At 47.3% G+C, this 115343-nt stretch carries 95 protein-coding genes, 3 tRNA genes and 1 pseudogene (2 of these 99 only partly in view); 37 read left to right on the forward strand and 62 right to left on the reverse strand.

Translation table 11 applies throughout. The features are described 5' to 3' along the window. Positions 1–293: the 3' portion of a glutathione peroxidase gene (locus tag RGU72_RS11460; RefSeq protein WP_322119852.1), read on the forward strand. The gene continues 190 nt to the left of window position 1, outside the view; 293 of the gene's 483 nt are visible here — the last part of the coding sequence; its start codon lies off the left edge, out of view; it ends in the stop codon at positions 291–293. A gap of 49 nt (positions 294–342) precedes the next feature. Here the strand turns inward: RGU72_RS11460 and RGU72_RS11465 are convergent, their stop codons facing one another. From RGU72_RS11465 to rplM, 11 genes are all read right to left on the reverse strand, one after another. After that, the gene (locus tag RGU72_RS11465; protein WP_322119853.1) at positions 343–1086 is read right to left on the reverse strand and encodes an LrgB family protein; all 744 of its coding nucleotides are present in this window, start codon (positions 1084–1086) and stop codon (positions 343–345) included. Continuing rightward, positions 1083–1415 carry a CidA/LrgA family protein gene (locus tag RGU72_RS11470; RefSeq protein WP_322119854.1) on the reverse strand — a complete coding sequence of 111 codons (333 nt, stop codon included), beginning with the start codon at positions 1413–1415 and terminating at the stop codon, positions 1083–1085. Before RGU72_RS11470 ends, RGU72_RS11465 begins: the two co-directional genes overlap by 4 nt. A gap of 10 nt (positions 1416–1425) precedes the next feature. Then, positions 1426–2682: a glycolate oxidase subunit GlcF gene (gene glcF, locus RGU72_RS11475; RefSeq protein ID WP_322119855.1), complete on the reverse strand. Its 1257-nt coding sequence runs from the start codon at positions 2680–2682 to the stop codon at positions 1426–1428. Positions 2683–2693: 11 nt separating this feature from the next. Beyond that, the gene (glcE, locus tag RGU72_RS11480; protein ID WP_322119856.1) at positions 2694–3758 is read right to left on the reverse strand and encodes a glycolate oxidase subunit GlcE; all 1065 of its coding nucleotides are present in this window, start codon (positions 3756–3758) and stop codon (positions 2694–2696) included. Between the two features lie 153 nt (positions 3759–3911). Next, complete coding sequence (locus RGU72_RS11485) at positions 3912–5459, reverse strand: FAD-linked oxidase C-terminal domain-containing protein (protein ID WP_322119857.1); 1548 nt, start codon at positions 5457–5459, stop codon at positions 3912–3914. A gap of 179 nt (positions 5460–5638) precedes the next feature. After that, a complete protein-coding gene (gene erpA / locus RGU72_RS11490; RefSeq protein ID WP_322119858.1) occupies positions 5639–5989 on the reverse strand; it encodes an iron-sulfur cluster insertion protein ErpA in 351 nt (116 codons plus the stop codon). 103 nt (positions 5990–6092) lie between these two features. Then, positions 6093–6482 carry a polymer-forming cytoskeletal protein gene (locus RGU72_RS11495; RefSeq protein WP_322119859.1) on the reverse strand — a complete coding sequence of 130 codons (390 nt, stop codon included), beginning with the start codon at positions 6480–6482 and terminating at the stop codon, positions 6093–6095. 11 nt (positions 6483–6493) lie between these two features. Further along, positions 6494–7174: a DUF6776 family protein gene (locus RGU72_RS11500; RefSeq protein ID WP_322119860.1), complete on the reverse strand. Its 681-nt coding sequence runs from the start codon at positions 7172–7174 to the stop codon at positions 6494–6496. A gap of 48 nt (positions 7175–7222) precedes the next feature. Further along, positions 7223–8260, reverse strand: a complete 1038-nt coding sequence (gene argC, locus RGU72_RS11505; RefSeq protein WP_322119861.1) for an N-acetyl-gamma-glutamyl-phosphate reductase — start codon at positions 8258–8260, stop codon at positions 7223–7225. Positions 8261–8420: 160 nt separating this feature from the next. Then, a complete protein-coding gene (gene rpsI, locus RGU72_RS11510) occupies positions 8421–8813 on the reverse strand; it encodes a 30S ribosomal protein S9 (protein WP_322119862.1) in 393 nt (130 codons plus the stop codon). Positions 8814–8822: 9 nt separating this feature from the next. Continuing rightward, positions 8823–9251 carry a 50S ribosomal protein L13 gene (gene rplM / locus RGU72_RS11515; RefSeq protein ID WP_322119863.1) on the reverse strand — a complete coding sequence of 143 codons (429 nt, stop codon included), beginning with the start codon at positions 9249–9251 and terminating at the stop codon, positions 8823–8825. A gap of 653 nt (positions 9252–9904) precedes the next feature. On the opposite strand from rplM, the gene RGU72_RS11520 reads away from it, so the two are divergent. Further along, complete coding sequence (locus RGU72_RS11520; protein ID WP_322119864.1) at positions 9905–10363, forward strand: OsmC family protein; 459 nt, start codon at positions 9905–9907, stop codon at positions 10361–10363. 24 nt (positions 10364–10387) lie between these two features. Here the strand turns inward: RGU72_RS11520 and RGU72_RS11525 are convergent, their stop codons facing one another. The 4 genes from RGU72_RS11525 to RGU72_RS11540 form a co-directional block, all read right to left on the reverse strand. Then, the gene (locus RGU72_RS11525; RefSeq protein WP_322119865.1) at positions 10388–11299 is read right to left on the reverse strand and encodes a BPSS1780 family membrane protein; all 912 of its coding nucleotides are present in this window, start codon (positions 11297–11299) and stop codon (positions 10388–10390) included. An 8-nt stretch (positions 11300–11307) separates the two neighbouring features. After that, positions 11308–12288 carry a homoserine kinase gene (locus RGU72_RS11530; protein WP_322119866.1) on the reverse strand — a complete coding sequence of 327 codons (981 nt, stop codon included), beginning with the start codon at positions 12286–12288 and terminating at the stop codon, positions 11308–11310. A 30-nt stretch (positions 12289–12318) separates the two neighbouring features. Then, positions 12319–12822 (reverse strand): hypothetical protein, encoded by a 504-nt coding sequence (locus tag RGU72_RS11535; RefSeq protein WP_322119867.1) that lies wholly within the window; start codon positions 12820–12822, stop codon positions 12319–12321. Between the two features lie 393 nt (positions 12823–13215). Continuing rightward, a complete protein-coding gene (locus tag RGU72_RS11540; RefSeq protein WP_322119868.1) occupies positions 13216–13953 on the reverse strand; it encodes a TIGR00730 family Rossman fold protein in 738 nt (245 codons plus the stop codon). Positions 13954–13966: 13 nt separating this feature from the next. Here RGU72_RS11540 and polA point away from each other — a divergent pair, with 13 nt between their 5' ends. The 4 genes from polA (at position 13967) to RGU72_RS11560 (ending at position 20812) form a co-directional block, all read left to right on the forward strand. Beyond that, complete coding sequence (gene polA / locus RGU72_RS11545; RefSeq protein ID WP_322119869.1) at positions 13967–16783, forward strand: DNA polymerase I; 2817 nt, start codon at positions 13967–13969, stop codon at positions 16781–16783. 326 nt (positions 16784–17109) lie between these two features. After that, positions 17110–18429: a TRZ/ATZ family hydrolase gene (locus RGU72_RS11550; RefSeq protein ID WP_322119870.1), complete on the forward strand. Its 1320-nt coding sequence runs from the start codon at positions 17110–17112 to the stop codon at positions 18427–18429. Positions 18430–18628: 199 nt separating this feature from the next. Beyond that, positions 18629–18997 carry a hypothetical protein gene (locus RGU72_RS11555; protein WP_322119871.1) on the forward strand — a complete coding sequence of 123 codons (369 nt, stop codon included), beginning with the start codon at positions 18629–18631 and terminating at the stop codon, positions 18995–18997. 18 nt (positions 18998–19015) lie between these two features. Further along, on the forward strand, positions 19016–20812 hold the full coding sequence (locus RGU72_RS11560) for a M14 family metallopeptidase (protein WP_322119872.1): 1797 nt from the start codon (positions 19016–19018) through the stop codon (positions 20810–20812). A gap of 67 nt (positions 20813–20879) precedes the next feature. Here the strand turns inward: RGU72_RS11560 and RGU72_RS11565 are convergent, their stop codons facing one another. Continuing rightward, positions 20880–21314, reverse strand: coding sequence for a hypothetical protein (locus tag RGU72_RS11565; RefSeq protein WP_322119873.1), 435 nt, complete (start codon positions 21312–21314; stop codon positions 20880–20882). A gap of 190 nt (positions 21315–21504) precedes the next feature. Then, positions 21505–22744: pseudogene (locus RGU72_RS21430) on the reverse strand (nucleoside recognition domain-containing protein). A gap of 415 nt (positions 22745–23159) precedes the next feature. On the opposite strand from RGU72_RS21430, the gene RGU72_RS11580 reads away from it, so the two are divergent. Further along, positions 23160–23708 (forward strand): hypothetical protein, encoded by a 549-nt coding sequence (locus RGU72_RS11580; protein WP_322119876.1) that lies wholly within the window; start codon positions 23160–23162, stop codon positions 23706–23708. A gap of 77 nt (positions 23709–23785) precedes the next feature. Here RGU72_RS11580 and RGU72_RS11585 read toward each other — a convergent pair whose 3' ends face one another. Next, a complete protein-coding gene (locus tag RGU72_RS11585) occupies positions 23786–24442 on the reverse strand; it encodes a DUF1345 domain-containing protein (RefSeq protein WP_322119877.1) in 657 nt (218 codons plus the stop codon). 224 nt (positions 24443–24666) lie between these two features. Here RGU72_RS11585 and RGU72_RS11590 point away from each other — a divergent pair, with 224 nt between their 5' ends. The 3 genes from RGU72_RS11590 to RGU72_RS11600 all read left to right on the forward strand — a co-directional run bounded on the left by RGU72_RS11590 (position 24667) and on the right by RGU72_RS11600 (position 26928). After that, positions 24667–24984: a hypothetical protein gene (locus tag RGU72_RS11590; RefSeq protein WP_322119878.1), complete on the forward strand. Its 318-nt coding sequence runs from the start codon at positions 24667–24669 to the stop codon at positions 24982–24984. Beyond that, complete coding sequence (locus tag RGU72_RS11595) at positions 24981–25847, forward strand: HDOD domain-containing protein (protein ID WP_322119879.1); 867 nt, start codon at positions 24981–24983, stop codon at positions 25845–25847. Before RGU72_RS11590 ends, RGU72_RS11595 begins: the two co-directional genes overlap by 4 nt. 109 nt (positions 25848–25956) lie before the next feature. Beyond that, entirely contained in the window at positions 25957–26928 is a 972-nt protein-coding gene (locus RGU72_RS11600) for a GGDEF domain-containing protein (protein ID WP_322119880.1), read from the forward strand. A gap of 160 nt (positions 26929–27088) precedes the next feature. On the opposite strand, the gene RGU72_RS11605 is transcribed toward RGU72_RS11600, so the two are convergent. The 4 genes from RGU72_RS11605 to RGU72_RS11620 form a co-directional block, all read right to left on the reverse strand. Next, complete coding sequence (locus RGU72_RS11605) at positions 27089–27805, reverse strand: OmpW/AlkL family protein (RefSeq protein WP_322119881.1); 717 nt, start codon at positions 27803–27805, stop codon at positions 27089–27091. A 161-nt stretch (positions 27806–27966) separates the two neighbouring features. Further along, positions 27967–29214 carry an SGNH/GDSL hydrolase family protein gene (locus RGU72_RS11610; protein WP_322119882.1) on the reverse strand — a complete coding sequence of 416 codons (1248 nt, stop codon included), beginning with the start codon at positions 29212–29214 and terminating at the stop codon, positions 27967–27969. A gap of 284 nt (positions 29215–29498) precedes the next feature. Next, positions 29499–32615, reverse strand: a complete 3117-nt coding sequence (locus RGU72_RS11615) for an efflux RND transporter permease subunit (RefSeq protein ID WP_322119883.1) — start codon at positions 32613–32615, stop codon at positions 29499–29501. A gap of 3 nt (positions 32616–32618) precedes the next feature. After that, positions 32619–33908 carry an efflux RND transporter periplasmic adaptor subunit gene (locus RGU72_RS11620; RefSeq protein WP_322119884.1) on the reverse strand — a complete coding sequence of 430 codons (1290 nt, stop codon included), beginning with the start codon at positions 33906–33908 and terminating at the stop codon, positions 32619–32621. A 748-nt stretch (positions 33909–34656) separates the two neighbouring features. Here RGU72_RS11620 and RGU72_RS11625 point away from each other — a divergent pair. The 4 genes from RGU72_RS11625 (at position 34657) to RGU72_RS11640 (ending at position 37692) form a co-directional block, all read left to right on the forward strand. Further along, positions 34657–35193 carry a DUF2726 domain-containing protein gene (locus RGU72_RS11625; RefSeq protein WP_322119885.1) on the forward strand — a complete coding sequence of 179 codons (537 nt, stop codon included), beginning with the start codon at positions 34657–34659 and terminating at the stop codon, positions 35191–35193. A gap of 448 nt (positions 35194–35641) precedes the next feature. Beyond that, a complete protein-coding gene (locus RGU72_RS11630) occupies positions 35642–36427 on the forward strand; it encodes a head GIN domain-containing protein (RefSeq protein ID WP_322119886.1) in 786 nt (261 codons plus the stop codon). A gap of 87 nt (positions 36428–36514) precedes the next feature. Next, positions 36515–37024, forward strand: a complete 510-nt coding sequence (locus tag RGU72_RS11635) for a DUF1993 domain-containing protein (protein ID WP_322119887.1) — start codon at positions 36515–36517, stop codon at positions 37022–37024. A 53-nt stretch (positions 37025–37077) separates the two neighbouring features. Then, complete coding sequence (locus tag RGU72_RS11640; RefSeq protein WP_322119888.1) at positions 37078–37692, forward strand: alpha-ketoglutarate-dependent dioxygenase AlkB family protein; 615 nt, start codon at positions 37078–37080, stop codon at positions 37690–37692. 343 nt (positions 37693–38035) lie between these two features. Here the strand turns inward: RGU72_RS11640 and RGU72_RS11645 are convergent, their stop codons facing one another. Further along, complete coding sequence (locus RGU72_RS11645) at positions 38036–38611, reverse strand: hypothetical protein (protein ID WP_322119889.1); 576 nt, start codon at positions 38609–38611, stop codon at positions 38036–38038. 257 nt (positions 38612–38868) lie between these two features. Between RGU72_RS11645 and RGU72_RS11650 the strand changes: the two genes are divergently transcribed. Next, positions 38869–39417, forward strand: coding sequence for a GNAT family protein (locus RGU72_RS11650; protein WP_322119890.1), 549 nt, complete (start codon positions 38869–38871; stop codon positions 39415–39417). Here RGU72_RS11650 and RGU72_RS11655 read toward each other — a convergent pair. The 14 genes from RGU72_RS11655 to RGU72_RS11720 all read right to left on the reverse strand — a co-directional run bounded on the left by RGU72_RS11655 (position 39414) and on the right by RGU72_RS11720 (position 55931). Then, positions 39414–40871 carry a Ppx/GppA phosphatase family protein gene (locus tag RGU72_RS11655; protein WP_322119891.1) on the reverse strand — a complete coding sequence of 486 codons (1458 nt, stop codon included), beginning with the start codon at positions 40869–40871 and terminating at the stop codon, positions 39414–39416. The two genes, RGU72_RS11650 and RGU72_RS11655, sit on opposite strands and share 4 nt — an antisense overlap. A 320-nt stretch (positions 40872–41191) precedes the next feature. Beyond that, on the reverse strand, positions 41192–42085 hold the full coding sequence (locus RGU72_RS11660; RefSeq protein ID WP_322119892.1) for an SAM-dependent methyltransferase: 894 nt from the start codon (positions 42083–42085) through the stop codon (positions 41192–41194). Positions 42086–42283: 198 nt separating this feature from the next. After that, a tRNA-Lys gene (locus tag RGU72_RS11665) sits at positions 42284–42359 on the reverse strand. A 113-nt stretch (positions 42360–42472) separates the two neighbouring features. After that, positions 42473–42548: transfer RNA gene (locus tag RGU72_RS11670), tRNA-Lys, on the reverse strand. 91 nt (positions 42549–42639) lie between these two features. Beyond that, entirely contained in the window at positions 42640–43410 is a 771-nt protein-coding gene (ybgF, locus tag RGU72_RS11675; RefSeq protein ID WP_416200120.1) for a tol-pal system protein YbgF, read from the reverse strand. A 186-nt stretch (positions 43411–43596) separates the two neighbouring features. Beyond that, entirely contained in the window at positions 43597–44136 is a 540-nt protein-coding gene (pal, locus tag RGU72_RS11680; RefSeq protein ID WP_322119893.1) for a peptidoglycan-associated lipoprotein Pal, read from the reverse strand. A 65-nt stretch (positions 44137–44201) separates the two neighbouring features. Then, positions 44202–45440: a Tol-Pal system beta propeller repeat protein TolB gene (gene tolB, locus RGU72_RS11685; protein WP_322119894.1), complete on the reverse strand. Its 1239-nt coding sequence runs from the start codon at positions 45438–45440 to the stop codon at positions 44202–44204. A gap of 34 nt (positions 45441–45474) precedes the next feature. Further along, complete coding sequence (locus tag RGU72_RS11690) at positions 45475–46413, reverse strand: cell envelope integrity protein TolA (RefSeq protein ID WP_322119895.1); 939 nt, start codon at positions 46411–46413, stop codon at positions 45475–45477. 339 nt (positions 46414–46752) lie between these two features. After that, a complete protein-coding gene (locus tag RGU72_RS11695) occupies positions 46753–51261 on the reverse strand; it encodes a translocation/assembly module TamB domain-containing protein (protein WP_322119896.1) in 4509 nt (1502 codons plus the stop codon). Positions 51262–51319: 58 nt separating this feature from the next. After that, complete coding sequence (locus tag RGU72_RS11700; RefSeq protein ID WP_322119897.1) at positions 51320–53287, reverse strand: autotransporter assembly complex protein TamA; 1968 nt, start codon at positions 53285–53287, stop codon at positions 51320–51322. 41 nt (positions 53288–53328) lie between these two features. Beyond that, positions 53329–53781, reverse strand: a complete 453-nt coding sequence (locus tag RGU72_RS11705) for an ExbD/TolR family protein (RefSeq protein ID WP_322119898.1) — start codon at positions 53779–53781, stop codon at positions 53329–53331. Between the two features lie 5 nt (positions 53782–53786). Next, a complete protein-coding gene (tolQ, locus tag RGU72_RS11710; protein ID WP_322119899.1) occupies positions 53787–54482 on the reverse strand; it encodes a protein TolQ in 696 nt (231 codons plus the stop codon). 161 nt (positions 54483–54643) lie between these two features. Beyond that, positions 54644–55045, reverse strand: a complete 402-nt coding sequence (gene ybgC, locus RGU72_RS11715) for a tol-pal system-associated acyl-CoA thioesterase (RefSeq protein ID WP_322119900.1) — start codon at positions 55043–55045, stop codon at positions 54644–54646. A 133-nt stretch (positions 55046–55178) separates the two neighbouring features. Next, positions 55179–55931, reverse strand: a complete 753-nt coding sequence (locus RGU72_RS11720; protein WP_322119901.1) for an SDR family NAD(P)-dependent oxidoreductase — start codon at positions 55929–55931, stop codon at positions 55179–55181. A gap of 687 nt (positions 55932–56618) precedes the next feature. Here RGU72_RS11720 and glyA point away from each other — a divergent pair. The 5 genes from glyA to fghA all read left to right on the forward strand — a co-directional run bounded on the left by glyA (position 56619) and on the right by fghA (position 61602). Further along, positions 56619–57869: a serine hydroxymethyltransferase gene (glyA, locus tag RGU72_RS11725; RefSeq protein WP_322119902.1), complete on the forward strand. Its 1251-nt coding sequence runs from the start codon at positions 56619–56621 to the stop codon at positions 57867–57869. 292 nt (positions 57870–58161) lie between these two features. Next, positions 58162–58629 carry a transcriptional regulator NrdR gene (gene nrdR, locus RGU72_RS11730; RefSeq protein WP_322119903.1) on the forward strand — a complete coding sequence of 156 codons (468 nt, stop codon included), beginning with the start codon at positions 58162–58164 and terminating at the stop codon, positions 58627–58629. Between the two features lie 129 nt (positions 58630–58758). After that, positions 58759–59472, forward strand: coding sequence for a hypothetical protein (locus tag RGU72_RS11735; protein WP_322119904.1), 714 nt, complete (start codon positions 58759–58761; stop codon positions 59470–59472). Positions 59473–59583: 111 nt separating this feature from the next. Then, positions 59584–60690 carry an S-(hydroxymethyl)glutathione dehydrogenase/class III alcohol dehydrogenase gene (locus RGU72_RS11740; RefSeq protein WP_322119905.1) on the forward strand — a complete coding sequence of 369 codons (1107 nt, stop codon included), beginning with the start codon at positions 59584–59586 and terminating at the stop codon, positions 60688–60690. 51 nt (positions 60691–60741) lie between these two features. Continuing rightward, positions 60742–61602, forward strand: coding sequence for an S-formylglutathione hydrolase (gene fghA, locus RGU72_RS11745; protein ID WP_322119906.1), 861 nt, complete (start codon positions 60742–60744; stop codon positions 61600–61602). Positions 61603–61706: 104 nt separating this feature from the next. Here fghA and RGU72_RS11750 read toward each other — a convergent pair whose 3' ends face one another. Further along, positions 61707–63335 (reverse strand): DUF853 domain-containing protein, encoded by a 1629-nt coding sequence (locus tag RGU72_RS11750; protein WP_322119907.1) that lies wholly within the window; start codon positions 63333–63335, stop codon positions 61707–61709. Between the two features lie 131 nt (positions 63336–63466). On the opposite strand from RGU72_RS11750, the gene RGU72_RS11755 reads away from it, so the two are divergent. The 9 genes from RGU72_RS11755 to RGU72_RS11795 all read left to right on the forward strand — a co-directional run bounded on the left by RGU72_RS11755 (position 63467) and on the right by RGU72_RS11795 (position 72328). Further along, positions 63467–64192 carry a YebC/PmpR family DNA-binding transcriptional regulator gene (locus tag RGU72_RS11755; protein WP_322119908.1) on the forward strand — a complete coding sequence of 242 codons (726 nt, stop codon included), beginning with the start codon at positions 63467–63469 and terminating at the stop codon, positions 64190–64192. Between the two features lie 77 nt (positions 64193–64269). Next, entirely contained in the window at positions 64270–65544 is a 1275-nt protein-coding gene (gene purD / locus RGU72_RS11760) for a phosphoribosylamine--glycine ligase (protein ID WP_322119909.1), read from the forward strand. A 20-nt stretch (positions 65545–65564) separates the two neighbouring features. Beyond that, entirely contained in the window at positions 65565–66464 is a 900-nt protein-coding gene (hemF, locus tag RGU72_RS11765; protein ID WP_322119910.1) for an oxygen-dependent coproporphyrinogen oxidase, read from the forward strand. Further along, on the forward strand, positions 66465–67307 hold the full coding sequence (nadD, locus tag RGU72_RS11770; RefSeq protein ID WP_416200121.1) for a nicotinate (nicotinamide) nucleotide adenylyltransferase: 843 nt from the start codon (positions 66465–66467) through the stop codon (positions 67305–67307). Further along, positions 67307–68041, forward strand: a complete 735-nt coding sequence (gene rsfS / locus RGU72_RS11775; protein ID WP_322119911.1) for a ribosome silencing factor — start codon at positions 67307–67309, stop codon at positions 68039–68041. Before nadD ends, rsfS begins: the two co-directional genes overlap by 1 nt. A gap of 301 nt (positions 68042–68342) precedes the next feature. Then, complete coding sequence (rlmH, locus tag RGU72_RS11780) at positions 68343–68813, forward strand: 23S rRNA (pseudouridine(1915)-N(3))-methyltransferase RlmH (protein WP_322119912.1); 471 nt, start codon at positions 68343–68345, stop codon at positions 68811–68813. 19 nt (positions 68814–68832) lie between these two features. Then, on the forward strand, positions 68833–69477 hold the full coding sequence (locus RGU72_RS11785) for a Maf family protein (RefSeq protein ID WP_322119913.1): 645 nt from the start codon (positions 68833–68835) through the stop codon (positions 69475–69477). Positions 69478–69512: 35 nt separating this feature from the next. Further along, on the forward strand, positions 69513–70976 hold the full coding sequence (rng, locus tag RGU72_RS11790) for a ribonuclease G (protein ID WP_322119914.1): 1464 nt from the start codon (positions 69513–69515) through the stop codon (positions 70974–70976). A 257-nt stretch (positions 70977–71233) separates the two neighbouring features. Continuing rightward, entirely contained in the window at positions 71234–72328 is a 1095-nt protein-coding gene (locus RGU72_RS11795) for an acyltransferase (protein WP_322119915.1), read from the forward strand. Between the two features lie 18 nt (positions 72329–72346). On the opposite strand, the gene waaF is transcribed toward RGU72_RS11795, so the two are convergent. From waaF to dnaE, 4 genes are all read right to left on the reverse strand, one after another. Next, entirely contained in the window at positions 72347–73393 is a 1047-nt protein-coding gene (gene waaF, locus RGU72_RS11800) for a lipopolysaccharide heptosyltransferase II (RefSeq protein ID WP_322119916.1), read from the reverse strand. A gap of 8 nt (positions 73394–73401) precedes the next feature. Continuing rightward, on the reverse strand, positions 73402–75150 hold the full coding sequence (gene msbA, locus RGU72_RS11805; protein ID WP_322119917.1) for a lipid A export permease/ATP-binding protein MsbA: 1749 nt from the start codon (positions 75148–75150) through the stop codon (positions 73402–73404). A gap of 395 nt (positions 75151–75545) precedes the next feature. Continuing rightward, entirely contained in the window at positions 75546–76898 is a 1353-nt protein-coding gene (locus RGU72_RS11810) for an O-antigen ligase family protein (protein WP_322119918.1), read from the reverse strand. Next, positions 76891–80475 carry a DNA polymerase III subunit alpha gene (dnaE, locus tag RGU72_RS11815; protein WP_322119919.1) on the reverse strand — a complete coding sequence of 1195 codons (3585 nt, stop codon included), beginning with the start codon at positions 80473–80475 and terminating at the stop codon, positions 76891–76893. The genes RGU72_RS11810 and dnaE overlap by 8 nt, the downstream gene beginning before the upstream one ends. A 149-nt stretch (positions 80476–80624) precedes the next feature. Between dnaE and RGU72_RS11820 the strand changes: the two genes are divergently transcribed. Then, a complete protein-coding gene (locus RGU72_RS11820; protein WP_322119920.1) occupies positions 80625–81557 on the forward strand; it encodes a sulfurtransferase in 933 nt (310 codons plus the stop codon). A gap of 130 nt (positions 81558–81687) precedes the next feature. Here the strand turns inward: RGU72_RS11820 and RGU72_RS11825 are convergent, their stop codons facing one another. The 3 genes from RGU72_RS11825 to RGU72_RS11835 all read right to left on the reverse strand — a co-directional run bounded on the left by RGU72_RS11825 (position 81688) and on the right by RGU72_RS11835 (position 83689). After that, on the reverse strand, positions 81688–82116 hold the full coding sequence (locus RGU72_RS11825) for an ExbD/TolR family protein (protein ID WP_322119921.1): 429 nt from the start codon (positions 82114–82116) through the stop codon (positions 81688–81690). A 96-nt stretch (positions 82117–82212) separates the two neighbouring features. After that, positions 82213–82641, reverse strand: a complete 429-nt coding sequence (locus tag RGU72_RS11830; RefSeq protein WP_322119922.1) for a biopolymer transporter ExbD — start codon at positions 82639–82641, stop codon at positions 82213–82215. Positions 82642–82816: 175 nt separating this feature from the next. Then, complete coding sequence (locus tag RGU72_RS11835) at positions 82817–83689, reverse strand: MotA/TolQ/ExbB proton channel family protein (RefSeq protein ID WP_322118045.1); 873 nt, start codon at positions 83687–83689, stop codon at positions 82817–82819. 25 nt (positions 83690–83714) lie between these two features. Here RGU72_RS11835 and RGU72_RS11840 point away from each other — a divergent pair, with 25 nt between their 5' ends. Beyond that, a complete protein-coding gene (locus RGU72_RS11840) occupies positions 83715–83891 on the forward strand; it encodes a hypothetical protein (RefSeq protein ID WP_322118044.1) in 177 nt (58 codons plus the stop codon). Positions 83892–83961: 70 nt separating this feature from the next. Here RGU72_RS11840 and RGU72_RS11845 read toward each other — a convergent pair whose 3' ends face one another. From RGU72_RS11845 to RGU72_RS11860, 4 genes are all read right to left on the reverse strand, one after another. Beyond that, positions 83962–84627, reverse strand: a complete 666-nt coding sequence (locus RGU72_RS11845) for a TonB family protein (RefSeq protein ID WP_322119923.1) — start codon at positions 84625–84627, stop codon at positions 83962–83964. Positions 84628–85096: 469 nt separating this feature from the next. Continuing rightward, the gene (locus RGU72_RS11850) at positions 85097–86359 is read right to left on the reverse strand and encodes a cyanophycinase (protein WP_322119924.1); all 1263 of its coding nucleotides are present in this window, start codon (positions 86357–86359) and stop codon (positions 85097–85099) included. A gap of 115 nt (positions 86360–86474) precedes the next feature. Next, positions 86475–89198, reverse strand: a complete 2724-nt coding sequence (locus RGU72_RS11855; RefSeq protein WP_322119925.1) for a TonB-dependent receptor — start codon at positions 89196–89198, stop codon at positions 86475–86477. A gap of 217 nt (positions 89199–89415) precedes the next feature. Continuing rightward, on the reverse strand, positions 89416–90399 hold the full coding sequence (locus RGU72_RS11860) for a MurR/RpiR family transcriptional regulator (RefSeq protein ID WP_322119926.1): 984 nt from the start codon (positions 90397–90399) through the stop codon (positions 89416–89418). Positions 90400–90757: 358 nt separating this feature from the next. Between RGU72_RS11860 and RGU72_RS11865 the strand changes: the two genes are divergently transcribed. After that, positions 90758–91921, forward strand: coding sequence for a succinylglutamate desuccinylase/aspartoacylase family protein (locus RGU72_RS11865; protein ID WP_322119927.1), 1164 nt, complete (start codon positions 90758–90760; stop codon positions 91919–91921). Positions 91922–92082: 161 nt separating this feature from the next. Next, positions 92083–93474, forward strand: coding sequence for a YfcC family protein (locus RGU72_RS11870; protein ID WP_322119928.1), 1392 nt, complete (start codon positions 92083–92085; stop codon positions 93472–93474). 335 nt (positions 93475–93809) lie between these two features. Here RGU72_RS11870 and RGU72_RS11875 read toward each other — a convergent pair whose 3' ends face one another. Both RGU72_RS11875 and RGU72_RS11880 read right to left on the reverse strand, forming a co-directional pair. Further along, positions 93810–94382, reverse strand: a complete 573-nt coding sequence (locus tag RGU72_RS11875; protein ID WP_322119929.1) for a flavodoxin family protein — start codon at positions 94380–94382, stop codon at positions 93810–93812. A gap of 95 nt (positions 94383–94477) precedes the next feature. After that, positions 94478–95179 carry a pirin family protein gene (locus RGU72_RS11880; RefSeq protein WP_322119930.1) on the reverse strand — a complete coding sequence of 234 codons (702 nt, stop codon included), beginning with the start codon at positions 95177–95179 and terminating at the stop codon, positions 94478–94480. A 140-nt stretch (positions 95180–95319) separates the two neighbouring features. On the opposite strand from RGU72_RS11880, the gene RGU72_RS11885 reads away from it, so the two are divergent. Continuing rightward, on the forward strand, positions 95320–96237 hold the full coding sequence (locus RGU72_RS11885; protein ID WP_322119931.1) for a LysR family transcriptional regulator: 918 nt from the start codon (positions 95320–95322) through the stop codon (positions 96235–96237). A gap of 2 nt (positions 96238–96239) precedes the next feature. Next, positions 96240–97271 (forward strand): tRNA glutamyl-Q(34) synthetase GluQRS, encoded by a 1032-nt coding sequence (gluQRS, locus tag RGU72_RS11890; protein WP_322119932.1) that lies wholly within the window; start codon positions 96240–96242, stop codon positions 97269–97271. A 6-nt stretch (positions 97272–97277) separates the two neighbouring features. Here the strand turns inward: gluQRS and RGU72_RS11895 are convergent, their stop codons facing one another. From RGU72_RS11895 to RGU72_RS11925, 7 genes are all read right to left on the reverse strand, one after another. Next, entirely contained in the window at positions 97278–98792 is a 1515-nt protein-coding gene (locus RGU72_RS11895; RefSeq protein ID WP_322119933.1) for a DEAD/DEAH box helicase, read from the reverse strand. A gap of 7 nt (positions 98793–98799) precedes the next feature. Beyond that, a tRNA-Ile gene (locus tag RGU72_RS11900) sits at positions 98800–98877 on the reverse strand. A gap of 173 nt (positions 98878–99050) precedes the next feature. Next, on the reverse strand, positions 99051–101603 hold the full coding sequence (gene rpoD / locus RGU72_RS11905) for an RNA polymerase sigma factor RpoD (RefSeq protein WP_416200162.1): 2553 nt from the start codon (positions 101601–101603) through the stop codon (positions 99051–99053). Positions 101604–102120: 517 nt separating this feature from the next. Next, a complete protein-coding gene (gene dnaG, locus RGU72_RS11910) occupies positions 102121–103914 on the reverse strand; it encodes a DNA primase (protein ID WP_322119935.1) in 1794 nt (597 codons plus the stop codon). Positions 103915–103952: 38 nt separating this feature from the next. Then, positions 103953–104402, reverse strand: a complete 450-nt coding sequence (locus tag RGU72_RS11915) for a GatB/YqeY domain-containing protein (RefSeq protein WP_322119936.1) — start codon at positions 104400–104402, stop codon at positions 103953–103955. A 175-nt stretch (positions 104403–104577) separates the two neighbouring features. After that, positions 104578–104790, reverse strand: coding sequence for a 30S ribosomal protein S21 (gene rpsU / locus RGU72_RS11920; RefSeq protein WP_005877634.1), 213 nt, complete (start codon positions 104788–104790; stop codon positions 104578–104580). Positions 104791–105098: 308 nt separating this feature from the next. Continuing rightward, positions 105099–106349: an NAD(P)/FAD-dependent oxidoreductase gene (locus RGU72_RS11925; protein ID WP_322119937.1), complete on the reverse strand. Its 1251-nt coding sequence runs from the start codon at positions 106347–106349 to the stop codon at positions 105099–105101. Positions 106350–107041: 692 nt separating this feature from the next. Between RGU72_RS11925 and RGU72_RS11930 the strand changes: the two genes are divergently transcribed. Further along, positions 107042–109285 carry a TonB-dependent receptor gene (locus RGU72_RS11930; protein ID WP_322119938.1) on the forward strand — a complete coding sequence of 748 codons (2244 nt, stop codon included), beginning with the start codon at positions 107042–107044 and terminating at the stop codon, positions 109283–109285. A 31-nt stretch (positions 109286–109316) separates the two neighbouring features. Next, the gene (locus RGU72_RS11935) at positions 109317–109448 is read left to right on the forward strand and encodes a hypothetical protein (protein WP_322119939.1); all 132 of its coding nucleotides are present in this window, start codon (positions 109317–109319) and stop codon (positions 109446–109448) included. Positions 109449–109633: 185 nt separating this feature from the next. Here RGU72_RS11935 and ybiB read toward each other — a convergent pair whose 3' ends face one another. The 4 genes from ybiB to nirB all read right to left on the reverse strand — a co-directional run. After that, on the reverse strand, positions 109634–110641 hold the full coding sequence (gene ybiB, locus RGU72_RS11940; RefSeq protein ID WP_322119940.1) for a DNA-binding protein YbiB: 1008 nt from the start codon (positions 110639–110641) through the stop codon (positions 109634–109636). 71 nt (positions 110642–110712) lie between these two features. Beyond that, positions 110713–113496 carry a molybdopterin-dependent oxidoreductase gene (locus RGU72_RS11945; RefSeq protein ID WP_322119941.1) on the reverse strand — a complete coding sequence of 928 codons (2784 nt, stop codon included), beginning with the start codon at positions 113494–113496 and terminating at the stop codon, positions 110713–110715. 221 nt (positions 113497–113717) lie between these two features. Further along, entirely contained in the window at positions 113718–114089 is a 372-nt protein-coding gene (gene nirD, locus RGU72_RS11950; protein WP_322119942.1) for a nitrite reductase small subunit NirD, read from the reverse strand. A 39-nt stretch (positions 114090–114128) separates the two neighbouring features. Next, positions 114129–115343, reverse strand: the end of a protein-coding gene (nirB, locus tag RGU72_RS11955; protein WP_322119943.1) for a nitrite reductase large subunit NirB. It continues 1227 nt past the right edge of the window; only the last 1215 of its 2442 coding nucleotides appear in the window; the start codon falls outside the window, past its right edge; the stop codon is at positions 114129–114131.

Here is a 115343-nt window from a genome sequence, read left to right on the forward strand (position 1 = left end):
ACCAGTTTGGTCATCAAGAGCCTGGCACAGCGGATGAGATTGGTTCATTTTGTGAAAAAAATTATGGCGTGACTTTTCCGCTTTTTGCCAAAATTGATGTAAACGGCAAAGATACTCATCCGCTATATCAATTCCTGAAATCGAAAGCACCGGGCTTGCTGGGTAGTGAAGCGATCAAATGGAATTTCACAAAATTTCTGATCAAAAAAGACGGCACAGTATTCAACCGATATGCGCCGCTGACAACGCCTGCCGAACTGGTGGCGGATATAGAAAAACTGCTAGCGGAATAAGCGACACAAGTGACGCAAGTAGAGCTAACGTCGCAGGTAAAACAGCAGATCAGGTTAGTTTGGCGAGATGCAATGCAAAAGGCAAAATCAATGCAGTAAGTAGCCCGGAAATGCCCATCGCCAAACCAGCAAATGCACCCATTTGTTCACTCACCTGAAACGCTCTGGCAGTACCGATCCCGTGCGCACTCACGCCGAGTGCGAATCCTCTGATGCTCTCGTCCTTAATCTTTAGTAGGTTAAGTAAACTACGCGCCATCGTCGCCCCCAGAATGCCGGTCGTCATCACCAATACGGCGGTTAGCGAGGGCAAACCACCGACTTTTTCTGCAATCCCCATCGCGATTGCCATCGTCACCGATTTGGGTGCAATAGACAGTATCGTTACTGCTGACGCACCCAATAACCAGGCTATGCACATCGCGCTGGCAATCGCAGCCGCACTCCCCAGCAAAGCACCCGCGAGGAAAGCAAACCAGTCACGCTTGAGCTTACCCAACTGCTGATACAAAGGAATCGCTAACGCGACAGTCGCTGGCCCCAGCAAAAAATGAACAAACTGAGCGCCGTTAAAATACGTCTTATAGGGTGTATGAGTCAGCGTCAGCAATGACACCAATAAAATAACCGCAATCGCAACGGGATTAGCCAGCGGATTGAACTTTGCTTTTTCATACAATTTATACGCAACTTGGTAAGCCAATAGCGTGGCAGTCAACCCTAATAACGGGGACGCTGCGAGATATACCCACAGATTGCTGAAGTCACTAAAATCATTAAAGTGAATACTCATTTTTGCAACCAGCGCACGACCACTGCCGTCACAACAATTGAGAGAGCGGTGCTAATCAGCAGAGCTAAGACTAGTGGAAACCATTCATCTAATACCCGCTGACCGTACACCATAATGCCAACCCCGGCAGGGATAAATAATAGAGAAAGATGACGTAAGAATTCCTGAACCGTAGGTGCGAGTTTTTGTGCCAAATCTTTTTTTAATAACAGGAAAAAGAATAGCAGCAACATACCAACCACCGGCCCCGGTATTGGTAGCGCAGTCACATATACAACGCCTTCGCCTAAACACTGAAAAATCAGCAAAATAGTGAAGGTCTGTATCATAATTATTCGCTTACTTAATTTCGCTTAAAGTGTCGCTTAAAGTTTCGCTTAAAGCGCTATCCAGCAATTCGACCCAATGCCGCACTGGTGTACTGGTACCGGATTGCAAATGCGTGAGGCAGCCAATATTGGCCGACAAAATGACCTCGGCACCCGTCGCCTGTAAATTGCGTAATTTATTGTCACGCAACTGATACGACAATTCTGGCTGCAATACGGAATAAGTCCCGGCAGAGCCACAGCATAAGTGGCTATCTGCACATAGCTTTACATCCACTCCGGCGCTGCGTAACAAACCTTCTACCTTGCCCCGAATTTGCTGGCCATGTTGCAAAGTACAAGGCGGATGCCAGACAATACGTTGAGTGATTCTGCCTTGAAGTTTGCGTGCCAGTTCAATTTCAAATTCTGGCAGAATTTCACTTAAGTCTCGGGTGATTGCAGAAATACGTTGTGCTTTTTCTGCATAAGCCTTGTCATGAGCAAGTAAATGTCCGTAATCCTTTACGGTGACGCCACAACCTGATGCCGTCATCACAATGGCTTCTGCGCCCTGCTCTACATAAGTCCACCATGCATCAATATTGCGACGCATATCGTCCAAACCACCATCCTGATCGTTGAGGTGAAAACGAATGGCACCGCAGCAGCCAGCCTTAGCTGCGACGATCAGCTGGACGCCTAATGCATCCAGTACTCGGGCAGTGGCGGCGTTGATATTCGGAGACATCGCCGGTTGCACACATCCATCCAGCAGCAGCATCTTGCGCACATGTTGCGTTTGCGGCCAGTTGCCTGAAGCTTGCGCAACAGGCACTTTATTCTGTAAGGCTTTAGGTAATACAGGACGTAGCGCCTGTCCCAACTTCATCGCTGGATTAAAAATAGATTGTCGCGGCAGTATCTGCTTGAGCGCGGCGCGCATTAAGCGTTGCGCCATTGGTCGTGGGACTTGGTCTTCAACCACCTTGCGACCAATGTCGATCAGCCGGCCGTATTGCACACCAGATGGACAAGTCGATTCACAATTGCGACAGGTTAAACAGCGATCCAGATGCTGCTGGGTTTTTACCGTAGCGGGCTTACCTTCCAATACTTGCTTAATCAGATAAATGCGTCCGCGCGGACCATCTAATTCGTCTCCCAGCAATTGATAAGTGGGGCAAGTAGCGGTACAAAAACCGCAGTGAACGCACTTGCGCAAAATCTCTTCGGCTTCCTGGCCTTCGCGAGTGTTCTTGATAAAATCAGCGAGATTAGTTTGCATAGTTTTTCTAATTACAGATCAAGGTACATGCGTCCGGGATTAAATATCCCCGCCGGATCAAACGCCGCTTTTAAATTGCGATGAATTTTGGCAACCGCAGGCGCTAATGGCGCAAACACGCCAACCGACTTGTCACCAGCGCGGAATAAGCTCGCATGACCACCAGCGCGACTGGCAGTATCGCGTATGTGCTGCGGGTTTTCGTCGGTGAATAACCAGCGTTGCGCACCACCCCACTCGATCATGGATTTGCCTGTCAACTGCGCCGGTGCTGCACTACTTGGGAAAGACAAGCGCCATAATCCATGTTCATCATCCTGTGCAAAAAATTTATGTGTCTGCTCCCGTAAAGAATGCCAGTAGCTTGCCGCGTCCTTAACCTCTTCACCACCAAGCTGTTTTTTAGCGGAACGTATCGCCGCTTCAGCACCAGACAAACGTAACATCAGGCGACCAACATGCCATGCGCTGGCGGAAATGGGCAAGGCCTGTCCTCCCCATTGATTTAGTCTAGTCAGTGCTTCGGCTTCTGACAAAGCAAATACCAGCGTGGTCTCGGCAAACGGTTTAGGTAATACCTTAATCGAGATATCGGTAATCAAACCCAAGGTTCCCATCGACCCCGCCAGTAACCGTGAGACGTCATAGCCAGCGACATTCTTCATCACCTGACCACCAAAATGCAGTAATTCGCCACGACCATCCATCAGGTTGGCACCCAACACAAAATCCCTTACCGCACCGACCGTCGCCCGCCGCGGACCGGATAAACCCGCAGCAAGCATACCACCCAAGGTCGCATGCTGATTGAAGCGTGGCGGCTCGAATGCCAGCATTTGATGATGCTGATCCAGAGCTGCTTCGATCTGCGCCAGCGGGGTACCGCAACGCGCCGTGATGACCAGCTCAGTTGGTTCATAGGCTACGATGCCAGTGTAAGCACGGGTGTCAAGCAACTCGCCGACGCTTTGCTGACCATACCAGCTTTTACTCGCGCCGCCCTGAATGCGTAGCGCGGTCTTCTGCGCAGATGCAGTCTGGATTCGTTCACGAAAGTCTTGTAGAATATTTTCCATATCAGCAATATTGATTCGTCGTGTTTTTCATGTTTATCTTGTTGCTTATATAAATGCCGGACTTTCTAGAAAATAATTTCCAAAATCAATCGTCCGTATATCCTGCGGCTCTCCAGCCATTTTCGTGCCAGAAGCCGCAGAGCATATGGACATCTAAAATCGAGGCAAATCTGGGAACTTCAATTGTCCGCGTTTGACATGCATACGCCCGTACTCAGCACAGCGACGCAAAGTCGGAATTGCTTTATCCGGGTTGAGCAAAAATGCGGTGTCAAACGAGCGCTTTACCGCACGGAAGGCATCTAACTCTGCAGCAGAAAACTGCACGCACATCGAGTTAATTTTTTCTATGCCTACTCCATGCTCACCAGTAATCGTGCCGCCGACTTCTACACATAATTCCAGTATCTCCGCACCGAATAATTCAGCCTGATGAAACTCCCCTTCCTTGTTCGAGTCGAACAAAATCAAAGGATGCAAATTACCATCGCCAGCATGGAATACGTTAGCGCAACGCAAGCCATATTTTTGTTCCATAGCTGCAATGCCGAGTAATACCTGGGACAGATTTTTGCGTGGAATCGTGCCATCCATACAGTAATAATCAGGAGAAATCCGGCCAGCAGCAGGGAAGGCATTTTTACGACCCGACCAGAACTTAAGCCGCTCTGCTTCGCTTTGAGAGACAGCGATAGCGGTAGCACCTGCGTTTTCCAGCACTTCGCACATGCGCTGGATCTCTTCTTCTACTTCATCATCGGTGCCATCGGATTCGCATAATAAAATCGCCTCGGCATCGACGTCGTAACCTGCTTTTACAAACGGCTCTACCATGCGTGATGAGGTCTTATCCATCATCTCTAATCCGGCCGGAATAATGCCTGCGGCAATCACATTCGCGACGGCGTTACCGCCTTTCACCACGTCATCAAACGAGGCCATGATGACGCGCGCGGCTTGTGGCTTAGGAACTAATTTGACAGTTACCTCGGTGACAACACCGAGCATGCCTTCTGAACCAATGAATACAGCGAGAAGGTCAAGCCCTGGGGCGTCTAATGACTCGCCACCCAATTCAATTACCTCACCATCAATGGTGATAGCGCGAACGCGTAAAACATTGTGAACGGTCAAGCCGTACTTGAGACAATGTACACCGCCAGAATTTTCGGCAACGTTACCACCTATCGTGCAGGCGATTTGGGAAGATGGATCGGGTGCGTAATACAAGCCTAAAGTAGATACGGCTTCTGAGATGGCAAGATTGCGTACGCCAGGCTGGACAATAGCCGTGCGCGAATAGGCATCCACCTTGATAATTTTGTTTAGTCTGGCGGTAGATAATACAACGCCATCGACGATAGGCATCGCGCCACCGGATAAGCCAGTACCGGCACCGCGCGGTACGATAGGGACGTTGAGTTCGCGGCAAATATTTACGACGGCAATCACTTGCTGCTCATTTTCAGGCAAGCTGACGACCATAGGTAATTGACGATAAGCCGCTAAGCCATCGCACTCATACGGTCGGGTATCTTCTTCCTGATATAGCACGCTGCGCTCTGGTAATACCTTTAGCAATGCAGCGACCACCGCACGCTGGCGCTGCTGATGCGCCTGGGTTGATTGCGATGCTACTTGCGGCAGTGTTTGTGGCAGTATTTGTTTTGGCTGCACGTCATCAATTGCTGTCTGCGTCATAGTGGCTCCCTTTTAACGACTCGCTTTTAGCGATGACCTTTTGGTGATTCTGTTTTTCATTTAGTGTAATCAAACTCGTCTTTGTTGTGATGAATTGTTGCAAAGCGCTGCGCTGAATAATTTTCAGGCGTAAAAAAAGGACGCCGCAGCATCCTTTTTTATCCCAACTCTCGCAAATATTATGCGGAGAAAGAAGATCCACAACCACAGGTTGTTGTCGCATTTGGGTTTTTAATCACAAATTGCGCGCCTTCTAAGTCATCTTTGTAATCAATCTCTGCACCAACCAGATACTGGTAGCTCATTGAGTCGATCAACAACTGCACGCCATTTTTAGTCATTGCGGTGTCGTCTTCATTGATGATTTCATCAAAAGTAAAACCGTACTGAAAACCCGAGCATCCGCCACCTTGGACAAAGACGCGTAGTTTCAGATCAGGATTACCTTCTTCTTCAATCAATTGTGCTACTTTAGCGGCGGCACTCTCACTAAAAATAATTGGTGCTGGCATTTCGGCTACTGCATTCATTTCGTGCTCCTACTGTTCTGACAGGTCTTTATTATAGACCTATATGGTGTTGGGTGTTTCAGTGACGCGGTTGCTTGTACTTAAGCTTAGCGAGTAATAAAGCTTAGCTGTGCGAGGAAGCTAATTTCAATACGGGCTCGCTAGCTTGTTCATGTGTCAATTTACCAGTAACTAAAGCGCCGTTCATCATTTCTAGCGCCTTATAGTGCACATCGCCTGAAATTCTGGCTTTAGGTTGCAACTCAATCAATTCTGAAGAAAAAACAGGCCCGTTGATTTCGCCATTCACAACGACATGACCGGCGCGGACTTCGCCATCAATTTTAGCTTGCTCAGAAATGACCAGCATGCTGGATTCTTCAGGATTAGCGATGACGTTACCGGTCACATGACCATCAATCCGCAGGCCGCCTTTGAAATGCAAATCGCCTTGGATGCTGGTGGAAACGCCAATCAGGCTATCAATCGTATTTTTATTTTTGCGATTAAACATGAATAAACTCCTTACAAATTAATCGACTGCTGAGCGCGTATTTGACCTTTGTCCATCACTTTGGCTTGTAGCGATTTTACCGTTGCGCCTTCTGGCAAAGTAACTACACCCTCTAAACGCTGGTAGTATCTAAACGATAACTTTAGTTTGCCAGCATCGCCCATTTTAGGATCGGGGAATTGCATCATAACAGGTTTGCCAGCCTGTACTAAGGATAGCGATAACTGCACGTCACCAACAAAATCGCGCCCACCTTTACCGCCTTGCATAATCAAAATACGATAACGCATTTGATTTGGCGCAACCATTTCTGCTTTAACTCGCTGCACAGTAATGCCTTCTGCGCCAGTAGCGGATGGCATTAGGCTTTCAAAGAAAGCTAAATCATCTTTTAGTTTCAGATTTTCTGCCGTCAGATTTTTGACCTGATCGGTTAGTTGCTTTTGCGTAGATTTCTCAATATTTTGCTGACTATCTACCGTGTTTACTTGTGCAGCCAGTTTGTCGCGTTCGGCAGTAATCTGTTCTATCTGCACATGTAGTTGCTCAACCTGCTCTGGTTTAATTTTCGGCCCAAACGCAAAACTGCGACCTAAATCGTAAGTCCACAGCGCAACGGCACCGCCTAAACCAAGAATCAAAACGATCAGCGCCGCTTTGATCGTCCAAGGCTGGTCTTGGCGTATCGTCATTTTCGACGCGCTAAGACGTCGTAACGAAGAACGTGACTTAGCCATGCCTTAAGGCAGAACAGCGACGTGCTGTAAGCCCGTGCGTTCATCCAGATCAAACATAATATTCATACATTGCACAGCTTGACCAGCTGAGCCCTTGACCAGATTATCTTGCACCACCAAAACGATCACTGTGTTCCCGTTATTTGGTCTATGCAAAGCCAAACGTAGCATATTTGATGCACGGGTAGACCGGGTCTCTGGATGGCTAGCAAATGGCATCACATCCACAAAAGGTTCATCTTTATAGGCATCAACAAATAACGCCTGTAAGTCTTCATTGCTTATTTCTTGCGTCAGGCGACCATATAAAGTCGAATGCATGCCACGTATCATTGGCACCAGATGAGGCGTAAATAGCAATCCAATTTTGTCGTCTGTCACATATTGTAGTTGCTCGACGGTCTCTGGATGATGACGATGACCCGACACGCTATACGCTTTGAAATTATCGCCCGCTTCAGTAAACAACAAACTGATTTCTGCCTTGCGACCCGCTCCAGAGACACCGGACTTGCAATCGGCAATCAGATTGCCTGCATCAATTACACCAGCCTTTAGCAACGGATAAAAGCCGAGCTGCATGGTTGTCGGATAGCAGCCGGGATTACCAATAACACGTGCTGTTTTGATCGCGGCACGATTCAGTTCAGGCAAACCATACACAGCCTCAGCCAACACGTCTGTGCAACTATGGGGAATGCCGTACCATTTTTCAAACTGATTAACATCTTTTAAACGAAAATCCGCTGCCAGATCGATTACTTTGACACCCGCAGCCAGCAACTCAGGCGCTTGCGCCATGGCGACACCGTGTGGCGTCGCGAAAAATACCACATCGCATTCAGTTAATTTTGCTTTATCAGGGGAAGAAAATGCGATATCAAGATGTCCACGCAGAGACGGATACATGTCCGCCACTGGCAATCCATCTTCCTTACGTGAAGTGATTGCAACGATTTGCGCCTGCGGGTGAGTAGCTAACAAGCGTAACAGCTCCACGCCCGTGTAACCAGTGCCACCAACTATACCTATTTTGATCATCGTATATTCCTCGACAGAAATTTTGTTCGTATTTTAGCAGTAGAACCGACAAAAAATTGTAAATAAGACTCTGACATAAATTAGACTCTTAATACAGTTCCAAATGAAAAAAGCCGCCAGGTAGATAACCTGACGGCTTTTTGAAACAGAGTCCGCGAGATTAACGCTTGGAGAACTGCTTAGCGCGACGTGCTTTACGCAAGCCGACTTTTTTACGTTCAACTTCACGAGCATCACGAGTAACGAAACCAGCTTTTGACAGCTCTGGCTTCAATGTTGCTTCGTAGTCGATCAATGCACGAGTAATACCGTGACGAACCGCACCAGCTTGGCCGGACTCGCCGCCGCCGTGAACGTTGACCATGATATCGAAAGTTTCGAGATGGTTAGTCAATTCCAAAGGCTGACGAATAACCATCAGACCTGTTTCACGAGAGAAGTATTCGTTCGCTGGCTTACCGTTCACAACGATCTTGCCGCTGCCGGTTTTCAGGAAGACGCGAGCAACTGCGCTCTTGCGACGGCCAGTACCGTAGTTGTAATTACCGATCATGGCTAATCCTTAGATGTCGAGTACTTGAGGTTGCTGCGCAGTGTGCGGATGAGTTGCCTCAGCGTACACTTTCAGCTTCTTGATCATCGCGTAACCGAGTGGGCCTTTAGGCAACATGCCTTTAACTGCCTTCTCGAGTGCACGGCCTGGAAAACGCGCTTGCATTTTCTGGAAATTAGTTTCGTAGATACCGCCTGGGTAGCCAGTGTGACGGTAGTAAGTCTTATTCAGAGCTTTAGTACCTGTAACACGCAGCTTACCTGCATTAATTACGACGATGAAATCGCCCGTGTCAACGTGGGGAGTAAATTCAGGTTTGTGTTTGCCGCGCAAACGGAGTGCCACTTCGCTGGCAACACGTCCGAGTATTTTGTCCGTCGCGTCAATCACGAACCAGTCGCGCTGCACTTCGTGTGCTTTTGCGGAAAAGGTTTTCATGATGAATCCTAGTAAGAGTTAAAAACGCCCTGTGTTCTTGGTACTTTGGTGGTTCTGCCTACAATTAATTGACAGACTCTCCCTTGTAACTTCTCTCTTGGGCTAACAGAGAGTCGGAAATTATAGTATTTTCAAGGACTTAGTGCAAGCACTGTTTAAAAAATGAGCAAATAGATCGGCCATATCTTGATTAACCAAGCACAAAAAATGAACAAAAAAAACCCGAAGACTTGGCTTCGGGTTGAATCCACCTAAGGAGGCAGAGGAGACAATTGCGTGGTTACTTAAAAGCAATACTTAAATAACCGATGAGTCAATAATAGAACAATAAATTGTGCAGTGCAAGATAATCTATGTAAATTTTTTAAAAATAGTGCCTTTTAAACTCATTTTTTTACAAGTTTTTTATAGCAGAAGCACTTATTTCTGATTATCGGACTTGGGTGATGATTATGTGCAGCATTTTTTACTATTTTTGCGGAGAAATCCCAAACTTAGCGCTGCGTTACAATGATGCCCTGGTTATATTATTTTAGGGCTTACGCAAAATTGTTCCTGCAAAGCTTAGTGACTGAGGCAGTACGCAAGTATGACTAGTCGCTACAACGCAGCCGGAGTAGTTTTGCGTAAAACCTATATTTTGGAGGTAGCACATGGAAGCAACGGTACGTTGGACTGGTTTATCGGGTATGTCGTTTTTAGCAGAAACGGGCTCTGGCCATGCCGTCATGATGGATGGCGCGCCCGATGGCGGCGGTCGCAATCTGGCACCGCGCCCGATGGAAATGGTGTTACTAGGGACTGGCGGCTGCTCTGCTTACGATGTGGTGTTGATATTGCGTAAAAGCAAACAAGATATACGTGGCTGCGAAGTCAAATTACAAGCAGAGCGGGCAGAAACCGAGCCCAAGGTTTTCACCAAGATCAATTTCCACTTTATCGTTCGCGGTCGTAACTTGAAACCTAACTTGGTGGAGCGCGCGATTAAACTCTCGCATGAAAAATATTGCTCTGCCTCGATCATGCTAGAGAAAACTGCTGCGATGACACACACCTATGAAATCATTGAGGACTTGGACTTAGCCTCAGAGCATGCGCAGCTTGTGGCTTAAACTGGATGTTTTAATTGCCAGGCTTTAATTTCCGCCGGGCTTAGTATGATCAGGGTCGGCAGAATCGCGCTCTGCCGGCTCCTTTGGTGCAGTGTTTGCGGTAGCGTCTGTGACCTGATCGACGGCGTTACTTGGTTTGTCTTGCAGCCTGCCAAAAATCGAAATATACGTCGGATAAAATGAGCAGTACATCACCACTGTCAACATCAGTGATACCGGCAACATAATAATCACGCCTAAAATTGGTTTGCCTACGATAAGGACGATGATTAAGCTCAATACGGTTGGTAACATCACCCCGATTAATAACCAGGACAATCCATAAATCACGAACGCTTTACCAGCGCCACGCACCGCAAAAAAACTGTAAAAAACGGACTTGCCCAAGCCCATTTCTTGCCAAACGATCAGCGGCGCAGCGAACCAAAATGCCATTAATGCGGGGATATACACCACTGCGGAACACAGCATGCCCCAAAACATACCGGGATCCGGCAAACTTTGAGTGTCTTTTGGGTCTATCGGTTTTTGGGTCGTCAGATAATTCCAGAATGCCCCATCGTCAACCAAAGTCGATGCGCCGATTGCCAGCATCGCGGCAAGCAGATAAAGAGAACCCAGCGTCAGCAACCGAGAAAATGCAGGCGAACGAAAACCCAGCAGTAAAAGATTAGGATGAACTCTTTGTCCGTTTTCGATATTGCGACAAGCTTGTAAGAAACTCATGGAAAAAACCGGCACCAGTATCATCGGCAAAAACTGCCCGACGAAGGGAATCAGGCCAATTGCCATCGTCAAAAACATATACGCAAAAAACAGCGTCAACATTTCTACAGGCTGTTTACGGAAAAGCTGAAATCCAGCTTTAACCCAAGCCCACCCCATCATTGGCGCGGGATTGGAATTGGGGGATAACTCTACATTAGGCTGATTCATTGTTTGTGTTACGTGGCGGCTAGGGGTACAGGGATCGGTAAAGGAGGAGCGTTATTGGCTTCACGCAGGCGAAGAATACGCTCAAAATGGCCGGGGTCATGCGGCGTCAGCATTTCAGCGTCACGCGGCAAATAAAAATCATAAGATCGAGATAGCCAAAATCGCAGCGCCGCAGCGCGTAGCATCGGCTGCCAAGCAATTTGCTCATCTGCAGTAAATGCTCGCACCGCATGGTAGGCAGTCAGCAGAGCATGGACTCTAGGAAAATCCAGCTCACCAGTTGCTACGTCAATACACCAGTCGTTGACCGTCACAGCCACATCAAATAACCAGGTGTCGCAACCGGCGAAATAAAAATCAAAAAAACCTGTCAGCCGCTCACCGTCAAACATCACATTATTACGAAACAAATCTGCATGCACAGGTCCGCCCGGCAATGCTTTATAAATCGCGGTAGTGGCAAATGTCTCCTGATAATGCATCTCTGCGCACAGCAGATGCTGGTTAGTCTCAGATAAAAACGGCAATACCGCGGGGGTAGTCTGATTCCACCATTCAAGACCGCGCAAATTAGGCTGGCGTATTTCAAAATCTTTGGCCGCCACATGCATACGCGCCAGCATTGCACCTACTTCTGCGCAATGGGATGCGGCGGGTGCCATTTGCGAACTGCCTTCTAATTTGCTGACAATTGCTGCTGGTTTGCCATGCAAGGAAGAGACCAATTCTCCTTGATCATTTGCAATTGGCGCTGGCACCAAAACACCGCGATCTGCCAGATGGCGCATTAACTTGAGGTAAAACGGCAGTTGTTCAAAACTCAGATTTTCAAAAATCGTCAGAACAAATTCACCTGCATCGGTATTGATAAAAAAATTGCTGTTTTCAATACCCGAGGCGATACCTTTAATTGATAACGCGTTCCCCAATGGGAACTGCGTCATCCACGGACGGAGATCGTCCAGACTTACCGATGTAAATACTGCCATATCAAGAAAAGAGTGTGAGGCTGTTATGAATTATTTTTTTGTGGCTGAATTTATCGATGAGCTTGTCGCCGCAGAAGACGCTGGTGAAGAGACTTTCGGTGCTGGAGGCAAAGTCGGAATCTCTTCCACTTCTTTTGCTTCTTTTTTGCCCCCAAACTCCATTACCTTCCACTGCGCGCCACGGTTTGCATCGCCTTGTACTGTGCCTCGGGGTGCATTGCCAATTTCTGGATTGGCCTTGATGGTGTACTTACTACCAGCAGCAGTCACTTCAGCCTCTGTCACTTTACCGCCCACCGCACGCTTTTCTACGATCTTGCTTGGCGTGCTGGCCTTTGGTCCCGGTTTAATCAGTTTGACTCCGCTATCTGGCGCTTCTTCAATACGCTCTAAAGGTACTGCCGTAGATGCTACTGATGCAGCGGAAGGCGGGGCTGACGAGACTGGCTTAGTCTGTGCCATTGCGCTAAAAGGCAAAAATACTGCACTTAAGCAAAACAAAACGAGCGTAGATGGCTTGGAAAATTTTTTCATGATAGTCACTTCAGGCTTGTGGAATCGTGCTGCCATTGTAGCAAAGGGCTGCAACTACTCACAGTTATATCCAGATTATCTGGCAAGGATTTAAACGACAAAAATACCAAGAGACCATAATCAAGGTACCTAACTCAAGCCGACAACGCTGACATATTTCAGAACTAGGATAGCAATATGAGCAATCGCCATCAATGCCAATAACAAGCCAAAATCAATATACTCCCCCATTATTTTCATAAATATGTCTTATAGACCAATAAATCTCTGGACAATTAAATATACTAATATGGAGTATATATTTTATCGAATCAACACATTAGCCAGCAATGCAACCCGCAACGCACGCAGTATCTACCATATTTAATGCTGTTGTCGATCTAACACCAAGACCTACAAATACAGCATCTTCTGCCGCTCTTCGTCCGAAGGTTCAATATCTCTTGCCTCATAAAACGCAAAAATCGCGTCCACGATATTGGCAGGCTCGTCAATCAATTGCACCAGATTTAAATCGCTTGCGTCTATGGTGCCATTGCCGACTAGCTGGGTTTTAATCCAATCCAGTAAGCCACGCCAAAAACTGCTACCGACCAAAATCACCGGAATATGCCGAGTCTTGCCGGTCTGGATCAATGTCAGCACCTCGGTCAATTCATCCAAGGTACCAAAACCGCCGGGGAAAACCACATAAGCATCGGCGTATTTTACAAAGGCGACTTTGCGTGCAAAAAAATGCCGGAAGGTCAGCGAGATATTTTGCCAGGGGTTATTTTTCTGCTCATGCGGTAGCTCAATGTTTAAGCCCACCGATGACGATGCCCCCTCAAAGGCACCTTTATTAGCCGCCTCCATAATCCCCGGACCACCGCCAGAAATCACCGCAAAACCGGCATCCGATAAACGCCGCGCCAGATCGACGCACATCAAATAATCAGTATGCTCAACCGGCGTTCTGGCAGAACCAAAAATCGTCACGGCGGGACCGACGCCCGAGAGACGTTCGGTAGACTCAATAAACTCTGCCATAATCGTGAACATATGCCAAGATTCGCGCGCTTTGAGCGCCGTGGCTTTTTCGCCGTTGACCATTTGGCGCAACTTCAATATCCTTTTTCCGCTGTCACTCATTACCATTATCCTTATGCAAAAAACCTTGTTATTAGTCGATGGGTCCAGCTACCTATACCGCGCTTTCCATGCCATGCCCGATCTGCGCAATGCGCAAGGCGAGCCAACAGGCGCGATCTACGGCATGATCAATATGTTACGCCGATTACGCTACGATTATCCGGCCGCCTACATCGCCTGCGTGTTTGATGCTAAAGGTAAAACCTTTCGCGACGACCTCTATCCAGAATACAAAGCACAACGCGCACCGATGCCCGACGACCTGCGCCTGCAAATTGTCCCCATTCATGAAGCCGTCACCGCCATGGGCTGGCCGATACTAATGGTCGAAGGCGTTGAAGCAGACGACGTGATTGGCACCCTCGCGGTAGAAGCGACATCACGCGGCATGAACACCATCGTCTCGACCGGCGATAAAGATCTGGCGCAACTGGTCAACGCTAATGTCACACTGATCAACACCATGAGTAATGAGAAGCTCGATGAAGCTGGTGTCATCGCCAAATTTGGCGTACCGCCAAACCGCATCATCGATTACCTCACCTTGATTGGCGATACCGTCGATAACGTACCAGGTGTCGCCAAATGCGGACCAAAGACTGCCGTTAAATGGCTGGCAGAATATGACAGTCTCGATGGCGTCATTGCCAATGCCGATAAGATTAAAGGCGTCGTTGGCGACAACCTACGTCAGGCATTAGACTGGTTGCCGCAAGGCCGGGTTTTGATCACCGTCAAAACAGATTGCGACTTGTCGGCACAGCATATTTCCATCGACGAATCGCTAGTCGCCAAAGAAGAGAGCAAAGAAGCCATGCTCGCCTTCTTCACACGCTATGGTTTTAAAAGCTGGCTGCGTGAATTATCGGGCGATCCAACTGCCGGTGCAACGCCACTCAAAACAGCATCCAATACAAACAACGCACAAGCGGGCTTGTTTGGCGATGAGGCTAGCAACGCGACTTCTGCAGCCTCATCTACAGCCTCAATCACCAGCCCTGCTGAAATTCCGGCAGCGCCCGCAGTAACTCAGTACGACATGATTCTGACCGAAGCCGCGCTGGATCAATGGCTGGCAAAAATCAATCAAGCCGCCCTCACCTCTGTCGATACCGAAACTACGTCGCTAGAGCCGATGACGGCGCAAATGGTCGGTATCTCTTTATGTTGCGAACCGGGATTAGCCGCTTATATCCCGCTAGCACACAGCTACCCCGGCGCACCGGCGCAACTCAGTCGCGAGGTGGTGCTGGCAAAACTCAAGCCATGGTTAGAAGATGCCAGCAAACTCAAGGTCGGCCAAAACCTCAAATACGACAGCCATATCTTCGCTAATCACGGTATTCATTTACTGGGGATACAACACGACACGCTGCTGGAATCTTACGTATTTGAATCACATAAGTCACATGACATGGACAGCCTGGCCTTGCGCCATCTGGGCAGAAAAACTATCAGCTTTGAAGAAGTCTGCGGCAAAGGTGCGTCGCAAATTTGTTTCGATCAAGTTGATCTGGAACGCGCTACACAATACGCGGCAGAAGATGCCGATATCACGCTGCAACTCCATCTGGCGATGTGGCCACAGATAGAACCCGATGCCAAACTCACCCGTATTTATCACGAGATCGAATTGCCGACCTCTATCGTATTGCAAAAAATCGAGCGCAACGGTGTACTCATCAACAAAGATTTATTAGCCACACAATCACATGAAATTGGTATCCGCTTACTAGAGCTGGAACAAAAAGCCTACGAGCTGGCAGAGCAACCCTTCAACCTAAATTCACCCAAACAATTAGGTGAAATTTTCTTCGTCAAACTGGGTCTGCCCGTCGTCAAAAAAACGCCTTCCGGTGCGCCGTCGACCGACGAAGAAGTCTTACAAAAACTGGCAGAAAATTATCCCCTGCCCAAAGTATTGCTCGAATATCGCGGTCTCGCCAAACTCAAATCAACCTATACCGACAAGCTGCCAAAGATGGTCAACGCAAGCACCGGTCGCGTCCACACCAACTACGCACAAGCAGTCGCCGTCACGGGCCGCCTAGCGTCGAACGATCCCAATCTGCAAAACATTCCCGTACGCACCGCAGAAGGACGCCGCATCCGCGAAGCGTTCGTGGCACCGACCGGCAGCCACATCGTCTCTGCCGATTATTCGCAAATTGAGCTACGCATCATGGCGCATATCTCTGGCGACGCCAGCTTACTTAAAGCCTTTGCCGATGGCGAAGACATACACCGCGCCACCGCGTCCGAAATTTTTGGTGTCACACTGCCAGAAGTCACTAGCGAGCAACGACGCTACGCCAAGGTTATCAACTTTGGACTGATCTACGGCATGAGCGCGTTTGGTTTAGCAGGTAATTTAGGCATAGAGCGCAACGCCGCCCAAAGCTATATCGACAAATACTTCCAACGCTACCCAGGCGTCGCCCAATACATGGCCGACACCCGCACCCAAGCCAAAGCCCAAGGCTATGTAGAAACCGTCTTCGGCCGCCGCCTCTGGCTAGCAGAAATCAACAGCCCCAATGGCCCACGCCGCCAGGGTGCAGAACGCGCAGCGATCAATGCTCCGATGCAAGGCACCGCTGCAGACCTGATCAAGTTAGCGATGATCGCCGTACAGGATTGGCTAGAGACTGACCAGCTCCAATCCAAAATGATCATGCAAGTTCATGATGAATTAGTGCTCGAAGTACCAGATGCAGAACTAGAATTGGTGAAACGCAAATTGCCAGAATTGATGGCGAATGTCGCAGAACTACGAGTGCCGTTATTGGCGGAAGTTGGCGTGGGAAATAATTGGGAAGAGGCGCATTAAAGCTGGAATAAGCTGAAGCGGAACTTCCAGAAACCCTTTGATTTAGATGGAGCGCCGGGCCGAATTTGCAATAAAGCGATGCGATCAGCTCAAGCAAAGATTTTTTAGACCGTCCCGAAATCAGTACCCTAATAATAATGCGGCTGTTGGAAGTATTTCGTGCCAACAGCCGCATTATTATTTGGGATACTTAAAATTACTTGGTGAGTTAACCAAGGTAAATAAACCTACCAACAGACACGCAATATATGTTACTTACAGCTCCATAAGTTATTCGTCATCCCGCTATAATCAACGGTAATTACATAAGCTAATACGCTAATCCCATGACAAAAATCACCTGCCTTTATCCGCACTATCTGATACCGGTTGAGCCACGCGCCACCGTGTTGACTCAACACGCCTTGGTGATGCAAGACGATAAAATTCTTGCGGTGTTACCTGCAGATCAGGCGCGCCAGCAATACGCCAGCGCGAAGCATCTGGAGATGCCAGAGCACGCCATACTGCCTGGCTTGATCAATCTGCACGCCCACTCTGCGATGAGTTTGCTGCGCGGTCTGGCGGACGATTTATCTTTGATGGATTGGCTTAACCATCACATCTGGCCAGCAGAGAAGAAGCATGTCTCGGATGAGTTTGTGTTTGATGGTAGCGTGCATGCGATGGCGGAAATGATCCGTGGTGGCACAACGACGGTCAACGATATGTACTTCTGCCACGAGGCGGTGGCGCGCGCTGGTGCACACACCGGTATGCGCACTATTGTTGGTTGCAGTATTTTAGAATTCCCTACGGTATATGCCAATGATGCCGATGAATACATCAGCAAAGCGCTGGCTGCACGTCAGTCATTTGTCGGGCAAGCCGGCATCAGCTTCCGCCTTGCGCCGCATGCACCGTACACCGTAGCCGATGAGACTTTTAGCAAAATCATTGCGCTGTCTGAAAAACTAGGTATCGATATCCATTGCCATATTCATGAAACTCAGGACGAGGTCGATACCAGCCTCAAACAATACGGCATGCGTCCGCTAGAGCGCTTGCATCAGCTAGGACTCCTAAGCCCTGCCCTGATCGCTGCGCATGTGGTGCATGCCAACGATGCCGAAATCGCGCTACTGGCAAGACAAGGTGTACATGTCGCTCACAATCCTGCCAGCAATCTTAAACTCGCCTCTGGCTTTGCCCGTGTGCATGATATGCAAACAGCGGGTATTCAGGTTGGTATCGGTACCGATGGCGCAGCCAGTAACAACAAGCTCGATTTGCTAGGTGATCTGCGTATGGCAGCGCTGCTGTCCAAAGCACAATCCGGCAACCCAACCGCACTCAATGCCAGCATCGCACTGGAAATGGCAACATTGTCTGGTGCCAAAGCATTGGGCATGGATCAGCAAATCGGTAGCCTGGTCGCAGGCAAACAAGCTGACCTGATCGCCATTGATTTGTCCGCAATAGAAACGCAACCTCTGTTCGATCCGATATCGCAAATAGTCTACGCCGCTGGGCGAGAACAAGTCAGCCACGTCTGGGTCAATGGCAAGTGTCTGATGAGCGACAGAGTATTCTGCGATTTGCAGATGGATCAGTTATTAGATAAGGCACGTTGGTGGCAGAAAAAGATCGCTGTTGCTACGGTATAAAAACAACGGTTATCTGTAGGGTGTGCCATCCGCACCAACAGCTTTGTATAGCAAGATCAAATTGCACAGCGGTGCGCATGGCGCGCTCTACTACTAAAAACTTATTCACATCGCCCAATTTACGCTACCTACCGAACAAGCTTAGCAACTGATCCGCAATAAGTAACAACGGCAAATATTCTAAATCAGAGGAAAGTCTGTGAAAAAAATCTCCCTCCGCTTCGCTCTAATTTCTCTCATCTCCTTCAGCGCTTCCATAGCAGCATCGGCTGTGCATGCAGGTGACTCGGATCTCTGTAAATCCATTTGTGCATCTGAGAAAAAAGAATGCCGCGCCAACGCAGATACACAAACAAAATTTGATACTGACTCAATGATCACCGCATCATCAGGTAGCAGAAATCCAAATGACTCAAACCATGATCGCTTAGCCGATAGGATCCGCAATAAAGAAGTCGCAAATAAGGATTTTATGAATCGCAAATTAGAGCGTTATCGGGCATGCGACGATAAAAATCTTCAATGCATCAACACATGTACTAACACATCCTCTGCACCTAAAAAATAACTCCCAGAAAGTGATCTGATGTTGATGTCTTCACGCCTCTTGTTTTGCCTGCTGTCCGTCGCTACGTTATCTGTTACAAGCAATACAGCCAATAGCGCGGCACCGCTTAAGAATAATCTGACTACACTCTCTGAACGTTCTGGCTTCGTCAAAACAGGACGTTATGATGAAGTCATCGCGCTCTGTGCAGAATTCCAGAAAGCCTATCCGTCTGCTGTGCGCTGCACTGAGTTTGGCCGTACACCGGAAGGTCGTCCGATGCTGGCACTGATCGCCTCACGCACAGGGGCATTGACGGCAACAGAAGCACAGCAGCGCAATATTCCTGTCGTGCTGATACAGGGTGGAATACATGCGGGTGAAATTGATGGAAAAGATGCCGGTTTTTTAGCGCTGCGCGAGGCTTTAGAAAACACTGCTGCCAAAGGCGCACTGGATAAGCAGGTACTGATTTTTGTTCCTGTATTTAATATCGATGGTCATGAACGCTTTGGTCGATGGAACCGGCCAAATCAGCGAGGGCCAGAAGAAATGGGCTGGCGCACGACCGCACAAAACTTCAATTTAAACCGGGATTACGTTAAAGCCGATTCCCCCGAAATGCAGGCAATGCTTAAGCTGATCAATGAGTGGGATCCACTTGCCACGGTTGATTTGCATGTGACCGACGGCGCTCAATTTGAACATGATATTTCGATACAAGTAGAGCCGGTCAATTCTGGCGACACCAACTTACGGGCATCTGGCAAACAGCTACGCGATGCGGTGATTACCGATCTGGCAAAGCAAGGTTCTCTGCCATTACCGTTTTATATGTCGTTTGAAAAAGAGGATGATCCGCTCTCTGGCTTTGCAGATAATGTACCGACAGCCAGGTTTTCACATGGCTATTTTGTATTACGCAATCGCTATGGAATGCTGGTAGAAACGCATTCCTGGAAAGACTATCCAACCCGTGTCCGCATCACGCACAACACCATCATTTCTGTATTCAATCAGATTGCATTGCACGGTGCTGAATGGCGCAATTTAGCCATCGCCGCCGATGCAAGAGCCGCCACCTTGGCGGGCAAACAAGTGGTCGTCAGCTATGCCACTACTGATAAAACCATCCCTATCGCCTTTCGCGGCTATGCTTACGAGCGAACACCATCGACTATCTCTGGCGCACTGATGACACGCTATGATGAGACCAAACCACAAATCTGGAATGTGACCTTACGTAATGAGATCGTGCCCAAAAACATCGTCACCGCACCGCAGGCAGGCTACCTGGTCAGCGCCGCGTATGCAGATGCCATCGCACAAAAACTGACTCAACACGGCATCCAATTCCGGGTACTCAAATCTGGACTAGACAGCGCAAGGATAGAAAGCCTGCGTGCAGATAAAGTCAGTTTCACTGCCGAATCATTTGAAGGCCACCAGATACTTACGCTAAAAGGTGCATGGAAAACCGAACAACGTACGCTGGCGCCAGGCAGTCTGTTTGTACCCATCGCCCAAGCCAAAGCCAGATTAGTTATCGAATTGTTCGAGCCCAGCGCACCCGATGCGCTAGTCAACTGGGGCTGGTTTAATAATGCCTTCGAACGTAAAGAATATATGGAAGCCTACGTCGCCGAAGAAGTCGCCCGTGAGCAATTAGCCGCAGACCCGGCATTACGAAAAGAATTTGAACAACGCCTCGCCAGCGATGCCAGCTTCGCAAAAAACTCTGTCGCCAGATTAAATTTTTTTGCGCGCAGACATTCTTCCTGGGACGAACGGTTTAATTTGTATCCGGTGTTTAGAACGGCGTTGGTACCGCAGTGACGGGCTCTCAGTAATGGATTAGATTCAAACAAATTAATGAGTTGGGATTGCAGCTAAAGCAATGACATCAATATGGCGACTGCCCCCAATTCAAAGCAAAGCTAAATACCACCAGCAACACATACGGAAACGCAACCGTCGGGCGTAGTGCCTGACTTGCGTATTCCATTAATAAGCCAACTACGCCTTTACGTTCTTTCAACCATTCGGTATGTAATTGGAAGGCGGAAAAATCCTCTTGAGGCGGCTGCTTCATCATCGCTTCTATCCGCAGAATACGATTACTCAGACGCGCTTGCGAAGTCCTGACGATGGCTTCCTGCAGGCACATCAACAATAATAATCCGACGATCATCGCTACACTAAAGTTAAAAACGGCAGTGGCAATAAACAAGGCGACGGCACAAAGTTTGATTAGTAGACAGCTACGTTCTAAGGCTTCGATATTATTTTGCAGGACAACCCATTCTTGCTCTAATGAGGTATTGTTTTCTTCTGACATGCTGGCTTCCTTTTTTTGCTTACGGGGATAATAAAACCATATACTCCCCATTATTTTTCATAAATATGCTCTATTGTCCAAATAATCTATGGACAAATTAAAATACATACCAGGAGTATATACATTTACGCTCTATGACTCCTGATTGATTTATGCATACAACATTCTATTCACTGTATTAAAAATTGATCTAGTGAAAAAATAGATATGCCACAAAAATCGCTGCAACAATGCCAGCAAAGTCGGCGAGCAAACCGAATGAAATCGCATAGCGGGTTTTACGTATGCCGACCGATCCGAAATAGAGAGCGACAATATAAAACGTAGTATCGGCAGAACCTTGGAACACGCAGGCAAGGCGACCGACGAAGGAATCGACACCATAGGTTTTCATCACATCAACCATCAGAGCGCGCGATCCACTACTGCTGAGCGGCTTCATCAATGCAGTTGGTAAGGCGGGCGTAAAGTCGGTGTTGATACCAAGGTGCGAGAAGACCCAATTAAATCCGGCGACAACAAATCCGAGTACGCCAGCGTTGCGCAAGGTGCCAATCGCAACCAGCATGCCGACTAAATACGGGATGATGGTGATCGAGGTTTGTATGCCGCCTTTGGCACCTTCGATAAAGGCTTCATACACGTTCACTTGCTTGCGCATCGCTGCCAGCATAAAACCGACGATGATACCGAACAGCAGAAGATTGCTGCTGAGTTTAGAAAAGACTTCAATCTCGGACCGGCTCATGCATTGACTAAGGGTACCAGACCAACAAAATAATAAAGGCACTGATCCCGCCGAGCCAGCCCAAGACAACACGATTCAATAAATTAATACCTTGTCTGATGGCGACCGCGATTAGACCAACGATGGTAGCGACATAAGTAGCGATCATGCAGGGGATAAAAATATCCGAAGGGTCGTGCGCACCCAAGACCGCGCGTTGCGCCATGATCGCCAGTGGTATCAGCGTCAGGCCGGAAGTGTGCAGGACCAAAAACATGATTTGCGCATCGCTGGCCTCGTCCTTATTTGGATTTAGGCTTTGCAGACTTTCCATGGCTTTTAAGCCGAAGGGGGTGGCTGCATTATCTAGCCCTAATAAATTGGCAGAAAAGTTCATCACCATATGCCCGTTGGCCGGGTGATCTTTGGGCACACCTGGGAGAATACGCTGAAAAAATGGTGCGATGATCCTGGCAATAAAGTTGATCGCACCGGCTTTCTCGCCGATGTTCATAATACCCAACCAGAGCGTCATGATGCCTGCCAATGGCAGAGCAATTTCCATCACGCCGATGCGGGCGGATTCAAACGTGCCGTCGATGATGCGCTTAAATATTTCGGCATCACCCAACAACAACCATTGTCCTAGCGCGGCGATAAAGCTGATGAAAAAAAATCCGGTCCAGATGTAGTTGAGTGCCATTTTTTGAGTCGTAATGTTGGGACGTTATGTTGCCAAATTATGTTGATAAGTGATGTTGGAAGCTAATCAAAAAACTAAAAATAATTTCATTTGAAAAACTCTATTGCCACATTCAAGTGCCAAATTCAGCTCAGATTTAGCGCTACCCATACAAGCACTTTGTATCATGAAACACAAGGGCATCGCCTGAATTTTTCGATCTGCATTGATATCTAAATTGATCGCTGATTTGATGACTACAAATCGGTTTCCACATTTTATAAAGACGGTGAAGCGTATCGGTTATCACCGCCAACAGCTTATAGTCAGATACATTTTGTTGCATCTTTTTTGAGAAAAATACACATCTTTGTCAGCTTTCTTGTTGCTCAGTTCGTTGTAGAGGTGTAGTTAAATTAAAGAAAAGGTGTTCATCATGCGTACTATTACTTCTTTCAACATGCTGGCAAAATCGCTTGCATTCGGTGTTCTTGTTGTTGGCGCAGGTATCAGCGGCACGGCTTCTGCACAAGATCGTGATTGGAATCGCGGTGGATGGCATCAACCACAATACAGACACGAAGTAGTTCGTAACTATAACTATGTGTATTACCCAGCCCAACGCGTGTATTACTCACCCAATAATGGCAACTGGTTTTGGGCGAATGGCGGGAATTGGCAAGCAGGTGCGCGCTTACCTGGCTATTTAAATGTTGATCTGCGCCTTGGTGGCGTACCTGTGGTGTTGGGCTCTGATCGCCCTTATATGCAACACGCTTATGTGGAGCAAACTTACGGTCAGCCATGGCGCACGGCGCATTACCAACACACTTACTATGACAACCGCTACGATCACCGGGATGGTCGTTGGGACGGCTACCGTGACGATCACCGCTATGAGCGCCATGAGCATGATGACCGCGACAATTATCGTGATCGGCATGATACTAACCAACATGGTGACGAGCGTTACCATAGTCGGTAATTTATAACTAACTAACTAACGCACAACTGGCAGACAATGTTCAAGGACCAGTGTCAGCATCGCCGTCAGGAATAGAGTCAATTACCGACCAGACTGGCTGCGATGTTGATTGAGAAACCGACAATCGCGACATTAAATAAAAAACTTAATACGGACTGTCCTAATACCGTCTTACGCATTTGGCGTGTCATTACACTGACATCCGATGTTTGTACTGCCATAGCGATGGTGAATGAAAAATATAGAAAGTCCCAGTAGTCAGGATTTTTTTCGTCATCGGGAAAACGTAAAGCGGGATGTCCTTTGGGTGAGCGATAAAACACTAGCGCATAATGAAACGTAAAAATCATCGCAACTAAACACCAGGAGCCAAATACCGTCATTGCGGTGAGTATATATTTGAGAAAACGGATGTCAGCAGATAGTCCCTTCATATTCGACAATTCAAAAATAATGGCAACCAGACTGGCAGTTGCAGCGACCGACAAAATCACCAAAATAGCGACCGCACCTTCATGCTCTTGCTGGGCAATTTTGTTGACACTGTCGTGATTCGCGCAGCTCATCAACCAGCCCATCAAAATCAGATATCCCCATACGGCGACGTTCCAGCCAAATAGTGCGCGGGTCATCCAATCAAAATTAGCGGGAAGTAGAAACGTGACTAGCAAACCTAAAAAGAATGTCAGGCTTAACCGGGGGCGTGTATGTATAAAATTTTTAATTGAGAACATAAGAGAAATAAGGCATTCTTGAAAAACGTCGTTGCGATAGCGCGCATTAGTGCGAGGCAAATAATATAACAGTGGGCAGATAAGTAATGTCGATAAAGTAAATGCGGATGTTTCCACTCAAACATACCTGCCGTAGTATATTAGAGCTTGTGCTATCAGGAAAAACAAAATCATGTGCGTCGGGTGAAAATTTATTGCACTAAAGACATCATCAAATCTCTATTATGACTAAGCGACACCAATATTTACCTCTATCAAAAATCACTGCCGGCAGAGTGCTAGCGGCTGATTTGCTTGACAAGCAGGGACATGTTTTGCTGCCCGCAGGCGTGACCTTGTCGGAGTCGATGTTAGTTTCTATCGCACAGCATCATGTTCAACAATTGTCGGTGATAGCAGACGACTTGCCCGAGGTCGATGATGCGAGTGTCCAAAAAGCAAAGCTGGAACGTCTTGATCAATTATTCAGACACACACATGGTCATGCGCCAACGACGATCTTGTTTGACTATATGCGCGCCTATCGCGATGTAACGCCATGACCCCTGATCAACCCTCACCCAGCAGCCAGCATTTGCTCTTAATTGATGTAATTAAACACATAAAATCTTTGCCGACTTTGCCCGCAGTGGCGCAAGAAATGTTGTCCAATTTAAATGACGATGATATTAGTCTGGACACGATTGCAGAAAAAGTGTCGCACGACCAGTCACTGACCGCCAGCACGCTTCGGTTAGCAAACTCGTCAATGTTTGGCAGCAATTCTAAAGTAGTGACATTGCAACAGGCTGTCAGCATGCTGGGTATCAGGCAAATAAAAAATTTAATCCAACTCACGGCAATCGCAAATAGTTTTCCAACGTCACGTTGCAGGAACTTTGATTTTCAGGCATTTTGGCGACATAGCGTGGCGACGGCAGAATGCGCTGAACTGATCTCACGCACGCTCTCGATGAAGCACGATTTTGCTTACACCGCGGGCTTATTGCACGATATTGGCAGACTGGTTTTAGTGACGCGTTTTCCAGCACAATATGAGCAAGCGATTCTGTATAGAGAACAAGAAGATTGTTATTTGCTGGAGGCAGAGCATGCAGTCATGAATATTGATCATGTCACCGCAGGTTTGGCACTAGCAGAACATTGGCAATTTTCTGAAGCGATCCGAGATGCGATTCGCGGACATCATGATCCAGAAATAGAAGGACTCAATTCGATTGCGGCGATTGTGCATGTGGCAAATGCAATCGTCCATGCGTTAGATATCAGCCAGGTAGAGGATGATCTGGTACCGTTAATATCACAGATGGCATGGAACACCTTAGGCTTAGATAAATCAGATTATCTAGCGATATTCCGCGAGACTGAAATGCGTTTTGAGGCCTTAGACGGTATTTTATTGTAGCTTGTAATGAGTTACTTTTAGTACGTTGTTTTAGCTATGGTCGTAACATAATTTTAGCGTTTTTTGATAGAAATTCATGTACTTGGAAAAAACCATTTTGGAACAGTTAATGCAATTCGGTGATGCCGATTATCCAATAGAGAGCATCCATTTATTCCGCGATATTTCTCCGGAAAACCATCAGTTAATTGAAGATATTATTCAATACTGCGCCGTAGTTAAAGCCAGAACAGGACAGGTCGTTTTGGATGCTCACAGCTCTGGTGCACGATTATATGTTGTACTTAAAGGCGTACTGGGAATCACGCGACAAGACGCCAACAGCAATCAATTAGAAACCGCAATTACCCAATATCTGCCGGGTGAATGTGTCGGCGAAATATCGGTATTAGATGAAGAAATTCATTCCGCTACTATCAGCGCCTTGGCCGATAGTGAGTTGCTGGTGATAGAAGCTGAAACTTTATGGCGACTGATTGATGAGTCGAATGGTGTCGCAAAAAATTTATTGCAGCTACTGTCTTTCCGTATCCGCGCAGCCAATGCACAAATTCGTAACCGGCAAAAAGTAGGTGAATTTTATCGTCAGCTTTCTATGGTTGATGGTTTGACTGGATTACATAATCGCGCCTGGTTAAATAGTCAGTTGCCAAATATGGTGGAAAGCGCACACGCAAGCGGCAATCCGCTGAGTATCATTATGGTAGACCTTGATCATTTCAAACGATTTAACGATGATTACGGTCACTTAGTAGGTGACGATGCGCTACAAAGCGCTGCCAAAGTAATGAATGCTGGATTACGCCCTACTGACTTTGCAGCGCGATACGGCGGTGAAGAGATGATAGTGATTTTGCCTGAAACCAATCAAAAATCTGCGCTACTGGTTGCAGAGCGTCTTTGCAATCGACTGCGTAAAACTAAAGTATTTGCAGATACGCATAAAGCGCTGCCGCATATTACCGGATCGTTTGGTCTAGCCAGCTTAGAAAAGGGAGAAGACGCAACGGCTTTGATCTCCAAAGCTGACGCGGCGATGTATCGCGCAAAAGAACAAGGACGAGATAGAGTTGCGCTTTAACACTACGCGTTTCCTTGAAGTAATTAGGTTTGATTGTTACTAAACTTAACAGGCTTAACATTAATAAAAAAGCTGCTGATAAAGTTTGTATCAGCGGCTTTTTTTACACATACAAGCGAAACTAAGTCAGATAAATAATAGTGACTTAAGCTCTAAAAGCTTAGAAGTGGTAACCCACACCAAAACTAATTCCAAGTGGATCAAGTTTGATATTTTGCGTTTGACCAGTTGAAAAATGTGCCGTCGTTTTCAAGAAAGTCTTAGTCAAGGCGAAGTCAGCAAACCATTTTTCGTTAATGGCATAGGTCGCACCTAACTGCGTCGTAATACAGAACTTGTTATCCATTTTAAATGTCGTTGGATTTGGGCTACCAGTATTAGTCAACGCTGTCATTTGACCAGAACCTGTTTCCTTTTGGAAATAAGAGTAGGTCAAACCAAGTCCGGCATAAGGGCGAATTGTAGATTTAGGTTCGAAAAAACGGTATTGCACAAAAATAGTTGGCGGCAACGCCTCTGTTGTGCCAATTTTTCCAGTACCAGCAATCGCACCCGCACCTTTTAGATCAAACTTATAAGGAACACCAAGGGCCAATTCAGCGGAAATGTTGTCGGTAATCATGTAACTACCGACAAAAACGGGTTCGGTGTCCGTTCCAACATCTGCTTTTGTACCTGGCAAAGCTGGAGCACTTAGATCACCACTATCGACTTTTGGCTTTAGCTGATTAATACCAACTTTAGCGGACCATGTGCCTGCGCTTTGGGCAGAGGCTGCGGCACTAGCTGTAAGTGCTAAGATCACCGCCGCAAAATTAATCGCACCTTTGAAACATTTACTCATATTGTCTCCTAATCCTTTTGATTGATGGCACATGATGTCACCATCTAAATAGTTCGGTTATTTTTTTAGCGCCGCTGACCACTACAACCAGATTCTGATAGTCTGAATTACAAAGCTGGTTTTACTATCGGCATTGCTTGAGTTGGTCAGCATTTAAGAGCGGAATCCACTCTTCTACGCTCAATCACGAGCGCTTACAACCACCCTCTAACAACCATTTCTTTAGAAACATAGCGCGCCAATAACAGATAACCATAGGGTGTCGGATGAACAGTATCCGCATATTCGTAGTTGTCAACGTTTGCTGAAATTGTGTTTGACTTGTTGCATACGAGCGATGAGCCTAATGCATTTTTCGCAGCGCTCAAATCACAAGCGGGGGTAGTAACATTTGTTAAACCATAGATGGCAGGATTTGCAGCCTGGTCACGGTTGACTGTGTATGCATCAACATACAAAACGCTAGCGTTACCATCTAAACCCGCTCTTAACTGAGCATTAAAAGTCGTGACCATTGTGCTGATCAGACCTTGAGTCGCAGTATCAGAACCTAAGCCAAGTGGTGTTTGGCTAATATCGGGTAAATTGACAACAGTTACATATTTTGCACCCTTGCCAACGATTAAAGTTTTGACGTAGCCGGCCAATTCTGCTCCTGCAGTACCCATCGCCGTAACAACAACAGGTGCATTGGTTTGCACATACGCTGCTGCTGCTGCTGCGCCTACTGTTGGCGTCAATGTAGCAATAGCGGCTGCTTGGCAATTACTAGCTTGCGCATCTGCAGGAACGCACTTGCCGCTCTTTATATCGAGTGCAATTTGTCCAGGAACTGCCGCTGTGACCGCTGCAGTTGCAGCAGCAGTTGCACCACTAGATAGCGTAGCAAGTTGAATGAAAACATCATTACCACCAGCCATTACGAATACGATTTCGTCGCCTTTGAAACTACCGCCATTCAAAGCTAGATGGTTTTGGATTTGAGTAACAACAGGCACGGTCAACTGACCCAAAACTGCGTTGGAGCCACCTAATAGTTTATTGCCTGGGCCAACTGGGTTTGTTACGCGTGCGCCACCTTGAGCATAAGAAGTGCAACCAGCATGGTTGACAACTGGAACGCTAAAACCTTGTGACGCCAAACCGTTTAAGCCTGTTTGTGCAGGACATGGTGCTGGCAAACCTAATTGCGCAGCCATTAACTCTGTCCAGTTTTTTGCGTTATTTTTACCGGTAGAATCAACGTCATTAACGTTGTATTTACCACCTTTTAATGCGGCTACTGTACCAACCGCATAAGTACCAACGTCACTTAAGCTGTCGCCAAATGATACTTGTGAGCTGAATTTGATTTTAGTGGTTTGATCACCAGCGCCACCGCCACCGCAGCCGGCCAGAACGGCAGCCGCGAGCAATGCCAGTGCAAAATTAGATTGACGCATTTTGTCTCCTAATGGAAATATTTTTAATAACAAAGTGAACGGTCGTGCTAGTCACCGCGTGGCTAGTATGTCATCACGTATATTAGATGAATAGAGAAAGTTACAATATTAGAGTAAACACTCTTGAAAAAACAACGTACTCTAACGTCCTCTAAACAACCTTTGCGGTGCAGCAAATTAATTCTGTTTCCAAATCAAATGCACGTGCCAAATAATAGCCGTCGGGTTCACTTGGGTATAGAAATTGAACAAGGACATGATTATTGCAAAGCGATAATTCCTGGTCAAGCCGGATCAGTCGATAAAGTTGTAACAGTTTCTTTACTACCTCTACCCAAGTAAGCAGATGCTCGCCGCCCCCATTTATCCAGATAAGTATAAGTAATAGGTACAACTAATAGGGTAAGCAACGTGGAGGTGATAATCCCCCCTATAACTGCTCTGCCCATAGGTGCCTGCGACTCAGCACCATCACTCAAACCTATTGCCATCGGCAACATACCAAAAATCATTGCCAGTGTGGTCATCAGAATTGGTCGTAAGCGAACCTGACCTGCGGCCAAAATTGCGTCGTACTGTGACATCCCTTGTCGTTGCGACTGATTAATAAAATCGACCAACAAAATCGCATTTTTGGTCACTAAACCCATCAGCATAATGAAACCAATAATCGAGAAAATATTCAAGGTACTGCCGGTAATCAGCAACGCAAACAATACACCAATTAAGGAAAATGGTAAGGATGTCATAATCGCCAACGGCTGTAAGAAACTCCCAAACTGAGATGCCAAAATCAGGTAAATAAAAATAACTGCAATTCCCAATGCGGCCAAAGCAGAATTAAAAGAATCTTGCATCTCTTTAGTCTGTCCACCTACGTCAAACCGATAACCAGGTGGCAGTTCGATTTTTTTAACCAATTCTTGCACCTCAGTTCCAACGTCGCCAGCCGCACGGCCTTCTACATTGGCATATATAGCGGCGCGACGTTGCAAATCTTGACGCTTAATAACACGCGGGCTGGTACCAGGGATAAATTGGACTACTTGACGTAAAGGCACCATGATCGGTTTGCCGTTTGCGTCAATCCGGCTGCTGGCAAGCGATAGATCACCGAGATCAGAAATTTTTTGCCGTCCCGATTTTGGTAACTGCACATTGATTTCATAATTTTGCCCATCGGGAGCAAGCCATTGACCTATCGTGTCCCCGGCAACAAAAGGTCGTAAAGCTGATCCAATTTGTTGTACCGACAAACCCAGATCATTTGCCAGTTCATTATTCACTTTTACTAATACGGTAGGATTGGCACCAGTCAAACTGCTCTCTAAATCAGCAATTCCTTTGATCGCGCCAATCTTCAGCATTATCTGATCAATCACACCCTGCAATTTATCCGCATCCGGCCCCAAAATCGCTACATAAATTGGCTTGTTAAACCCTACGCCAAGCTCGATTCCCGGCACAGATTTCAAACGTTGACGTATCATTGATTCAATTTCTTTCTGCAGCTTACGATGACTAATCCGAGGTTCCGTCAACTTAAGATTAATCTGTGCCGTATTGCGCTCACCATCGACACCAACGCTTGTGGTCATTGTGACGATTTCTGGCATCAGTTTTAGTATTGCCTCGACCTGTATAGTTTTTTCATTGGTATAGATCAGGCTAGAGCCAACAGGTGTTTTGAGATTCAGTGAAATCTGGCTATTGTCAGTTTCGGGAGCGAATTCAGAACCGATAAACGGTAGCAAGAAAAAACTACCGATAAATAAACTGAAAGCTAACGCCAAAGTGGTTTTACGTTTGCGCAATACCAGTTGTAATACTCGGCCATATAAATGATGTAGCTTATCAATGCCGTGTTCGATGTTTTCCATTATCCGTTCTAGCCAGGGCAAACGTTTAAACCGTCCCTCTGCCGGATCATGCCAAACGGACGACAGCATTGGATCGAGTGTAAAACTCACGAATAAAGAAACCAATACCGCAACAGTCACGGTAATACCAAATTGAAAGAAATAGCGGCCAATCATGCCTTTCATAAATGCGACTGGTACAAAGACAGCGACAATAGCAAAAGTCGTCGCCATCACGGCAAGACCGATTTCATTCGTGCCGTCTTCTGCTGCTTTTTTATGTCCTTTACCCATTCCCAGATGACGGACAATATTCTCTCGGACCACAATCGCGTCATCAATCAACAAGCCAATACAAAGTGACAAGGCCATCAAGGTCAAAAAATTCAGCGTAAAACCAAAAGCCTTTAACGCGATAAAAGTAGCGATAACCGAGATAGGCAAAGTCAAGCCGGTGATGACCGTACTGCGCCATGAATGTAAAAATAAAAATACGATTAGTATCGTTAAAGCAGCACCTTCAAGTATGGTTTCCTTAACACCACTTAAAGATTGTTTGACGCTATCCGCATTGTTGTAGTTGACATTAATGATGACGTCTTTTGGTAGACGACTACGCAGATCTGCAATCGCATCAATAATCCCGTCGCCAACTTCTACAATATTGGCATCCTGAATTTTTGTGACCGAGATGCTGATTGCGCGTACTCCATTGACCCGTGAGATAGAAAATTCCTCGCGCTCACCGTCTTGAATATCCGCGACTTGCTCCAGATACACTGGGGCATTAGCTCGACGTGCGACAATAATTTTATTGAAGCCGCGTGGATCAGTGATCTTAGCTTCTAACCGGACTAATTGATCGTTAGCCCCTTGCGTGATCAAGCCAGCCGGAATGTTTTGATTGGTTACCTGGATCGCAGTCAACACTTCATTCACGCCGACATTGTTCGCCGCCATCCGATCCGGGCTCAACTTAACCTGCACCTGACGCACCACCGCACCGCGCACATCTACCCGCCCTACTCCAGGTACGCTTTGTATTTTTTTAGAAATGACTTGATCTGTTAATGTCGATAATTCTCGTAAGCTTCTGGTGGGCGAACTAACTGACATTTCAACAACGGGACTTTCGTTACCGTCACTGCCGCCACGCACGATAAATGGGTCTTTAACATCTTTAGGAAAGCTTGGTCGAATCTGGGCAATCTTATCCCGCACTTCTTGTAGCACTTTGTCTGGATTGACCGATAGTTGAAATTCTACCCAAAGAGTGGCGCGGCCTTCAAACGAACTGGCTAAAATTCGCTTAACACCGCTGACGGTATTGACTACGCTTTCAACTGGTTTGGTGATGTCGTTTTCGACAATTTCTGGCGAAGCGCCAGGATATTGAACTTGAATCGAGACACCAACAGACTGCACATCCGGCATCTGCTCCAGACCCAGACCTTGATACGAAAAAAGTCCCAGAACGACGAGCGCCACCATCATCATGGTCGCAAAAACAGGATTTTGAATACTGACTTTGGTGATCCACATGGCTTAGCCTTTGGATTTAGGGGAAGTCGCTAAAGTGGCGGCTACCGCGGAAGCAGGTGCTAAATCTGGTGCCAAATTTGTGATCTCAGCAGAGTTTGCAGTTTTTGGCAACAGGATTTTACTACCTGGCTTAATACTATCTAACTTGGCAGAAATAACCTGAACACCTGGCTCTAGCCCCTGCAACACTTGCACCAAGCCTTCATCCTCACTACGCAAACCCAGCTTAACGGCTTGTTGCTGAACTTGATTCCCTACTATTTTATAGACTACGTCGCTACCATTCTGCTGACGGATCGCGGCCAATGGCATGACAGGGTAAGAAGTAGTTTTTTCTAAAGTGAGATTACCTTTGGCAAACATGCCCCCTCGCAAAGCGCCATCGGCATTATCGACCTCTACATACACCAGCATCGAACGTGAACCAGCCTCGGCAGATGGATTAATACGCGCTACTTTTCCAATAAAAGAGCGAGTACCGAATCCATCGACGGCAAAGCTCACATTTTGACCAATCTTGACACGTGGAATCTCACTCGCAGGTACTTGGGCCTCTAAAATTAACTGCGCCAGATTGACGATATTAAATAAGGCGGTATCAGGCGATACTTTGTCGCCAGCTTGCACGCTACGCTTACTGATGATGCCATCGACTGGCGATTTAATTTGTGTATCCGCCACGGCAATCTGCGCTACTTCTCGCTGCGACAAGGCAGACTTCAAACTGGCATGTGCTAAATCCAAACTACTTTGAGTAGTATCAAACGCGTTTTGTGAGATATAACTTTGTTTTAGTAAAGCTTCATTAGAGTGTCGGTTTTTTTGCGCTAACGCCAAACGTGCTTGTGCCTCATCTACTGCCGCATCTTGTATGCTCAAACGCGCATGCAAATCAGCGCCATCAAAACGCGCAATGATTTGACCTTTTCGTACCGGCATACCCTCTTGCACCAATGTCTCATGTACCTCGGCTGCCACCTTTGACCGCACAGTGACTTGGCTTACAGGCATGAGAGATCCTGAAATCGGCAAATTCACCATCAGGGAACGGGTAGTGATTTTGGTCACATCAACAGGCGCCAACTCATAAATAACTTCTTTTTTTGTATCGGCATTACCCAAGGATTTGGCATTTTTCGAAATATCTTTTGCATACATCATCCAACCACCACCGATAGCAACCACTAAGAACAAGCCTGCTAATGGCATACGCCAGCGTGTCAATTGAGAGGGTTGCTGGGGTGACAAAATGTTGACGCTGTTCCCACTATTAGCACTATTATCTATTTTCATGATCTGATCTTTTATTACCCGGACATCAATTACTGAAGCAGGTATTTTTATTGGAAGGACAAAGACACTTTTGACACTGCGAAGAACTGCTCTTGTTTTTTATAATGGCTGTCTACCTTGCTCAGACTCTTGGTATTAAAATAAGTTCGCAATGCTCCAAGTAATATATAAAAACTCTTTAGTCGAACTGCCGCATTAGCTACTAAATACAAGAATGCCAAGCCAAATCATGATTTTTAACCATTACTATTAGGACTTATGCAAAAGGCAGACCTTTCACAATTGGAACACAGAGGCAAATAGAAAATTGAGAGGACAGCGAATCAGAGCTTTCTCTGTCTTTGTTTTCCCACATGTCTTTGTGGTGAGATGTTTTAAGTTTTTTCATCCGATGCACTAGTTCAAGCACAATCACAGCAAATAGTTTCCGTTTTGCGTAAATCCACATTAATTTGAAAACACACCCGTTATAAAAATAGTTAGACGACTTAGTGTTTGTTGCATTAATGCAATTGCTTGTACGACAACCGACGTGTCTCAACTTGCTATACTTAAAAATAAAGGTCAAAATGACAAACGGTGCGACCTTTGTTACAACACCTAATGTAATCTAAGTATTTAATTAAGCTCATACAGGGTTTGGTTGGGTATTTCGGTTCATCAGCTTTAATCAAATACACACTGTAGATTGGAGATCGCCTGATGTTTTCTTTTCCGTTCAAAAAAAACAAAAGCACTTCTACTGCTTATGAAAAAAAGTTTTTTTGATAAAGAACAGCAAATAATTTTTAGGCGTTTGCGGCGCGCATTACCTAACTGCTACATCTTCCCCAAAGTAGATTTAATCGCTCTGCTGAAACCAATTAATGTCGATTCAAAAGCAAAACGAGCCGAGCAAGTCGATCTGGAAGGTCGCAAAATCGACTTTGCTATTTTCGACTCGTACATGCATCTGCTTTGCGTGATTGAATTGAATTCAGAAGTAGGGGAAGACGGCAAATATTTGACCAACACCTCATATTTTAAAACCGCTGGCATCAAAACTATACGCTGGGAACGTCGCGCATTACCTTTGTATGAACAAATTCTGCGCACTGTAGCGCCATTCTCTGCACTTACCGCGCCAAAACCCGATATTGCTCCAAGCACGGTAGCACGAGCGCAATTAGTGACTGCATCGCAAAGTCGAGACACAGTGCAACAAATTTATGCATCACATCTCATCCCTAGCAACATCGTAGCCTTGTCTATTCATGACATTGAAAAATTAACGCCACAACAATAAATACGAAATGCGTACCCTCACATCTGGCAACGCATCAGCTTATTTTGTAATGAACCTATGCATTTAAAACGTTATCTAGGGTCGCTGGTAATCCAAGGTCCGAGTGAAAATAGAATAGGATTTCCAAATGAAATCCTGGTTGAAATTGCAGCCATCCAGACAGCGAACGAAAAGCATTTAGAAAAATCTTCGCCGAGAACAACCTGGGATACCTTCTTCGTCAATAATTGTTTTTTTTAATCGGATGTAAGAATTACATTTCAGTCTATCACCACAAACGACGCTTTACCCTGCCGGAAACACACTCTATCGCAAATCGCTAGTACCACCCTTAGCACAAGATCATACTGCGAGTAGCTCGCCGGACATAATCTCTTAAGGTCTGTTAAAGAATAACCGCGAGATAAATTATTAGCCAATACTAGCCTTCCACTTTTAAGGAAACAGCATGAACATGACTCGTTTTGCAAAGCGCGTTTTCACCATCAGCCTGACATTAAGCGCACTCGCTATAGTGGCTCAACCAAAAACCGCCTTAGCATCTGGCTGGAACTTGCAGTGGAGTTCAGACAAAAGTATTGCAGGCTCAGGAAAATTACAACAAGAAAACCGCGCTGCGAGCCATTTCAACGCGATCAGCATTAGCCTGCCTGCAGAGATAGAACTGCAGCAAGGCAATGCGGAGGGAATCTCAATTGAAACCGACGATAACTTGCTGACCTTAATTGAAACGACAGTTGAAAACGGTACGCTAAAAGTCCGCACCTTAGAAAAGGAAGTCCATCTGGACACACGTAGCCTGAAAATAATTATCAAACTAAAGCAAATTGATGATTTAGAAGTAGCTGGCTCTGGCTCGCTAAGATCAAGCCGCCTGCAAGCCGACAAATTGCGTGTCACAATCGGTGGCTCTGGCACTGTTAAATTACAAGGTCTGAGTGCCGAATCACTATTGTTAACCATCGGCGGTAGTGGTAGTTTCAAAATTGCAGGTAACGCTAATACGACTTCAATGGCTATTGGTGGTTCTGGCTCCATGGATGGCTCTGCGTTAAAAACCAATGATGCCAAAGTCAGTATTGGCGGCTCTGGCAAAGTCTCTGTTGCTACCAGAGATAATCTCAAAGTCAGTATCGGAGGCTCTGGTACGGTTAATTATTATGGTAATCCGCAAGTCAGCAAATCGATAGGCGGATCAGGCAGCGTCGTCAGACTCGGCGATTTTCCTTCATAAGCAATAGTAATCTGAGTAATACGCATCAGGCAGGAACTCACTATAATCTGGGTAGATGTACCACTCACCTGTCAACGAGGAGATTCTATGACTATTTCTATGTATGCCGCCTCCGTCCCTGTCTTTCGCCAAATGCTCAATAGCCTGAGCGATGTATTGAGTAAAGCAGAAGCCCATGCCACGGCAAAAAATATCGATCCTGCTGCGCTGTTGCAATCACGTCTGTTCCCTGACATGTTGCCATTCACGCGTCAAATACAAATCGCTGCGGATTTTGCTAAAAGTGTTCCTGCACGCCTTGCAGGCATTGAAGTGCCTGCCTATGAGGACAATGAACAAACTTTTGCCGACCTGCAAGCGCGTATCGCTAAAACCTTGGCACTGCTAGATTCATTAACGCCAGCTCAGTTTGACGGTAGCGAAGAATTAGAGATCGTATTGCGCCCCGGTACACCAAAAGAGAAAAAACTGAGTGGCCAAAACTATCTGCTGTCATATGGTTTGCCACAGTTTTTTTTCCACGTAACGACCGCCTACTCGCTACTACGTCACAACGGAATTGAAATTGGTAAAAAAGACTACATGGGTAATTTCTAAGTTGTCTTTTTAGCGCTAATTTAAGAATCAAGTTTTATTACATGCCAGCCGCTATGTCTGATCTTTTTTCTGCCTCCACTACCTTGGAACAGATATCGATTATTGATGGTGAGCTGGCATTTGCACATCAATTTTACTCATCAGAAATTGCCAGGGAACTTTATACAAGTTTGCTGGCAGAAACGCCATGGCGTCAGGATTTAATCGCTGTTTGGGGTAAGACCTATTTGCAACCACGACTCACTGCATGGTACGGCGACGTTGCCAGCAGCTATAACTACTCAGGGATTGCACTTGCGCCCCAGCCATGGACCGCCACATTATTAAAGATAAAAAGTCAGGTCGAAGCGCTAACCCTGAACCGATATAACAGCGTGTTACTTAACTTATACCGGGATCAGCAAGATAGCGTAGGCTGGCATTCAGATAACGAGCCGGAGCTAGGGCATAAGCCAGCAATTGCCTCTGTCAGCGTTGGTGAAAGTCGTATTTTTAAGCTCAGGCATAAGAGCAAACCAGAACAAAAAATCCGTAACATTGAATTAAATAGCGGCAGCATTTTGCTCATGGCAGGGAGCTTGCAACAGCATTGGGAGCATGCAGTTTTGAAAGAAACCAGACCACATCAACCGAGAATTAATCTTACCTTCAGAAATATCCAAAATTAATCCTCCAATGATTATGCGGTCTTCAAGCCAATATCACGCTGCAAGCCGCATAATCCCTCGAAATTATAAAAAATTATACAGACTCAGCAATTAAATATATCGATTAAATTCGGTTCTCACTTGGTCGCTCCTGCGAAAGATAAAGCAGGGAACTCGATCTGTATTCAGCTCACCTGCGCTACGATAGTTAAAACGGCCGTAGTAGTCCAGCGTCTTTAGGTGATTAACAACGCCACTAGATTCTTGCTAAAGATGCACAGGAATGAGTTATATCTTGTTGGACATTCTTTCATTATTTGATTGAAAGATTTTTAGAAACTCCACAAATATTTCAATACAAAATTTATTCGCCAATTGGTACGTTCTGGCCCATACCACCCTGACCACCGCCAGATCCGCCTTTGCCGCGACGACCGCCACTGGCTTTAGGCAAATCGCTACGCGAGCCATGATCCTTCGTTTGGTCTTCTACCCGGTTCAACTGATCCATTAATAAATCGACGACCATATCTCGCTGCTTGTCATCCAAAGCGTCGTACATGGTTAGCCAAAGTTCTCTTAATTGCTGATTCTCTTGCAGAGATATAACCTCATCCTGATCCATTGATTTCGTGAGATCACGAAGTTCTGTGTTCTTTTTTTCTAAACTGGCTTTAACAGCATCTTGTATTGCCCGGCGGCGTAGTTCTCGTATTCTAAAAATATTACGTACCTTGCTTTCGGTTTGTTGCCAAAGCAATTGCTGATTGGGATTCAGATTCACATTCTTTTTAAATTCCGTCAAAATAGGTAAAGCATCTTCCGCACGAAAATCAGCTACCGGAATCGCCTTCGCAGGCATCGTGGCAGTAAAACTAAGCATCAACGAGAGCGTAAGCAAAATAGATTTAATTCTATGTCGCGGAAATTGTATGGGCATAATTTCTCCAATTAGAGCAAGGTAGCTGAAATGTCAGGACAAAATATCTGGGCCAAAAAAAAGCTACACCATGTAGGCGTAGCTCTAAACCACTTCGGGAGTGGGATCAAGAAAAGTACATAAAACATGATTAATATAATCTTCCACACACCTTTGTCATGTGACTATTACAAATTATTACTGAATGGTGTTCAGACGATACATTGTGTTAAACAACACTAAACAATATCTAATGATCCAGATGAAAGGTTGCAAGCATGAATTTCCAACCACGCATCAGTTTTCCTGTACTACAGAGCAAGCGCTTTGTATTGAGAAAAATTGTTCAGTCGGATATTGGTAATATTTTTAAGGGCTTATCGCATCCTAAAGTCATCGCCTACTATGGCATCTCATACGATAGCCTGGTGGCGACACAAGAACAGATAGACTGGTATCGACGGATTGAGCAAGAAGAAAGTGGTATCTGGTGGGCGATCTGTCCACAAGCCACACCAGATCAGCTAATCGGCGCGTGTGGTTTTTACGAATTAGATACAGAAAATCAAAACGCAGATCTTGGTTATTGGTTGCATCCGGATTATTGGCGTCAGGCAGTCATGCATGAGTGTTTGTCGATAATTTTGCACTATGGTTTTCAGCAACTGCGCTTACACCGGATTGAAGCTGAGGTAGAACCAGAGAACAAAGCTAGCAGCCAGCTTTTACAAAAATTAGGTTTCGCATTAGAAGGCAGGCGCCGGGAAGTTGCCTGGAAAAATAATCGATTTTTCGATATGGAATATTACGCAATATTGGCAGCTTAAATATTCGCCTTAACGATAAACTCCACGCCCACTTCGCGCCAAAATTCGATTTCTTTTTGCAGCCAAAAAGCAACTGTCGGATGTAAAGTCACCCAGTCTTGTCGAATTTCCAGCTCGATTTTACTCTTCATTTTTAAACTAAAATCAGCGTAATCGAGCTCTATCCGTGAATGCATAAAAGTGACAGAGAGACGCAATGCAAGCACGGCTTTAGCAAAATCCAAGTCGGCAAAGCTGTCACTGATTTTTCTCAGATTACCTTTTTGACTCAAAATTAATTTACTCATTACACGCTGTTCGCGGGTAGTGAAACCGGCCATATCAGCGTTCTCTATCATGTATGCGCCGTGCTTATGATAGCCGGTATGCGATATCGCCATACCGACCTCATGCAACATAGCACTCCAGTGTAAATGCCGGATATAGGTATCCGTTGCCGGTTTTAATTGTGCATACAAAGAACGTACCATATCGGCTACCCGACTAGCGCGTGTGGCATCAACATAGAACATGGTGGCGACGTTATGCACGGCTTGCTCACGCCGGTCACGCTTGGTCGCACGCAGGTATAAATCCCACATCACCCCCATGCGCAAACCTGCTTCTATTGGTTGCAATACAGTGATACTAAATTCTTGCAACAAGGCGATCAAGATCGCAAGTCCGCCAACCACCATGGCGACACGCTCGGGTTTAATACCCGTTAATTCTAGCTGACTCACCTGCCCACATTGGACGCAGTATTGTTTTAACGTTATCAGGCTTTTGAGCGTAATACTACCGTCACCTAAGTTGTTTTTTGCGATTGCATCAGAGATCGCCCGTATCGTGCCCGAGGAGCCATAAGCATTGCGCCAATGCTCAGGCTGATATGGCGGTGCGGCATCCTCAAACATCGATCGTGCTGACAGAACAGCGGCTTCAAATCCTGCTTCAGTGATTCTACCTTGCGGGAAAAAAGTACTGCTGTGCTTCACCGTACCAATACTAAAAGACTCCACCTTAACCACCTCATGGCCGCGACCAAGTATCACTTCGGTAGAGCCACCACCGATATCCAGCGCTAACCGGCGCTCGCCTGGAATAGCAATCGAGTTGGAAACGCCCATATAAATCAGACGTCCCTCTTCTTCACCAGAAATAATATCGATCGGATAACCAATAGCCGCTTCCGCTGCGGGCATAAAATCGGCACTATTTTTTGCGATGCGTATGGTGTTGGTTGCTACTACGCGGACGGCATCTAGCGGGTAGCTATCTAAGATTTGTTTAAAGCGCGCGAGACACGCAATCGCGCTTTGTATTGCTGCAGGTGACAGATTTCCTTGCTGATCCAGGCCAGCCGCTAGACGAATAGGATCGCGGGCACTTTTGACAACGCGAATCACATCACCCTCATGACGACCTATGTGCAAGCGAAAACTGTTAGAACCAAGATCGACTGCAGCGAACATACGGTAATTCTCCAAACGATTTTTTGATAACGATGAAAATCTAAATTCTCAATTGGGCAACTAGGTTCAAAAACTTTATCAGGACTTACGCAAAATTGCCCTAGCAAGGTCTAGCGGCGAAGATAGTCTCCAGTACAGCTAGGAGCTACAACGCAGCTAGGGCGGTTTTGCTTAAGCCTTATTTATAAGATAAATGATATTAATAATTTTTTGTGACGTGCTAGTGACTTCGGTGTAAATCACCAAATTACATGTCAATTAGTGTGTCATTTTCCTATCTTTAAATTGCATTTAAAACTAACGCACGACGAATGTTGAAATTAGCGTGGCGTAAAAAACCGCTCCTGCATAGATTCTAAGCCGGTAGTCTTCAGCACCTCAGCCAAGCGTTCCGCAGGACGTTTAGCCGGTAAGCCTTTGTACTCAGCAATGATCAGTTCGTTCTTCATTGAATGCTCCCAACCAACTAGCTCGGTTACTCTAACCTGATAGCCATGCGCTTCTAATTGCAGACACCGTAGCACGTTAGTGATCTGGCTACCAAATTCACGCGTATGAATCGGGTGGCGCCACATCTCTGATAAAGGATTATCACGCACAGCATCACCCTTATGTTTGCGCAGCTCTGCCGCCACTTCTGCCTGACAGCAAGGCACTAACACCATAAATTTTGCCTTCTTTTTTAATGCAAATTGAATCGCATCATCCGTCGCCGTATTACAAGCATGCAGCGCAGTAACAATATCAATTTGATCGGGCAACTGGGCAGAAGTAATGGAGTCAGCGACAGATAAATTTAAGAATGACATACCAGGAAAATCTAGTCTGGTGGCCAGCTCGACAGACTTTTGTACTAATTCATCACGAGTCTCTATGCCGTAAATACGGGACTGATTTTGACTTGCCGTCGCTTTAAAAAACAGGTCATACAAAATAAAACCAAGATACGATTTACCAGCACCATGATCGACCAGAGTGAGGTCGCTATGATCTTCGCGTAATTGCTGCAACAAGGGCTCGATAAATTGGTACAGATGATAGACCTGCTTTAACTTGCGCCGACTATCTTGATTCATCTTGCCGTCACGCGTGAGGATGTGCAATTCTTTGAGTAATTCTATCGATTGTCCTGGGCGAATTTCATGATGCTGCTCTGGTTTTGGCTCTGATTTTTGTTCCGTTTTGAGCTTGCCGCTATTCTGTTTTTGCTTCATCAGACGTCCTTTACTGAATTACGGAATAATTCTATTTGATGCGATTTTCAAATCATGATTGTCGCTTACGATTCGGTGAACACATGATTTAAAAATAGGATAAGTGTGCGTGGCGATGCATCAAGTATAGACACTTCTCGTCGCCGAAAAACAAAAAGGACTCAAGCTTTCACCTGAGTCCTTTTATTCTTAAAACTTTGGTAGGCCGTGCGGGATTCGAACCTGCGACCAACGGATTAAAAGTCCGCTGCTCTACCAGCTGAGCTAACGACCCAAAGACTTGCGCTTTATAACCAAAACATGAATGCGGGAAAAACTACCGGACACCAAAATGAATGTTTATAAATAAAAAAGACTTAGATTTTCATCTAAGTCTTCCGAATTTCGTGGTAGGCCGTGCGGGATTCGAACCTGCGACCAACGGATTAAAAGTCCGCTGCTCTACCAGCTGAGCTAACGACCCGAAAGAACGAAATTATAGTATGTTCCAATACCGCTGTCAACGAGCTTGCTGGATTTTTTCCAGCGAAGCAGTATTCTCTCGGGAGTTAGTCTTATTTTGTGGCGGCCAAGCGACTCTTTGCTGCCTGTGCGGCTTCAGTTTCCGGGTACTGTGCAATCACTGCCTCCAGCGTTTTTTTGCTTCCTGATTTGTCTTTTAATTCCAGCTGACAAGCAGAGATATTCAACATTGCATCCGGTGCTTTTGGATGATCAGGATAATTTCTAACTAAAACCTGCAGAGATGAAATCGTATTCTTGCAATCGCGCTGTGCATACCAGGAATTACCCAACCAATATTGCGCAGATCCGGCAAAAGCGGATTGCGGATAGTTGACATTGAAGGCTGTAAATGCAGCACTTGCATTTTTGTAATCGCCTGCTTTAAATAAAGATAAAGCTGCGTCATAGGCACGTTGCTCATTGATTTCTACCGTCGCCTCTTTGCCATCGACCGTCATTTTCTTTGGCTCTAGTTTGCGAACACGGTTGTCCAGATCGACATAAAAGTCTTGCTGGCGGCGCTGAGTATTTGCTAAATCATTGGTCAGCACTTCTATCTGTCCGCGCAATTTTGCGATCTCTGACCGCAATTGCTCATTTTGATTCGCCAGATCAAGCGCACTACTTTTATCGGCTTTGGTATCTAACTTCGTATCGAGCTTGTTACTTACTTCATCCACTTTGGAACGCAAATCTAAAATTGCTTTACGTGCTTCATCATCATCAAAGATGCCCGCCGCTGCAACTGATGGCAGCATTGGTGTCAACATCATGGCGAAGGCAACCGAGCGCGCTGTTTTAGAGAAAGTAAAAAATTTCATGGGAAGAGTTCAATAAGAATTGATCTTGAAGTGATCCAGCATGCTGGAGGACAAAGAAGGGAACATCATTCGAAGCTTGTCGCTATCGAAGCGTCTCTCAAAATACAGATTGCAGCAATCATTATGTTTAGCGGCAATCTGTATTAATGAGGATAACTTAATACGTATTCAATACGTATTGAATACTTACTGGTAGACGATATCAGAACGGCGGTTTTCTGCCCATGAAGCCTCGTCGCTACCCGTTGCTTTTGGCTTCTCTTTACCTAAAGAAACCGCCTCTACTTGGGCTTCTGGCACACCTAACAAAGCCAGAGCTTTACGCACTGCTTCTGCACGTTTTTGTCCCAAAGCCAGATTGTATTCACGACCACCGCGTTCATCCGTATTACCTTGGATTAAAATTTTACGAGCTTTATTGCCGACCAGGTATTTAGCATGGGCTTCGACTAAAGATTTGAACTCATCTTTAACCACATAGCTATCATAGTCAAAATACACACTACGTTTCGCCAACACGCCTTGCGGGTCGTTTAAAGGGTCAACAGAAACGACTTCAACTGGTTTAACAGTGCGGGTGTTGTCTTCTACTGGTTTATTCATTGCAGACTTATCTTCGACGACAGGTGGCTTCTCGTCCAATTTAACTGGCGTACTACAAGCTGAGATAAGAGCGACGCTGGTCAACAGCAAAGCCAGAGTTTTAGAATTAATTGCTGAGCGCATGTATTTCTCCTTTTTTTAAAAACTAAATAAAGCAAATGAATTAAACAGACTTCAAAATTTGACCGTTACTTCATAAAAGGTCCCCATGTGGGTTCCCGAACATCTCCAGCTTGCAAGGTCAATTTTTGCTTCACTCTGCCGTCGACCGATACTACCGCCAATGTGCCGCGACGACCAGACTCAGTAGCGTACATAATATATTTGCCGTTAGGCGAAAAGCTTGGTGATTCATCTTTAACGGTATCCGATAAGCGCTGTTCTTGGCCGCTGGCAATATCTAGTGAATACAACTGGAATTTGCCATCACGGCGAGAAATATACGCCAGTGTTTTCCCATCAGGTGAAATCCTCGGTGTGATGTTATAGCTGCCATTAAATGTGACACGCTTTGCCTCACCGCCAGTCACGCCCATGCGATAAATTTGAGGTCCGCCGCTACGGTCGCTTAGGAAATAAATGCTTTGTCCATCCGCAGAAAATTGTGGCTCAGTGTCTATGCCGCTGGTTTGAGTCAGGCGCTGCAAACCAGTGCCATTGGCGTTGACGGTATATACCTGAGTCAAGCCATCGCGCGACAAGGCTATCGCTAATTTATTACCGTCCGGTGACCATGCAGGTGCTGAGTTGCTGCCTTTGTAGTTGGCAATCACTGTGCGTTCGCGCGTGATCAGATTTTGCACGTAAATGACGGGCTTCTTAGCCTCAAACGACACGTAAGCGACCTTGGTGCCATCAGGTGACCAGGCGGGTGAAATGATGGGTTCATTCGAGCGCAGCGCGACTTGTGTGCCGTCTCCATCTGCATCGGCAACTTCCAGACGATATTCCTTACCGGACTTGGTCACATAAGCAATACGGGTTGAGAATACGCCACGCACGCCGATTAATTTTTCATAAATATCATCGGCGATTTTGTGCGCAGTCACCCTGGTATTCGCTGAGGACGTTGCAATGGCAAGGCCAGATAATGTGGATGACTTAATCGTATCTAATAATTTGTAACGCACATCAAAACGACCATCGCTGAGTTTTTGCACGCTGCCAACGACTAAGGCTTCGGCTCCGCGTGATTTCCAGTCATCGAAATTGACGGCGGTCGTCTCGGTAATAACGCTACCAGTATCAATAATTTTGAAATAACCGCTGCGGGTTAAATCGTCTTTGACGATAGAAGTGATTTGCTGCGGTGTCAGAGCCTCATCCGCAAAGCTCGCAATCGCAACCGGGATTTGGGTGGAACCAACGCCAGATACCTCGACCCTAAGCTGAGCCTGCACCACACTGGTTATCAATAATGTGCTCACTGAGAACACTTTAATCAAGGAAACTATCTTCAATTTACTCTTTCATTTTATAACTGAGGACAATACTGGTAGGGACATCGCCAGATTTATCACGTGGGAAAGGTGCTGACTTTTCTATCCCTTTTTCTACCGCTTCATCAAAACCAGGTGCGCCGGAAGATTTTAATTTACGTACCGGACCACGCAAAGAACCATCTGGTAACAAATCAATTCTATATTCTACTGTGGGGTTGGTATTGGAATTATCAACTGCGTTGAATACCGTATTTTGTCTTACCTTGGAAGCAATACGGGCTGCATAACTTGGATCGCCACGATTATTGCCGGTAGATTTAGGCGCATCGCCCGTACCACCGGTACCCATGACTGCCGCTTGCCCATTCAGACGGCGCATATTTTCTTCAAAAACCTTATCGCGGGCGGCTTGTTCTTTATTTTGCTGCGTTTTTGATTGCGCTTTGGAATCGGCTAGTTTTTTCTTCTCGGCTTCATCGGCAAGCAATTTATCGGCTTTCTTTTTTTCTTCCGCCAGCTTTTCTTTGGCTTTTTTGAGTGCCAGTTCTTGCTCTTGCTTGAGCTTTGCTTCTTGCAACTCAGCTTTTTTCTGATCTTCTATTTTCTTTTTCTCAACTAGCAGACGCTTTTTTTCTTGGGCTAACGCGATCTCGGGATCGACCACCGGCTCGTCTTTAACGACTGGCGTTGGTGCCACTGGCGGCGCAATTTTCTCAGGCTCTGGCTGTACTTCTTCTTCCGGAATCGGCTTCGGAGCTGCTTGCCTGGTGGTCATATCCCAAACCTCTGCTTCCACCGCAGTAGTTTCTTTATTTTGCCATTGAACGCCTACCCACAAAAAGGCGATCAATACGACGTGCACCAAAGCAGCCAGGGTAAAAGAGCGCCACTGACCAGCCTCACGGGGGAAATCACGAGTTGAAGAATGCGTAGGGACGTTCGGAGAAAATTCTTTCATGACTTTATATGATGCTTCTATCGCTGCTTAGTTCCGTTTATTTTCCGTCTAAAAGCTGGCTGAGGCCGTTTCTCTTTAGAAAAATATACGATGAATAAAATTATAATCGGCATTCCGATCCAAACCGATTCAAATCATCTTTGCTGGTTTAACAAAGAAGTCCTATCAAATCGGCACTAAAAACATACGGTTCAATTCTCATTTCTGGCAAGTTTAAAGAAGAGAAAGTAAATATACTCCCCATTTTATTTTTAATAACTGCCTTATTGCCCAATGATTCTATGGACAATTTAAATATACCTACCTGGAGTATTTAACTTACTACCCTGACTCTGCATCCTAATTAAATGAAAACGTATAGTAAGCATCAATCGACGAATCAGTACCAGTGCGGCCAATAATGCTGACTCTTCGGGTCAGTTGCCAACTTAATTTAATCGCGCCGCTGGCGTCCGACAAGCCGCGCTCAACCGACAATACCATGCCAGGCGCTAAGCGCTTACCGACCGAAACGACCTGATCGCCAGAGGTCGCTCCGCTAGTCGATGTGGTGCCAGCTACGGTTTGGCTAGGTAATTTAGAGCCATTGCTAGTATCCGCAGTGCCTAGGGAAAATTCATCAAAACCTAAGCCTTGTACGATATCCCTTGGAACATTGCGGCTACCATCGCCGCCAAAAATTGCACTGGCTGCCGACATCAGCAAAGACGCGTCATTGCCTGCAATTTGGTCGGAGCCTCGTCCCAATACCAGCCAAGATAATTTTTCTGCATCGGGTACGGTGGGCTCAGAAACCAGCCGGACTTGCGGCGCAGCAACTGTACCAACCACTTCTACGCCGGCTTCTACCGCCAAACCCAGGCGCAAGGCACGGATATTCAAGCCCGGATTAGCTGGCGGACCTTGAAAGTTTAAGATGCCCCGCTCTATCGCCAGTTGTTGCCCGTAACCTTCATAAGCACCACCGACAGTGCTGATCGAACCGCTGGCTTGCACCGGATTGCCATCGGAGGAACGTAAGCGGATGCTACCCGCCAACGCCGTATCTAGTCCACGTCCGACAAACACAAAACGTGAGCCCATGTCGAAGCTCATATCAAGCCGCGACTTGAGCGCCTTTTTATTGGCATCGTCAGCCGCTTTATTTTGTGCTGCCTTATCTTTGCTGCGAATCACCACCACGTCGCTAGACAAACTTGGCGGCGGTAATTTTGGCAATTTAAAATACGCACCGTCGGCTCTTATTTTGCCCGTCACATTCCAGACATCTTTAATATTCGCCACACCTAAATCACCGCTCGCAACCAGCCACCGGTCATTGCGCTGGAGCAGAGGAAACTGATTCAGTTGAGCCTGAATATTGCCGGTCTGATTGCGAATATCAATATCACCGCTGGCTTTTAATTCGCCCTTTTGACCAACCCAATTCACATCCTGGAATTTAGAATGGCGCGGCATGACGGATACCACATTAGAAAATTCCAGACTATTTAAGCGAACGCGGTTTTCGTCTATCACCGCCTCCAGACGGCCATTCGGTAACAACAAACCCTCCGCCGCAAAAGCGACTTCTAATCCGCTTCCACTAATTTTTGCCTGATAACGCGGCTGGCTAAATTGTCCTGCTAATTGGGCATCGACTTGTAGTTGGCCTTTAAGCGCCAGACCAGGATTAATCCATGGCCCCAGCCACTGCACGTCTGGGATATTCGCTTTGATCTGCCCTTCTAAAGGCGCATCCGGGGCAATCGCCCATGTCCCGGTTTTTTTACTCAAAGCAGAATTCACCCGCGCTTGCCAAGTCCCCAAACGAGCGCCATCAGCGGTCATGGTCAAAGCCATTTTTTCTGCGTCACTGCCAACGACCAGACCACCAAACAGCATCTTCATTTGCAGGTCGCGGATACCAAGCGGTATCGCTTTTCCAGTGCCATCCGCATCATTGATACGAACATCGCCGCTCTGGCGCTGCAAGCTGATTTCGCCTTGCAAATGGTCTTTTAACTGTAAATCCCATACGGCATTCAACAGTAAATCGCCATCCACTGCGTACTGCGGTTTAAGCAAGTTAGCCACTGCAATGACGTTCATAGCATTCCATTGCCCTTGCGTTTTTAAACCGTCGGGCGACCACTCCAATTGCTTGAGTACCAGCTTACCAACCACACCCGAAAATTCTGCGGGTCCTAAGCGCAACGACTGGCTGGAGGCAACAACACTCATAGGCGCCAGTAATTTGACATCGGGTTTTCCGCTAAGCACAAAACTCAGTAATTGTCCCTGCCATTGCGCTACTGAATTGACAGGCGCAGCAACAACGGCCTGGCTAGCTGAGCCAGCAGATTTATTGCTGACTATTTTTGTAGTTTTTCCAATGGCGTTTAAACCGCCCGCAGCAGTCATGCTGACAGATCGTCTGTTATTAAACCGGCTGTTGAGAACAATATTATGTGACTCACGAGTTCCATTAATGGATAAGCTAATTTGCTCTGCCAGTACCGGTAAACTCTTATCATTTGGCTTGTTTGCGACGGTAGTTGGGGCAGCGTTTGCCCCCCTACTTGTTTCCTTACCTGATGCTGGATTTGCACCTAGATTGGTGCCAGGATTTGCAGCTGAACCATATATAGAGGTGGTATCAGTAGCATCTGCCTTCATCAAATTACTGCGCACTGTTTGAGCAATGATATTACCGTCAAACATACCTTGTGAACCGCGCGCCAGATCTAGTTTCGCGGTCAAACTATCAATGCTGATTTGCTGACCCGATTGCTGACTATATTTTAGATTTTGTCCAATTAAGTCGAGCTTACCTGCAGGCTCACTCATTTTCCCCTGCAAGACCAAATTCGCTTTCAGGCTCCCACCCAGATGCGGCACATCCTGAGTGGTCGGGATTAAATGCGATAAGGCATCCAACTCCTGGATATCGATCGCTAATTGCAGCTGCCCCTTGTCGCTCCCCCAAGCACCGCTGCCGGTGACACCATTTTTACCCCAGTGCACATCCAGCTTATGCAAAGTCAAAGCCGCATCTTGCTGCCAGCGCGCATCAATTGCGCCACTCAGTGCTTGTCCCGCATATTGCCCTTGCAAAGAAGGGAGTTGCACGGACACATCCAGCTTAGGTTGCAATTGTCCCGCAACTGAAAAATCAGCACTGATCTTGCCAGCTGGTGCGGCGATCCATCGTGAAGGGTCAAAATTCTGAATTACCCCTTTAAAATTAAAAGGCTGCACAGTACCGCTCAAGATGATCTCGCCCTGCCCTTGCAAACGAGAATCTGCGGCAAGTAGTTCTAGCTTCGCTAACGTAATCTTTGAAATAGTCTGCGTTTTTGTTTGCGCTGCAGTCTTATCTTTAGCCTCAGTCTGAACGCTACTCCCGGGCTGGTAACTCGCATCCACATTTAGACTAGCGCGCGGATCATGCAACTGCGCCTGAAAAGTAATCTGATGATCACCGTCTTTTTGCGCTCTTGTCTGCGCTTGAATAGTGCCTTTGATTTGAGTCGGACGAATCCGCGTATCAATCTGCGAAAGATCCACCTCACTCACTTCAAGCCGGGTATCAACGATAGGGAAAGCGCTGGTCGTAAACTGTATTTGTGCAGCGCCGGAGATTTTCCCCTTACCCATTAATTGCAGCAAGGTTTGACTCAACTCAAGACGATCACCCGACCAGCGTAAGGCAGAAGTCATCGCGCTGACCGGTATTCCGTTTTTGTCTATAGTGCCCGGTTGCGCATTACTCAGTTTAATCGTACCCGCTAATCCATTGGGACCAAGTTTGTTATCTGGCTTTAGGTTAGCCGCCACTTTTAATTGTGCATGTGGTGCCTGTGCTGCAAATTCGGCGGGGTCCAGTCCGTCAATCGTGGCCTGTAATGAATGCAGTATTTCTGCAGAAAATGGTGCTAGTACTGCTTTAAGTTCACCACTTAATTTAGATACTTTAGATAATTTAGGTAGCTCAGATGCGGAGGTAACTTGGGTAGAATCAATTGGTTTTTCCCCAGCGAGTTCATCGCTAACTTTGGCTTTGGCATTGAGAACCAAGTCTTGTAAAGAACCAGTCAGACTTCCGGTGATGCCCATACGTGGTATGTGCTGATCGATCTGACCTTGATAATCAAACTGACCTTGGACTACAAATGGCCGGTGCACAGCGACGGTCGCCTGTGCTTGTACGATACCAAAATCAGTGGTGACTTTGGCCTGTAACTGATGCTGCTTTTGGTTGGAGATTAATTGCCCTGTTAATCCGGTCATTGTGGTAACAGGTGTAGTGTGACCGTCGGCATATAGCGTGGCAATCGTCAGGCGGCCAATCGCGGCTTGCTGCACGGCGACTTCAATGACAACATCGAGATCGCCTGGCAATTGCGGTGATGATTTACTCTCCAGGCTTGCAATCGTCAACGCGGCAATCTGTAAACTGCTGATGGATAATTTGCCGTTAGCCAAACTCAATGGATGCCAGTCAAGCTGTATTCCACTTGCTTTAACATGCAGCGTCTTGGTTTGATACGACAACTCGCCAATCGATACATGGTCCGACAAACGTCCGCGGACATCGCTTAATTTCAATTCGCCGCCGCTGGCATTTTGTAGCCAATTGAGAATAGTACGCGTGCCATGCTGGGTCCAGCTTGCCCATCCTAAAGTCAGACATAGAATAACCAGTAAAGCGCTAAAAATCAGGGAAAAAATCCCAAGCAGACTTCTGCGCTTCAGTACATTAGCAGTAGCTAATTCTGCAGCAGTAGCAGGCGCAGCAGACGCACCAGCAGCGCTCACCACCGTTGTTGAGTTTTTTTCATCAGGATTTGAAGGCGTTTGTGTCATAAGCAAATGCTCATCGTGAGCTTAGAAAAACCGGCTTCAGCAGAATGTTTCGCCATCATTAAAATGCGACCGCAATCGAAAAATCCAAACGGAATTTTTTTATGTTTTTGCCGTAGGCAAGATCCAGTGCAATCGGACCAGCAGGTGTTTTATACCTTCCACCAACACCAAAACCTTGTTTAACTTTATAGGTATTCCAATCATCCGCCGCGTCACCGGCATCGATAAAAGCAGCAGCGCCCCAATTCGCCTGAGTCCAATGCACATACTCGGCGCTGGCAACACCCATCACCATGCCGCCAGTCACGCCAGTAGGATGCTGAATACCCAGACTTTGATAGCTATAACCGCGCACCGTGCTGCTGCCACCGGTACGGAATAAATAATCCTCAGGAATACCGTCAATACTTGGCGCCAAGACCTGCCCTATTTCTGCTCTGAGTAACAGGACGTCGCGCTTGGCGACCGGTATCCATTGCTGATATTTGGCATAAGTACGGATAAAGCGCTGATCCGAAATTAAGGCTTTTTCTGAGACAGCAAAATCGAGCTGCAAAATTTGTCCTTTGCGCGGTGCAAAGCTGTCATCTACATCACGCCATGTCCAGCCCACCGAACTGACTAAGGCCTTACTGACCGATTGCGGCTCGCCATCCAGCGCTACCTTTTCACGCGATAAATTCAAACCTAAACGCTGCTCCAGGTGTCCACGTGTGCTGGTACGCTTGACACCAATCGCGGTGCGGGTCTGATCTAATCCAGCGAGATTAGATTTGTCCAGTAAGACGCCAAAAGAATCTAAAAATTGATTGTCCCGTGGTGGCAAATAAATGTCTGCATAAGCCAGCTGACGCCTTTGCTCTAAGCGGACCGCACTGCGTAAATCCCAGGCTCTGTCGAGCAGATCGCGGTCACGATAAGACACTTCTGTGCGGAAACCAGTATTGCTGCTGTAACCCACGCCGAACGCTAGATCACGGGGGCGGCGCTCAACGACCGACACATCCACCGGCACGCCGTCAGCTTTGCTCGGATCGGGATCGACACTGACTGCCACAGCAGAAAAATAGGCCGAATTTTGCAAAGCTCTCTGGTATTCCAGCAAGCGTGAGCGTGAATACGGCTCACCTTTTTTGGGTGGCAAATAGCGATCAAGCAACCAGGGAGGATAGCGCTGCAAACCCGTAATAACCGCTTCACCAAGAGTAAATGGCGGACCACTGTCGATCTCTACCTTTAAGCTACCGGACTGGCTATCTGCATCCATCGTCGCGTTGCTGTTAATGATGCTGGCCGAGGCATAGACATTGGAGCGCAGACTCTCGGTAATATCGGTTTTGGCCTTATCCCACTCCTCGTCCCTAAAAACAGATCCCACAGGTAAGCGCCAATCGGCTATCAGCTCCTCACGACGTTTGACTGCATCGACCTTGCCTTGCTTGGCAGCGTCTTCTAAGGCACCCGAAAATTGCAAATCCACTTGCTGTATTGTAGTTCTGGGGCCGGCATCAATATTGACACGAATGACATTATTGCTGAGGTTGCTACTGAGGTTGCTACTGAGGTTGCCAATGCCACCACGGAAAAACGAGCCGCCATTTTGACCCTCTTTTCCGGCATCAAATGTGATCGCGGGCGAAAAGTATCCCTCTGTCGCTAATATGTTGCCAATGTCCTGACGCAATTTTCGGATCAGCGTTGGCGTGACGTTTTGCGGATCGGTATCTGACGATAATTCTGGAATATGTTGTGTCAACAGGGCTAGCCAATCACCTTTAGCAACACCTATCTGGAAACGACGTAAATTCGATTTCGCTACAAGAATCTCTTCTTCCGCATCGGGCGCAATTTTGGTGTCGATGTCGGTGGAGGGCGTGGGCGCTGGTGTTAATGCTGGAGTTGGTGTTTCCGCTTGCTTTTGTACTTCCGTCGACGCTGCTGTCGAGCTTGGCGCAGACATCACGCTCGGGACAGGCAGGGAAAGAAGCGCGGCAGGCGGTGCATCGGCGTGACAAAAATTTGTCATGCCGATGCATGTTAGCAATAAGAATAATGGGCGCAGGCGCATCACTTGGTCGCCAAACCAACCCGATTAATACCAAGCTTTTTGGCTTCGGAAATGACTTGAATAATCTCGTCGTATTTCATTTCTTTATCTGCCGATACCAGCACGGCTAAATCGGGTTTTGCCGTGTGATATTCGCTCAACTTTTGCATTAACTGGGCGCGATTGGCTGCGGTCTCTTTAGCCTCTTGCTGGTTGTTACCATTGCCAGTTTTGCCGTTAGCGCCTTTGGTATTGATGCTGATCACATATTTGTTAGTGTCTAGCGTTACCTCAATATATTCAGACGGCGGCTGGGTTGATTGCCCGGCAGTCGGCAAATTGATGACGCTGGGATTGGTCATCGGAGCAGCCACCATAAAAATAATCAGCAGTACCAACATCACGTCGATATAGGGCACGACATTGATTTCTGCTTTGAATTTGCGTTTACGTTCGCCACGCAGAGAACTCATACAATTTAACGAGATTGTCTTTGCAAAATATTGGAGAACTCTTCAATAAAAGTTTCAAACCGGATCGCCAAGCGATCAATATCATGTGAGTAGCGGTTGTATGCCAGCACTGCAGGGATCGCCGCAAACAGACCAATGGCAGTGGCAATCAGAGCCTCGGCAATACCGGGAGCCACCGCAGCCAGCGTGGCTTGCTGCACATTAGCCAAACCTCGGAAGGCATTCATAATCCCCCAAACCGTACCGAACAAACCCACATATGGTGAGACCGAGCCGACTGAGGCTAAAAACGATAAGTGGGATTCCAGATGATCCATCTCGCGCTGATAAGCGGCACGCATCGCACGGCGCGCACCGTCCAGCATTGCGGTCGCATCTAAGTTCGCTTTATTTGCCGCTTTGACCTTTTGATATTCGCTCATACCGGCTTCAAAAATACGCTCTAGCGCGCCTGAGTTGTTACCACTGTTGCGACGATTGCTCATTGCCACCTGATACAACTCACCGAGATTGCCACCGGACCAAAAATTGCGTTCAAATTCTTCCGTCTGCTTGCGCGCTTTGCTGATTGCAAACATTTTTCTGAAAATATAATTCCAGCTCGTCACTGACACGCCCACCAGCAAGAGCAACACCAGTTGTACCAAGATAGAGGCTTCGGAAATCAGGGTAAAAAATGAGAGATCTTGTGTAACGTTCATAAATAGTCTATCTGGGTAAGTTGATTATTCGTATGCGCACGGGTGTGTAAGTTCGCGCAACTGATGCCTGACTTTGTAACTTGCTCGGCTGATTGACCTTACAGTATTTGTTTGGTCTTATTTCTCTGATTTTTGCTGATTTTTGCTGATTTTTCCTGATTTTACTGGCTCAGCTTTGCCAGTACTTCCGCTGGAATCGCACTTGGGCGCACAGTCGTTGTGCCAACGCATCCGACTTTGATCGTGCCGGTTGCGAGTAAGCGATCACCGCACCAGGCTTCTTGCACAAACTGGACAGAAGCGCGTCCCATCCTTTCGACCACAACGGTGAGTTTGAGTTCATCATCCAGTCTGGCGGGTGCATGATACTCGACTGCCGTGCCTTTGACGACAAACATGACTTGATGCTGCGTGGTCATGATTTGCTGGCTGATACCGGCCGCGCGCAACCACTCGGTTCTGGCGCGCTCAAAAAACTTCAGATAATTGGCATAGAAGACGATGCCGCCCGCATCGGTATCTTCGTAATATACACGGACAAACCAGTTGAATTCTTTAGCCATAATTTAGCAATAAATAAGGTAGAAATTGGGGGAGTATCCCCGATTTATATACTTAGTGTCCAGAGATTACCTAGACACTTTAAAATACCCCATCCAGTATAAAATTTCAACCTAGTCGATCATATGCGGGGTTTTACGCCGGATTACGCTTGATATTGAAAGCGCCGAAACCCTGGCAAGTCGGCATCATTTCTATGTAATTGATGTTGATATGCTTGGGCAATGTCGCAATCCAATAGGCGGATTCGGCGATATCTGCCGCTGTCAGCGGAACCGTACCCTCGTACACTTTGGCCGCTGCCTCATCATTCCCTTTGAAGCGGACATTAGAGAATTCGGTACCGCCGCATAAGCCTGGCGCAAGATTTGTTGCCCGCACCCCAGTTCCAACCAGATCGGCACGCAGGTTGAGGGTAAATTGATCGACAAACGCTTTGGTCGCACCATATACATTGCCGCCTGGATAGGGCGTGGAACCAGCGATCGAACCGATATTGATCACCAGACCGCTGCCACGCTCCACCATCGCAGGCAAAATAGCTCTCGTCATTCGGACTAATCCCTTGGTGTTGGTGTCGATCATGGTTTCCCAGTCATCCAGATTGGCGAGATGTGCAGGCTCCGTGCCGAGCGCCAGTCCGGCATTATTGATGAGCACATCAATCTCTTTCCATTCGGCAGGCAACTGTGCCAGCGCTGCACTGATGGATGCTTTGTCGGTGACATCCATTTTGATAGGCAACAAGGTTGTGCCCAGTTCCGCCTGCAATGCGTCCAGACGATCCGTGCGGCGGGCAGTAGCAATGACTTTATGACCATTCGACGCAAACTTACGCGCCATTTCTTCGCCAAAACCTGAACTTGCACCGGTGATTAAAACGATCATGATTTCCTCTTAGTTTGATGTGATGTTGGATGTGATACTGGATTTGATGCTGATGATGTGAGTAATTTTTTGCATGGCGAACATCGTCGCGAAAACGCCTGCCCTCATTCTATGCGGTTTTTATACAATCGCTATGCCTGCGCTTGTGACGCCTTGTAACCTCCAATTAGCAAACACCTTCAATTTATTTAACGCGAAGTATTCATCAGACTAAAACAGCGTTATTCGGCAAATCACATCCAAATCTTGCTCAAAAATGGGGCTTGGCGTAAAATTTGGGCACCATTTCGTCTCACGTGACTGGCGAAAATGTCTTAAACGCAGCAGTTTGCACAATTAGCAACAAACGCAGCGCTTAACGACAAAGATGGAGATCCATCGGGAAGCGTGAGATTTCAACCGAGATTTTCCATCAGGATTTGAGTTGATGACGGATGCATTTTTCGAGGCAGCTTTAGCGTGAATGAGGCGCTCATGGCGAGCCATGGGCAACGAAGAACGTCAAAAATGACCGAAAATGCGCTGTCAGCAATCAAATAGCACCTTTGGTGCGCCTGATGGAAAATCTCGGTTCAATAGCCGTGCGCCTGGGTAGCCTGATATGGACATAGCGATTTAGGCTGCCCGTTCCCTTTTCAGGGCACCAGATCATCTGCAATTACCCTCTAATTAAACAGGAAGCTTGTCATGTTCGCAAAAACTCATACCCTCGCCAACACCGATCCAGAATTGTTTGCCGTGATTCAACAAGAGAATCACCGCCAGCAAGAACATATTGAGTTGATCGCCTCAGAAAACTATACCTCACCAGCGGTGATGGAAGCCCAAGGCTCACAACTCACTAACAAATACGCTGAAGGCTACCCGGGCAAGCGCTACTACGGCGGTTGCGAATATGTGGACGTGGTTGAGCAAATGGCGATTGATCGCCTGAAAGAATTATTCGGCGCGAACTTCGCTAACGTCCAACCTAATTCCGGCTCCCAAGCAAACCAAGGCGTGTTCTTCGCGCTGTTAAATCCGGGCGATACCATCATGGGTATGAGCCTGGCAGAAGGCGGACATCTGACTCACGGCATGCCTCTCAACATGTCAGGCAAATGGTTTAACGTGGTGTCTTACGGACTGAATGCCGCCGAAGACATCGATTACGATGCAATGGAAAAACTCGCGCGCGAAGCCAAACCAAAAATCATCATCGCTGGCGCATCCGCATTCTCTCTGCGCATCGACTTTGAACGCTTCAGCAAAATCGCCAAAGAAATCGGCGCCTATTTTATGGTCGACATGGCGCACTATGCCGGTCTGATCGCGGCAGGTGTTTACCCTAACCCTATGCCATTCGCCGACGTAGTAACTTCCACCACGCACAAGAGTCTGCGCGGCCCGCGAGGCGGGATTATTTTGTCGAATGATGAAGCGATTGCCAAGAAAGTTAACTCAGCGATTTTCCCTGGAATCCAAGGCGGTCCATTGATGCACGTCATCGCAGGCAAAGCGGTGGCATTCAAAGAAGCTCTGACGCCTGAGTTCAAAGCCTACCAGCAACAAGTTGTCAAAAATGCCGCTGCACTGGCGCAAACCCTGACTGAACGTGGTCTGCGCATCGTCTCCGGCCGCACCGAGTCGCATGTGATGCTGGTCGATTTGCGTCCTAAAGGTTTGACAGGCAAAGAAGCAGAAGCCATCCTCGGCTCTGCCCACATGACCTGCAACAAAAACGGCATTCCTAACGATCCGCAAAAACCGATGATTACCTCCGGTATCCGCTTGGGCAGCCCGGCATTCACGACGCGCGGCTTCAAAGAAGCAGAAGCGATCAAAGTCGGCCATCTGATCGCCGATGTGTTGGACAATCCAAATGATGCTGCGACCATAGAACGGGTTAAAGTCGAAGTCAAAAAACTGACCGATGCCTTCCCTGTGTATTCTGCATAAAACGCTGCATAAAACGCAGCACAGATAATCCACCGTAAAATATTAGCGGTAGTGTAAATACGGATCGCAGTAAAACCAACGCCACTCAGACCGAGTGGCGTTGTTGTAATAACTGATAGTTTTTGTACCCGTTTTGCCAAATTCAGCTCATAAGTAATACAATAAGAATAAATATACTATCTACCTGTATATTTTAATCGTCCAGAGAAAGACTGGACAATCAGGCATTTTCTATAAAAATAATGGGGAGTATGTACTCTACGCTGCATTTTCTTCCCGACTTGGAGTCAGCATGAAATGTCCGTTCTGTCACCACGATGACACGCAAGTAATCGACACCCGCGTGCCGGATGACGGCAATACCATCCGCCGCCGCCGCCGTTGCGCCAATTGCGATAAACGCTTTACGACATACGAGCGAATCGAGCTGGCGATGCCTGTCATCGTCAAAAAGAATGGCAGTAGAACCGAATTTGAAACCGCCAAATTACGCGGCAGCCTGATGCTAGCCTTGCGCAAGCGTCCCGTATCGGCAGAAGCGGTGGACAATGCCATCCAGCGCATAGAAGAAAAACTCCTGGCCAGCGGTGAGCGCGAAGTCGTTTCTGGCCACGTCGGTGAACTGGTTATGCGCGAACTAAAACGTCTGGACAAAGTCGCCTACATCCGATTTGCCTCGGTGTATAAAAGTTTTGAAGACGTATCAGAATTTGCCGAAGCGATTCAAGAAATTGCACAAGAAAAAAAGCCAAAGAAATAGATCGCTAAACTGCTGGAAAAGTGGGTGCCGGGCGCTGCACTGCCGGGCTTTTTCAGCGTTCCGTCCTATGCCACATTGATATGAGACATCTGATAAACTCAGGGACTTTTCAGAACCTCGGGCAGACCAATGTCAATCGCATTTTTTATGACACACAGCGGCATCGATCAAGCACAATTACCGCTTGATTTTGCGACGCAAGTTTCCAGCTACCAAGAACAACTGCAGCAATTCATCAGATCAACTGAAAAAGACACGCAAGTCCAATGGCAATATCAAGTGCCAGAACTGGGCGAAGGCGGATCATGCTCTTTGTTTGATCAGCTATCCGCCACGCCCTACGATCTCGCCGCCAGCCTGGGCGGACAAACGTCTGACAATCTGCGGCTGTTGCAACGAGTGACTGCGCTGGTCAAGTTTTATCAGCAACACAGCGGCAGCCAGTGGTTTGGCGTATATCAAAAAAATGATCAGAAAATCGACCGAACAGATTCCGAATCAGATAGTAATGCAGTGTTAGTGAAACTCGCCTACTTTGGCGCCGCATCGCGTGCCGAATTTCCGCTCACGCCCGAATTTGCTGCCATCAGTAATAACAGCACCGTCGGCATCAGCGGCAAAGGCCGGATTATCAATAACGTCAGCGCCTATCTCGCAACCGGCGGCGAATATTACACCTGCGATCCTAAAGTGCAGGCAGAGGCATGCTTGCCGATCCTCGCAGCGGATGGTCGCGTACTGGGGATTATCGATTCCGAAGCATTCACACAGAATATTTTTAGCGGAGCAGAGCTTGCTTTACTTGTCGCAGTAGCTACCAGTTTATCTAGCATTCTTGGCTAAAATTGCTCTCAGCTTTAAGTCGTTCGTTACGCATCTACCCATTACGGCTTTACTCATTACAGTTCTACATATTACAGTTCACCCTACCTCCTATCACGACAAAGGACAGACATGAAAACCAAAGCAGCAGTCGCATGGCAAGCCGGCAAACCACTGACGATTGAAGAAGTTGAACTGGGAGGCCCCAGAGCTGGTGAAGTCTTAGTCGAAATCAAAGCCACTGGCATTTGCCACACCGATTACTACACCTTGTCTGGCGCTGATCCTGAGGGTATTTTCCCGGCGATTCTTGGGCATGAAGGCGCAGGCGTCGTGGTCGATGTCGGCCCCGGCGTTAAGAGTTTGAAAAAAGATGATCATGTGATCCCGCTCTATACGCCTGAGTGCCGTGAATGCAAATTTTGCCTTTCACAAAAAACCAATCTTTGTCAGGCAATCCGCAGCACCCAAGGTCGCGGTCTGATGCCAGATGCGACTAGCCGTTTCTCATTAGATGGCAAGCCGCTGTATCACTACATGGGTACATCGACTTTCTCCAATTACATCGTAGTGCCAGAAATCGCTCTCGCAAAAATTCGTAAAGATGCTCCTTTCGACAAAGTCTGCTACATCGGTTGCGGCGTTACCACTGGCGTCGGCGCTGTGTTGTTTACAGCCAAAGTTGAGGCTGGAGCCAACGTAGTCGTCTTCGGTCTCGGCGGCATTGGCCTGAATGTGATTCAGGCAGCGCGTATGGTCGGCGCAAATAAGATTATCGGCGTTGATATCAATCCAAGTCGTGAAGCCATGGCGCGTAAATTTGGCATGACGCATTTCGTCAATCCAAAGGAATCCGGCAATGTCGTGGATGCGATTATCGGCCTGACTGACGGCGGCGCTGATTATAGTTTTGAATGCATCGGCAACACCACTACGATGCGCCAGTCCTTAGAATCCTGTCATAAAGGCTGGGGTCAATCGATTATCATCGGCGTTGCCGCAGCGGGACAAGAAATTAGTACACGTCCATTCCAGTTGGTCACTGGCCGGGTTTGGAAAGGATCTGCTTTCGGTGGTGCCCGTGGCCGCACCGACGTACCAAAAATCGTCGACTGGTACATGGAAGGCAAGCTCAACATCGACGACCTGATTACGCACAAGCTCCCATTAGAACGCATCAACGAAGGCTTTGACTTAATGAAGAGCGGAGAGTCGATTCGTTCTGTTGTCGAATTTTAAGCTAAATTATTCTGAGCAAACTAATTTAAGTGAACTGAAACAGGAGTCAAGATGACCGCGACCGCATTAGAAACAATCAGCGAGCACGCCTGTTACGGTGGCGTGCAAGGTTTTTATCGGCATGAGTCGAGTGAGATCGGATTGCCTATGCGGTTTTCGGTATTCCAGCCACCACAAGCCAAAGAGAGAGCAGTCCCGGTCTTATTCTATTTGGCGGGACTCACCTGCAATGAAGAAACCTTCATGATCAAAGCCGGTGCGCAAAGACTGGCGGCGGAACTAGGCATCATGTTAGTCGCGCCAGATACCAGCCCCCGCGGTGCCGAAGTACCAGGCGAAAGCGAAAGCTGGGATTTCGGTTTGGCGGCAGGATTTTATCTGGATGCCATAGAACTACCGTGGGAAAAACATTACCGCATGTATTCTTACGTAGTACATGAGTTACGCCAAAAAGTACTGAACAATTTTACTGCACGTGAAGATCGTATCGGCATCTTTGGTCACTCCATGGGCGGTCACGGTGCGCTGACGCTAGCCTTACGCAACCGTGACATCTACCGCTCGGTCTCTGCCTTCGCGCCGATCGTCGCGCCAACAAAATGTCCTTGGGGTCAAAAAGCATTTCGTGGCTATTTAGGATCAGATCAAAGTCACTGGCTGGATTACGATGCATCGATCTTGATGGCGAATACTGATACGCCGTTTCCAAACGGCATATTGATTGATCAGGGCTTAAGCGATAAATTTTTAGCGGAGCAATTACTGCCAGAAGAGTTTGAAATGGCGTGCAAAATGGCAAACCAGCCATTAACCCTGCGACGTCATGCAGGCTATGACCATGGCTACTACTTCATCACTAGTTTTATTGAAGATCACTTGCGGTTTCATGCCGGGACTTTGAACGCTGCATAAAGAAAAACCGTATTGAAGTACTAACTTCAATACGGTTTTTTCGATGACTGATTGCTAGATATCGGACATTCAAAATTCAGCAGTACGATATCATCAAAGTTTATTTATTTTTTCTTCAAAATAGAACCCAACACACCGCGAATAATTTCACGCCCAACCTGTGATCCTATCGTCCGCACGGCTGATTTGACCATCGTCTCTGCGACGTTATCACGACGGCGTATTCCACTGCTACCTCCCAGCAAATTACCAAACACGCTTTTCAGCGTGTCACCAATGCCGCCCTCTTCTTGGGGCTGCTGCGTTGGCGCTTGTCTTTGTGAAGGTATGCCTGGTGCAGAATCTTGCGCCGGGCGAGTTGACGCACTGGTACCAACATTGCCGCCAGAGTTGCCCCAGCCATCAATCATCCCGCCAGAATTACTAGGAGATGGCGCACTCTGCGCTTGCGCATTGGCGACTCTGCCTTTGAGTTTTTCATAAGCAGAATCACGGTCTATCGTCTTTTCGTATACGCCTGCGACAATCGAATTAGCGATAATCTGTTGACGCTCGTCTACCGAAATGGGACCGATCTGCGACGCTGGCGGCAATATAAATCCACGCTGTACGATATTCGGTCTACCTTTTTCATCAAGGAAAGAAATCAGCGCTTCACCAACACCGAGTTCACCGATGACTTGCGCGGTATTCAAATCCGGATTAGGACGGAAGGTTTCTGCCGCTGCTTGTACCGCTTTCTGATCGCGTGGAGTATATGCGCGTAAAGCGTGCTGGACGCGATTGCCGAGTTGTCCTAACACCGTATCGGGAATATCGAGCGGATTTTGCGTGACAAAATACACGCCTACACCTTTAGAACGGATCAGGCGTACAACCTGCTCAATTTTTTGCAGTAAAACTTTGGGAGCTTCGTCAAACAGTAAATGTGCTTCATCGAAAAAGAACACCATCTTTGGCTGATCCAGATCCCCGACTTCTGGCAAATGTTCATACAACTCAGATAGCATCCATAGCAAGAAAGTCGAATACAAACGCGGTGATTGAAGTAATTGGTCCGCCGCCAGAATATTAATAATGCCTTTACCGCTGGCATCGGTTTGCAGCATATCGTCCAGATTCAACATCGGTTCGCCAAAGAATTGCTCACCGCCCTGCTCAGAAATCGCCAGTAAGCCGCGTTGTATCGCACCTATGCTGGCAGCAGAAATATTGCCGTATTCGGTCTGAAACTCGCTGGCGTTATCGCCCAGATGCTGCAACATTGCGCGTAGGTCTTTGGTATCGAGCAGCAGCAAGCCATTGTCGTCAGCAATTTTAAAGGCGAGTTGTAATACGCCTTCTTGGGTTTCGTTCAGATTCAGCATGCGTCCTAACATCAGTGGACCGAGATCGGAGATCGTAGCGCGCACCGGATGCCCCTGCTTACCAAATACATCCCAAAAAGTGACAGGACAAGCTTGCCAGACAGGTGACTCAATGCCAATCTGTTCGCACCGTTGCTGCATCTTCGGACTGATTTGACCCGGATTTGCCATGCCAGACAGATCTCCTTTAACGTCGGCCATAAACACAGGTACGCCAATACTGGAAAAGGCCTGTGCCATTACTTGCAAGGTCACCGTCTTGCCAGTACCCGTGGCACCGGTAATACATCCGTGGCGATTCGCCCAATCAGACAATAAATATAGCTCTTGCGACGATGTTTTTGCGATCAGCAGTGGTTTGGACATGATTTAGGTCGTTCTATAGGGGGATTTGAATAAAATCACTATGTTAAAATGCCGGACTTCATTATAGAACCACAGCTGAGCGAATTTTCTCAGCATTTGGTAAACAATTGCCAATTCAAGAGAGAGCAATCATGGCAGGACATAGTAAATGGGCCAATATTAAGCACAAAAAAGCGGCCACTGACGCAAAACGCGGCAAAGTCTGGACGCGCTTAATCAAAGAAATTACGGTTGCATCGCGTATGGGCGGCGAAGACATCGCGTCCAATCCGCGCTTGCGTCTCGCGGTAGATAAAGCCGCTGATGCCAATATGCCGAAAGAGAATGTCACGCGCGCGATTCAACGCGGCAGCGGCACATTGGAAGGCGCAAATTACGAAGAAATCCGGTACGAGGGCTACGGCATTGGCGGTGCAGCGATCATTGTTGACTGTATGACCGATAACAAAGTACGTACCGTGGCTGAAGTACGCCATGCTTTCAGTAAATTTGGCGGCAATATGGGAACCGAAGGTTCGGTCGCATTTTTATTCACGCATTGTGGACAAATGTTATTTGCACCGGGCACCAATGAAGATGCTTTGATGGAAGCCGCTTTAGAGGCTGGTGCGGATGATGTGATTACCGATGACGAAGGCGGTATTGAAGTGTTGTGCCAGCCTTACGATATGTCCGGCATTAAAGATAGTTTAGAAAAATCAGGCTTTGTACCCGAGGTCGCAGAGGTGATTATGAAGCCAGGCACAGAGACTATTTTTGCTGGCGATGACGCGATCAAAATGCAAAAATTATTGGATGCGCTGGAAAATCTGGATGATGTGCAAGAAGTGTTCACCAATGCCATTATTGAAGAGTAATTTCGAAAAATAGCTTTGAAGACTAAGTTCGAAAACTAATTCTGGATTCAACTCAGAATATTAAATAGAAAACTGATATGAAAATTCTCGTCGTAGGCTCAGGTGGTCGTGAACATGCATTGGCGTGGAAACTCGCCCAATCCGAGCGTGTGCAAACAATCTTTGTCGCTCCGGGTAATGGCGGTACAGTGCAGGATTCCCGCCTGAAAAATATTGCCTTAACCGATTCCGTTGCCTTGGCTGATTTTGTCGAAAAAGAGCAAATCGGTTTGACCGTAGTTGGTCCGGAAGTACCGTTGGCAGCAGGTATCGTCAATGTATTCCGTGAACGCGGCCTAAAGATTTTTGGCCCGAGTAAAGAAGCAGCACAATTGGAAAGCTCTAAGGATTTTGCAAAATCCTTTATGCAACGTCATGCCATCCCGACCGCAGAATATAAAACCTTTTCTGACCTGGCTGCGGCGCATGAATATATCGCACAAAAAGGTGCGCCAATCGTCATCAAAGCCGACGGACTAGCTGCCGGTAAAGGCGTCGTCGTCGCGATGAGTCTGGAAGAAGCGCATGGCGCTGTCGATATGATGTTGTCCGACAACAAACTAGGCGACGCTGGCGCCCGTGTCGTGATTGAAGAATTTTTGGTAGGTGAAGAAGCGAGTTTCATCGTGATGGTTGATGGCAAAAATATCTTGCCGCTGGCAACAAGCCAGGATCACAAACGCTTGCTAGATAATGATGAAGGTCCGAATACTGGCGGTATGGGTGCGTACTCCCCTGCGCCTATCGTGACACCACAATTGCACGCCCGTGTGATGCGCGAGATCATCATCCCGACGGTACAAGGCATGGCCAAAGACGGTATTGTTTTCACTGGCTTTCTTTACGCTGGCTTGATGATTGATGATCACGGTAATCCTAAGACACTGGAATTTAACTGCCGCATGGGTGATCCAGAAACGCAGCCGATTATGGCGCGACTGAAAACCGATCTGGTGCATGTCATGGAGCACGCGGTCAACGGCACACTAGATACGGTAGAACTAGAGTGGGACAGACGCACGGCAATGGGCGTGGTAATGGCAGCGGCAGGCTATCCAGACGCACCGCGTAAAGGTGATGTGATTACAGGTATCCCTCCAGAAACGCCAGAGAGTATAACTTTTCATGCGGGAACGGCGCTGGCCGATGGCAAGCTGACAGCGACAGGTGGCCGCGTTCTCTGCGTCGTTGGTTTGGGTGATACGGTCAAGCTAGCGCAAAAACATGCTTATGAAGTAGTCGAAAAAATTCATTTCAATGGTGCGCAGTATCGCCGCGATATCGGCTGGCGCGCTATGAATAAAAAACATTAATCACGAGATAAACCAAACGCATGACTGATTCCAGCGCCGTAAAAACTTATCTGCTTGATCTGCAAACACGTATCGTGGCAGCAATGCAGCAGATTGATGGCAAGCAGTTCGTGACTGATAGCTGGGACAGACCAGAAGGTGGCGGCGGTATCTCACGCGTGATTGAAGAAGGCCATGTCTTTGAGCGCGGCGGGGTGAATTTCTCACATGTAATGGGTAGCAATTTACCGCCCTCTGCGGCAGCGCACCGGCCAGAACTGGCAGGTCGTAGATGGGAAGCGATGGGCGTGTCCTTGGTCATGCACCCGCGCAATCCTTATGCACCGACGGTACATATGAACGTGCGCTTTTTTACCACTTATGCCGAAGGTCAGCCTGACGTCTGGTGGTTTGGCGGCGGCATGGATTTAACACCGTATTATGGTTTTATCGAAGATGCGCAGCATTTTCACCAAAGCTGCAAAAATGCTGTCAGTCCGTTTGGCGCTGACTTGCATCCGCGTTTCAAGAAATGGTGTGACGAGTACTTTTACCTCAAGCATCGCAAAGAAGCACGCGGCGTCGGTGGTATTTTCTTTGATGATTTTAACCAACTGGATTTCGCCAGCAGCTTTGCGATGACACAAGAGGTAGGTAATGCCTTCGTACCTGCCTACAGCGCCATCCTTGAAAAGCGCAAGGATATGTCCTATGGTGAACGCGAGCGTGACTTTCAGGCTTACCGCCGTGGTCGCTATGTCGAATTTAATCTGGTGTTTGATCGCGGCACTCTATTTGGACTGCAATCGGGCGGCCGTACTGAATCGATACTGATGTCCATGCCACCGATCGTCAAATGGCGTTACGACTGGCAACCAGAAGACAACAGTCCTGAAGCAGCGCTGGCAAGAGACTTTTTGCCACATAAGGACTGGGTTTAAATGAATGTGAATTTGGATTCAGTCCCAGATTCATCGGATATGCTCAGTGAACAGACTCACGTGAAATGTGTTGTGGTATTGGGCGGTAGTTTTGATCCGGTGCATCTTGGGCATGTGGCACTGGCCCGACGTTTCGTGGATTTATTACAGCCACAAGAGCTGCGGATTATTCCTACCGGAAATCCCTGGCAGAAAAATGGCTTAACCGCCAACGCCGCGCAGCGATGTGCGATGCTGGAACTGGCGTTTGCAGACCAAGTTAATTGTCCGGTGGTGATTGATCGTCAGGAAATCCTAGCGGCAGAACGACAGCAAACTAATTACACCATCGATACCTTGCGGCATTTGCGCGCAGAGTACGGTGATACTACTTCAATCGTTTTTTTAATCGGTGCCGACCAGTTGCAGAATTTGTCTAGCTGGCACCAATGGCAACACTTGTTTGATCTGGCGCATATCTGCGCGGCCTCACGACCCGGCTTCCAACTGGATCAAACAAACTTGCTACAGGCAGCAGCAAAGGAAGCACAGCAGAAAGATACAGATATAAATACCGATACAGAAACACAGCAAGTTAATCAAGTAGTCAGTCACGTCGTCAATCAAGCACTAAGCAAGTTCAGGCAAGCAGCGGCGACACCCGAACAGATTCGCACCACCCCCGCTGGGCTGACCTATCTGGCAGATGATCTGCAAGTGGATATTTCAGCCACCCAGATTCGAGAAGAACTGGAGCGTGGCGCAGCAAGCACCTTGGTCTCGGGGTTTGTTCCGGGGTTAGTCCCAATTAAGGTGCTAGACTATATACAACAACATCATTTATACGAAAATACGAAAAAATAATGGATATCAAAAAACTACAAGCCCTCGTCATTGACGCTCTGGAAGACGTCAAGGCACAAGACATTCAACTATTCGACACGATGCATCTGACCAGCCTGTTCGATCGCGTTGTAATCGCATCAGGTACTTCAAACCGCCAGACCAAAGCCTTAGCGGCATCGGTGCGCGACAAAGTTAAAGAAAACGGCGGCACCGTCGTCAGTATGGAAGGTGAAGGAACTGGTGAGTGGGTACTGGTCGATCTGGGCGATCTGATCGTCCACATCATGCAGCCCGCGATCCGTGCTTACTATCGTCTGGAAGAGTTATGGGGCGATAAAGAAATTAAATTTGGCGCGGCAAAACGCACCACCAAACTAGCAACGGCATCGGTTGAAGAAGAAGACAAACCTAAACGCAGCCGTAGCAAAGCGGCACCCGTCGAAGTAACGCACGACATGATGGCAAGTCAGACTACCTTGGATGATGAGCCTAAAAAGCCAGCCCGCAAACCGCGTGCCACCAAAGCAGCGACGGATGATGCGGCGGCTACATCAACACTGAAACCAACACGCAAACCAGCAACACGTAAAACTGCCACCGGTGCAGCAGCAACTGATGCCGCACCAAAAAAACGTGCTCCAAAAACACCAAGTGGTGCGCGCGTAAAAGTCGCGTCAACTAAAACATCGGTTGCTTCTGCTAAAAAAGCCGCTGATAAAAAAGCGACGACCCGCCGTAAAACTGCTGAGTAATTCTTTGTTAGTGCGATCCTGATAAGTGCCTCAACTCAGTGACTTTTAAGTGACTCCTGATTGGCTCCTGTACATAACAGGAGCCAATTTTTTTGTGCTGGCTAAAAATCATGGCATCCTGATGATGCTGGCTATGTCACGATGTGACATTGAGGAATATGAATATACTCCCCATTATTTTATATAAATATGCCTTATTGACCAAAGAATATATGGACGATTAAAATATACCTACCAGGAGTATATTTTATCTATATTTAATTTCTCCCTGTTTAATTACCACGCTTTTTTTACCAATCCTATGCAACTCATCATCGCCGCCGTCGGTCACAAAATGCCAGCCTGGATAGAGACGGGTTTTAACGAATACAGCAAGCGTATGCCTGCCGATTGTCGTATCGTGCTGAAAGAAATCAAACCGGTCGAGCGCTCCGGCAGCAAAACCGCCGAGACGGTCATGGCATTAGAACGCGCTAAAATTGAAGCTGTGCTCCCGAAAAATACACGCATCATTGCACTCGATGAGCGCGGTAAAGATCTAAGCAGCGTTGGCCTGTCACAGCAGCTCACCCAATGGCAACAAGCCGGTGGTGATGTAGCTTTTGTGATTGGTGGTGCAGACGGTCTGGATGCAGAATTTAAAGCGAAAGCCGATATGCTGATCCGCATTTCTAGCCTGACATTACCGCATGGCATGGTGCGCGTACTATTAGCCGAGCAGTTGTACCGCGCCTGGTCGATTACGCAAAATCATCCTTATCATCGGGTCTGACAAGATAAAAGGACACCCTATGCCCATCATCGACAACAAAATCTATCTTGCCTCCAAAAGTCCGCGCCGTCGTGAGTTACTGCGCCAGGTTGGTATCGATTTTGATCTGCTCTTATTACGTGATACCGCGCCACGCGGTCCCGATGTCACTGAAATCGTCTTGCCTGGCGAAACGCCCATAGATTACGTCAAACGCGTAACCCAGGAAAAAGCTCAAGTCGCCTGGAGCATCATGCAACAACGCAAATTAGCGCCGCGTCCGGTATTGGCGGCAGATACAACCGTCGTCATCCATGACCGTATTCTTGGCAAGCCCGCAGATCAGGCTGAAGCCTGCGACATGTTACGTGCTTTATCGGGTCAAACTCATGCGGTGTTGACTAGCCTTGCGGTAGTTGGCATGCATTGGCATGGGCATGAACACTGGCAAGAACACTGGCACATAACACAGCGCTCTGAAGTAACTTTTTCAGAGCTAAGCGAAGAACAAATTCTGGCCTATTGCATCACCGCAGAACCCTACGACAAAGCGGGCGGGTATGGTATCCAAGGTGCTGCGGCGCGCTTTATTTCCCACATCAGCGGCAGTTATTCTGGCATCATGGGACTGCCCTTATTTGAGACCGCCACGCTGCTACGTCAAGCTGGCATTCACATCCCTTAATTGCTTATTTATTGTATCGAATATTTTATTAAATTATGAGCGAAAATCTCCTCATCAACATCACCCCGCAAGAAACCCGTGTTGCTCTGATTTTTCAGGGTGCGGTGCAAGAACTTCATATTGAACGCACCCTGTCCCGCGGCCTGGTCGGCAATGTTTACCTCGGCAAAGTGGTACGTGTATTACCCGGTATGCAATCTGCATTTATCGATATTGGTTTAGAGCGTGCTGCGTTTTTACATGTCGCCGATATCTGGGATGCGCGCTCACAAGAGAGTGGCAATAATGCGCTGACACCGATAGAAAAGCTGCTGTATGACGGTCAATCCGTGACAGTACAAGTGATCAAAGATCCTATCGGCACCAAGGGCGCCAGACTCTCTACCCAAATCTCTATCGCTGGCCGCATGCTGGTATATCTGCCGCAAGATTCACATATCGGCATTTCACAAAGAATAGAAAACGAAGCCGAGCGCGAAGCTCTGCGCGCCAAGGTATTAAGCTTGCAGCAGCCGGGCGAAAAAGGTGGCTTCATCGTACGCACCATGGCAGAAGATGCCTCGGATCAGGATCTGAAATCCGACGTCGACTATTTGCGTCGCACCTGGGCCAATATTACGCAAATGGCGAAGACCCAACCGCCAGCAACTTTATTGCACCAGGACTTAAATCTGGCGCAGCGCGTATTACGCGATTTCGTCAATGAAGAAACGGCTACGATACAGATTGACTCGCGTGAAAATTACGTGATGCTGCATGAATTTGGTACCACCTACACGCCCTCTGTTTTACCTAAACTACAGCACTATACGGGCGAGCGTCCGCTGTTTGATTTATATGGCGTAGAGGAAGAAATTCAGCGTGCATTAGGACGCCGGGTCGATCTTAAATCGGGTGGTTATCTGATCATCGATCAAACTGAGGCCATGACCACCATCGACGTCAATACCGGCAGTTTTGTCGCTGGTCGTAACTTTGACGACACCATCTTTAAAACCAATCTGGAAGCGGCGCACGCAATTGCCCGTCAACTACGCCTGCGTAACCTCGGCGGCATCATCATCCTCGATATTATTGATATGGAGAATGAGGAACATAAAACCGCCGTACTGGCAGAATTGAACAAAGCACTGTCACGTGACCGTACCAAATTATCCGTATCTAGTTTCTCTGCACTCGGCTTAGTGGAAGTCACCCGAAAACGTACACGAGAGTCTTTGGCACATATTTTGTGCGAACCCTGCCCAGCCTGTAGCGGCAAAGGTCAAGTCAAAACTGCCCGCACCATCTGCTACGAAATCCTGCGCGAACTGCTGCGTGAAGCCAAACAATTCAACCCGCGAGAATTCCGCGTGATGGCGTCGCAAGTCGTAGTTGATATGTTTTTAGAAGAAGAGTCGCAGCATTTAGCTATGCTAGGAGACTTCATCGGTAAGCCGATATCGCTGCAAGTAGAAAGCGTATTCCCACAGGAACAGTACGATATTATTTTGATGTAAAGGTCTCTGCTAGTCAGTAGCCAGTAGGGTGCACCATGAGTACCAATCAAGCCGAGGAAATAATTTGCGCTAGAAATGACGTTGCTTAAGTAAAGCGTCGCGCATGGCGCACCTTACTGAACTAAGGAATATAAAAGGGAACTGCTAAACTTAGAACGTCCAATCATTCTGCGGCCTCTGGCGCATTTTAGGCTTGTAAGCCGCAGAATGATTGGACGTCTGATATTCAAATAAAAAATCTGCCGACAACATCACCTATGACAAATCGAGCTATCTGGGTTGACTATGCTAAAGCCATCGGCATTTTACTGGTGGTGTATGGTCATGTGGCCCGCGGTGTCTGGAATGCCGGAATCCCTTTTGATCAAGCTACCTACTCATTGATCGATAGTGTGATTTATAGCTTTCACATGCCATTGTTTTTCTTTTTATCGGGTCTATTTTTTAATGCCTCATTCCAAAAATACGGCGCTAAAAATCTGCTCATTGGTAAGCTGGAAACCATTGCCTATCCTTACGTAGTTTGGTCTCTACTGCAAGGCATGGTTGAAGTGTTTTTATCTAAATACACAAATGGCAAAGTCAGTATTGCAGAAGTGCTGGCTTTATTCTGGATGCCTCGTGCGCACTTTTGGTTTTTATATGTACTATTTTTGGTATTTATATTAGCGACCTTACTGCATCGTTTTCTTCAGCTGAACGTAGCGTCATCTAAATTGCGTCCCTTAGCCTTGGTATTGCTTATCACTTCTGCGCTGTACGTTGGTAATGGCAACGGCAACATGGTTGCGCCCTTCCCTATTGATTATCTTATGGCTTACTTTGTGTTTTTTGTACTGGGCATACAATCCGAACAGCTTGCTGAGGTCATCACCACACGGCCTCTGCTATGGCTGACCACAAGTACGTGCGCATTTGTGGCGGCACAATGGGGTTTTCATCAAGGGCTAGGGTTGACGTATCTGCAGCAGGGACTGCTGAGCTTATTACTGGCGGTGATTTCTATCGTCTTCATTTGTAGCATTGCTGTTTTTCTAGCCCAATTATCGCAACCTACGGCACGGGCTGGCTTACCACCATCACTAGCTTTGCTGTCATTCATCGGTTCATGCTCGATGACGATTTATCTGATGCATGTGCTGGTGGCAAGCGGCCTGCGGATAGTGCTAAGCAAATTATTGGGAGTGAGTAATTTAGCGGTACATTTGCTGCTTGGCTGCCTTGCCGGTGTTGCAATACCAATCCTGATTGATCGCTTGAGTAAGCGATCGGCGTTCTCATCACTAGCGTATTTATTTTATCCGCCACGGAGATTGTCTCTCAAACCGGGTTCGGAAAATAAACCCGGCTAGATATCCGAGACTGCAATCTCAAGCTTGCTCTATCCGCTCTATCTGCTCTACGATCTTCCAGATGCTATCACTGCTTAATTGCTGCATACAATTTTGATGGCCTAACGGACACTCACGCTGTTTACATGGCGAGCAACTTAAGCGCAAGGATAGTGAATAAGCGATATCTGAAAATGGCGGCGCATGGTCAGGGTCCGTAGGTCCGTATAAGGCGATCACAGGACGATTTAATGCCGAGGCAATATGCAGCAGGCCCGAGTCATTACTGACGATCGTAGCGGCGCTGGCGATCAGCGCAATCGCTTGATCCAGGCTGGTCTTGCCTGCCAGATGATGGACTTGCGGGCAAAGCTGGCGAATTTCTTCACACACCGCCTGATCTTTGGGCGAACCTAGCAAAACGATTTGGGTATCTGGCCGCATCTGTAAAATCTGTATTGCCAACTGCGCAAAATGGCTAGTCGGCCAGCGTTTTGCATTGCCAAATTCTGCCCCCGGTGCGAAAGCGATCACCGGCTTTTCTACCAACAAGCCAAGCTGTTCTAACACCTTGGCAATTTGCGCAGGTGCAACCGACAAGCTGGGACGTGGAATCGTTGTGACTACTGTACTTGCTGGCACACTGGCTAATGCGGCATAAAACGGTACCATCGCGCGCGGCGCAAGCGGATCGTCATGATGCATTACATTAATCAGTCCGTACCGGCTCTCACCTTTATAGCCGATCCGTTTCGGAATACCGGCCAGCCAGGGGATTAAAGCAAACTTCAAGGTATTCGGCAAAATATAGGCAGCAACATAAGCTCGCTGACGTAATTGTCGGGCATAGCGCCAGCGCTCACGCAATTGCAAAGATCCATGTTTGAACGGTGTCTCCAGCACGCTATCGACTTCCGGCATGGCGCGCAATACGGGCGCAACCCAAGCCGCTGCCAGTACATCAATCGCATGCTGTGGGTAGCGTTGTTTTAAGAGCTGCAACAAAGGCTGCGCCATGACTGCATCACCAATCCAGTTTGGGGCGATGACTAAGATGCGTGCCGCGCTGATAGATTCTGCATTCATACTGAGATTTATGCTGATGCCGTGAACTGCAGGCGATATAAATTAGCGTACACACCGTCTTTTGCCAGCAGCTCTGCGTGTGTCCCTATCTCGCTGATACTACCGTCGACTAACACAGCAATCCGGCTGGCGCGCTCTATCGTAGATAAACGATGTGCAATCACTAAAGTCGTTCTGCCTTGCATCAGCTCGTCCAATGCCGATTGCACTGCGCGCTCGGACTCAGAATCCAAGGCTGAAGTTGCCTCATCCAAAATCAGAATCGGCGCATCTTTATAGATCGCCCGGGCAATTGCTAAGCGTTGACGCTGGCCGCCAGATAAACGGCTCCCGTTGTCACCAATCATGGTTTGCAGGCCCTCAGGCAATTCCTGTACAACATCATCCATATGTGAAGCGGTAACGGCAGCAGCAATCCGCACCCGGTCTGGCTGTGCATCACCATAGGCAATATTGGCGGCGACCGTATCATCAAACAAGACCACACTTTGGCTGACCATTGCGATTTGCGCGCGCAAGCTGGTGAGTGAAATATTATTGAGCGAAACGCCATCCAATAAAATATCTCCGCCAGTTGCCTGATAAAACCGCGGCACCAAATTCACCAGCGAGGTCTTGCCACCGCCAGACATACCCACCAAGGCCAAGGTCTCTCCAGGCTGGATACTTAGATTGATATTTTTCAGTGCAATTTGCTCTTGGCCTGGATAGCTAAAGCTAGTGTTAATAAATTCCAGCTTGCCTTGAGCTCTGGCAGTTAATGCAGCGGCGCTAGGGCTATCATTTTCTGGCACGGCGTCTATCATGGAGAACACGGATTCTGCTGCGGCCATGCCACGTTGTAAGGGACCGTTAAGATCAGCTAGTCTTTTTAAGGGCGCTAATAACAGCATCATCGCCATAATAAATTCAACAAAATTACCCACTGAAGTCTTGTTTTGGACAACCGCTAACATGACCACTACGGAAACCGCACAAGCCGCAAGTATTTGGGTAATTGGCGTGGTTGATGCGACTGCAATCGTAGTTTTCATCGCATAGCCACGCAGCTTTTCATTCTTTAGATCGAAGCGCTGTTGCTCATATTTTTGCCCGCCAAAAATACGGATCACCTGGCTAGCGCGAGTGGTTTCCTCAATGACCTGCGTCAGCTCGCCATTGACTTCTAACTGATCATGGTTGAGCTTGCGCAGTCGCTTACTGACCCTGCGTATCAGCAAGGCCATTGCAGGAATCAGGATCAAGGTAACCAAAGTCAATTTCCAATTAATCCACAGCAAATAGATGAACAATACCGCGACAGTAAATGAATCACGGAATAAAGTCGTGATCGATACTTTGACCATTTCTACGATTTGCTGCGCCTCAAACATGATGGTATTAATCACGCGTCCACTAGATTCTGTTTGATAAAAATTAATCGGCACACTTAAAATCCGGGCAAAAACTTGGGCGCGTAAATCGTTTAACTGACTAGCCGCGATCCATGACATGAAGTAGCTGGTAGTGAAGGTGCATAGTCCGCGCAAAATAAAAATACCGACGATGGCGGCGGGGATTTTCCATAATGGTAAATTGGTTTTTTCACCCTTAAAACCATGATCCAGCAGATATCCAAATACTCTTGGAAACATGGCCTCCGTCAAAGCCGTTAGCAACATCGTAATTACAGTAATCCATAACATGTTGCGGTGTGTGCGCATTGACGCCCATAAACGTCGAGAAATTTCTAGTGTCTGTTGATTGATAATTGCCATTATTTAATTTTTCATTGTCCATATTTTATGCGGCTTCCAGGGCATTTTTGCTCTGAGAGGCTTATATTGATTGGACGATCCTTTTCGTTTTTTTAATTAATTGACTATACGATGTCAGGCTTGTTGTGCTTATTTTTGCCTTCGCGCTCATTATTAGGACTTACGGAAAAATCAAAACCCCTCACCACAAAGGCACAGAGGCACAGAGGCACAGAGGAAGAACAAATGAAGACTAAGGCAGGATTTCGCTGTTCTCCTGATTTTCTCTGTGCCTCTGTGTCTCTGTGTTGAGAGGTCTTGATGTTTTATATTAAGCCCTCTGGTTCCGTGTGAATGGCAGCAAACAGCTTTCCGTTTTGCGTAAGCCCTCCTTATTAAGTCATACTTATTAAGTCCTACTTATTATTTTTGATGTTGCTTTCGTTATTACTTCTGATGTTACTTCTGCCTACCCCGGCCAGCGGAATGGCAAGCAAAATCATAAACGCCATACCAAAGACACCATCACGTAAGATCGCATTAAACATCCCGCCTATCATCATGGTCATTCCCAGCATCGCCAGCAACATGGCACGATCACTGTCATTCGGCGAGGCACGCATACGGTAGGCTACTTGCAATTGCGTACACCATATCCATAACAAAGCGGCAACACCCGCAATACCTAGCTCGGTAAAGTACAGCAGATAGTCATTATGAGGCGTGGTCATGGTGCCACTCCTCAGCGATTTGGCACGCTCCTGATAGAGTGGCATCCAATTGGCAATGCCGTGTCCTGTCCACGGTTGCTCGGCGATGATCTGACTGGTGACCTTGTATATCTCCAGGCGCATGCCGTCATCACCGACGCTTTTACCCTGACCAAAAGAATGTATCTGATGCACTGTGCACTCAGCCCTAGTGAGCAATATTTGCACAGGTGTGGTCTGTTGCATCTCATTCACCACACAGGTGGCAGGAGCAGGCAAATTAACAACGTATTGCCATGCGCCTGCGAATCCGGCTATCAGACATCCCAATATTGCAGCGCTGCGCCACGACCAACGCAAATTGCGGCATGCAATCATCAGGCAAAGCAAGACAAAAGTCACACTGGCAGTGCGAGTTTTTGCCAGCAGCATCAAGGCTGCAACGACATAAATCAATACGACTATTCTGACTAGCTTGTGATCTTTGCGCAGAAGTAATTCGTGCAACATCCAGGCAGAGGACAAGGCCAGCAAGACCCCTAGTAAGATCGATTTATTTCCTTCATACACAACATAACTACGGAACATGGTGTTGTTCGGCAAAACATGGAGAAAATTTAAATAATACAAAGTAGCCGCAAAAATCGCTCCGGCAAAAAATATTTTCAATGCTTTTTGTTGCCATACACCGGCGCCTACACTGAGAAACGGGAGCAAAAATAGATAGGTCTGGTAGTGAAAAAAACCAGACCAGAATTCGCCAGCGGGCCTGTTGTGTATCAGCGCAATCACAATACTGACAGCACTTAGCGTTAGCACTGGCCACAACATAGGACTAGCACGAACAACTTGTAACTTTTGAGAAAAATTTCCTGACACGAGCAAGCTGATATAAAACAATAAAACGCCGAGATACATCACACCGACTGGAAAAAATAAAGTCAGTGGAAGACAGGCTAATATTTGTTGCGGCATTGCTAAGCGCCACCCAGAAGATGACTCAGTAATGTCCATAGTAATCGCTGGTTCGATATGAGAATTAGATAGTTGATCAGGCATATTCAATCTGCACTTTGTCCGGCGATAACCACTCACCTAATTTTTGTCGTAAATGATCGTCTGGACTGACTCGCCATTGATCAGATAAATATAATTCGGCACATGACTCTTTATTTCGATAGCGGATCAAAACCGGGCAGCCCGCTGGATTAAGACTAGGTTTGAGTATGTCTTGTAATTTCTTCAGATCAGCACCTGCGTCTAATGACAAACATAAGCCTTGCGAAAACTCTACACGCGCCCTGCCGATATCCATCACTTTTTCAGCAGTGATTCTAAGTCCACCAGAGAATCTATCTTCTGATACTTTACCGAATACAGCTAAGAACTCATCTTCTTTAAATAAGTTTTTACACTCATCCAGCATTTCGCTATAAACCGTTACATCGACGGTGGCAGTGCCATCATCTAAGGTGACGATTAATATCTTGCCGCGTTGTGTCATTTGGGTACGCAATGCAGCAATCACGCCACCAATCAAACGCACATCTCGTGAAGGTTCTAACTTCAACAAAGTAGTTTTGATGAACTGCCGAACCTCCGGTGCATAGGCATCAAACAAATGACCAGACAGATAAAAACCGAGTGCTAATTTCTCTTCCATCAAGCGCTGCTTGTCAGTCCAATGCTCTGCTTTGACATACTCCGGCGGTGGGATCATATCTTCATGATCGCCAAATAAGCTCACTTGATTTATTTCCGCTTCTGCTTGTTCTGCAGCTTCCATCGCCAGCGGCACAGTGGCTAATAAAACTGCACGATCTTTGCCCAGACTGTCCATTGCACCAGCGCGTATCAATGATTCAAACGTGCGGCGATTCACTTGGCGTTTGTCTACACGCTTGGCAAAGTCAAACAAACTGACAAAGGGTCCGCCGGCAGTACGAGCGGCAACAATGCTTTCAATTGCATTTTGTCCTGAGCCTTTTACAGCACCCAGACCATAGCGAATTTGCGTCGCTTTTTTTCCCGGCTCACCGACAGGAATAAAGCGATAATCTGATTGATTAATATCCGGCGGCAGCAAAGTCAGTTTGCAGACATCCAGCGTATCTTCCACCAAAATTTTAATCTTGTCGGTGTCATCCATTGCCAGCGACAAGTTGGCTGCCATAAACGCGGCAGGATGATGTGCTTTGAGATAAGCCGTGTGATAAGACAACAACGCGTAAGCCGCAGCATGAGATTTGTTAAATCCGTAGCCGGCAAACTTTTCCATCAAATCGAAAATCTCATCGGCTTTGGATTGCGGCAAACCGTCTTTAGCAGCGCCATCACGGAAAATCTGACGATGTTCCGCCATTTCTTCCGCTTTCTTTTTACCCATCGCGCGACGCAACAAATCGGCGCCGCCGAGTGAGTAACCGCCGACCACCTGCGCCATCTGCATTACCTGCTCTTGATACACCATGATGCCGTAGGTTTCGGACAAAATGCCTTCGGTACGCGGATCAGGATAATCAAACTTCTCACCATGCTTACGTTTACAAAAATCGGGGATAAGGTCCATAGGGCCAGGGCGGTATAAAGCCACCAGAGCGATAATGTCTTCAAACCGATCCGGACGTGCATCCTTTAACATGCCTTGCATACCGCGGCTTTCTAGCTGGAATACGGCAACAGTTTTCGCTTTGGTTAATAACTCATAAGACGGTCTGTCATTCAGTGGCAATTTAGCCAGATCAAAATCGGCCATCGCTGGGTCTAACATTTTGATGTAGCGAACGGCACGATCCAAAATCGTCAGTGTAGTCAAACCCAAAAAGTCGAACTTCACCAGGCCAACAGCTTCGACATCATCTTTGTCGTATTGCGATACCACACCAGAATCGCCACCTTGCGTGTACAAAGGGCAAAAATCTGTGAGCTTGCCAGGAGCAATTAAAACACCACCGGCATGCATACCAATATTGCGGGTAATACCTTCGACTTGTTGTGCCAGATCGAGCAGGGTTTTGACTTCTTCTTCGTTTTCCTGCCGCTCGGCCAGCATTGGCTCTTCAATAATCGCCTCGGCAATGGTGACTTGTTTGCCAGGTTTAAACGGGATCAGTTTTGAAATGCCGTCGCAAAACATATAGCCAAAATCGAGTACACGACCAACGTCACGGATTGCACCTTTTGCGGCCATGGTGCCGAAGGTTGCGATCTGCGATACCGCCTCTTTTCCATATCGATCTTTCACATATTGAATGACGCGATCACGCCCTTCTTGGCAAAAATCAATATCAAAATCGGGCATCGATACCCGTTCTGGATTTAAGAAACGCTCGAACAGCAAATTGTATTCAAGTGGATCCAGATCGGTAATCAACAAGGAATACGCAACCAATGAACCGGCACCTGATCCACGGCCTGGACCAACTGGTACGCCATTATTTTTTGCCCATTGAATAAAGTCGGCAACAATCAAGAAATATCCCGGGAAGCCCATCTTGATAATCGTATCGGTCTCAAACTTCAGGCGAGATTCGTAGCGCTCTCTTTGTAGTTCGCGCTTTTCCACATCGGGATAAAGTTGCGCCAGTCTTAGCTCTAATCCTTTTTCAACTTCTGCGACCAAAAAATCATTAATCGTCATGCCATCCGGTGTAGGGAAATCTGGCAACTTTGGCTTACCTAATTCCAAAGTCAAATTACAGCGTTTGGCGATCTCAACTGCATTCTGTAAGGCACCCGGCAGATCGGCAAATAACTCGACCATTTCAGCTTGCGTTTTAAAGCATTGCTGATCATTAAAGCGTCGCACGCGACGACCATTGGCCAACATATCGCCCTCTGCGATACAGGTACGCGCCTCATGGGCAATAAAGTCTTCTTTGTTGATGAACTGTATAGGATGAGTAGCAACAACGGGCAAGCGTAATTTAGTTGCTAATGCAAGCGCTTGACGCACATGCGCTTCCATGTTCGGCTGCCCTGCACGTTGAATTTCAATGTAAAAGTGATTAGGGAAAATAGTCGCCCAACGTTGCGCGTTGGCTTCAGCCGCATCTAAATTACCATTATCAATCGCGATGCCAACATCGCCAAAATGAGCGCCAGATAAAACGATTAAGCTTGGTTGCTCACTTGTTTTTTGATCTGCTTCAAATAATGCCTGCAACCATTCAAAACGAATTTCTGCACGCCCACGATGTTGATTGCTCAACCAGGCTTGCGCTAACAACTCGCATAACTGCAAATAGCCTTTGCGATTTTTTACCAGCAACAACAAGCGCGATGGTTTATCCCGGTCTGCATCATTCGTAATCCATGCATCGCAGCCAGCAATCGGCTTAACTCCTTTACTGCGAGCACCTTTGTAAAACTTGACCATCGCGAACAAGTTAGCTAAATCAGTGATCGCTAACGCAGGCTGCTTGTCTTTGAGCGCCGCCTTGATGACATCATCAATACGCACCAAGCCATCGACAATCGAATATTCCGAATGCAAACGTAAATGTACAAATTGAGGAAAAGTGTTTTGATGCAAGACTGATATTGGGGCTGGTGTTGCAGCCAACGCGGCATCGGTGTTAACAGTTGCGGCTATCGCAAGGCTTGAATCTTGGGGAAGAGGTAGTTCAGTAGTCATCCTCGTATTTTACCGTGCTGGTGAAGGGAAAACGATTTCTGTGCAGCCAAATCGGGATTTGGTTTTCTAGGTTAAGTGAGTAAAACTGGAAAATTACTGGCATAAAAGTTTATAATGCTGCTAAATCAATGACTTACTGAATCTATTCCATGTCGTCTGCAACTTCTACCTTGGCAAGTCCTAATTCACATGACCTGCCTTACGTCAACATCTCGGCTTACAAATTTATTACCTTCAACGATACCGCTGAAAAACGTCCAGAATTTATCGCTAAATGCCAGGAACTCCATCTTAAAGGTACCGTTTTATTGACACCAGAAGGTATCAATATGTTCTTGGCAGGCTTCCGTCATGAGATTGATGCCTATATGGCCTGGTTACATACTGATCCGCGCTTTGCCGATGTTGTGGCGAAGGAAAGCCTCTCCGCGACGCAGCCGTTCACCAAATTATTGATCAAGCTAAAAGCAGAAATCATCACAATGCGTATGCCGCTGATTAAGCCAGAGCTTGGTCGCGCCCCATCCGTAGATGCGCAGACGCTTAAGCGCTGGCTAGATCAAGGTCATGACGATCAAGGTAAAACTGTGGTGATGGTTGATACCCGTAACGACTTTGAAGTAGATGTCGGTAGTTTCGATAATACAATTGATTATCGTATTACAAAGTTTACTGAATTCCCGGCGGTGATTGAAGCAAATCGTGATGCATTCAACGACAAGACTGTCGTTACCTTTTGCACAGGTGGAATTCGCTGCGAAAAAGCCGCTATTCACATGCAAAACGTAGGATTTGATAATGTCTATCAGCTTGAAGGTGGCATTTTGAAATATTTTGAAGAAGTTGGTGGCGCGCATTATCACGGCGACTGCTTCGTCTTCGATTATCGGACTGCACTTAACCCGCAGTTAGAAGCGACAGACACCGAACAATGCTATGCATGCCGGGCCGTGGTCACACCACGAGAGCAGCTTTCCTCATGGTATGTGCCGGGCAAGTCATGTCCTCATTGCAAAAAATTAGAGATCACCAGTATCGCGCCTGAAGCTGGATCGGAACAGGCAGAGCAAGTTTCAAAATAATATTATTAGGCTAGCGATAGACCATAAAGTCATATCAGTCGTCGTAAAAAAGGCTCCAATTGGAGCCTTTTTATTTGATCTGGCTCTTAAGCTGTCATCAAAGTAATTTTTTCTAGCAATTTTTAACGCATCACTTCAAGAACTGCTCATTACCAACCATACCGATCTTATTAACACCCAGTCGTTGCGCCTCGGCCATCACATGTGCCACCGCTTTGTACGGTACCAGCTTGTTCGGACGTAAATGCACTTCCGGTTGATTCGGCGTCGCCGCCACTGCCGTCAGTTTGGATTCCAACTCGGCATTATTCTGAATCGCTACACCGTCCCACAATACCGTACCATCAAAGTCGACGTCAATCGAGATCACGATTGGTGGATCGGTTTGTTTGGATTGTGAATTCACCGGCATATTCAGATTGACTGCGTGGTTCTGAATTGGGATGGTAATAATTAACATGATAATCAAGACCAACATGACGTCGATCAGGGGGGTCATGTTCATTTCGATCATGACTTCCGGTTCGCTCGAGTTGCCTGAGCCTAATTGCATACCCATACTATTCCTTTCGTTCTTTCACTCTTACCGCTGGTGACTGCCGTGGTTCTTGCTTCGTTCTTACTTGGTTCTTGCTTCGTTCTTACTCTGTCTTACTTAGTTCTTCGGCGGTGGTTCTGTTACAAAGGCGACCTTGGCGATCCCGGCGCGCTGGGCGGTGAGGATGACTTTGCCGACAAATTCGTAGCGGGTGTTTTGATCGCCACGAATATGGAGTTCCGGTTGCGGTACTTGGTTCGTGACCGCTTTGAGACGCTCAAATAAAACATTGGTGTCTGCGACCGGGGCTTCGTTCCAGAACATGTCACCGTCTTTGTTAATGGCGATGGTGATGTTTTCTGGTTTGGTTTTGTACGGTTGGTTAATTTCCGCTGGGAGCTTGACCGGAACCGTGTGGGTGACGACGGGGATGGTGATCAGGAAGATGATCAGCAAAACCAACATGACGTCGACCAATGGGGTGGTGTTAATGGTGCTGTTGACTTCGTCTTCGCCGTCACCATCGTTGCCGATTGCCATTGCCATAGTGTGTTCTCTTTCAGATGACAGATACTGTACTTTGTGTTTTGTTCAGGAGGAGGTGGCGCTGCCACCTCTTCTGGTGTTGCTTGCTGTTGTGCGCTGCGTTTTGGGGTATTTACCTGATACTTACTTGGCTGCGGTCGTTTGCAGCTTTGCCTGGTAAGTACTCCTTCACGACTTAGGCTTTTTTGGACATCACGCCAGACAAGACGACGGAGTGCAGATCAGCGCTGAAGGCACGGATGTTTTCCATGGCAGTTTTGTTGCGACGTACCAGGAAGTTGTAACCGAGTACGGCTGGAACCGCCACAGCGAGACCAATGGCGGTCATGATCAAGGCTTCACCAACTGGGCCGGCGACTTTGTCAATGGAGGCTTGTCCTGCTGCACCAATGGCGGTCAGCGCGTGGTAAATACCCCATACCGTTCCGAACAGTCCGACGAATGGTGCGGTGGAGCCAACGGTGGCGAGGAAAGCCAGACCATCTTGCAGACGGCTTTGTACTTTGTCGACGGCGCGTTGGATGGACATGGAGATCCAGGAGTTGAGGTCAATTTGTTCTAACAGAGCACCTTCGTGGTGGTCACTGGCTTTGGTGGCGGATTCGGCGATGAAGCGGAATGGGCTGCCTTCTTTGAGGCTGGTGACGCCAGCGTTGACGGAGGCGGCTTTCCAGAACTTGGTTTGCGCTTCTTTGGCTTGGCCACCTAATTTGAATTGGTCAATAATTTTGGTGATGAGGATGTACCAGCTGCCCATGGACATGATGAACAGGAGGAAGAGTGTGCCTTTGGTGACGAAGTCGCCGCCTTTCCAGAGGGCGTCGAGGCCGTATGGGTTGTCAACGACTTTGTCTTTGTCTATTGGGGCTGCGGCTGGTGTGAGGTCAGTGGCGGCTGGGGCTTCTGCCGGGGCGGCTGCAGCTGGTGCGGCGGCGCTGGCGGAGGCGGCAGGAGCACTGGCTTCTGGTGTTTGGGCTTGGGCAGTGACGACGCTGGTGGTGAGGGTAATCACGGCGGCGGCCAGGAGGGCTTTCAGACTGAATTTCATGTGCGTACTTCCTTCGTAAATTGGCATGTCAAATGCTGTTGTTGTTACTGTTGCTGTTATTTGGGTTGGCTTACGTTTGCCTGGCTTGGCTGGCGTTTGCTTGGCCTTACTTAGAGTTACTGCGAGACTTACTGTAAGAGTTACTAGTATTGCTTTGTTCGGTAGTGCTGACCCGGGCTGGCTTGGCGTGTGGCTTGGCTGACCCAGGTTTGGTGTGTTTCTTGGTACTGCTGGTATTTCTCGTGTTTATTTCCAATATGTCTTAGGCAGTCTTAGTCGAGCTTCCAGACGTATTGCACTTTGGTGGTGGTCGTTTGGGGCTTGCCGTCCACGGTACCGGGTTTGTTTTTGCAGGTGCCGGAGAGTAATTGGGCACGTACGGCGTTGTCGAGTCCTCTGAATCCGCTGGATTTGTCGATCTTGACGTCGGTGACGTTGCCGTCAGCGCCGATGACGACGGAGAGCATGACGGTGCCGGTTTCTTCGTTGCGTAACGAGGCTCTTGGGTATTCTGGTTTGCAACCGGCGGCGTTGAAGTCAATCACCCCTGGTACCATGGAGGGACCGGCGGGTTTGTTTTCGACAACAGGTTGGGCGACCGTTTTAGGCAGGACATTGCTGTCCGGCTTGACCTGGGATACCTGGGTGATGGTGTTGGGCGTGACGACCTGTTGTTGCACCTGAACTTCTGGCGGTGGTATGAACGGCGGCGGTGGTGCCATCAGCTTGGGCGGTGGCGGTGGCGGTACATCTGGCGGCGGTGGCGGTGGCTTGATCTCTTCGACCAGCTTGGTTTCCATCGGCTTCATGATGTATTCGACTGCTTTGACGCCGAGTCCGTTGATCAGGGCATACACGAGCAATATGTGAAATGCGATTACCAGCCCTATCCCGAACACCTTCTTGCCCGGCTCTTGCTGGTGATTTGAAAAATCCATACCTACCATCCTCCTGTTACCACATTTACAAAAATATGCTCCTCTGAATTTAATGCTTAATTAAATGCAAAAAACAGAGTCGAGACCACATTACGAATTATTATGCACTACTAAGACTTTTAAACTGCTAACAAACTATGCATCACTTATTTTTCGCTAGCGACGAATTAGTTTGTGCTTTAAAAAACGAAGAGCATCGTTCATTTTTTCAAAATTTGCAAGCATCAGAGTAGACTTATCAAATCTGATATCAGCTATTTTTATGATCATTGAAACTTTTGCTACGAATGCAAAACACTCATTTAAAAACATCAATAATGTAGCAAAATTACAAATTTAATTATTATTAAACCAGGCCATAAAATTAATTACCTAGGTGGAATAAATTAAAATGTAATTTTATTACAGAAATAAAAGAGTAAAATAACTCATTTTTCAAAAGAATACCACGTCTAAACGAAAAAAAAGCTCATTTATATCGATATAAAGGCGTTTGCATTACGATAGGTCGAATATCCATCCGAATATTCATTACCGTATAAGCGTCAGAGCCTAGCGCGCTAGAAAAGTAACCCTTACTTTCGGCAGTCTTACTGAACGTAAATTCAAATCCAGCTTCTGCATTTGGAGCTTCCGGATCACCAAAAGCAAGCGCTTTTGTCTGAAGTTGCTTATTATCAATTAAATCCTGCATCAAATCTACTACTGTCGTGTTTCCTAATATGTCTGGATAAAATTTCTTCTCTGCATTGTAAGGATTTGCAGGATCTACTACTCCTTTTTGCTTTTCTTTTGACGTGATTAAAACCTTCGTTTGCAGGTTATAACGATCGCCACGATCCAGATAACTTATTTTTACGTTACTAATATTAAATGCATTCAATTGAGCGTCGGATATCGCCTCGCTAAGATCCATCAGTATTGCGCCTTTATATCCCAGGATTTCGATATCTGCCATACCCTGCACAATCATGGCGGTATTTTCATCAATCCCCAAACCTAGTTTGTAATTTTTTTTCAGCATTAACGGGATCATCCGCGCAAACCTGCCGCGAATAATCAAATGCTGATCAACAAACACTTGGTCGCCAATAAATCCAAGGCCAGGTGCGATTTCTTTTCCCTCATTTACGCCAAACTGCAAAGTAGGTAAAACGGCCTTGGCGTCATAAAACATCGTGCTACTCATAATTGCCGCTCCGGCGCTAGAACCAGCAATGACGCCCCCTCGGTGATACACATCCCAAATAGCCTCTAATGCTGCGCTCTTGGTACCATCTGGCTTAACTAAAGCTTGCGTGATTCGCCCTTGATCTCCACCAGAAAAATAGACTCCGCCAGCGGCACGAATTTGTGAGGCTACTGATGGATCATTCGCGACATTTTGATAATCTGACCCCTTGAGCCTGATCGCTAACGGCACCACAAATGCGCGGGCACCATAACGGTTTAAGGTATCTGCTATATTTTTCCCCGCATTTTCGGGATTGGCAGCAGCAGCCGGAATCACTGCAATTTTGGCGCCCTTGCCACCACTTAAAGCGACTATTTTTTCCCACACTACAGCATTATCAGTGCGCAAAGCACCGCCAATAATCACCAGCGTGCCTGCTGCCTCCGGCTTGGCTGGGTCTAGCCTGGTTTGGGCATGCACCATACCAAAAGTAAGAATAAAGAAAACAATACTGATGCGTTTACATTGACGCAAAAAAAATAACAACAAATTACTCATGAGAACAGATCCACTGAAAAATCATCTAGCGATACATCGCTGCGTCATACGTCATAAAGATAGAAAAATGGGGAGGCATACAGCATGCCACCCCACTTTTAAATATGACTTAATGTTATTTAAAAGCGTAATTCACTGAAGCATAAAAGAAGCGTCCACGTGGATCCGTGTAACTAGGATCATAGCCCGCTAAGAAGCTATACACCTGGTTAGAGCGCGGCGGATTGGTATCTAACAAGTTTTTGATACCTACCCGGAAGCTGGTCGCATTAGACAACTTATAGCTACCACTCATATCCCACAATGCATACGAACCAACACGACGTACCGAACCATCTGGATTAGGATTTTGATCTTGATAGCCTTGATAGAACGTCTGCTGCAAAGTAGCACCCCAAGGACCGCGATCAAAATCAAACGTCAAGGTATGACGCCAGCGTTGAACCACTTGAGTATCGGTGAACACGCCAACACCATTGATTTCTGGACTCGCGTTGGTAGTTTTAGTTTTGTAATCGAATACATAAGTACCGTTTAAAGACACAGCAAATTTGCCGATGTCATTTGCAGGTAAACGCCAGTTCACATTCAGATCGATTCCTGAGGTATCTAAGGTACCGATGTTATGCGTACGGCCATCGACCGACACAATCGCCCCAGGAATCCCAGGCAAAGTTGGGTCAGCAGCAGCGCGCACCACATATGCCGAGTTATGCGTAGGATCGCTAAAGTAAGCGCCCTCGTTAGCTAACAACGTATCGGACTTCTGAATGCGCCAGTAATCAATCGAGGTCGTCAAAGTACGCATAGGCTCAAACACAAAACCAAACGAGTATTGCTTGGATGTTTCTGGTTTCAGATCAGCGGTACCGCCTTTGATCAGATTAGGCTGGATACCACAGTAATCAGGATTTTTTGTGTTATCAATCGCCCCGACTTTGATACATCCCAAAGGATCGTTATACACACCACTGGTTTGCCCTACACGTGCTGGCTCATGCAAATCAGTCAGGGTCGGTGCGCGGAAACCAGTGCCGTAAGAACCACGGAAAATGATTTCTTTAGTTGGATTCCAGCGGACACCGACTTTAGGATTTGTGGTTCCACCGACGTCGTTATAACGATCATGACGGAGTGCGAATTGTGTCTCCACATTTTTTAATACCGGGAAATTAAACTCAGCATAAACAGCCTTCACGTCACGGTCACCACCATAGGCAGCCGCAGCACCATCACCACGGATTTCACCCGCAGCCAATAAAGCGGAAGGAGTAAAGTCTAATTTTTCACGACGATATTCTGCACCAACTGCAACTGCGGCTTTACCACCTGCCATATCAAATAGTTCACGCGATGCTTTAGCGTCCAATGAATCGGTCGTACCACGCGAATGACGCGCCGCATCACTAATTTTTGCAGCATTTAACAGTGCCAGGCCATCGGCACCAGAAGGTCCAAACGGATTAATTTTCCCACTCAGAAATGCCGCATTAAACAAGGAGGTACGAACATATCCATTGACGTATTTATCATCGACAGTGCTAACGCTATGGTTCAATGCGGTGTCGTAATCCCAACCGGCAACGCTACCTTTAGCGCCTAATACGATACGCTGTGCAACGGCATCGACTTCATTCGTACGGGGACCTGCTTCGCTCAAACGCAAACCTACGCGCAAAGGGGTTTGATTAGTGGTGATTAAACTGCTTGGATAATAAATCCCACCCGCGCTTGGTAATGGATAATTAAGATCACTGACCGTTAAAGGACTGATACGGTAGGTAGTCTTAGTATCGCTGTGCAATACCTCTGCGAATAAAGTCGTGTCCTCATTCAAGGCATACTGGCCGCGCGATAACAGAGAAAAACGTTTGGATTCAGGGAAAATCTCTGTGTCGTGCATATAGTCATACAAACAGGCCTGACTACCGACAAAACTACCTGGCGCATACACTGTTGATGGCGGATTACAGTTTGGCGCGCTTGGGTTTAAGCGTGAGCCAGTTGCACTGCCGCTTGCTTTAGTACGACGCACGTTTGCCGGATAAGTATTAGAGCTGCTGACGTCCAGATTAATATCTGGTTGGTAGGCAGAACCAATCCAGTCTCTTTGCGTAGAACGCAGACTTTGACTATCTTGCACGTTCACCACGGCCATAACGTTGTAGCGATCTTTAGTCAGGTCACCCAAACCGCCGGATAAGGTCACGATATTTTTACCTGCACCACCATGTTGGGTACCACCGGTATAAGCAGAGACCTCAGCGCCCTGATAATCAGGACGCGTGATAAAGTTAATGACGCCACCAATCGCATCCGTACCATAAATTGCGGACGCACCATCCTTCAACACCTCAACCCGAGAAATCGCTGCGGCGGGGATGGAATTTAAATCAACACCAGAAGAATTACCCGGCGATGCAAAGTTTGCGAGGCGACGGCCATTCAACAAAATCAAAGTTGAAGATACGCCGATACCGCGTAAGTTGGCGCCATTAAAGCCGCGCTGTGTTCCACCGTTATCACTAAAGCTGGCACCGTCAGTTAAGGCAGCTGCACTGGCGGATATTTTGCTCAATAATTCGGCTGCGGTTGTCACGCCACTTTTATCAATTTCAGCACGGGTCAAAATTTGCAAAGGCATCGCAGTTTCTGCATCTAACCGCTTGATGGACGATCCTGTGATTTCTACTCGCTGTACTCTAGCTGCATCAGCCTCCGCTTGTGCAAACGCGGAAGGACTGACACAACCCAAGACCGCCGACAAACCTAAAGCATAACGAATAGATAAAGCAATCATCGTTGGCCTGGTCTGTATTTCTCTACTTTTATTTTTCATTTTCACTTCCCCTCACAATTTTTTTACAAGATAAAAAATCAAACACTCAACGCACTAACTCCAAAGGACTAACCCAACATTTGAATCACAAAAATACTGAAGCACTTATAAGCTGAGCACCAGTGCACCAAAATTTTTAGACAGCAGTTCACCCTGGCTTTTTAAAAGCCATTTTTTTCAACTCCGACCGGGATTAAATAAAACTGCTGTTTAGGTCCTAGTCAGATTCTGATTTCTTCTTCTTTCTCATTGCTAGCTCCTTGCTACTGCTTTTGGAGCTCGCGTCAGACCCATGTAAATAAGCGGATAAAGCCTCGGTCAGCTTCATCGCCTTTTCTACATTCTTACGATTGGATACCATCAGACTGCTGACTAAAGCTTCGATCAGCGCGATGGCCGCAATGGAACTACTTGGCAAAACCGGATGAGTACTCGGTGCCAATAATAAAAAATCGCCGACTGCCGCCAATGGCGACGCGGTTGAATCGGTCATCGATACGATGCAGGTGTCATGATCACGCGCGAATTGCGCTAACTTGATGGCGTCATTGGCATAGCGCGGAAAAGAGATCAGGATCAGGACATCTTTATCAGAAATACTGGCCAAATGTCCGGCAGCAACCTCGGTACCCCCATAACCCACCACCTCAACTACATGCGAGCAAAATGGCTGTAAATGCAGCGCTAACATCCCTGCCAGATGCGCACTTAAGCCAAAGCCCATGACGTAGACCGTGCGCGCTTTGACTAACTTACTCACCACCTGGTTTAAGACCTCAATCGACAAGTTTTGTTTTGTCGCATCGGTATTGGCTAATGCGTATTCAAGACTGGTAATAGCAGGATTAGTCTCTTGCGTGCGACGCTCGATGGTATTGCGTAATTTTTCTACTGGCTGAAATACACTTTGCAAAGTCTCCGCTACTTCATTACGCATCGCAGCATAATTGGAGAAACCAATATCGCGGGCAAAGCGGCTGATCGTTGCGGTCGATACCTGGCAACTTTGCGCTAAATCTTCTATCCCCAAGGCAGTTACTCTGACCTGATTACGCAACAAATAATCCGCAATGCTTTGATATGAGGACGATCCCTCAGTCAGAGTCTTAATCAGGATCTTGCCGAGTTTGGATTGCGCAAAAGCGACCTCTGGCGTAGCTGCCTCGGTATTGACTACATTTGGGGTGATCGACTTAACCATAAGGATTTTTCAGTCTAAAGAAAACAGGGACTACATCATACAAATAAAAAATCACATCACGTCTTATTTGTATTTCAATTTTGTTTAAAACATTTTTGCTGAAATGAATCGTATATCTGATTTTGAACAAACTCAACATTATTTGTAAATTTTTTTGCATAACTTCATTTTGTGTAAAAAATACGTCATAATGATTTCAATTGATTACCGCCTGTCCGCGCTTTGTTTATTTTTTCATCAAGGTTTTACAGAACTCTTGAAAAAAATAGACAATCCAAAGTGAGATCCGCCTTTGCATCTGAAAAATTAGCATTGCCCAAAAATACAACCCCTACGCAACCACACCAATTAAAATAATATGGAAATCAAAACTCACCTGCTAGAAGCGCGCAGCATCGGCACCCAGCGTCAATTTGTCAGCTATCACTTTGGGCAAGCCGCCAGCAATGATGGAAGCAATGGTACGAATAGTACGAATGGCGTCCCCAGATCGCTCAAAACCTACATCCAAGCGTCTTTGCATGCGGACGAAATTCCGGGCATGTTGGTGGCCCATCATCTGCGCGCGCAGCTAGAAGCCTTAGAGGCAAATGGAAAAATTCGGGGTGAGATTGTGCTGGTACCGCTGGCTAATCCGATTGGTCTGGACCAGGCGATTCAGGGTGAGCCATTTGGGCGTTTTGATTTGGCCTCGGGCATCAACTTTAATCGCGGCTACCGCAATTTAATACCGGTATTGCGCGAGAGCTTAGCTACGCTACTCGGAAGTGACATCAATAAAAATGTCAGCATCATCCGTGAGCAAGTGCTCTTGTTGTTGGCGCAATGGCAGCCGGCGAGCGAGGCGGACTCTTTACGTAAAACCTTGCAATCATTGGCATGTGATGCTGACATCGTTCTGGATTTGCACTGTGACAATCAGTCTGTAATGCATTTATATACCGGCACACCAGTCGCCGAAGAGGTGTTGCCGCTGGCACGCTATCTGGGTGCGGAGGCAATGCTACTCGCTACCGAATCTGGCGACGATCCGTTTGATGAAACCTGTGGTCGGCTCTGGTGGGAGCTGGCGAACCATTTTAAAGATCAATTCCCAATTCCATTTGCCTGCGTCCCGGTCACGGTCGAACTACGCGGAGAAGTCGATGTCGCGCATGAGCTGGCAGAGCAAGATGCCAATGCCTTAATTGCCTACCTCGCATACAAAGGACAGCTCGACATCGCAACGCCACCTCTGCCCGCCGCATTTTGTGCACCGACGCCGTTAGAAGCCGTGCTACCAATCGCCGCGCCGCATGCTGGCATGCTGGTGTTCTCAAAAAAACCGGGTGACATGGTGCAACAAGGCGACATCATCGGCGAGGTGATTGATCCGATTTCTGGCAAAACAACCCCGCTCATCGCCAAAGTCGGTGGAAAAATGTTTGCCCGCACCGCCTACCGTTATGTACAGCGCGGAATGGCGATTGCGAAAATCGCGGGGACTGTGCCGTTCCGGACAGGGAAATTATTGTCGCTTTGAGATTAGCTTTGAGCTACGTTCAGTCGATATCGCAAGCGCAGTGAATATATATACTCCCACTATGTATATTTAATCGTCCATATAATCATTGGACAATGAGGGATATTTTAAATAAATAAGGGGGAGTATATGAATATCCGCCAATATTGGAGATGCAAAAAATGAAAAAACTCAAACTCCCCAACACCTTTGTGCTGCTGTTTTCTCTATTGGCCTTAATTGCGCTAGCAACCTGGCTAGTGCCCGGCGGCAAATACGATACGCACGTCGTCAATGGCAAAACTTTGATCGATCCTGCCACCTTCCATTACATCACCAGCAATCCGCAAGGTTTTGTGGCCTTGATGATGGCGCCAATCAAAGGTTTTGTTGAAGCGGCGCTGATCATCGGCTTTGTGCTGATTGTCGGCGGTGCGTTTGCCGTGTTGCAAAAAACCGAGGCGATCGATTCTATGATCAAGTCGGTGGCAAAGGCGCACACCAATTCTGCATTCATCCGGGCAATGATTATCCCGGTCTTTGTCACTATGTTTTCGCTCGGCGGTGCGACCTTTGGCATGAGTGAAGAAGCGATCCCCTTTATTTTGATTTTTATCCCGCTGGCATTGGCCTTGGGCTATGACTCGATTGTGGGAGTCTCGATCCCGTTTATCGGATCGCAAGTCGGCTTTGCTGCGGCATTTTTAAACCCGTTTAATGTCGGTATCGCGCAGGGCATCGCCGGTGTGCCGGTGTTTTCTGGCTTGCAATACCGTGTGATTGTGTGGGTGATTGCTACCACTCTGACCATCGGCTTTTTAATGTGGTACGCCGCGAAAATTAAACAATCACCAGAGAAAAGTCCGACCTTTGAACTTGATCAAGAGAAAAGAAAAAGTCTCAAGCACGATGAGTTTACGCACTTTACCGGTGTCACTGTCACGCATAAATTAGTCTTGCTGTTATTTGCGGCCTCGTTGGGCGTTATGGTGCTGGGCGTCGTCAAGTATGAGTGGTTTATTAATGAGATTGCGGCATTGTTTTTAGTCATGGCGATCATCGTCGGCGTCGTCGGCAAATTAAGCTCGGACGAATTTATCGAGGCATTTTTACAAGGCGCAAAAGATCTGGTCACCACTGCGCTGGTGATTGCCCTGGCACGCGGCACCATGATCCTCGCCCGGGACGCCAATATCATCGACACCATGCTCCATGGTCTGATGCCATTTGTGCAGTCAGCCAGCCCGGTGTTTGCGGCGCAAAAAATGTTTCTGATCCAAACCGTGATTAACTTTTTCATCCACTCAGGTAGCGGACAAGCCGCGTTGACCATGCCGATCATGGCTCCATTGGCGGATTTGGTCGGGGTGACGCGGCAAACCGCGATTCTGGCTTTTCAGTTTGGTGAATTTACGACACCGATGATCCCGACATCTGGCATTACTGTCGGCGTATTGGCCTTGGCACGGATACCCTGGGCAACTTGGGCAAAGTGGATGATCCCGCTGCAATTAATGTATCTGGTACTGGCATTGCTGCTGCTGATTCCACCTTGTCTGATGTATTGGCAATAGGCTGAAAATGGCAGGCCAAAGCGGTAGATTTAATCAAGGCTTTATATATACTCCCCTTTATTTTTTACAAATATGCCGTATTGTCCAGACTTTATATGGACAACTGCAATATACGGGGTAGGAGTAATTATATTAGGCCTCGGTAGTATTCTCATCAAAAAAAGAAAAAGCCTGCCAATTTTCATTGAGCAGGCTTTTTTTGGCGCTAAAATGTTGACGGGTCTGCTGATGGATCAGATTGCTTCACTTAATGGCTTAACTTCGTTGATTCACTTCCTTGATCAACTCCGCTAGCCATCCCTCCGCAAATCAACTCATCTATCGCAGCCGGATCATTACTTAGTGAACCGTGCAGCCACTTCTGCAATACGCTTACCAAATAATTTTGCGGTTTCTAAATCGCCTGGCAACGGACCTTCTTCTGGCGAAGAATCAGACGGTGATTGCGTCATTAAGCCAGAAGAGCTGGCCAGATAATTAACGTCATTACGCTGCGCTGCCTTGCTGTTGGATGGCATCAATCCAGTACCAGCCCAGATCATGGAATGCTGTTGCGACAGGGTGAACAGGTAGTGAAGCGTCGACAGTTTATCGCCATTCATGCTGGCAGAATTGGTGAAAGCGCCAGCGATTTTATCTCGCCATACTTGTGAATACCAAGGCTTGGACGTGGCATCAGCAAACTTCTTAAACTGCCAGGAAACCGTGCCCATATAGGTCGGTGATCCAAAGATGATCGCATCAGCTTCTGCCAGACTGGCCCAGTTGGCATCAGCGATATTGCCTTCGGCATCAATCGCAATCAGTTCTGCTGCTGCACCTGCCGCTGCGGCACCTGCATGGACTGCTTCTGCTGCTTTTTTAGTGTGGCCATAACCTGAGTGGTACACAATCGCTACTTTTTTCATGGGAGTTCCTTTTAGTTATTTCGTTATTTCGTTATTTCGTTATTTCATTCATCAATCATCGCGTCAGAGTATGTTTACCGATCGGCTTAGCCAAACTATTTTGGTAAATCAAACACCAGCACTTCTGCCTGCTTTCCCGCTTCCAACTGCACTAATTCCTCTTCACGCAATTTCACCGCATCGCCCGCTGACAACTGCACGCCGTTGACAGTCAGTTGACCGCTTGCCAGATGGATATAGGCAAGGCGATCTTTCGATAAGATCAAACTACTCGCTTGCTCGCCGTCAAACAGACCAATATACAAACGCGCGTCTTGACGGATTTTAATGGAATCATCCGCACCATCGGGCGACGCAACCAGGCGCAGGCGACCAGCTTTGTCTTCCCGACTAAAATGTTTTTCCTGATAAGCTGGTGTCGCGTTAATCACGGACGGCTGTATCCAGATCTGCAATAAGTGCGTGGGATTGTCCGCAGAGGGATTAAATTCAGAATGACGAACGCCTGTTCCGGCGCTCATGTACTGCACATTACCCGGGAGAATGGTGCTGCCATTGCCCATGCTGTCTTTATGCGCAATCGCTCCTTCAAGCACGTAGGTAATAATTTCCATATCCTTATGACCATGCGTCCCAAACCCCATTCCGGCCGCGATATGATCGTCATTAATCACGCGCAAAGGACCATAACCCATGTGTGCCGGATCGTGGTAATCGGCAAAGGAAAAACTGTGATGAGATCTCAGCCAGCCGTGCTCGGCATAGCCGCGTTGTTCTGATTTATGAACTGTCAGCATCGTATTTTTAGGGTTGGTGGAAACCCTACCTTATTCAAATAATTGATATGATGTGATGCAATATATACCTGCCAGAACTTGAATATAAGGGGAATATTTTCTACTTCTCGTTCAGTATTTTTGTATAAGAATGATTCACCATGAATTTAACTCTCGAAGCACTGCAAATTTTGGATGCCATCGACCGCAAAGGCAGCTTTGCGGCAGCGGCAAGCGCCTTAGATAAAGTGCCTTCCGCCATCACCTACAGTATCCGCAAACTGGAAGATGATCTGGACGTGCTGCTATTTGATCGACGCGGTCACCGCGCCAAGCTAACTACGGCCGGGCAAGAATTATTGACGCAAGGACGGCATTTATTATTGGCAGCAGAAGAGCTGGAGCAAAGGGTCAAGCGCACGGCAACAGGCTGGGAGGCGGAGTTACGTATCGTCATGGATGGCGTAATTCAGTTTGAACATTTTTTGCCACTGATTCAAGAATTCCAGCACCAGGCCTGCGGCACGCGCTTAAGAATTTCTCAAGAAACCTTATCCGGCGTATGGGAAACACTGCTCGCTGGTCGCGCAGATCTGGCGATTGGTGCCGCTTACGATGGACCAGATACCTTGCGCATGCATGGTGAGTATCAGACTCAGAGCATGGGCAATATCGATTGGGTCTTTGCCGTTGCGGCCAAACATCCGCTGGCAACAGCGCCGGAGCCATTGACATCGACCGTTATACAAAGCCACCGAGCAATCGCCGTTGGCGATACAGGTCGCAATCTGCCATCGATCAATGCAGGACTTCTGGCGGGCCAGGATACGCTGACAGTTCCCACATTGCAGGCAAAATTATTAGCGCAATTAGCGGGATTAGGCTGTGGTAATTTACCGCGCAAGCTTGCGTTGTCACATCTACAATCTGGCGCATTGGTAGAAAAAACTTTGCAAGAAAACAGACTCACTGGCAATAACCACATTGCCTGGCGCAGAAACGACAAAGGAAAGGCGCTACAGTGGTTTTTACAACGATTAGCTGATCCGGTGGTACAGCGCATGTTATTGGGCAGCTGACGATGGTGACTAGCTTGAACAAGTTGAATAACTATGTTGGACGTTTTGCCCCCTCACCCACGGGCGCCTTACATATGGGGTCTTTAGTAGCGGCAATGGCGAGTTACTTAGACGCCAAAGCCCACGATGGAAAATGGCTACTCAGAATCGAAGATTTAGACTTTGACAGAGATGTCAAAGGCGCTGATTTAGCCATCATCGAACTATTGCGCCGTTGCAAAATGCAATGGAACGATGCCATTGAATGGCAAAGCCAGCGCACCCATTTATACGACACCGCTTTCCGGCAACTAGCCCCGATGATTTATCCCTGCAGCTGTTCGCGTAAAGAGATTGCTGATTCGCGGCGTAGTTCTCTTACTTCAACCTCAAATTCAAGCATAAATTCAACCTCAAGCTCAACCTCAGCGCTACCGTCAACATCACGATTTGGTTTAGTGATTTATCCTGGCACTTGCCGTGCAGGTCTGGCAAACAACAAACCCGCCCGCGCCTGGCGCTTGCGGGTACCGGATGAAGATCAAGGTCTGATGACATTCACCGACCGATGGTTAGGTGAAATTCGTCAGAATATTGCGATCGAGGCAGGTGATTTTGTTTTAAAACGCGCAGATGGTTTCTGGGCATATCAACTCGCTGTGGTGGTTGACGATGCGGCGCAAGGTGTAACTCATGTTGTACGCGGTGATGATTTATTAGACTCGACGCCGAGGCAAATTTATTTACAAGATTTGCTGGGGTTACCACATGTGCAGTATCTGCATATTCCGGTGGTTGCCAATGTGAATGGCGACAAACTGTCTAAACAAACGGGCGCGCAAGCGATTGATGTCAGTGGCAGCGAACGTGATGTATTGCATCAGGCTTTACTACCAGCTGCAGAATTATTGGGATTAAAAATCGAGACCCAACAATACGGAGATACCTTGGAAGAATTTTGGCACAGCGCTGTTACAGCATGGAGACAATTACTGGAACAGCGCGAGAGGCGTAGAACTGAGTTGGAACCAATTTGGAACCAAGTTAAGGTTTAATGGCAATCAATCAGTCCGACGCAGACCGCCAAGCAATGCCGCTTTTTTCTGCGGTTTGGCCGCTGTTTTATTTTCACTGGTTGCCGCTACTTTGATCGACGATGCGCTAGGTTCGTAAGGCTTTAAAAACCAAGGATCGACTTTTTCTCTTGGTGGATTAAAACTACGTGCAGGACGATCGAATGACTTTTCAGCCGTTCTGTCTATGGATCTGCCTGCTGATCTGCCCTCTACATTATCCGTTGATTTTTCAGTCGCTCTATCGCTACTGAATTGACGTGGTTTACGCTCCGCTAGTTGCTGCGTCTGCGCGACAAAACCTGCCAATTGCACTTTGACGATTTTTTGCTTGATCAATTTTTCAATATCAAGCAGCAAACGCTCATCTTTATCTGTGTGCAAAGAAATCGCATCGCCAGTCGCACCAGCACGGCCAGTGCGGCCAATCCGATGGACATAATCTTCTGCGTTATACGGTAAATCGTAGTTGATGACGCAAGGCAGTTCGGCGATATCTAAACCACGTGCAGCCACATCGGTCGCTACTAGTACTTCAACTTCTCCACGTTTGAATGCATCTAAGGCAGCCATGCGCTCTGCCTGAGATTTATCACCATGGATTGCTGAGGCTTTTACACCTTGTTTGACTAAATGCACGGCCAGACGCGAAGCACCAATCTTGGTGTTGGAAAAAACGATTACTTGTTTTAAACCACGCTCGCGGATAATGAACGAGACCGCGTCGCGCTTCTCTTCCTCAGCCACTTTATACAAAATTTGTGTCACATTGTCCGCAGTTGCATTGCTGCGGGCAACTTCGATCATGACTGGATTGCTTAAAAAACTGGCAGCCAGTTTTTTAATTTCTGGCGAGAACGTAGCAGAGAACATTAAGTTCTGACGCTGCTTTGGCAACAAATTAATGATGCGTTGCAGATCAGGCAAAAAGCCCATGTCTAACATACGGTCCGCTTCATCCATGATCAGGATTTGCGTCTGCGATAAGTTAATCGTTTTCTGCTGAATGTGATCCAACAAGCGACCAGGTGTCGCAATCACAATCTCAACACCGGCACGCAGGGCTGCTGTCTGTGGCGCCATATCCATCCCACCAAAAACGACAGTGGAACGCAATGGTGTATGGCGCGAATATGCCTGAACATTTTCAGCCACCTGATCAGCCAGTTCACGCGTTGGCGTCAAAATTAGAGCACGAACTGGGTGGCGAGCTGGCGAGGCGCTGGTGCTCGCGTGCGCTAACAACAATTGAATAATCGGCAGCGAGAAGCCAGCAGTTTTGCCAGTACCCGTTTGTGCAGCACCCATCACGTCGCGGCCTTGCAATACGATAGGAATTGCCTCAGCTTGAATCGGTGTGGGGTGTACGTAACCTTGATCAGATAAAGCGCGCAAAATCTCAGGCGACAGTCCGAAATCTTCGAAACGTATGGTAGGTACAGAGGGGGCAGAATCTACTACAACGGTAGCGATCTGCTCAGGATTGGACTTGATATCAGTCATTGTATGATGGTGGGCCTCCCGTGAGTCGAACACGGTACCAACGGATTATGAGTCCGCTGCTCTAACCAACATGAGCTAGAGGCCCAATTCTTTCTGCAAGCTAAGCTGCTTAAATCTGACAAATATCCGTGTATGAATCTTTATCAGGGTTATGCAGGTATCGCTTTAACGCTGTCACCTGCAAATTGTTGAATTCAAAAAAAGCTCAAATTCAAACGCAAAACAGGCGTCGAAAAAACCGACGCCAATTGTATTACATTAATTACCTTCTAGGAAGCTTTTCAGCTTATCAGAACGTGATGGATGGCGTAATTTACGCAATGCCTTGGCTTCTATTTGACGAATACGCTCACGTGTTACGTCAAACTGTTTACCTACTTCTTCTAAGGTGTGGTCAGTGGACATCTCAACACCAAAACGCATACGCAATACTTTAGCTTCACGCGGGGTCAATGAATCCAATACATCTTTAACGACATTACGCATAGATGCGTGCAACGCTGCATCTGCCGGTGCCAATGTGTGATTGTCTTCAATGAAATCACCCAGATGTGAATCATCATCGTCACCGATCGGTGTTTCCATCGAAATCGGTTCTTTAGCAATCTTCATGATCTTGCGGATTTTATCTTCCGGCATTTCCATCTTGATTGCCAACGTCGCTGGATCTGGCTCTACACCAGTCTCTTGCAAGATCTGACGTGAGATACGATTCATCTTATTGATGGTCTCAATCATGTGCACCGGGATACGAATCGTGCGCGCCTGATCCGCAATAGAACGGGTAATCGCCTGACGAATCCACCATGTAGCATAAGTAGAAAACTTATAACCACGGCGATATTCAAACTTATCTACCGCCTTCATCAAACCGATGTTGCCTTCCTGGATCAAATCTAAGAATTGCAAACCACGGTTGGTGTATTTCTTCGCAATAGAAATCACCAGACGCAAGTTGGCCTCCGTCATCTCACGCTTGGCTTTACGTGCTTTCATTTCGCCAGCAGACATCTTTTTATTGATGCCGCGCAAATCAGGCAAAGGTAAAACTACCCGTGCCTGCAGATCGATCAGCTTTTGCTGAAGCTGCTGTACTGACGGTACATTGCGACCCAAAATGGCGCTGTAAGAATGGCCGGCATTAACTTCGCCTTCAACCCATTTAAGGTTAACTTCATTGCCTGGAAATACTTTAATGAAATGGCTACGTGGCATGTTGCAACGATTGACCACAACTTCCAGAATCTGTTTTTCTACATGGCGAACTTCATCCACTTGGCCGCGCAAAGTGTCACATAATTTTTCAACGACTTTGGCAGTAAAACGGATGCCCATCAATTCGTTGGAAATCGCTTCCTGCGCTTTGATGTAGGATTTTGAGTTGTAACCCTCTTTTTCAAAGGATTTACGCATCTTGTCAAAATTGGTGGAGATGATGTCGAATTTAGCTAAGGAGTCACGCTTCAATTGTTCTAATTGTTCAGCGGAGATAGCGGCGGCACCAGCGGCACTTGCCTCTTCATCCTCTTCCTCTTCCTCTTCCTCTTCCTCTTCTTCCTCTTCTTCCTCTACAACGACTACAACAGGCTTTTCTTCCTCTTCGACTGCGTTGGGATCAACTAAACCATCAACCAACTCGTCAATTTTAATCTCGTCATTGCGAATACGCTCCGCTGAAACCAGAATCTCAGCAATCGTCGTCGGACAGGCAGAGATCGCCTGAATCATGTCCTTCAGACCTTCTTCGATTTTTTTGGCGATGACAATCTCGCCCTCGCGCGTCAACAACTCAACCGAACCCATTTCACGCATATACATACGGACAGGATCGGTGGTGCGACCGAAATCAGAATCAACGGTAGACAACGCCGCTTCAGCAGCAGCCTCAACCTCGTCATCATCGCTGGTAACGGTGACTACGTTATCAGACAATAACAATGTTTCAGCATCTGGGGCTCGTTCATAGACGGCGACGCCCATGTCGTTGAAGGTACCGATAATGCCTTCAATTGCTTCAGGATCGACCACGTTTTCTGGCAAATGATCGTTGATCTCGGCAAAGGTCAGATAACCACGATCCTTACCTAACTTGATCAAAGTTTTCAGCTTTTGGCGACGACGCTCTAACTCTTCTGCGGTCGCTTCTGGATCGGCAGAGAAGGCATCTTTCAACAAAGCTTTTTCTTTTGCCTTACGATCTTTCGCCTTGGCTTTGTCGATCGCTTTCATTTCTGCGCGCTCGACCGCATTCAGCGCAGCTAGATCTTCATTCTCAGGCTGATATTCTTTTGGCTTACGACCACGACGACCAGGCACTTTAACGCCAGGCAAAATATAGCCAGAAGTGTCAATTGCAGCCAACACGGCAGCATCCGTAGTCTGGCTAACAGCAGGCGCAGAACCGGACTTGATTTCCTGAATTTCAGGTGCTTTGTCAGCCTTTGCTGAATTCTTAGTTGGTTTAATCACTGTCTTTGGATCGGTCTTGTTAATTGTCACAGAAGCTTTCAATGGTGCAGTTTGTGGCTTGTCCGCTTTTTTGCCCGCCGGCAGATCAGAAGCGTGCTTATTTGAGTCTTTTAATGCGTCTTTGGATGAATCTTTAGATGCGCCATCAGCCTTCGCTACTGGCTTTGCAGTCTTGCCCGTCGCTTCCTTAGCTAACGCTTTAACGCTAGCTTTGGGATCATCTTTTACAATATTTCTGGCCTTGGATTTATCTGCAACAGTTTTAGTTGCGTCCAGCTTAGCCACTGCTTTTATCACTTTAGGTGCTTTAACATCTTTCGCAACCTCTTTTTTTGCCGGCATTTTTACGGCCGTCTTAGTCACTACTTTTGTTGTTGCTGGCTTAGTTTTATTAGCCGAAATTACAGCCTTAGCAACTGCAACTTTAGGGACAGACTTCGCCGCAGCCGTTTTGGCCACCACTTTTTTTGCTGCTGAGGATATCGGAGTGTTCGCGGGTTTCTTCATTGCTTTAGCCATTGAATCAAACCTACCAGAACAGAGGTGGCAATCTAGTTCATATAAAAAGACAATGATCATCCGTCAGATCAATTGATCTGTACGAAGAGCTATACCCTTTTCTATGTCAGACTACCCGAGTCTCAGCGCCAGTATTTTGGGTTACTCGGAGGAGCATTACGCTCACCTAAACAACACATTCTAAGCAGTTCTAAAACCTCTCCGCTCAGAATGAAACAACCTAAGACCTTGAATCGAAAGCTTTTAATTATACCACGAGCATAGGCTTTACTCTAGCACCACCGTATTTCAGTTCAATTTTATTGAGCAAAAAATAGGCAACGCCATGCTTAACCGGAGATCATCGTACTGCCACTTCTGCCACAGCCTGACGACGCAAAGCCTCTTGCAACTGCATAATTTCACGATAACGGGCAATATCCACTGCATCACGCAAACCTGAGGCAGCGAGCGCCTCCATCTCCGCCTTTAATACCTGAAACCGCATTTGACGTATTGCGCCCGCCAGTTCTTGCTTTACCACATCAAGATCGGTTTCTGTTTGTTCAGCTATTTCTGCAATCAAGGCATCATAGTCTGCGCCTGTGGTCCGCAAATGCTCAGCCAAAGCCGCAAAATTGGCTTGCTGCCCCATGGTTTGCGCCACTAACACTAACTGCGTCAACATCTCAGCACCATCGGGCGCAAGTTGTGCTGCATCAGCCAAAGCTGCCGCATCAAGCAATAAAGAGAGCGACGGGTGGGCAACTAAAATCCGCATGATTTGTCGCTCCAGACCAACCGGAGCACTGCGCCTGCTTTTTGGCGGCGCAATTTTTACACGCGATACAGGCTGAGCCAACTCAAACAATGCTTCAATTTCTGACGGTGTAGTCTTAGTAACTTGAGCCAGGCTACGCACCATTTGCAAACGCAAACCAGAAGGCGGCATTTGTTGCAACAACGGCTTTGCGTCAAACTGGACTTTTGCCCTACCCTCAGCAGTAGATAAATCGCTATCACCAATCACCTCTTTCATGAAAAACTGTGACAGTGGCATCGCATCCTGAACCTGCTGAGCAAAGGCATCATTTCCTAGCTCTCGGATATAACTATCCGGGTCGTGCTCCGTCGGCAAAAATAAAAATTTAATGACTTTATTATCATTTGCATGCGGCAAACAAGCATCCAGCGCGCGTCTGGCAGCACGACGTCCGGCGCTATCACCATCAAAACTAAAAATCACATGATCAGTCTGACGCAACAATTTTTGCACGTGGGTTGGCGTGCAAGCCGTACCCAAAGTCGCTACTGCTTGCGGAAAACCCATCTGCGCTAACGCCACCACATCCATATAACCTTCGGTGACAAGCACGTAACCCGCTTCACGTATCGCTTGCCGCGCCTCAAACAAACCATACAGCTCAAAACCCTTTTGAAATAGCGGCGTTTCAGGTGAATTCAAGTACTTCGGTTCACCCTGCTCCAAAATACGACCACCAAAACCTATAACTTGCCCTTTGGTATTGCGAATTGGAAACATGATGCGATCACGAAAACGATCATAGCGCTTGCGTCCACCGCCCTCTTCTTCGCTTTTATCGATTACGAGACCAGCCTCAACCAAAGGCGGCGCTGCATAATCAGGGAAAACTGCGCGCAAGCCATCCCAGCCATCTGGCGCATAACCTAACCCGAAACGAGCAGCGATCTCCCCCGTCAAGCCACGCTTTTTCAGGTAGGCAATCGCCCCTTCGGCGCTACGCAATTGTGTACGGTAATGATCGCAGGCTTTGGTCATCACATCAGTTAGTGCTAGACTTTTTGCCTGGACTTCTGCACGTTGAGCAGGGAGTAATTTATCGTCCTCCGGCACGATCATGCCGTTGCTTTGCGCCAAGTCTTTGACTGCATCGACAAAGCTCAATCCCGAATATTCCATCAAAAATCCGATGGAAGTGCCGTGCGCACCGCAACCGAAACAATGATAAAACTGCTTAGTCGGGCTTACCGTAAAGCTAGGAGATTTCTCGTTGTGAAACGGACACAATCCCATATAGTTTGCGCCGCCTTTTTTCAACTGCACGTACTTACCCACCACATCGACAATATCAACGCGGGCGAGCAAATCCTGAATAAAGGTTTGAGGAATCAAAGCGGCAAACTAAGTGACAAAGAGCAAAACAAGAAATATCAACGAGACAACAAGGCTGCTTTTACCAAACCAGAGACCACGGTCATATCAGCGCGGCCCGCCAATTTCGGCTTCAATATTGCCATCACTTTACCCATATCCTGCGCACCAGTTGCGCCACTCGCGGCGACAGCAGCAGCAACTTCTGCCTGCATTTCTGCATCGGTCAAACCAGCGGGCATATAGGCAGACAGAATAGCCAGCTCTGCTTTTTCGATATCTGCCAAATCCTGGCGATTACCGACCTCAAATTGTGTGATGGAATCTTTGCGCTGCTTAATCATTTTTTCTATGATGGCGAGCACCAATGTGTCGGTCAATTCAATTCGCTCATCCACTTCTTTTTGCTTCATGGCGGCAGTAATCAAGCGTATCGTGCCCAGCTTTGTCGTCTCTTTGGCACGCATTGCTGATTTCATGTCTTCGGTGATTTGATCTTTTAAGCTCATGGAATTTCCTGACAGTAGAATAAGTACAAAAAATTGACTTAACTCCGCTTAGCTAAGTGCGATTTAATGCAAATTGATAAAAACAACAAAGCCCGCTGCGTATTACCGGAGCGGGCATGCTAAAGCTAAATACTAATGCATTTTTGAATGGCACTGCTAGCAGCACCAAACGAAATTAATACATCTTTTTAGGCAATTGCTGACTACGAATGCGTTTGTAGTGGCGTTTTACTGCGGCTGCCAGCTTGCGCTTGCGCTCGGCAGTTGGCTTCTCGTAAAACTCGCGTGCGCGCAATTCGGTCAAGAGACCGGTCTTTTCGATGGTGCGCTTGAAGCGACGCATAGCGACTTCGAACGGCTCGTTTTCTTTAAGGCGAATTGTGGTCATTTAAGTTCGGAACCAATGAAAAATTTATAGGAAGAACGAGATAATAGCAGAGTTTTCAGGCGTTTGGAAGTAGCTTGATTAAATCTTACGCAATCTTGTGCAAAAAAGTAATCGCAAACCTGCTTTACTGGGATTACCAAAACTCAAAAACCACATCGTAAAATTCAATATTTTAGGGAGTATAGTTAAAAACCATAGCTATTGTCCAAATATTGCCTGGACAAATAAAAATACAGCAGGCAGTACCTTAGTCCGATAAAAAAACAACGTCAGTCTTTTATTATTAAATCAAACTTTAATCGAACCTGCTAATCAACCGCATTACCCGCAGCAACGCCCGATGCCCAGGCCCATTGGAAGTTATAGCCACCTAGCCAACCAGTCACATCAACCGCCTCGCCAATAAAATATAAGCCGGGAACATTTTTCACCATCATGCTTTGCTGCGATAGCTCGCGTGTATCAACCCCGCCGCGCGTCACCTCAGCTTTACGATACCCTTCCGATCCGTTCGGGATTAATTGCCAGCGATTGATGCTGTCACCCACTTGGCGCAGGCGCTTGTCGCTCATATCCGCCACTCTGGCATCGCCTGCAAAACCATTTGCAGTCAGCAATCCATCCACCAGCCGCGCAGGTAAATGCTGCGCCAGATGATTGGATAAATTCTTCTTGATGCTAGCTTTACCGGTGATTAACTCCTCCGCGATATCAATTTCTGGCAGCAAATTAACGGTAATAGATTGCCCTGCCTGCCAGAAACTAGATATCTGCAATACCGCCGGACCAGACAAGCCGCGATGGGTAAACAATAAATCCTCACGAAATACTGCTTTATTCTTTTTCTCGCCTGTTTCTATATCAACTTCCAGCGAAATACCAGATAAGGGTACAAACGGCTCCCACGTTTTGGCATCGAACGTCAGCGGGACTAATGCTGGACGGGGCTCAACAATTTTCAAGTCAAATTGCCTTGCAATTTTGTATGAAAATTCTGTTGCGCCAATTTTAGGAATCGATAAGCCACCAGTCGCAATCACTAGCTGCTTTGCTGTGATAGCGCCTTGCTCGGTCTGAATCAAGAATCCGTCATCAATATGCTGGACCTCAAGAACTTTGCACGGCATGCGCCATTGCACCTTACCGGCATCGCATTCCGACTTCAGCATAGAAATAATGTCTTCGGCGCTGTTATCACAAAATAATTGCCCCTTGTGTTTCTCGTGGTAGGCGATGTGATGACGTTTGATCAATGCCAAAAAATCTTGTGGGGTGTAGCGCGATAAAGCGCTTTTACAAAAATGCGGATTCTCAGATAAGAAATTATTCGGCCCCGCTTGCAGGTTTGTGAAGTTGCAGCGCCCGCCGCCAGAAATACGGATTTTTTCTGCCAACTTGCTGGCATGGTCGACCAGCAACACTTTTTTGCCATGCTGTCCAGCAACGGACGCACACATCATGCCCGCCGCGCCTGCGCCAATGACGACGACATCATATTGTTTGCCAGGGTTACTGGATATGCCGGAAGGCTTGGGTGTGATGCTGACGGAGTCGTTCATTTTTATTTTCTTACTTAGATAGTAGAAGCGATTACATAGAAGCCATGATTGTAGCCGATGAGCAAGTCAGTCACGGACAAGCCAATATACTCCCCATCATTTTTATAAAAAATCTCTTGCAGACCAATGATTATATGGACAATTAAATATACATCTACCCAGTATATTAATTTAACGCATTTGAATAAATGATCACTAAGCTCGCAAAATCAGAAAAACGCCCTTTGACTTTGTTAAAAACATGTCCGCAATGATTGTTCACGTAAGTCCCCGCTATTCTTATTTAAAACACGTTTCAATATCAGCAAGATGGCCTCATAAGATTCCCGCATATCAATATTCTGTTTTAAATCCGCAACGTAATTTACACATATTGACGAAATTTGAAGACAAGATTAACTAAATCTTGACTTGACTTACGCAAGAAGAGATAACAGAAACATCGGTGACGCAAACGATTGCGCTGTCGGTCACAAAATCAATGTAACGAGTTCGATAACGATGCTTTGAGCGAATGTGTAAAGAAACTACCCACACGCTGCTTTGAACACTCATCCAATGGGTAGATGCCCTCCCCCGGCCACCCGATCTGATGCGATTTAATCTGATGTAAATGTAATTCCGTAGATGTAACTCGATGTGACTTGATCTGACTTGATGTGAAAATTACTTAACCTGAAGGATGAAATCAAATGCCTAAACCGACTATTAAGTTAAGCCTGCTCGCGATCGCTGTTGCGACAGCTTTCCCGATGCACGCAGCGATGGCGCAGACCGCGCCTGCATCAACCGACGCCAAAACTGATCCGACTAAATTGGAAACAGTGATCGTTACCGCCAACCGCCGCTCAGAAAATATCAAAGAAGTACCGATGTCGATCTCTGCCATCAAAGGTGAGGCACTCGATACTTACAACGCAGCAGGTATGGATATTCGCTTCCTCGCCTCCCGCGTGCCAAGTTTGAATATTGAATCGGATTTTGGCCGCACTTTCCCACGTTTTTATATCCGTGGTCTGGGCAACACTGATTTCGATTTGAATGCATCCCAACCAGTTGGTCTGATCTATGATGACGTAGTACAAGAGAGCCCGATTCTCAAAGGCTTCCCCGTGTTTGACGTTGATCAGGTTGAAGTTTTGCGTGGCCCGCAAGGTACTTTGTTCGGACGTAACTCACCAGCCGGTGTAGTAAAGTTTGAATCCACCAAACCAACCGGTGTCTTTGAAGGCTATGGCAATGCAGGCTTCGGCAATTATGGTGCCGTTAATCTGGAAGGTGCTGTCAACGTACCATTGAATAGCGATTGGGCATTGCGCGTTTCCGGACAATCCCAAACCCGTGATGACCGCGTGACCAATCCACGCTCGACCGGTACCAAGACACTGGAAGGTTACGACGACAAAGCTGCACGTATCCAGTTAGCCTACAAAAATAGTGGTTTCAGCGCTTTGTTTAATGTGCATGGCCGCGACATGTCCGGCAATGCTACCTTGTTCCGCGCCAATATCATTCAAAAAGGTACGAATAACATCGTCCCTGGTTTCGATTATTCCGTCTATCCTACTGACGGTATCAACAAGCAGACACTCAACTCCAGCGGCGCCAGCATGCGTCTGCGCTGGGATTTAGATGGCATGACTCTTTACTCCGTCACTGGTTACGACAAAGCCAGAGTGTATAGCCGCGCTGACGTTGATGGTGGTTATGGCGCTTCATTTGCATTGCCGATGGGGCCTGGATTTATTCCATTCCCGTCAGAAACAGCCGACGGCATTCCTGATTTGAAACAAATCACTCAAGAATTCCGGGTACAGTCCAATACCAAAGATCCGCTGCAATGGATTGCTGGTGTGTACTACTTTAAAGAAGATATCCAGGTCGATAGTTTTGACTACAATTCTTTAGCTGGCAATGTACAAGATGGCTATGCAAATCAACATCAGCATTCCAAATCCTGGGCAACTTTTGGCTCGCTTAATTATGCGGTCAATGACAAGTTAAAATTGCGTGGCGGTGTGCGTTATACCAGCGATAAAAAAGACTTTGATGCACAACGTTTTGTGACTCCAGGCGGTGGTGCAGGCACGGCGCAACTGACAGCACATCCTAGCTCTACCAACGTCAGCTGGGATTTGGGTGCGAACTATGCAGCTGATGCACAAACCAACTTCTTTGGACGTATTGCAACCGGCTATCGCGCACCAAGTATCCAGGGTCGCGTACTGTTTGGTAATGATATCTCAGTTGCAAACCCAGAGAAAAATCTATCGTTTGAAGCTGGTGTGAAGAAGGATATTCTTGACAATACTGCCCGTATCAGCGCAACCGTATTCCAATACACCGTTAAAGATCTGCAATTGACAGCAGGTAGCGGCAGCGTGAATCAAAACAAACTGGTCAATGCAGATAAAGCAACCGGTCAAGGTTTTGAACTGGAACTGCAAGCCAACTTAAACCGCAATTGGAAAACCACGTTCGGTACCAGCTATAACGAAACCGAAATCAAGGATGCCAAATTATTTGTCGCACCTTGCGGTAACGGCTGTACTGTCACCAATCCTGCTGGCCCAGTGGCCGGTACAGTACTCATCGGTGGCAATCCATTACCACGAGCACCGAAGTGGGTTGGTAACTTTACGCTGAAATACACGACACCAATTGCCAATGGCGATCTGTATGTATTTACCGATTGGGCATACAAAGATACTTACAATATGTTCTTGTATGAAGCAAAAGAATACACAGCGAAGTCTTTGTTAGAAGGCGGATTGCGTGTGGGTTACAAATGGGGTGATGGTAAATATGAAGTCGCTGCTTATGGCCGCAACATCACGAACAAGCAACAAGTCATCGCCGCAATTGACTTCAATAATTTGACAGGTATTTTGAATGAGCCACGCAGCTATGGTATCCAGTTGAAGGCAAATTTCTAATTGATTTGAAGTCTTTATAAAAATCGACTAGATGCTAGTCAAAAAAACGCCGGATTTAATCCGGCGTTTTTATTTGTGCAGCGACGATCAGTCACTTAACGATTTAACCCAGATTTTCCATTGGAACAGCGACAAGTGTGCCTTTGGCGAACTGACTGGCTAGACGCGACGACGACGCAAGCTGCATATTGCTAGGAGGAGCAACAACGCCAGGCAGTTCGCCAAAGGTGCAATTGTCGCTGTAGCGCTCCCACTCAAATCGCGGTCGTGCTATCCCTCTAAACACCGCATGCCGTCTGCGTTTCTGTGAAGTGGTAGCGGTCTAATGGAAAATCTGGGTTTAAACATTCAGGTATTCACCGTGCGCTGTTTCAATAATTTTGCCACCGAGATACAGTGCTCAAGCTGATCAGCAATATTCGCAGGGACAGGAATATCACCTGCCAATACCGACCTGATCCAGTGTGCCGTCGTTATAGCATCACAAGTCTCCGGCGTATCGGGTAAGTCACCGGACAAACTTTGATGTGTCTGTACCAATGTCGTGCATTCGCCTTCGTGAAACCAATCAATCTGCTGCGCTCGCCCTGTGCTGGCAACCGTTTCGCCCTCAGTACCACGCATTAAAAATGCATCGCCACGCTCATGCGGCGCACTGTGAGAAAAATACTCGCGCAGCATAATCTGATATTCGGGGTGCGTATAAGACGTCAAGCGCAAGGCGGCGCTAGTAAATGGCTGCAAGATTTTCACCAGCGTGTGGGTAGAATTGCGCACGCCAAGAATACGGCGCATCGCCAAGATGCGCGTCATCGCTGGCGACAATACATTGATCGGCATAAAAGCGGGTTCTCGCTGCGCCATCAAGGCTTCGGCTTCGGCTACAGAATTCGCTAACGGTGTACCAAGTGCCTGAAAAATTTCAGCAGTTGTCACGCGCCCGGCATCGGTTAAAACTCCATGTACCAATACTGGCACACCCTGTCGCGCCAATAGCAAGGCCAGCAGAGGCGTTAAGTTTGCTTTTTTACGAGCACCGTTATAAGTTGGGATGAGCACCGGGGCGTAATCGCTATCGACTGGCGCGATCAGACGCACTACAGCATCTTGCGCAGCCGCCATAAAGCCGGCAATCTCTTTGACCGACTCGCCTTTAATCCGCATCGCTAATAGAATGCCGCCCATTTCTAAATCTGAAACCCGGCCTTCCAGCATGGCGCTGTACAGCAGTTGCGCATCTTCTTGCGACATACTGCGCGCACCTTCCTTACCACGTCCGATTTCTTTGATAAACCGGGCTGCAGGGAAAGCCTCTTTATTAGAGGATTGATTGATAGAGTGATCTGTATTTGTCATCTGCATAGCTTACACCGAAGGTACGCCAACGAGCAAACCGCTCGGCAATCATGGGAAAGCAGCTATTATATTTAAGCAGGCACGGGCGCTGCATGCTGCACTATCATCTTCTTCAACTCAGGTACGCAAGAGCCGCAGCTCGTGCCACATTTTAAGCGCGATTGTAAACCTGCCAGCAACTCATCTGGCGTGCTATCCGATTTGCCACCCATCAGCGTCAATGCTCGATTGATTTCGGTATCTGCAACGTTTAAACAATTGCAGACAATTTTGCCGCGCACCGCAAAACCTTGCGGCGCGCTGGTACTTGGCATCAGTAGTAAACGACCTAATTTGGCGACCGGTTCCTGATCAGTTAAATAGGCTTTGAGCCAGCCCTCAGCCGAGATATCGCCCGCCAATGACACCGCTGCGAGAGTACCGTCTTTGATCGTGATGTGTCTTGCATTACCGCGTCTGGCGTCGTCATAACGCAAGACCTGCTCACCTGCAATGCCGAACAATTGTTCTATCTGCTGTATCAGTTCTGGTGTAGCAGCAACATCATCAGCTGCACGGAAAATAATGCCGGTTTTTTCACGTCCGAAAGGGATGCAGGTCGCATAGGCAAACTGGCGCATGAATGGGCGCAAGGCTTGCTGCAACTGGAATACTTGCTCAGGCTCGGCCCAGGCAAAGGCGACAAAGCGCCACGGTAATTCTGCTTTCACAATTTTGACCGCAGCTGCTTTAAGTTCTGGTTGCTTCGAGCTTGGATCTATCGCTGGCGAAGTCAGTGTGTTCACACCATAAGCAGCATTGTCACCGTGGCCGCGACCCGATACATATTCTTCACCCCAATGCATCGCAACAAAAACCTGTCCGGCACGCATTTCATCACTTTCTTGTGCGGCAAAAATCTGTGAGCCGCGCTTGTTCGTCACATGTACCAGATCGCCATTTTTTAGCTGACGTCTTTCCATATCTAGCTTGTTCATAGCGATACCCGGTTCAGGCGCGTGTGCAAACAACTGCGCAACTGTGCCTGTGCGGCTCATACCATGCCATTGATCGCGCAAACGTCCGGTATTGAGTTGAAACGGATGGCGCGCATCAACCTTATCTTTTACTGGCTGATATAACGTATTGACAAAGTTGGCTCGACCGCTGGTAGTTGGAAAAACACCATCCTCGTATAAACGTAATTTGCCCTGGCTAGCACCTCCGACGTAGGGCCATTGCTGAGCACCGGCAGTTTCTAAAATCGCATACGACAAACCGGTAATATCCAAATCACGACCGCGTGTACTTTCGCGATGTTCGTTCCAGACTTGCTCGGGTGTTTCGTAAGGGAAAATTGAGGTAGTTTTACCCAACAAAGCTTCCAACTTACGAGCAAACAGGGTGGCGATTTCCCAATCATGTTTGGTCTCGCCTGGCTTATCCAAAGCCGGATTGACACGCGTGATGCGGCGCTCCGAATTGGTGACCGTGCCAGACTTTTCTGCCCATGTGGTGGCTGGCAATAAGATGTCGGCATAAGGCACGGTGGCAGTCGTGCTGTAGGCCTCCTGCACGATGACTAACTCGGCCTTGTTTAGAGCAGCACGAATAAGATTTTGCTCTGGCATTGATTGCGCAGGATTAGTACAAACAATCCAGATAATTTTGATCTCACCTGCAAGCACGGCATCGAATAGCTCCACCGCTGTTTTACCCGGCGCGGCGGGAACCTCGTCTACGCCCCAGAGTGCAGCAACCTCGGCACGGTGTTCAGGATTAGACAAATCTCTGTGACCCGACATCAGGTTAGCCATACCACCGACCTCACGCCCGCCCATGGCATTGGGTTGCCCGGTTAAAGAGAAAGGACCTGCGCCGGGCTTACCGATTTGATGTGTTGCCAGATGCAGATTAATCAGCGCTGCGTTCTTTGCCGTGCCCGATGCAGATTGATTCAGCCCCTGGCAATACAAAGAGAGCGTCGCCTTGGATTGCCCAAACCAGCGCGCCGCCTGCACCAGATCTGCCTCACTGATGCCGCAAGTTTGCGCCACAAATTTTGGTGTGTAATCCCTTACGGTTTGTTTCAGCTGCGCGAAGCCCTCGGTATGTGCTGCAATGTAATCAAGATCGACTAAGTCTTCCCACAAACACAAATGCAGCATCCCATTGAACAAAGCGACATCGGTTCCCGGCAGGATGGCTAAAAATAAATCGGCATCGCAGGCTGTGTCGGTGCGGCGCGGATCAGCGACGATCACTTTGAGTTGCGGATTATTTTTTCTGGCATCTTCAATCCTGCGATACAAAATGGGGTGTGCATAGGCCGTGTTGGAGCCAACAATAAAAATCACCTCAGCCAGATCAATATCTTCATAGCAGGCAGGTGGCGCATCGGCACCCAAGGTTTGCTTATAGCCAGCGACCGCGCTGGACATACACAAGCGCGAATTGCTATCGATATTATTCGTACCAATCAAACCCTTGGCGAGCTTATTGAAGACGTAATAATCTTCCGTCAGCAATTGTCCTGAGACATACAAGGCCACGCTATCCGGGCCGTGCGCTTTGATCGTAGTGGCAAACTGCTCTGCCATATTTTGCAACACATCATCCCAAGCTACTCGCACACGAGGCTGGTCGCGGGCAGATCGCATCTCGGGATACAGAGCGCGGGTTTGTCGCTGGATAGCTGGCTGCGCTGACAAATGCAAAGTGCTGCCTTTACTGCACAAGCGTCCAAAGTTGGCAGGATGTTTGGGATCACCACGTACGCCAATGACTTGCCGTTGTTTGGAAGCGTCCTCTCCGGTCTCAATAATAACGCCGCAACCGACCCCGCAATAGCAACAGGTGGAGAGGGTTTCGGTCATGTTTTTACCTTTTTTGATAATTGCCTGAAGCACTGAACAAGTAGATTCAATACATATACAGATTAAATATACTCGTTACCAGTATTTTTTATTGTCCATATATTCTCTGGACATTAAGGCTATTTTTATAAAAATGAGGGGGAGTATAGTCAATTTCACTCTATAACTTGGGAATGTTTGTGAGTTCCCGTAATTTTTTGTACAAACTAAAAACTTAAAAATCACGTAGTGACTAAACTCGTTGCTCCAGCTACATCCAGCCCTAGACTTTTCAGCTCGTCAGCATCTAAAAAAATCTGCTCATTCTCCACCTTGATACTAAATTTTTGCGTACATCCTTCATCGGGAGACACCGCACAACCCGTCTGCAATTCGATATTCCAGTTATGCAGCGGGCATGCAACTTTCTCACCGAAGACGATGCCCTGAGAAAGTGGCCCGCCTTTATGCGGGCACTTGTCCAGCAGCGCAAATACTTTATTCTCGCTATTACGAAAAATGGCGACGTCCGGTTTGGCGCTGCGGGTGACGATGCGGGCGCCTAAAACTGGAATGTCATCGACTTTGCAAATCGGTTTCCATTGTTGAGACATGGTGTTTCCTTCCGGTTCAACGATTTTTTTGCTGTTGGTTCAGGACGCAGATAACATTTCAAACTGCCGCGTATCGACTTGCGCTTTTTCTGGTTCATGCCAAGGATCGGATTCGCCTTCCAGAGAAAACAGCAAGCGCTGATATAAATCCTTACGACGCTCTTCATCTTCCAACACGGCTTGTTTGACATGATCGAGACCGACACGGGCGATGTAATGCACGGTGCGCTCCAAATACCAACCTTCTTCACGGTACAATTGCAAAAACGCGCCGGAATATTCCATCACTTCTTCATGCGTTTTAAGTTTCACCAGAAATTGTGCAACCTCGGTTTTGATACCTCCGTTGCCACCGACATAAATCTCCCAGCCCGAATCTACACCAATCACACCGACGTCTTTGATACCTGCCTCGGCGCAATTACGCGGACAACCTGACACCGCCAGTTTGACTTTATGAGGCGAATACATCAGCGCCAGTTCACGCTCCAATTGTTGTCCCATCAAGGTCGAGTTTTGCGTACCGAAGCGACACCATTCGCTACCGACACAAGTCTTCACCGTCCGCAAACCCTTGGCGTAGGCCAAGCCAGATGGCATTCCCAAGTCGTGCCAGACTTCACGCAGATCTTCTTTTTTCACGCCAAGTAAATCGATCCGTTGACCGCCCGTCACCTTCACCGTCGGGATATTAAATTTATCAACGACGTCGGCGATCCGGCGCAAGTCGCGGGCATTGGTCTCGCCACCCCACATACGCGGAATGACAGAATAGGTGCCATCTTTTTGAATATTGGCGTGCGAACGTTCGTTGATGTAGCGCGATTGCGGATCGTCGATCGCCTCACGCGGCCATGTAGAAATCAAATAATAATTGATCGCAGGCCGACAAGATGAACAGCCGTTTGGTGTGCGCCATGCCATGGTTTGCATGGTGGAGATTACCGTCAATAGCTTCTCTTTTTTGATCGCATCACGGACTTCCTGATGCGTATGATCGGTGCAGCTACACATGGCTTTGGCTTTATTCGGTTTGGAATAATCGCCACCCGCAGTGAACATAATGATCTGCTCCACCAATCCCGTGCATGAGCCGCAAGAGGCTGATGCCTTGGTATGTTTGCGCACATCTTCCAGCGTAAACAAGCCCTTCTCTTTAATCGCTTTAACGATCGCACCTTTGCACACACCATTGCAACCGCAGACCTCGGCGGTATCTGGCATCGCAGCTGCTTTGGTAAAACCTTCATGTCC

This window comes from Undibacterium sp. 5I1 (genome assembly GCF_034314085.1).
GTDB lineage: Bacteria > Pseudomonadota > Gammaproteobacteria > Burkholderiales > Burkholderiaceae_D > Undibacterium.

Excerpts from the sequence above, each read along its gene's own strand:
- glcE (WP_322119856.1), bottom strand. The coding sequence starts at position 3,758 with ATGGAAAATATTCTACAAGACTTTCGTGAACGAATCCAGACTGCATCT.
- RGU72_RS11885 (WP_322119931.1), top strand. The coding sequence starts at position 95,320 with ATGAATTTAACTCTCGAAGCACTGCAAATTTTGGATGCCATCGACCGC.
- RGU72_RS11785 (WP_322119913.1), top strand. The coding sequence starts at position 68,833 with ATGCCCATCATCGACAACAAAATCTATCTTGCCTCCAAAAGTCCGCGC.
- RGU72_RS11895 (WP_322119933.1), bottom strand. The coding sequence starts at position 98,792 with ATGACTGATATCAAGTCCAATCCTGAGCAGATCGCTACCGTTGTAGTA.
- rng (WP_322119914.1), top strand. The coding sequence starts at position 69,513 with ATGAGCGAAAATCTCCTCATCAACATCACCCCGCAAGAAACCCGTGTT.
- RGU72_RS11820 (WP_322119920.1), top strand. The coding sequence starts at position 80,625 with ATGTCGTCTGCAACTTCTACCTTGGCAAGTCCTAATTCACATGACCTG.
- ybiB (WP_322119940.1), bottom strand. The coding sequence starts at position 110,641 with ATGACAAATACAGATCACTCTATCAATCAATCCTCTAATAAAGAGGCT.
- nadD (WP_416200121.1), top strand. The coding sequence starts at position 66,465 with ATGAATGTGAATTTGGATTCAGTCCCAGATTCATCGGATATGCTCAGT.
- ybgF (WP_416200120.1), bottom strand. The coding sequence starts at position 43,410 with ATGAAATTTTTTACTTTCTCTAAAACAGCGCGCTCGGTTGCCTTCGCC.
- RGU72_RS11690 (WP_322119895.1), bottom strand. The coding sequence starts at position 46,413 with ATGAAAGAATTTTCTCCGAACGTCCCTACGCATTCTTCAACTCGTGAT.
- RGU72_RS11615 (WP_322119883.1), bottom strand. The coding sequence starts at position 32,615 with ATGTGGATCACCAAAGTCAGTATTCAAAATCCTGTTTTTGCGACCATG.
- nrdR (WP_322119903.1), top strand. The coding sequence starts at position 58,162 with ATGAAATGTCCGTTCTGTCACCACGATGACACGCAAGTAATCGACACC.
- RGU72_RS11465 (WP_322119853.1), bottom strand. The coding sequence starts at position 1,086 with ATGAGTATTCACTTTAATGATTTTAGTGACTTCAGCAATCTGTGGGTA.
- RGU72_RS11500 (WP_322119860.1), bottom strand. The coding sequence starts at position 7,174 with ATGACGATACGCCAAGACCAGCCTTGGACGATCAAAGCGGCGCTGATC.
- RGU72_RS11560 (WP_322119872.1), top strand. The coding sequence starts at position 19,016 with ATGTTGATGTCTTCACGCCTCTTGTTTTGCCTGCTGTCCGTCGCTACG.
- RGU72_RS11810 (WP_322119918.1), bottom strand. The coding sequence starts at position 76,898 with ATGCCTGATCAACTATCTAATTCTCATATCGAACCAGCGATTACTATG.
- gluQRS (WP_322119932.1), top strand. The coding sequence starts at position 96,240 with ATGGTGACTAGCTTGAACAAGTTGAATAACTATGTTGGACGTTTTGCC.
- RGU72_RS11825 (WP_322119921.1), bottom strand. The coding sequence starts at position 82,116 with ATGGGTATGCAATTAGGCTCAGGCAACTCGAGCGAACCGGAAGTCATG.
- rsfS (WP_322119911.1), top strand. The coding sequence starts at position 67,307 with ATGGATATCAAAAAACTACAAGCCCTCGTCATTGACGCTCTGGAAGAC.
- erpA (WP_322119858.1), bottom strand. The coding sequence starts at position 5,989 with ATGAATGCAGTAGCCGAAATGCCAGCACCAATTATTTTTAGTGAGAGT.
- RGU72_RS11485 (WP_322119857.1), bottom strand. The coding sequence starts at position 5,459 with ATGACGCAGACAGCAATTGATGACGTGCAGCCAAAACAAATACTGCCA.
- RGU72_RS11635 (WP_322119887.1), top strand. The coding sequence starts at position 36,515 with ATGACTATTTCTATGTATGCCGCCTCCGTCCCTGTCTTTCGCCAAATG.
- RGU72_RS11580 (WP_322119876.1), top strand. The coding sequence starts at position 23,160 with ATGCGTACTATTACTTCTTTCAACATGCTGGCAAAATCGCTTGCATTC.
- RGU72_RS11520 (WP_322119864.1), top strand. The coding sequence starts at position 9,905 with ATGGAAGCAACGGTACGTTGGACTGGTTTATCGGGTATGTCGTTTTTA.
- RGU72_RS11525 (WP_322119865.1), bottom strand. The coding sequence starts at position 11,299 with ATGAATCAGCCTAATGTAGAGTTATCCCCCAATTCCAATCCCGCGCCA.
- RGU72_RS11700 (WP_322119897.1), bottom strand. The coding sequence starts at position 53,287 with ATGACAAATTTTTGTCACGCCGATGCACCGCCTGCCGCGCTTCTTTCC.
- RGU72_RS11550 (WP_322119870.1), top strand. The coding sequence starts at position 17,110 with ATGACAAAAATCACCTGCCTTTATCCGCACTATCTGATACCGGTTGAG.
- RGU72_RS11840 (WP_322118044.1), top strand. The coding sequence starts at position 83,715 with ATGTCAAATGCTGTTGTTGTTACTGTTGCTGTTATTTGGGTTGGCTTA.
- RGU72_RS11865 (WP_322119927.1), top strand. The coding sequence starts at position 90,758 with ATGGAAATCAAAACTCACCTGCTAGAAGCGCGCAGCATCGGCACCCAG.
- RGU72_RS11595 (WP_322119879.1), top strand. The coding sequence starts at position 24,981 with ATGACCCCTGATCAACCCTCACCCAGCAGCCAGCATTTGCTCTTAATT.
- tolQ (WP_322119899.1), bottom strand. The coding sequence starts at position 54,482 with ATGAACGTTACACAAGATCTCTCATTTTTTACCCTGATTTCCGAAGCC.
- fghA (WP_322119906.1), top strand. The coding sequence starts at position 60,742 with ATGACCGCGACCGCATTAGAAACAATCAGCGAGCACGCCTGTTACGGT.
- RGU72_RS11590 (WP_322119878.1), top strand. The coding sequence starts at position 24,667 with ATGACTAAGCGACACCAATATTTACCTCTATCAAAAATCACTGCCGGC.
- RGU72_RS11750 (WP_322119907.1), bottom strand. The coding sequence starts at position 63,335 with ATGTCCAAACCACTGCTGATCGCAAAAACATCGTCGCAAGAGCTATAT.
- RGU72_RS11530 (WP_322119866.1), bottom strand. The coding sequence starts at position 12,288 with ATGGCAGTATTTACATCGGTAAGTCTGGACGATCTCCGTCCGTGGATG.
- polA (WP_322119869.1), top strand. The coding sequence starts at position 13,967 with ATGCAAAAAACCTTGTTATTAGTCGATGGGTCCAGCTACCTATACCGC.
- RGU72_RS11495 (WP_322119859.1), bottom strand. The coding sequence starts at position 6,482 with ATGTTTAATCGCAAAAATAAAAATACGATTGATAGCCTGATTGGCGTT.
- rlmH (WP_322119912.1), top strand. The coding sequence starts at position 68,343 with ATGCAACTCATCATCGCCGCCGTCGGTCACAAAATGCCAGCCTGGATA.
- RGU72_RS11880 (WP_322119930.1), bottom strand. The coding sequence starts at position 95,179 with ATGCTGACAGTTCATAAATCAGAACAACGCGGCTATGCCGAGCACGGC.
- RGU72_RS11740 (WP_322119905.1), top strand. The coding sequence starts at position 59,584 with ATGAAAACCAAAGCAGCAGTCGCATGGCAAGCCGGCAAACCACTGACG.
- RGU72_RS11620 (WP_322119884.1), bottom strand. The coding sequence starts at position 33,908 with ATGAAAATAGATAATAGTGCTAATAGTGGGAACAGCGTCAACATTTTG.
- RGU72_RS11795 (WP_322119915.1), top strand. The coding sequence starts at position 71,234 with ATGACAAATCGAGCTATCTGGGTTGACTATGCTAAAGCCATCGGCATT.
- RGU72_RS11875 (WP_322119929.1), bottom strand. The coding sequence starts at position 94,382 with ATGAAAAAAGTAGCGATTGTGTACCACTCAGGTTATGGCCACACTAAA.
- ybgC (WP_322119900.1), bottom strand. The coding sequence starts at position 55,045 with ATGGCTAAAGAATTCAACTGGTTTGTCCGTGTATATTACGAAGATACC.
- RGU72_RS11735 (WP_322119904.1), top strand. The coding sequence starts at position 58,759 with ATGTCAATCGCATTTTTTATGACACACAGCGGCATCGATCAAGCACAA.
- dnaE (WP_322119919.1), bottom strand. The coding sequence starts at position 80,475 with ATGACTACTGAACTACCTCTTCCCCAAGATTCAAGCCTTGCGATAGCC.
- RGU72_RS11610 (WP_322119882.1), bottom strand. The coding sequence starts at position 29,214 with ATGCGTCAATCTAATTTTGCACTGGCATTGCTCGCGGCTGCCGTTCTG.
- RGU72_RS11585 (WP_322119877.1), bottom strand. The coding sequence starts at position 24,442 with ATGTTCTCAATTAAAAATTTTATACATACACGCCCCCGGTTAAGCCTG.
- argC (WP_322119861.1), bottom strand. The coding sequence starts at position 8,260 with ATGATCAAAATAGGTATAGTTGGTGGCACTGGTTACACGGGCGTGGAG.
- RGU72_RS11850 (WP_322119924.1), bottom strand. The coding sequence starts at position 86,359 with ATGAGTAATTTGTTGTTATTTTTTTTGCGTCAATGTAAACGCATCAGT.
- RGU72_RS11640 (WP_322119888.1), top strand. The coding sequence starts at position 37,078 with ATGTCTGATCTTTTTTCTGCCTCCACTACCTTGGAACAGATATCGATT.
- RGU72_RS11650 (WP_322119890.1), top strand. The coding sequence starts at position 38,869 with ATGAATTTCCAACCACGCATCAGTTTTCCTGTACTACAGAGCAAGCGC.
- rplM (WP_322119863.1), bottom strand. The coding sequence starts at position 9,251 with ATGAAAACCTTTTCCGCAAAAGCACACGAAGTGCAGCGCGACTGGTTC.
- RGU72_RS11945 (WP_322119941.1), bottom strand. The coding sequence starts at position 113,496 with ATGACCGAAACCCTCTCCACCTGTTGCTATTGCGGGGTCGGTTGCGGC.
- nirD (WP_322119942.1), bottom strand. The coding sequence starts at position 114,089 with ATGTCTCAACAATGGAAACCGATTTGCAAAGTCGATGACATTCCAGTT.
- RGU72_RS11535 (WP_322119867.1), bottom strand. The coding sequence starts at position 12,822 with ATGAAAAAATTTTCCAAGCCATCTACGCTCGTTTTGTTTTGCTTAAGT.
- hemF (WP_322119910.1), top strand. The coding sequence starts at position 65,565 with ATGACTGATTCCAGCGCCGTAAAAACTTATCTGCTTGATCTGCAAACA.
- RGU72_RS11630 (WP_322119886.1), top strand. The coding sequence starts at position 35,642 with ATGAACATGACTCGTTTTGCAAAGCGCGTTTTCACCATCAGCCTGACA.
- rpsI (WP_322119862.1), bottom strand. The coding sequence starts at position 8,813 with ATGATCGGTAATTACAACTACGGTACTGGCCGTCGCAAGAGCGCAGTT.
- RGU72_RS11855 (WP_322119925.1), bottom strand. The coding sequence starts at position 89,198 with ATGAAAAATAAAAGTAGAGAAATACAGACCAGGCCAACGATGATTGCT.
- RGU72_RS11695 (WP_322119896.1), bottom strand. The coding sequence starts at position 51,261 with ATGACACAAACGCCTTCAAATCCTGATGAAAAAAACTCAACAACGGTG.
- RGU72_RS11540 (WP_322119868.1), bottom strand. The coding sequence starts at position 13,953 with ATGAGTGACAGCGGAAAAAGGATATTGAAGTTGCGCCAAATGGTCAAC.
- RGU72_RS11600 (WP_322119880.1), top strand. The coding sequence starts at position 25,957 with ATGCAATTCGGTGATGCCGATTATCCAATAGAGAGCATCCATTTATTC.
- RGU72_RS11830 (WP_322119922.1), bottom strand. The coding sequence starts at position 82,641 with ATGGCAATGGCAATCGGCAACGATGGTGACGGCGAAGACGAAGTCAAC.
- RGU72_RS11930 (WP_322119938.1), top strand. The coding sequence starts at position 107,042 with ATGCCTAAACCGACTATTAAGTTAAGCCTGCTCGCGATCGCTGTTGCG.
- msbA (WP_322119917.1), bottom strand. The coding sequence starts at position 75,150 with ATGGCAATTATCAATCAACAGACACTAGAAATTTCTCGACGTTTATGG.
- RGU72_RS11645 (WP_322119889.1), bottom strand. The coding sequence starts at position 38,611 with ATGCCCATACAATTTCCGCGACATAGAATTAAATCTATTTTGCTTACG.
- waaF (WP_322119916.1), bottom strand. The coding sequence starts at position 73,393 with ATGAATGCAGAATCTATCAGCGCGGCACGCATCTTAGTCATCGCCCCA.
- RGU72_RS11860 (WP_322119926.1), bottom strand. The coding sequence starts at position 90,399 with ATGGTTAAGTCGATCACCCCAAATGTAGTCAATACCGAGGCAGCTACG.
- RGU72_RS11845 (WP_322119923.1), bottom strand. The coding sequence starts at position 84,627 with ATGGATTTTTCAAATCACCAGCAAGAGCCGGGCAAGAAGGTGTTCGGG.
- glcF (WP_322119855.1), bottom strand. The coding sequence starts at position 2,682 with ATGCAAACTAATCTCGCTGATTTTATCAAGAACACTCGCGAAGGCCAG.
- RGU72_RS11870 (WP_322119928.1), top strand. The coding sequence starts at position 92,083 with ATGAAAAAACTCAAACTCCCCAACACCTTTGTGCTGCTGTTTTCTCTA.
- RGU72_RS11660 (WP_322119892.1), bottom strand. The coding sequence starts at position 42,085 with ATGAAGCAAAAACAGAATAGCGGCAAGCTCAAAACGGAACAAAAATCA.
- RGU72_RS11720 (WP_322119901.1), bottom strand. The coding sequence starts at position 55,931 with ATGATCGTTTTAATCACCGGTGCAAGTTCAGGTTTTGGCGAAGAAATG.
- RGU72_RS11915 (WP_322119936.1), bottom strand. The coding sequence starts at position 104,402 with ATGAGCTTAAAAGATCAAATCACCGAAGACATGAAATCAGCAATGCGT.
- rpoD (WP_416200162.1), bottom strand. The coding sequence starts at position 101,603 with ATGCCGGCAAAAAAAGAGGTTGCGAAAGATGTTAAAGCACCTAAAGTG.
- RGU72_RS11625 (WP_322119885.1), top strand. The coding sequence starts at position 34,657 with ATGAAAAAAAGTTTTTTTGATAAAGAACAGCAAATAATTTTTAGGCGT.
- RGU72_RS11705 (WP_322119898.1), bottom strand. The coding sequence starts at position 53,781 with ATGAGTTCTCTGCGTGGCGAACGTAAACGCAAATTCAAAGCAGAAATC.
- RGU72_RS11470 (WP_322119854.1), bottom strand. The coding sequence starts at position 1,415 with ATGATACAGACCTTCACTATTTTGCTGATTTTTCAGTGTTTAGGCGAA.
- rpsU (WP_005877634.1), bottom strand. The coding sequence starts at position 104,790 with ATGACCACAATTCGCCTTAAAGAAAACGAGCCGTTCGAAGTCGCTATG.
- RGU72_RS11565 (WP_322119873.1), bottom strand. The coding sequence starts at position 21,314 with ATGTCAGAAGAAAACAATACCTCATTAGAGCAAGAATGGGTTGTCCTG.
- purD (WP_322119909.1), top strand. The coding sequence starts at position 64,270 with ATGAAAATTCTCGTCGTAGGCTCAGGTGGTCGTGAACATGCATTGGCG.
- RGU72_RS11835 (WP_322118045.1), bottom strand. The coding sequence starts at position 83,689 with ATGAAATTCAGTCTGAAAGCCCTCCTGGCCGCCGCCGTGATTACCCTC.
- RGU72_RS11755 (WP_322119908.1), top strand. The coding sequence starts at position 63,467 with ATGGCAGGACATAGTAAATGGGCCAATATTAAGCACAAAAAAGCGGCC.
- RGU72_RS11935 (WP_322119939.1), top strand. The coding sequence starts at position 109,317 with ATGCTAGTCAAAAAAACGCCGGATTTAATCCGGCGTTTTTATTTGTGC.
- glyA (WP_322119902.1), top strand. The coding sequence starts at position 56,619 with ATGTTCGCAAAAACTCATACCCTCGCCAACACCGATCCAGAATTGTTT.
- pal (WP_322119893.1), bottom strand. The coding sequence starts at position 44,136 with ATGCGCTCAGCAATTAATTCTAAAACTCTGGCTTTGCTGTTGACCAGC.
- RGU72_RS11925 (WP_322119937.1), bottom strand. The coding sequence starts at position 106,349 with ATGAACGACTCCGTCAGCATCACACCCAAGCCTTCCGGCATATCCAGT.
- RGU72_RS11655 (WP_322119891.1), bottom strand. The coding sequence starts at position 40,871 with ATGTTCGCTGCAGTCGATCTTGGTTCTAACAGTTTTCGCTTGCACATA.
- RGU72_RS11605 (WP_322119881.1), bottom strand. The coding sequence starts at position 27,805 with ATGTGCCATCAATCAAAAGGATTAGGAGACAATATGAGTAAATGTTTC.